Origin of the sequence: Shewanella sp. SR44-3 (assembly GCF_014163735.1) — a bacterium.
Classification (GTDB): Bacteria; Pseudomonadota; Gammaproteobacteria; order Enterobacterales; family Shewanellaceae; genus Shewanella.
Genome location: NZ_JACJDV010000006.1, coordinates 1 through 113,392, shown reverse-complemented (window position 1 = coordinate 113,392; position 113,392 = coordinate 1). Strand labels below are relative to the sequence as shown.

The window sequence follows — 113,392 nt, the reverse complement described above, 5'->3', positions numbered from 1 at the left end:
AATGAGATGTCACATGTCCCTTGACGCAGAATATCAAACATCTGCTTGGGTCCACTTGCATAGGGCTGTATCAGTTTTGCTTGTATGTTATAACCTTGATGTTTCAGCTTGGCATTAATCTGGCTTAAATCTTCTGTAGTGACATAACCATCCCAAGTAAAAATATTAAGCGTATCTTGTGCTAACGCACGAGATGAAAAAAGGCATACAAGTAAAAAGCCTACAACTTTAATCACTTACTTTTCCTTTAGCGATAGCTCAGCTTAGCTGTTTAACACGCATATCGTGTTGATGTAACAGCAGCGGTGAGCAACATGGCAGAAATTATTCAGTGTATGACAGAGAGCTCAATTTAGTTATTCTTTTAACATAAATTTTACTATTGACCAAAAAAACCGATAAAATCCCTGTTTTTACTGCAACTTTGTGATGATTTATTTGTCATAGACCTATTCGACTGGTGCGAGTTATTTAACTTAGCAAAATGGCGTTACTAAATTTAAGTAACCTAAGCGTTGAAGTAATCATGGTTTAGCAAAATATGGTGTTCTCTCAAATAAGAATAATAATCGAGGTCAGATATGGCATTTTTTTCCGGCGCCAAGGAAGTTAAACATTCTCGAGCGGGGTCTTTTTCATTTAGAAAAAACTCGCCATTTCAATCGCGTCAGTGGGCTTTTAAATCTCTCTTCATTATGGCGTTGATTTGCCTTGTGGTGATGACATTAAGCCGTATTGGCTTGAGTTTGTGGCAGCTTGAACGAGTTAATGATGCTCAAGGTTGGAGTCATTTATTGCCGCAAGGGCTTCGAGTTGATATTGCAAGCTTGTGCTGGTTATTCGGTATTGCGGCCTTAGGGCAAGCTTTTTTATCAGGTAATCATGCCATAGGTAAGCTTTGGCAACTTATCTTGAGATTATGGCTCACCTTAGGTTTGTGGCTAGTGATTTTCTTGGAGGCATCTACTCCCGCTTTTATTGAAGAATACGGTTTTAGGCCCAATCGCCTCTATATTGAGTATTTAATTTATCCTAAAGAAGTCTTGTCCATGTTGTGGAGTGGGCGCAAGTTTGAACTCATCTTATCTGTGATTATTTCTCTGTTAAGTTTAGGGCTTGGATGGCATCTTTCTGGCCGCTTTAGCCGTAATATTGCTTTTCCTAAGTGGTATTGGCGCCCAATGATTGCCATAGTGGTCATCGCGATTACTCTTGCCGGTGCACGTTCCACTTTAGGTCATAGGCCATTAAATCCTGCCATGGTGTCTTTTAGCACAGATCCTTTAGTGAACTCCTTAGTGCTGAATTCATCCTACTCACTGTTTTTTGCTATCAAGCAAATGGGCAGTGAAGAAGATGCTTCCAAGATGTATGGCAACTTGCCGGAACAAGAGATTATTGACACCATTCGTCGTGAAAGTGGTCGTGCTCCCTCAATATTTAAAGATACCAATATCCCTAGCTTGTCTTTCAATCAGGCGACTTTTCAGGGTAAACCCAAAAATTTGGTGATCATTTTAGAGGAAAGCTTAGGGGCTCGATTCGTCGGCAATTTAGGTGGCTTACCGTTAACGCCAAATATAGATGCCTTGGCGACTCAAGGGTGGAACTTTGAAAACCTTTATGCGACTGGCACGCGTTCAGTACGGGGCATAGAAGCTGTGATTACTGGCTTTACACCCACTCCAGCGCGCTCTGTAGTTAAGCTGGGTAAGAGCCAGAATGGCTTTTTTACTTTGGCTGAATTACTTAAAAACCAAGGCTATACCACCCAGTTTATTTATGGTGGTGAGAGTCATTTCGATAATATGCGCAGCTTCTTCCTCGGCAATGGTTTTAGCGATATTGTTGATCAAAATGATTATAAAAACCCTTTCTTTGAAGGATCATGGGGCGTATCAGATGAAGATCTGATGGCAAAAGCTCATAGCGAATTTGAGCAATTGACCCGTGAAGGTAAGCCATTCTTTAGTTTAGTATTTAGCTCGAGTAATCATGACCCATTTGAGTTTCCAGATAATAAAATTGAGCTTTATGAGCAGCCAAAGCAAACCCGTAATAATGCGGCTAAGTATGCCGATCATGCAGTGGGTGAATTTTTTAAGAGCGCTAAACAATCAAACTATTGGAAAGACACCTTATTCTTAGTGGTTGCCGATCACGACAGCCGTGTTGGCGGCGCCGATCTTGTGCCTATTTCACGCTTTAGGATCCCAGGAATTATCTTAGGTGAAGGAATACCAGCTAAGCAGGATAAACGTGTGGTCAGTCAAATTGATTTAGCGCCTACACTGCTGTCTTTGATGGGGATCTCTGCCAGCTACCCTATGTTGGGTCAAGACTTAAGCCAAGTGGAAGATAACTGGCAAGGCCGCGCCTTGATGCAATACGAGAAAAACTTTGCCTTGATGCAAGGCCGCAAGGTCACCATTTTGCAACCTGAGCAAGCACCTAAGAGTTTTGTCTATGATTTTTCGGCTGAAAAGTTAACCTCTAAGGATTTGGATAGCGAACAAGCCAATACCGCACTGGCCTGGGCATTGTGGGGCAGCATGGCCTACAACAGACAATGGTTTAGGCTACCAAAAAAAGTTTCTAACCTAGAGACAAAAGAAAAGTTGGAGCCTTAGAGAATAGGGACGAAAAGAAGGATTATCTTAAATGCTGATGGCAAGTGCAGGCAGGGCTTGAGGTGACACTTTTGCGTGATAAAACTGCTCAACTTGTTGGCCTAGCTGTTGATAAAAACTACCGCTTTGCCCTTGTAGACTAGGGTTGCTAGCAAGGCCTTTTAACTCTTTCTGGCCTTCTTTGGCAGACAGTTTTACATGAATATCTTTACGTTCGAGTGCGGCTTTATTAGTGGCAATAATGCGTACCGCTTTGGCAGCGACAGGAGCCGCTGCTGTTTGAGTGCTGGCTTTTTGCTGATATAAAGAAGCGTTTTGTTGCTGCTCTTGCTGTTGTTGTTTTTGTTTAATGACATCAGCAGGAGCACGTTCATTGTTTTGATTAAACGCTCGCTCTTCGTGGCCTTTGCTAGGCTCTTGAGGAGGTAGTAAAGGAGGCCTTTGCTGATTATCTATCCGCGCAAGATCAGTCGCGACATTGGATGTCGAGATTGGCACTTGTGGATAGTGTGAATTAATCAGCATGATTCGGTCACCAAATATGAGTTAGTACAAATAATAGCCGAAGTTATGATTTACTGGAAGTGAGTCATAGCGTTCCTGAAGCAAATAGTGCAAATATTTGAACTTAGCTACGCTTATTCCCCAAATTGTCTCCAAGCCTCTCGGGAAGACGTTATCCAGCCGCTGGCGTTACGCCTAGTTTATCGCATTGACAACTTCTCTTATTTTGGCTTGCAAAACCTTAATGCTTAACATTATTGTTGCTTGGCTAGCCAAGTGAGTAAGTGCTGACTGAACTCTTGCTTATGGGAAATAAAGGGGGCGTGGGAGGCCTTGTGTTGAATGACATCCTCTATGAGCGCGCCATGTGGCAAGTGAGCTTGAATTTTTTGTGGTACCAGGCCATCCAAGCGACCCCAAAACCTTAACCATGGCTGGCTGATTTTAGTTAACTCTTGGCGCAAATCCACCTGAGCCAGCATGGCGAGCCCCTGCTCCAGCGCTTGAGCTTGTGGCAGTGGCTTATCTAACAGCAATTGCTTTAACTCTGTTAAATCTTGCTTCATGGTATCGCTGCCCATGGCCTGAATGGCTAAGAACCTGTCTAAGGTTTTTGGCAGATTGCTGCCCAATTGGCTGGAAAACTGCGCCAGTACCTTAGGGGCAATACCGGGCCAGTTTTCGAGATCTCTGGCCATAAAGCAGGGTGATGAGGCAACAGTGATCAATGCGCTCACCTTTTCTGGATAACTAATGGCGGCTTGTTTCGCCACTAATCCGCCCAATGACCAACCCAGCCAAATCGCGCTTGAGGGAACGGCGGACACTATAGCCTCGACCCAAGTATTAATGCCCCCGTCAAGGCTTGGGCTGTGGCCAAAGCCAGGTAAATCCACATAATGGACGCGATAATCGGCTAGCTCATGTTTAATTGATGAAAATACTGCGTTGTTGACCCCCCAACCGTGGAGCAGGACTAAATCTGCGCCTTGGCCTTGTACCTCAATATGTAGCTTGGCTTTATTCACACTGTTCATCTGCTATCTTTCATTTATGAGTGGGCCAAAAGGACGATGACCGTATGCGAGCATGGATAACCAAGCTGCTAGCGTCAATCTCTACAATCCCTAGGCAAGTGCAGGCTAGTTTACCTAACCGCTGTTTGTTGTGCCATCAAAGCATTCATAACTCACATACAGCATTAGGAGATTTATGGTCTGCGGGTTTGTGTGAGGTGTGCCTTGAAGCGTGCCTGTATCAAGCGCCCCATTGCCTAGGTTGCGGTAAAACCTTAGTGGAACTCATGCATTTAACCACTGCGTCTTTAGCCCCTTCGTCTTTAACCCCAGTGCAATCAAGTGTAAACGCGCAATCAACCCGCTATTGCGGTCAATGCTTAAAGACAGTGCCGCTTAAAGTGGTCGCGCCAGCCAGTTATCATCATGGCCTAGGCCCTGTGGTGGCTGCAATAAAGTATCAGCAGCAATTGGCACCCTTGAAGGTATTGGTCGCAGCGCTGGTACGCCGGGTGAATCAGTTAGTTGAGCAGCAATTAATAATATTGCCGCAAGTCTTGTTGCCTGTGCCCTTACATCCACAGCGATTAAAGCAGCGGGGCTTTAACCAAGCTTGGTTGATTGCCAAAGAGATAAGCGTGCAGCTTAATATTCCCCTTGATGCCAATGTGCTTAAGCGAGTGGCAGACACTCAGCCACAGGCTGGGATGACAGGCAAGCAAAGGCGAAAAAATTGCCATAAAGCCTTTGAATTAACTAATGATATACCTTATCAGCGCGTCGCCTTGGTGGATGATGTACTCACCACAGGCACAACCGCCAATGAAATTGCCAAATTGCTTAATAAACAAGGTGTTTATGTGGATGTTTGGTGCCTTGCCAGAGCGGAAGCACCCAGCCTTAGAGGGCAGGATTAACCTGATAAGGCATAGAATATAACCCAATATATTACGAATGAGAGGGTTTGGGACTACAAAGCCCAAGCAAGTCAGAGTATCATAGGCGGTATCTTACTAAATTACTCAGGTATCCCCTGACGGAGCAGCTTGTTATGATTAGCATTTCCGATTCGGCTCAGGCCCATTTTGTAAAACTATTGGCTGATCAGCCTGCTGGAACACACATTCGCGTGTTTGTTATCAGCCCAGGTACCAGTCAGGCCGAGTGTGGCGTATCTTATTGCCCTCCGGATGCCGTTGAAAGCGATGATGTCGAGCTAGAGTTCAATGGCTTTAATGCCATGGTCGATGAGAAAAGCGTCCCTTATTTGGAAGACGCCAGCATAGATTTCGTCACCGATCAGTTAGGCTCTCAGCTGACCCTTAAAGCGCCGAACGCAAAAATGCGTAAAGTGTCTGGCGATGCCCCCCTAGTTGAGCGTATCGAATACGTTATCCAATCTGAAATCAATCCACAGCTCGCCAGCCACGGCGGTAACATCATGCTAGTGGAAGTGACTGACGATGGTGTTGCGGTATTGCAGTTTGGCGGCGGCTGTAACGGTTGCTCGCAAGTGGATATCACCCTAAAAGACGGTATCGAAAAGCAGTTGCTGGATTTATTCACTGGTGAACTCACAGGGGTTCGCGACGTGACAGATCATCAGCACGGTGCGCACTCTTATACTTAAGCTTCACAGTTAACGCTAAGCCATTAAGCTTGAGCGTCGAACAACAAGCTCCCTCATTTGAGTGGAGCTTTTTGCTTTCTATAATGCGTAAAAATCTTTTTATGTCTATTCGGCAGTAAATGCTAGTTTCAGTGCCAGTAAGACTTAGAAGTCTTTGCTGAAACGATAATCTAGCCCCAGCAGCAAGCTGCGAGCCAGCATAAAGTTGCTAAACGCCAGCCATAAACCATGATTGCCTAAGCTTTGGGTGATGAACCACAGCGGAAAAAACACCCCGAAGCTTGCGAGTATCATGCTGTTACGCATCACCTTTCCTTTTGCTGCGCCAATATAAACCCCATCGAATAGATAACAGCCAAAAGACAATAAAGGCAGCGCAATAAGCCAAGGTAAGTATTGCTCGGCAGTGGTTTTCACTTGGCTGATGTCGGTGAGCAAGCTAATGATATTGTTGCCGAACAACCAAAAAGTGAGGCTAAAGGCTAGCCCAATGCTGAGCGACCAGTAAAACGCCAGACTCACCCCTTGCCTAAGCTTAAGTTTATCTTTTTCACCATAGGCTTTACCCACTTCAGCTTCGGCATAATAGGCGATGCCATCTAAGGCGTAGGAAATTAGCATTAATAGATTCATCAGTACGGCATTGGCGGCCAATATGATGTCACCCTGGCTGGCACCGTAAAAAGTGACGAAACTAAAGCAGGCTTGCAAACATAAACTGCGAATGAAAATGTCCCGATTAAGACTTAAAAGCTGGCTTAAGCCACTCAAGTTTAAGCCTTGCCACAGCTTGGCTGGGGTGAAGTCAGGTTCATTGAGTAATTGACGATACACCAAAATACAGGCCACGGTGCAGGAGGCAATATCGGCAATCACGCTAGCCCAAGCTGCGCCTTCCACTTGCCAGCCAAGGCCGACCACAAAAATGATATCCAGTATGATGTTAACCGCGTTGGCTATGATAAGTTGCCACATGGCCGCCATGGGCGAGCGTCTTCCCAATAGCCAGCCTAACAGCACTAAATTCAGCAGGGCAAAGGGAATGGAGTAAATACGAATGGCAATATATTGCTGGCAGTAGTGGCTGACCTCGGCACTGGCTTGGCTTAACTTGAGCGCCAATTCAGTCAAGGGTGCTTGAATGAGCATGGCCCCAAGGCCCAGCAATAGCGCCAGTATCCCACCTTGCATCAACAAGCGATATTGGCTGTGAATATCCTTCGCCCCAACGGCTTGGGCCACAAGTCCTGTGGTAGACATGCGCAAAAATCCCAATAACCACACCATCAGGCTGATAATAGTGCCGCCAAGGGCGACACCACCTAAGAAATAGGCGTTAGAGAGATGACCGATCACCGCGGTATCCACCAAACCCAGCAAGGGCGTGCTGATATTGGATAAAATCATTGGCAGCGCAAGGGCTAACAGCTGCTTGTGGCGACTGAGTGCTAACATCGGGTGTAGGCCATAGGGGGTAAACTAACATAAGCAAAATGAGCAATAGCGCACACTAGCAAGTATGCCGCCCAGGCTCAAGCCTGTGGTCCAAGGTTTATGCTCAGACGGCTTAACCGCTTGTTAAAGTGAATATTCAAAACACTCTTTATGGTACAAACAAGTTAGCTCGAACATCCCGTCCATGTAGGTGGATGGCACCGTCAATTCTTCCCCTCTAGGCCATTGCAGAGTGTGACTCTGCGACTTTGAAGTACACGGTGAAAAATCAACCTTAAGTGATTGCGCTATTGAACGAGAGGCAAGGATGCCGAACTGGCTATTTCACATGGCGGTTATTTTTTGGACATTCATTGTCTAACTTTTTACCGATAAGAATAGGCGTCACTTATGACGTTAGTCCTATGGCCGAGTTCAGTCTTGTTTAAAGTCTGGGATCACCTTGGGATGTGCGCCTTTTATGCTGCGGTAAAAGTCTATGATGTATTGCATGTCTTGTTTGATGTCATCCCCTGTATTGATGGCGGGGTGCAACACGACTGTTTTTCTTGAGAAATCAAACCCGACCAATACAATCGGCACTTGGGCTTTTTTAGCGATATGATAAAAGCCGGTTTTCCAACGTTTGACTGGGCTGCGAGTGCCTTCTGGCGCTAGTGCTAATTTGTAATTGGCATCTTGTTTAAATAACTGGACAGCAGCATCGACTAAGTTATTGTGCTTGCGTCTGTCTACAGGACTGCCGCCTAGGGCTCGAAATATCCAGCCCCAAGGAGGTAAGAAGAGTTGGTGTTTACCCAAAAAATGGATATTAGTCTTAAGTGCACCTCTTGCGACTATGCCCAAAACGAAATCCCAATTACTGGTGTGTGGGCCGACGATCATAATGAATTGAGGAGAATCAGGCAGCTTTCCTTCCAATTGCCAACCAAAGCGATAAAACAACATTGAACAAAATTTGCTAAACATGACAGGTCTTCCATTTAATTTGTTGTATATACAGTATCTTTTTAATTGAACTGAGCTATAAATACCCTAATAAGCAGCATAAATCTTGTTGGGTTTATTAGCTAAGACTAATTTCTTTAAGCTGTTAATTGGATGCAAACTAGCTATAACAGCATATCTAGTCATGAAAATAGTGAGAATAAAATGATGAAAAAATGGCTCTGGACATTACTCGTATGCAGCACCTTCAGCGTGATGGCAACACCAAAGGATGATATTCACGCTCTTCTTACTCAGCAAGAAGTGGATTGGAATAATGGCGATATCCGAGCTTACTTGCAAGGTTATTGGCAAGATGAAAGATTATCTTTTGTATCTAAAGGAAAATTAAATCATGGCTGGGGTACTCTTTTTAAGAGTTATCAGCGTAGCTATCCCGATACTGCTAGCATGGGATTGTTGGACTTTAGTGGCTTAGCGATTAAGGTCTTAAGCGATAGTGCTGCTGTGGTCTCTGGGCGCTGGGAATTGAAGCGCGCTAAAGATAATCCAAGCGGTGTATTTACGGTTGTGATTGAGAAAATAGATGGCCGCTGGCTTATTACTCACGACCATTCGACGGATTAATTTGATGGCTATAATGCATCACGGCGTTAGGCTGAAGTCTTGTTGGCCTAAGTTACGTGCTTTGCCATCGAAACGTACCTCGGTAAATTGGGTTCTCCCTAGCGTGTCTTGGAGTACTAGGCTGGTGGAGCGGGTACCGTATTCTTCATGACGGATAAAAATTGCGGACAGCCTGCGTTCCCACTCTAAGCTTAAACCTGTGGCGGGTAATAAGTCGTCACTGGCTTGAGATTCATCGGCCATAATCGTGATTAATTGTGCAATTTCGGGGATGATTGGTTGTGATAAATAGGCTTCAAGCGCTTTTTGACCTTTCGCCATTTTCGGCCATATCTCATCCAAAGCACCGTTACTTATCGCATGAAAGCCATCGGCAAGCGGTGAACTCTGTCCTTGCAGACTATTAAAGCAGTGCAGTTGACCTTGGTGATTAAAGACTAAATTGAAAGGATTATAGTTATGTGCATGACGCTTAAGCCAATTGGGTGTCAAGCCTTCTCCTGAGAGGGCTTTGAGCACTAATTCCCCTCTACTTCGTACCCCATCTTGATTTCCAGTTTGGCATCTTAAGTTGGTTAAGCCAGCAAATTTGCCATCTTGAGCCACACCTAACCAAGTGCCTCCGGCTTGCAAGTCTTTACCTGCGATGATTAAGCTGTCTTGCCATTGATGGGCGGGCATCGTCGGTCTGTGGTGGAATTCATCCCGATTTGCACACACGATAAGGGGAAATTGTGGGTGAACATTCACCGCAAGAAACAAAATGCACATAGACTCATCCAGTTAAGGGCATGAGTCTATATTAGCCTGAATTTATCGATGCGAGTCATCATTACTATGTTTATGGCCATGAGAATGACCGTGTGTGCCATGGCTATGTTTTTGTTCATGACCATGATTATGCTCGTGAGCATGAGCCGCCGGTAAGTTTATTAGCAAACGGCGGAGGAATTTTCTCGGGCCCAACCTTAATAGGCTCGCAGCGAACAATAAACTGATGATAACCAGCGCGCTCATTTGCAGCGGTTCATGCATTGTGAATAAGGCTTGCCCAGGTGTTAATAGCCAAGCCGCAGCGCCTAGGCTTAAGGTTAATGAAATCGTCAATAAGGCTAAGGCTAATGGCTTCATCAAACGCAACTGGCTAATGCTCAGTACAGGGGCTGCAATCAAGGTCAAGGCGACGGCCATAGGGTGCCAACCGCTGTAGGCTAGCGCTAAGGCGAGCACGGCAGCACCTAAATTGCAAAAACGCATAGGCAGAAACACGAGTAGTAACACCGCAAGTTGTATGGCTGGATGATCTAATGCCATGGATGGATGACCAATTAAATTGGCTAGAATAAGGCTTAGAATTATCCAAGGCGCACTGCGATCCACTAAGTGTGCAAAGCCAAACCTCAGCGACGAGCTAGGCACTTGCTGATGAGGATCGGTGATTTCGACTTTATTGAGGCTCATGATTAGCCCAATCACTAATTGGCTGGCCACTTGAAATAATGCATAGTTGGGCCCGAGCAAAAAGAAGGTCACAATTAAGGACTCTGGGCCTGTCAGGCGTTGAAGCCAACGTAAACTTAAGTGTTTATGCTCCGGCTGTAAGCCGCATTGAAAACGCAATGTAGCTAGGGCGTAGCTGAGTAATAAAATAGGGCTTAGGGTCAGCAACCAATTGACTAGCTGCTCAGTACTATGTCCATGATGGGCATGATCTTGACCACCAGTATCCATAAGCAGCAATACTGCCAATAAACCAAGGCCGATTAAACTGCCGATCCCTGCCTGATACTCAAAGCGTCCTTGGGTATCTTGCTCTTGGTGTCCGTGGGGTTGGTGTAGCACTACATGTAAGATTGAACCGGTCACAAATGCTTGTAAATACACTGTATTATCTAGACTTAATTGATCTAGAAGTTGTTCGCCAGCAAAGTATCCAACTCCAGTGAAAAACATAATTGCGGCTAAAATGGCACAGGTCCAGCGGGCACCTAAGTGTGGTCTTAGTAGCCACCAAACAGCAAAACCCACAGGCAAGCGATGCATGACTACGCCGAGCGCTAATAAAATAGAGTTGCCATCTTGCTGAGCTAGCACCATAGCACCGCCGTCAGTGATGGTATGCAGCAGTAAACCAGCAACACCTAAGGTTAGGGTGACGTTATGGGTTATCTCTGAATAACGATGGAAAATTCGCTCACTGGCCGTGGGTCCCCATAAGCCTAGCATCACGAATACTAAAGTGATAAATCCGCCGTGTTCGAGCAATTCAGGCAGAATATGGATTAGCACTAAGCCGCCTAGAGAAACGAAAATAAATCCGTCTAGACCTTTTTGCAGGCCATTACCGGAAGAAAAGAAGCGGTAAAATAAGGGGCCGAATAACAGTGCGATACAACTGGCGATTAGATAAAGCATGGATCTCAGGCTGGCAATGAAAAAACAATGCAGTATATCTTAGTCTTGGTGAGAATTTAATACTTGCTGCATGAGTAAAGTAGCAAAGCTGTGATTATTTACATTACTAATATAGTGGTTAGCCGTATTTTTTACTGGCTTTGCTTAGCCATAGAGTGGCTTTACGTATACAATATTAGTCTCTGTTTACAATAGGAAAAAAGCATCAATGGATATTTTTTCAGCTGCGGTAATGTTGTTTCTGATCATGGATCCATTAGGAAACTTACCTATATTTGCCTCTATTCTACGTCACATTGACCCTAAAAAACGTCGTAAGGTACTGATAAGAGAGCTTATTTTTGCTTTGATTATTATGTTGATGTTTTTATACGCTGGCGAAGCTATTTTAAACTTCTTAAATTTACGTTCTGAATCCGTCAGCATTGCAGGTGGGATTATTTTATTCTTAATTGCGATTAAAATGATCTTCCCACAACCCGGTGGTGTTGCAGGTCTTGCCGCTGGTGAGGAGCCATTTATCGTGCCCATGGCTATCCCGTTAATGGCTGGGCCTTCTATTCTGGCTGCGTTAATTTTACTGGCTCATACAGATCCAGGCAGAATGACCGACTGGACCATAGCTTTAGTGTCAGCTTGGGGTTTGAGTGCGTTTATTCTGATGTTTTATAAGATCTTTACTCGCATCTTGGGTGAGAAGGGGCTTATCGCAGTCGAGCGTCTCATGGGGATGGTGCTAGTGATGATTTCGGTACAAATGTTATTAGATGGCATTTCTAATTACATTAAAACAGCTTAATAACCTTAAGCGATTTAGCCAAAAATTTAAAAGCTGAGTGGTTGACTCAGCTTTTATGCAAGTGAAACAAAAGATTATCCGCATTACTAGATCAATAACTACCTAGCTATCTCTAAATCCCATTGTCAAAGGGCCTTCAAGGCTGTTAAAGTTTTGTCTCAAGCCTGTTAATAAGCAATTAAAATGAAGTTTACGCTACTTGTCGCCGCTTTACCTTTGTGTGTCATTTTAGGCTGTAGTTACCCTAGGGTGACTGAACCGGTAATGGTGCCCACGCTTACGGGCAAGACAATTTCTGACACTAGCGCTGATCCGAGCTCAGTATCGCCGAAGAAAATTAAATTGCTTTGTAGTGTGCCGCCTCCTCCAAAAGATACCAGTAAGCTAATACAAAACCTCAGAGAGCAAGGTGTTATCACTGAATCTATGAGCACAGAACAAATCAATGCTGAGGTTGCTAGTTATATTTACAAGCGCCAGCAAGCGTTTAAAAATTGCAATAAATAAAGGAAATTAATAATGAATAAATTGATAGGAGTTAAGAAATCGTCAGTGATAGCAATTGCATTGATGGTTTGTGGCCTAGCTTCTTTTTCCGGCCATGGTGCAGTGTTAAAAGGTACCCCAGCTGATGGCGCGATTGTGAATAAAGAGCGGGTGCTCTACTGGCTTATTCAACATGGTGATGTCAATGAAGGAGATAGTGAGGAAGTTAAGGCGGCTGCGGTACAGGCGTTTATAGAACGTAGCGGGCGTCATGAATTTAAATTACCCCGTATTGAGGTTCAAGCTGAAAAAAATAGAGCTAAGCTGTTCAAATCGGTGAAATCTCCAATTAACGACGCGCAAAAGGCAGCAAGCCAAACTTTAGCAGACTCCCAAGTGACAAAAACAGTGAAAGTGCTGGCGGTTTTGATTGACTTCCCTGATTTACCTTTTGATGCTAATCGATTAAAAGCTGGTGATACTGATATGTTTTATAACAGTTATCCGAATAGTCATTACAAAAATCTATTGTTTTCCACCACAGGTTTTAATGGCCCTCAGAGCCAGAACCTGCAATCAGGCTATCAGTATTTTCAGGCCGCATCAGGAGGCAGTTTTTTCTTTACTGGTGAGGTAATGGGGTGGTATCGCGCCAGTAATAACGCTGCATTTTATGGTGGTAATGATGCCGCTAATGATGACAATGACAAAGCTGTGCCAGCTCTTATTAAAGAGGCGGTAACTCAGGCGGTGGCAGGAATGTCAGCTGAGACTCTGAATTCCTATGATATCGAAGATCCTTATGATCTCGATGGAGATTTAAATACCGAAGAGAGTGACGGCATTATCGATCACGTAATGGTATTTCATTCCAGTATCGGTGAAGAAGCGGGCGGTGGTGTACTTAAAGACGATGCGATTTGGTCGCATAGGTACTTCGTCGACCAAGCCTCAAATGGTTATAGTATTCCAGGTAAAACTAAAAAGTTGTTTGGTTATACGATACAACCCATTGATGCAGCAACAGGGGTTTGTACCCATGAGTTTGGTCATGACTTAGGTCTACCGGATGAATACGATACCAGTAAAGGCTCAGATGGCTCGCCAGTAGGGCTTTGGTCATTAATGTCAGGAGGCAGTTGGGTTGGAGCCTTATCAGGTACTCAACCATCGGGTTTCAGCCCCTACGCTAAATCTTATTTACAGCAGCGTTATAAAGGTAAATGGGTCAATGAGCAGCGAATGTCATTGGATAGTTTAAATGATGTTGGTGTTGATTTGCCCCTAAGCAGGGCGGTAGATAGCGATAATGTTAACCAAATCTCAGTGGCACTGCCTCCAAACATGGTGGCATTTAAAGAGCCATTTAGTGGTCAGTATCAGTATTATTCAGGTCAAGGCGATTTGTTAAATAACGCTTTATCCTTCGATCTTACCTTGCCGGACACGATTCCGCTAACGTTAAACTTAAAGGCGCATTGGAACATAGAGCAAGATTATGACTATATGCAGCTGCTGGTTGATGGCGTTGCGATAGTCGGTAACCACACTCAAGCCAGCAACCCTAAACACTCAAGTGTTAAAAACTATATTTCTGGCACTTCTGCATCTATTACGGGGGCAACAGGCACGGATTCGTGGGTCGAACTTAGTTATGATCTCAGTCCCTATGCAGGGCTGTCAAAGAAAATAAGCCTAGTTTACGTCACCGATGAAGCGAGTGTAGAGTATGGTATGGCTATAGATGATATTCGTTTATTGCATAATACCAATGAGCTTTATAAAGATGGTGCAGAATCAGCGATATCTAGTAATGGGTTGCTATTAAATGGCTTTAGTCGTGTGACTAATACCCGTCCCGGTAAAGATCGCCGCTATTTAATACAGCTAAGAGACCATAGTGGTATTGATGCTGGGCTTGAAGCCAGAGGTTATGAACCCGGCGTGCTGATATGGCTAGAGAACTTAGACCAGAGTGATAATAATGTTTTCGCTCATGAAGGCGAGGGACTGATCGGTGTGATTGATGCTGACCAAGAGATTATTGGAGATGCTAAGACGACCAGTACAGATGTACAAATAAGGGATGCCGCCTTTAGTCTTTATAGTCAAAAAACCTATCCAAGCGATGCTCACTTAGCGAACTCATCACTTTTTGATGACAGTCAGGATTATAGTGCGCCATTAAAGCCTATGGCAGGCATGAAGCTTGACGAGTTAGGTTTTACAATGGAAGTGATAACTCAAGCTACAGATAGCAGTAGCGCTATTATTCGTTTGAAGAAAGCTAATGGCGTCACTCCTGAACCATCAGCACTGGATGCGAGTTTTACAGCTCAGATTACGGATAACAAAGTGAGCTTTACGCTAGTCGCTTCCGGTGGCAGTGGTGGTTACAGTTATTTATGGGGATTTGGTGTGGCTAATGCATCAAGTGTTTTAGCCGCTCCTGAGTATACTTACGGGTCTTCAGGTGATTACTCTGTGAGTTTAACTGTGACAGATTCATCCGGTGCTAAAGTGACCAGCAGCCAAGTGATACGAGTAGTCATCAAGCCTATTGCTAGTTTTACTTTCACTAAGAGTGATTTGCAGCTGAATTTACAAGCTGCAGCAATCCATGGCTTCGGCTCACTGGCCTATACATGGGATTTTGGTGATAACAGTAATTTGGGCTCAGGAACTAGAGTTAGCCATACTTATGCAGCAGCAGGTAGTTATACCGTTCAGATAACAGTGACCGACAGTTTAGGGAATAGTCACAGCAGTGCACAAGTCATTGCAGTGACAGCACCATCTGTAGTAACGCCTGCAATAGTTACTCCAGTAGCCGATACTGGTGGTGGCGGTAGCTTAACTTGGCTTATGCTTGTTGGTCTGGGATTCGCTGCTGGGTGTAGACGTTTTGTGAGTATCAATTAGCATTGACCCAACCTAAGTGGTGTTGAAAAATAAGATTAACAAGAGAGAGGCATTAGCCTCTCTTTTTTTTCAGCTGATGAATGTGAGCAACTGCAGCTGGGAGGAATATTTCACTGACAGTGAGATTTGTCTGTTTTAGGCTGAAATGGCGCCTACGTCCCCAAAGTGGTTCACTGACATCTTGTGCTAGTGATGCCGCCAATTGTGCTAACTTACAGTCCTTATCAAATCTTGCTAACTCTATTTTTCCAGGAATAATCTCTGGGCTACTGTATAGCAGTTCACCTAAGGGTTTATTGCCTAATTGAGTAAAGGCTTGGGATTTAAAATCAAGCAGGGCTTGAGGCACTAAAGTGCGGGCAAACACCCAGGGGGTATCGTCAAGGCAGAGTAGCACTTCTCGTACCCATACCGGTTCGATTAGGTCGTTGTCGGCTGGTGAGATAGCGCTTAATTGCTCACCTAGGACCTTAACTTCAAAGTGATGGCAAAGGCTTTTTAATCTAAGGGTTAAACTGCCAGTGGCTAATAACCAGTCTTTTAACTGAGGTTCTGCAATAGAATCGGCTCTTTCTGGTGAAAACCACTGAATTGATTCACCATAAGGGAAGCTAAGACTAGTCACATTCATCAATTACTCGCTACAATATAGTTAAAAGCGTTTGAGTTTATCATGTCGATCATTTTGCGGGTAGATGGCCCGATGGACCCGTTAGCTCAAGCCTACCCAAAACCATTTTTAGGAGAGCATTTTATTATGAAAAAAATTGCCACTGCGCTATTGGTATTGCTGACATTGGCTTTTGATGCTCAAAGTGCTGGAGAGGCTGCGTTAGAAGATTATGCTTACTATGGATTTGAGCCAGAAATCGTTACTAACTATATCTCAAATCGTAAGAAAATGGGCTTTGTACGAATAAGTGTCGAGCTGATGGTTAAGAACCCTGATGATCTTGTTTCTATTGAACATCACGATCCTTTACTGCGTGCTGCAATCGTAGAAATTTTAGGTAATCAAGCGGAAAACAAAGTGAAGTCTTTAACTGGTCGCGAGGAAATACGTCGGGAATGCTATGAAGTGATCAATCGTTTAATGGAGCAAGAAACGGGCCGTGGATTTGTCGTAAACCTTTTATTTACTCGTTATTTATACGACTAACCCCATGTCAAAGTTCCCTCCTAAACAGGACAAGCGCCCTGGGATGACTCAGCGGCGCAGCGCCAAGAAAAAAACTGTGACTCCCACAGTATCTAAGTCGTTAGTTAAAACCTTGCATCCGCGAAACCTTCATAACAAAGGCTATGATTTTACCTTGTTAGTTCAGGCGCATCCGGCATTGGCGGTTTTTGTTACTCCTAATGCTTATGGTAATACTTCTATCGACTTTGCAGATCCTAATGCCGTGAAGCAACTTAATGCTGCATTACTGTTGCACCATTATGGCATTACTCATTGGGATATTCCCCAGGGCTATTTGTGCCCCCCCATCCCAGGTCGAGCGGATTATCTTCATTATTTAGCGGATCTCTTAAATGAGAATAATCAGGCTAGGGCTAATGGGAGAATACGGGCGCTGGATATTGGTACTGGGGCGAACGGCATTTATCCCTTGTTGGGTATTCAAAGCTATTCATGGCAATTTGTGGCCAGTGATATCGATAAGGTTTCATTGGATAACGTACGGAAAATTGTTGAGAATAATCCGCAGTTAGCCTCCAAGCTTAGTCTTAGGCTGCAAGTTAACCCTAAGGCGATATTTAGCGGTGTCATTGCGCCTGATGAGTACTTCGATGTTACCCTGTGTAATCCACCTTTTCATCGTTCACTGGCTGACGCTAGTGCTGGCACCCAGCGTAAACTGAGGAATCTTGCTAAGAATAAAGGCCAGCGACAACCTAAAATGACTAAGTCGACAGTTGAGCTTAATTTTGGTGGTCAAAAGGCTGAGCTTTGGTGTGAAGGGGGCGAGGCGGCATTTTTGGCAAATATGATAGTAGAGAGTAAAGCCTTTGCCGCACAGTGTATGTGGTTTACGTCATTAGTATCCAAGTCTGAGAATCTAAAGCCCTGTTATGCACAATTAGCACAACAAAATGCCATTGAAGTGAAAACAATAGAAATGCACCAAGGCAATAAAATTACTCGTATTTTGGCCTGGAGTTTTCTAAGTCACGCTCAGCGTCAAGCTTGGGCTAAATTACGTGAACAATCGCGTTAGTATCAGCTCTGTTTAATCTTAGGAAACCTCCATGGCAAATATTTTGATCTTGGCTAACTTAAACTGCGACAGAATTTTACGTTTAGATAAACCACTGCAAACCGGTGGCAGATTCCATTATCAAGATGGTGGATTGCGCTTAGGTGGCGGGGGAGCTAACACTGGAATTGGCTTGGTATGGGCGCAGCATGATGTCGCCATTGTCAGCCAAGTAGGTAGCGATGAAATTGGCGATTGGATTTTAGCTAAAGCCAGCACTTACGGCTTAGATTGTCGTTTAGTGCAGCGTTTTGACGGTAATACCTGCGAAATGTTATTGGTCATGACCCCAGACGGTGAGCGAACCATTATTCGTCCCCAAAGGCCGGCTTTTATTCTCAAATCTGCCCCTAAGTGGCATGATTGGCAGGCATTTTATATTAATTCATCGGCTCAAGGCGCCGAGTTATGGGCGCAATCAGCATTGGCACATACCTTAGTGGTGGCGCAATTAGCAAAAGATGATAGGCCAAGACCTTGCCATGTGCTTATTGCCTCTAAAAGCGATCTAGCGGGGCGTAGTGAGTTAAGTCCTTGGGAATTTGCAACGCAGCTATCGGGTGACAGCCTTAGGCATTTTATTGTTACCGATGGAGAGGCTGGCGCCTTGGTTTACAGTCAAGATCAAGATGAAGTTTATCAAGTACAGCAAGTACCAGCTGTTAGCGCTAATGTGGTTGATACCACAGGTGCTGGTGATGCTTATGCGGCTGGGGTTATCCATGGGCTCTGTTTGGGCATGAATATCGTTACTGCGATGGCTGAAGGCGCGCGCTGGGCAGCATTTGCGGTTGAAACTCCAAGCTCAATACCTGGAGAGGAATTGCAAAGGTATCTGGGAGCTATAGCAGCAGACTCATTGGCTTAGTATTACAATATTATTGGCACTATTTGTACTATAAAAAAAGCCGTTAACTTAATAAGTTAACGGCTTTTTTATTGGAAGCCTAGCACTAGACTTTCTAAATGTAAGCTTAGGTCGGTGCTAAACCTTAAAGCGAGCTACCAAAGAATCAAGCCTATGGGCTAATTGATTCAGGGATTGGCTAGCCTGAGCAGCAGCTTGAGCTGTATTAGCTGTTCTATGGGTAATGTCATTAATTTCCGTGACGTTACGGTTAATTTCTTCAACTACGGTAGATTGCTCTTCAGTGGCTGCGGCAACTTGTATATTCATGTCGCTTATCATAGCAATTTGCTCGCTAATCCCACTTAAAGATTGGCTGGCTTCATCTACTGCTGCGACACCTTCACGTGAGCGTGAACGGCTCTGCGACATAGCATCAACAGCGCGGCCCGATTCTGATTGTAATTTATCAATCATAGCCTGTACTTCGTTGGTTGACGCCGCAGTACGTGATGCTAAATTACGCACCTCATCAGCAACAACGGCAAAACCCCGACCTGCTTCACCAGCACGCGCAGCTTCAATGGCGGCATTTAATGCCAATAAGTTAGTTTGCTCTGAAATCGCTCTGATAACATCCAAGATACTGCCAATGGATTTAGTGTGGGTTGCGAGAGATTCAATCACTTCGCCTACCGACTCAACGTCTTTAGACAATTGATTAATGGTGGTGCGAGCACGGATAACGACGTTTTGACCTTCAACAGCGCCTTTATCAGCATCCCTTGCCGTTACTGCGGCTTGCGCTGCGTTGCTGGCAATTTCATTAACTGTGGCACCCATTTCATTAATAGCCGTGACCACCATCATGGTGCGGTCTTTCTGGATTTGACTGTCGCTGAGGGTGAGATTCGATTGAGACGAAACATCCTTAGCGGACAAGCCGAGTTGTTGACTGGTGTCGGCAACTTCTATGATGGACTCTTGGATTTTGCTGATAAAGCTATTAAAGCCCTTGGCAAGTTGCGCAAGCTCATCTTCGCCTTTAACAGGTAAACGTTGACGTAAATCGCCTTCACCTTCGCCAATATTGCGAAACATCTCAGCCACGACAGTAATGGGTCGGCTTACTGAGCTTGCCACAAACAAGGCTAGAAATATAAATGCACCAGCAACGAGAGCAGTTAAAACTAAGGTTTGATATGCCGATTCTTCCAGTAGTGCGAACACTTCAGCTTCAGGTACCTGGGCGACCAAATACCAATCCATAGAGGGAATATAGCTTGAGGCGACCAACATATGTTGACCATCAACATCAGCCTTGACTAAGTTGAAGTTATTTTTGCTTAGAAGTTCTCTAGTTTGAATGTTGGGGTAAAGTTGCTCTAACTTAGCTTTACCAATAAAACTCTTGTTTTGGTGCAGAGTCACGCCACCGGCATTATTCACAAGGAACACAAAACCTGATTTTTCAATTTTAAACGAGGCGAGCAAGGCCACCATATCGTCTAAAGATTTTGCCAGCCCCACTAAACCGCGACCATCAGGTTGCTGGTAGTTGACGAATAGTTTGACTTCACCATTAGCCTCGGTGAATACATTGAGCATTCTTTCTTGACGACTGTCACGGTATCCAAAGAACCAACCGTCTTGGTCTGGTTGAAGCACTCGCAAGAAGCCATCTTGAGTATAATAAGCTGCACTTTGTCTGTCGGCATAGGAGGCTTGGGCTAAATCATATTGCAAGGTTAAGTCTTTGAGTTGGGATGTGACTAAGGCCTCTTGCTCGCTAGGACGTCCATCTTGGAGCCAGCGCAATAGCATGCGACTACTGGCAAGTTGTTCAGCAGCATTCATTAGCCCGCTAATGTCCATTTCGACTTTATTGCGAATTTGCACTAACAGACTCGGTAGCTCAGATCCAAGCATGCGCTGCTCAATAACATTTTTTGCGCTGCGCTGGCTTAGTACTCCAACCAAAATGGTCGACAGTAATACCGCGAAAGCAACAGTCATAAGTATCTTTTGTTTGATGGTGAGCGAGTTGAAATAATTCATCTATAAACTACCTTTGTGGGTTACTCAGGGTTTATCGGCTGCTAGGCAAAATAGTTGACTAAAAGCATAAAATAAACATAGTAATATCAACTTAGTATCAAGCTTACGACTTAGTTGCAACACTTAGTGTGTTTAAGTTGAATAGCGCCAATATTAGTCGAATATAATAAAAAAACGCACTCATTTTGAGTGCGTTTGGAAAAAATATACCAAATTGTGGCGCATGCTACATATTTGGGTAGTTAGGACCGCCGCCACCCTCTGGGGTTACCCAAGTGATATTTTGGCTGGGATCTTTAATATCACAGGTTTTGCAATGAATGCAGTTTTGTCCATTGATAACAAATTTCTTCTCACCGGCTTCTTCGACAATTTCATACACGCCAGCAGGACAATAACGCTGGGCGGGCTCATTAAATTTAGTTAAGTTTACTGAGATTGGAATACTGGCATCTTTTAAACGTAGATGGCAGAGCTGGTTTTCTTCATGGAAGGTATTAGATAGAAATACCGAAGACAGTTTATCAAAGCTTAATTTGCCATCGGCTTTAGGGTAATTGATAGTCTTAAAGTCTTTAGCTAGGCCCATCTGAGCATGATCTGCTGACTCATCCTTTAATGTGATCGGGATTTTGCCACCAAACCAGTTCTGGTCGATATAGTTAAAGGCGCCACCCATCCAAGTGCCAAACTTATGCAGTGCTGGGCCGAAATTACGAGATTGATGTAATTCTTCATGTAACCAGCTTTCGCTGATACGCTGACCGAAGCAATCTAAGTCTTTGCCAGCTTCAACCCCAGCAATCAATGCCTCACCTAAGGTACTGGCTGCTACAAGACCACTCTTAATTGCAGTGTGAGTGCCTTTAATTTTGGCAAAATTTAATGTTCCAGCATCACAGCCTATCAACAAGCCGCCGGGGAAGCTCATCTTAGGTAATGAATTAAAGCCGCCTTTGGCGATAGCGCGAGCACCATAGCTTAAGCGTTCTCCTCCCGTTAGAGTACGTGCAATGAGCGGATGAGTTTTATAACGCTGAAACTCATCAAATGGGCTTAGGTGTGGGTTCTTATAGTTAAGGTCGATAATTAAACCGACGGCAACTTGGTTGTCTTCCATGTGATAGAGGAAACCACCACCAGACGAACCGTTATTGAGCGGCCAGCCACCAGTATGAACCACTTTCCCTTCAGTATGTTGCTCAGCAGGGATTTTCCAAATTTCTTTAAAGCCTAGACCGTAATGCTGTGGGGTTTTACCGGCATCTAAGTGATATTTTTCAATCAACTGCTTGCCAAGGTGGCCGCGGCAACCCTCAGAAAGTACAGTGTATTTAGCGTGCAGCTCCATGCCTGGCATGTAACTGTCTTTAGGCTGACCATCTGCGCCGACACCCATGTCACCAATCAAGATGCCTTTAACGCTATTGTCTTCATTAAATAGCATTTCGCTGGCGGCAAAACCTGGGAATATTTCGACTCCTAAAGCTTCTGCACGTTCAGCCAACCAACGGGCAAGATTGCCGACACTGATAATATAATTACCTTGGTTGTGCATTGTTTTTGGTACGAAGGTATTAGGGATATGTAGGGAATGAGCATCAGAGTTGAGTAAGTAGATCTCGTCATCTGTGACTTTGGTTTTAAGGGGAGCATCATCACGCCAGTCACTGAAGAGCTCATCGAGCACGTGAGGCTCGAATACTGCACCAGAAAGTATATGAGCACCGACTTCTGAGCCTTTTTCAACGACACAGACAGTGATCTCTTTATTGGCATCTTTTGATATCTGCATCAAACGACAGGCCGTGGCTAAACCAGCAGGACCTGCTCCGACGATAACTATGTCGAATTCCATTGATTCGCGTTCCATGTTTTCACCTTTAGTTAATCCCCGACTATAGGCGGGTGTTGTCATTTTTTTATGTGTTTACCTTACCTTAAAAAACACCGTTGGCACAGCAGCAAGTATGTTATTCCTGAGGTGAGCTGCGTCACAAAAGCCGCTGATTTCCGGTCTATAGAAGGGGAAACACAAAAATAGGCTGTTTGATTTAAATTAGACATGTCTATAATAAGCACTGACGGTTCTCCGAGCTTCTTATCCTAAGTCTTTAGATACGGGTAATTAGCCGTGGTAATAATGCCACCGGGGTGAGCAAAGAAATGCACTCACCTCCCACACTTGGAAAGGTTAACATGTCCCAACTACAAGACAATTATGGTCGACGGTTTCACTATCTGCGCCTGTCGGTGACAGATGCCTGCAATTTTAAATGTACCTATTGCTTACCTGATGGCTATCAAAGCCAAGGCGACAGTCAGTTTTTGTCCTTAAGTGAGATAGAGTTACTCGTTGATGCCTTTTCACAATTAGGCACTCAAAAAGTACGTATTACTGGCGGTGAACCCAGCCTACGCAAAGACTTCATCGATATTATTAGTATCGTCGCCAACACGCCTAATATTCGCACCGTGGCGACGACCACTAATGGCTATCGGTTAGAGAAAAATGCCCAAGCTTGGTATGGTGCAGGTTTAAGGCGCATTAATGTGTCTATTGATAGTCTAGATCCTAAGATGTTCTATCAAATCACAGGCGAGAATCGCTTCGATCAGGTTATGCGTGGCGTAGATGCTGCACTAGAGGCCGGATTTGAACGGGTTAAAATCAATGCCGTGCTGCTAAAAGGGCTCAATAGCCAAGACCTGCCTAGGTTCCTGCACTGGATAAAACACATGCCGGTGGATCTGCGCTTTATCGAATTGATGGAGACAGGTTTAGGGCGCGAGTATTTTAAGGCGCATCATCTAGCTGGAACCCAAGTGAAGCAGCAACTTATTCGTGATGGTTGGCAATTAGATAAGGCTGATATTCTTGATGGCCCCGCGCAAAACTTCAGCCATAGTGATTACCAAGGCCGTATTGGTCTTATCATGCCCTATGAGAAAAACTTCTGCGTTAGTTGCAACCGTTTACGGGTTTCAGCCAAAGGTAAACTGCATTTATGCCTCTTTACTGAGAATGGCGTTAACCTGAAAGATTTGCTGCAAGACAAAAGCCAAACCCCTGAATTGATGGCACGTTTACAGCAGCAATTAGGTTATAAGACAGCGGCGCACTCGTTACATCAAGGTATTACTGGGGTGACTACGCATTTGGCTTCAATTGGCGGCTAAGAGAGGAGAAACATCAAGTTTATAACCTCATTTAAAGACCGATAATTCAACATGACTCATGTTATTTGTTTTCACTCATTAGCCTTAGGTACCGTAACTCAATGTCAGAATTCACCCATATCAATGCTCAAGGCCATGCTCATATGGTGGATGTCACCACTAAAGAGGTGACAGAGCGTGAAGCACGTGCCCAAGCTTTTGTTGAGATGGCCCCAGAGACACTGCAGATGATCATTAATGGTCAGCATCATAAGGGCGATGTGTTTGCGACCGCCAGAATCGCAGGTATCCAAGCCGCTAAGAAGACCTCAGATCTGATCCCTCTGTGCCATCCGTTAATGCTCACTAAAGTTGAGCTTGAGTTGGTTGCTGAGCCTGAATTTAATCGAGTTCGGATAACCAGTTTATGCAAACTTGCGGGAAAAACCGGGGTAGAAATGGAAGCGCTTACGGCGGCAAGTGTTGCTGCGTTGACCATTTACGACATGTGTAAAGCTGTGCAAAAAGACATCACAATTACCAGTGTAAGCTTGCTTGAAAAGCGCGGCGGTAAGTCGGGTGATTTTAAAGCTAAGGCGTAAAGCCTGTTAAGGATATTTCGCATGATTAAGATTTTATTTTTCGCCCAAGTTCGTGAATTATTAGGCACCGCAAGTCTTGATCTTGCAATTGAGAAAGGCGGTATCACGGCCGAAGTACTTAGGGCGCAATTGGCAAGCACAGATGACAAGTGGGCCAAGGTGATGGCGTCCGATAAGTTGCTGGTAGCCATTAATCAAACCATGAGCACTTGGGATGCCAGCATTAAAGATGGCGATGAAGTGGCTTTCTTTCCTCCTGTGACTGGGGGCTGATGATGCCTAAGGTAAAAATAGCAGTGCAAGAGGCAGATTTTGATCTTGCCCAAGAGTATGGGCGCATTGCACAAGACAACAATGATGGCGCAGTGGTGACATTTTGCGGCAAGGTGCGTGATTTTAACGAGGGCAGTGATATTACTTCGCTCACTTTAGAGCACTACCCTGGGATGACAGAATCTGTGCTTGAACAGATTTGCCTGCAGGCACTACAGCGCTGGTCGATAAACCATTTAACTGTGATCCACCGTGTCGGCCGCCTAGATTTAGGCGAACAAATTGTCTTTATTGGGGTCAGCAGTCCTCATAGAGGCGATGCTTTCTCTGCCTGTGAATATCTCATTGATTTCTTAAAAACCAAGGCGCCTTTTTGGAAGCTTGAAGCAAGCGAGCAAGGTGAGCGTTGGTTAGCGGCTAGAGACACGGATGAAGCGGCGGCTAACACTTGGCAACAAGGAAAAGCTTAATGGGGTTGAGGGGGGGTGGTTGCAAGGGAGTGGTTAAGCGAGCATTGATGTGCCAAACGGACCATGGTGTTAGTGTGAGCATTAGCCGCAAATGGTCTGCTATTAGCATCTGCTTGTTGCTACTGAGCTTAAGTCTTGGGATAACCACTCAGGCGATGGCCAATGATAAAGGTCCCTTAATCGCCGCCGCTGCCAACGTGAAATTAGCATTGGATACCATCATTGCCGATTACCATAGGGATACCGGAGCAAATATTCGGGTCACTTATGGATCATCGGGTAATTTTGTCGCGCAAATTCAGCATGGAGCACCGTATGAGTTAATGCTCAGTGCCGATGAATTTTATGTAAATCAATTGGCTGCCTTAGGTTTCACTCAGGGTGAAGGGCACATTTATGCCATTGGCAGATTAGCACTGGTTGTCCCCCATGGTTCCCCCCTAAGTCTAGATGCTGAGCTGAATGGTCTTAAGCTATTACTTGCCAAGGGCGAACTAAAACGTTTTGCCATCGCCAACCCTAAGCACGCACCTTATGGTGAGCGTGCCGTCGAGGTGTTAACCGCCAGTGGCAATTGGCCGCGAATACAAAATAAACTCATCCTAGGGGAGAATGTCTCCCAAGCGTTGCAGTTTGCCTTAAGTGGTTCAACTCAAGGGGGCATAGTGGCGCTGTCTTTGGTGCAACATGCTGAGTTTAAACAGCATGGCCGCTACATTGCTTTACCTGAAACTTGGCATAAACCGCTTAATCAGCGCATGGCGTTGATTAAGCATGCAAGTATCCAAGCCAAAGATTTTTATGAATATCTGTTATTGCCTCAAACTCAACAAACCTTTACCGAGTTCGGTTTTACTGCCGCAGTGACGGGAGAGCGTTAATGGATTGGCAAGCATTCTGGTTGTCGATTAAATTAAGCAGCACGACTGTGATTATCTTAATTCCGCTGGCTATCTTTGCGGCAAAATTCTTAGCTTACCGTGATTTCAAAGCCAAACCTTGGTTAGAAGCGCTAGTGATGGTGCCATTAGTTTTGCCGCCCACAGTAGTAGGTTATTATTTGCTGGTGGGGTTGGGCAGCCAAAGCTTAGTGGGGCAATGGTTAGAGACATATTTAGGCACTTCATTAGTGTTTAACTTCTCAGGCCTAGTGCTGGCTTCGGTATTGATTAATATTCCCTTTGCATTGCAGCCTATTCAGCGAGCATTTGAAGCTATTCCTATGGATGTGCGCGATGCTGCCCTGTGCTGCGGTATGTCACCTTGGGCGATACTATATAAGATTGAACTGCCCATGGTATGGCCTGGAGTACTGACCGCGATTGTATTGTGTTTCTCTCATGTATTGGGTGAGTTTGGCGTGGTGCTTATGCTGGGTGGCAATATTGCCGGCGAGACCAAAACCTTGTCTATTGCCATCTATGATAGCGTGCAAGCCTTCGATTTAGCGGCCGCTGGCTCAATGTCATTATTCTTATTGGTGTTTGCCGTCAGTGTATTAGCTTTAACCAGCCATTTATCACGGCGTATGGTGACTACCAATGGCCAATAATACGCATCAATTCCGTTGCCAGATAAGCCAGCATACACCTATTCCCTTGGAATTGGATTTCAACTGCCAAGGCGGCGAAGTCCTTGCCGTTGTGGGACCCTCTGGTGGTGGCAAGACTAGTTTGCTGCGCATGCTTGCAGGCTTGAGTCGGCCACAATCGGGCCTTATCAGCTTGGGTGAAGAAGTGTGGTTTGATAGTGACAAGCAATTATGCTTATCGCCGCAGCAACGCCACCTTGGCTACGTGCCGCAGCATTTTGGCTTATTCCCGCGTTTAACAGCACTAGAGAACCTACTAGCAGGGTTAGATCATTTACCAAAATCCCAGCGCCGCCCACAGGCTTTACTTTGGCTACAGCGGGTTGGTTTAGGGGAATATAGCGACAGATTACCTAGGCAGCTTTCTGGTGGTCAAAAACAGCGAGTCGCCCTTGCTCGAGCGTTAAGCCGTGAGCCTAAGGTCTTGCTGCTGGATGAGCCTTTTTCGGCGCTGGATATACAAACTCGCGATAGCTTGTATCAATATTTGATGCAGATTATCGCTGAGCTCGCGATTCCTATCATTTTAGTGACTCACGATATCCAAGAAGCATTTTTACTGGCAGATAAGATGCTGTTACTGCATCAAGGGAAAATACTTCAAAGTGGCGCTCCGGCTAACATTTGGGCTAATCCTGTTAATGAGCTGGTGGCGCGGCAAATGGGGCTTAAAAATATTGTTGCTATTAAGTGCCTAAGCTCAAATCCAAGCCCAAATCCAAGCATGAGCCTAAGCCGCAGCGATGCCGAGTTCAGTATTGGCGAGCAAACTCTGCGACTTACGTCCAATGTCGAGGTGAAGCTGGGCGACACACTTTACTGTATTTTTAAGAAACCCAGCTTACGGTTAGTGGCTTTAGAGGCCAATGAGCCATTATCACCTGTGGAACAAGATCTGTGGGTTCGGGTGACTAAGATACGGGTAATTGCAGAGTTTGTTCGATGTGAGCTCACTATCGAGCAGAGTGATTACAACTTAAGCCTTGAACTAAGCTTGATGGAGTTTGCATCACTTGAGGTTAAGCTCGAGCAACGCAGGCAACTTGCCATCGTCACCGCTGAGTTGCTCACCATTGCGGCGGATACCGATCCAAATATCAATAAATAATCATGGGGTTTAGTATGATTAACCCCTTCATGATCAATGTTTAATATTTCAATGCTTGGGACTTACACGCGGCTTAGGTAAAGTAGTGCCAATGATTAATTTTATGGGGCCTTTCATGTTTCGTTGTCTGTTTGTTTTTCTAGCCTTTTCTTGTAACGCTTTAGCTGCTCCTAGCATGTACCAGGTGCTATCTCAGGGCACTTATCAAACGCCTATTTCAGTGATGAAGCAGTTAGAGGCAGTAAAAGGCGACATGATCGTGGCTTTTGATATGGAAATTGAAGCTGATGAACTTATTTATGAGTTTATGATCGTTAATTTAGCGAAGCAAAAGCTTATCGAAACTCGAATACGAGCCAAAGATGGCGTCAAGCTCAAAGACAGCAGTAAAACTATTGCTGCTGATGATTTAGACCAAGTCCAAGCACTCAAAATGTTGCAAAAAAAGCAGCTAAGTTTTTCTGACCTCGTGAACATGGCGATAAAAAACCAGCCTGGATTTTTATTGGAAGCTGAATTAGATCATGATCTCGCCATTAGCTATTTAGAGCTTAAATTGCTCACTGAACAGAGCAAGAATACTATCGCCTTCGATATCGACAATTTACGGCCACTACCTTTACTTAAGTGGGACTAGCCGCAAGGATCAGACATGAAAATCTTAATTATTGAAGATGACGCTACTACGCAAACTTATTTAGTTGAAGGCTTTGCTGGGCATAATATTGCCACAGATCTTGCTTCAGATGGTCAAGAAGGTCTGCACCTTGCAAGGCACAATAACTACGATTTAATTATCCTAGATCGCATGTTGCCAAAGCTTGATGGTTTGACCTTGCTAGGTGCCTTAAGAAGCAGTGGCAACAGTACTCCGGTATTGATTTTATCAGCGCTAAATCACGTGGATGAGAGAGTCAAAGGTTTGCGTGCCGGCGGCGATGACTATATGACTAAACCGTTCGCCTTTGCTGAGCTGTTGGTCAGAGCTGAAAAGCTAACCGAACGCAGCCAAGGCGTGGCTCCACCTGCTGAATTGGTTGTCGGTCAACTGCGAATGGAGCTGTTAACTCGTGTGGTAACTTTGGCTGAGCATGAGCTTATGCTGCAGCCAAAGGAGTTCCAATTGCTTAAATACTTGATGGAGCATCCGAATAAAGTCATTAGCCGCACACTGTTGTTTGAAGCGGTGTGGGATTATCATTTTGATCCCAGAACCAATGTGATTGATGTGCACATAGCCAAACTCAGACGCAAGTTTGAGGAGATAGGTTTTCCTGAGATGATAGAAACAGTGAGAGGGGCCGGCTATCGCCTCAGCAAAGGGCATTAAACCCTCCCAAAGCAGCACCTGGCGTATCACCATCATCTTTTCTATTTTGGTGACGCTGTTAATTGTCTTACTGGTGACAAGCTTGTATAGACAACTAATTATTGAGCAACAAAATCAAGTTGATAGCCATTTAGCTGCAGAGAAAATTCGCTATCAGCAATTATCCCTTACGGTTAATCGCCGCAGCTTTGCGGCGCAAATTCGCGCCGCCGATCCTAAGACTGCTTTTATCGCTTGGCGCAGTAATGTCGACATGGTGGGGGCGCTGACGTTTGTGCCTGACAATATGCCAGTGTTGCCAGAAACCAAAGACTTCCCCATTTTCACTGGTGGTCCGGATAAATTGCACATTCTCACCGGTGGCTTAGTGATGACCGGTTATGGCCCAGTGCTTATCGCCACCCGCACCGATCATCTGGCGACTTTAATTGATAAGTTTATTAAGGCCGCGCTTTGGGCTGTGGGGTTAACGTTAGGGCTAACATTGGCGCTGGGTTACATTTTTTCTAAGGCGATTTTACGCCGATTAGTGCATTACAATCGCCTCAGTGAGCAAATTGAACTGGGTCAATATGATACCCGCTTGCCCTTAAGCAACAAGAATGATGAATTCGATATGTTGGCTAAGCAATTCAATCGGGTGTTGGATACCTTGGAGCATAATCTGCTGGCAGTGCGAGGGGTGACAGATAACATAGCCCATGACTTACGCACGCCTTTATCTCATCTGCGCATTGGCATAGAAAGGCTAGAATCAAAGCCAAGCTCTGAACTTGCCAATGCCAGTGCCGATTTACTGGAAGAGTTAGATCATTGTCTGGCGACTTTTGATGCCATGCTGTCCTTAACGCGCATAGAAGAAGGCCAGCAAAGTCTTGATGTGCAGCAAGTTTCGCTACAAGGCTTGTGTGAAGACCTCTTTGAAATGGCAGAGGCCATGGCAGAGGCAAAATCTCAGCGATTAAGCCTACATTTGGAAAATGATATGAGCATTGCGGGTGATAAGCACTTGCTATTCCAAGCACTGTTTAATCTGGTGGATAACGCTATACATTACTCTCCCGTAGGCGCTGAAATTGAGCTTAGGCAGCAAGGCAAGCTCATTAGTATCAGTGATAATGGTCCGGGAATTCAAGATAGCGACAAAGAGCGAGTGTTTGAACGCTTAGTGCGATTAGACCCCAGTCGCCACCTTAAGGGCACTGGCTTAGGTTTATCTATGGTCAAAGCTATTTTAATGCGCCATCAAGCAAGTATTGCTCTTTTGGATAATCATCCTGGGCTTAGGGCTGAAATTCAATTTTAGCCTGAAAATAGCCACTCAATTTAGTTTGCAAGCTCAACCAAACCTCATTTGTTAAGTGAATTTATGTATCAAATTATCAGTGATGAAAGTGACTTTATTGTCATCAATAAAAATGCCGATGTGCATTTTCACAGTCAAGACGGTAACGCAGGCGTGGTGGCGCAACTAGAGGCCGATTTAGGGCTAAAGCTGTATGCCGTGCATAGATTAGACACGCCGACGTCGGGCTTATTGATATTGGCAAAAACCTCAGATGCAGCGCGGCGTTTTACGGACATGTTCACAGAGCATCAAGTACAAAAATACTACCTAGCTATCGCTCAAGGTAAACCTAAGAAAAAACAGGGGTGGGTCATCGGTGATATGGCGAAGTCTCGCCGTAGCATGTTTAAGTTGCTACGCAGCACGGAGAATCCGGCAATAACACAGTTTTTCTCACATTCCATTGCCGAAGGATTACGTTTATATCTGTTAAAGCCGCATTCGGGCAAGACTCATCAGCTTAGGGTGGCGCTCGCCAGTATCGGCGTACCTATTTTAGGGGATAAGCTTTATGGTGCAAGTTTAGATCAAAATGATAGGTGTTATTTACATGCCTATTGTTTGGATTTTATCTATCAAGGCCAGGCATTTCATTATCTCAGCATGCCAACACAAGGCGTGAGTTTCGATATGCAAACTGTGCAGCTACAGCTTACTCAAGAGTGGAGAAAACCTGAATTGTTATCTTGGGCTGCACGCTAGATGAATAACGATTAGTTGTACTGTATGCACTAAGAGGCTATGCCAATAAAGACTTAAGCTGCAGGCGTGGTTATAATGCCCGCTTATTCGAGGGTAATAAACCTCGAGAGGAACGGCGTATTGAGGCTGTAATGAATCGTAAGAAGAAAATAAACCAAACCCTAAAGGCAAAGGCGAAGAAAGCCAATGCTAAAAAAGCTGGCATACCTGCCAATAAGCCCAAATATGTCGCTAAAGCCGATAGAGATCAAGTGGATGCTTCAATGGGCGTCAGTGATAGCGCACGAGTTGAAGTGAGCTCAGAGGCCGATTAGCACTAAATAAAACAGATTTTGGTGTCGCTTTCGTTTACCTTGCCCAGTCTTAATAGATTTATGAGGTGCTAATTTCTGCTAGCACTGCAAACAGGGCAGAGTGGATTTTTCAACAGCTTCATTTGCCTAAACTCCATGGTCATGGCATCAATAAGTAGCACTTTGGCCCCAAGACCTTGACCTAAATGAGTAAAATACTTGATGACCTCAGTGGCCTGTATGGCGCCAACGATACCAACCACAGGTGCTAGAATTCCCGCCTCTACACAACTCAGGGATTGCTCACCAAAGAGCGAGCTATAACAGTGATAACAAGGACGACTTTCTTGATAATCAAAGAGTGTGACAGTCCCTTCCATGCGAATAGCGGCGCCAGACACTAAGGGAACCGTGTGATTAAAGCAGCTAAGGTTTAGCTGCTGCCTGATGGCTAAATTATCGGTACAGTCCAATACCAAGTCATGAAGTTTAATTAATTCAGTTAGCTCGTTTTGGCTTAGCTTGGCATTGATACTGTTAAGTTTAATGTGAGGATTAAGCTGTTGCAGACTCTGTTTGGCAGAGTCGACTTTATTCTGGCCTATGTTGTCATCATGATGCAGCACTTGGCGCTGGAGATTGGATAATTCGACCTGGTCAAAATCCACTAAGGTTAATTCACCCACACCGGCAACCGCCAAGTATTGGCTGGCCGCACAACCCAGTCCGCCCAAGCCTATGATTAATACTTTGGCTTGTTTTAAAGCTTCTTGGCCTTCTAAGTCCACCCCTTTTATTGAGATTTGTCTGCTGTAACGCATCATCTCTGGGTGGGATAGGATCTCGGCTTCAAACATTAACTCATCCCTTTTAGGCTTTCATATCGGATGTATATTATTAGCGTGCGACTCAAAGAGTGCTAGCAGAGCACCGAATTAAAAGGTTCTATTCTGACTATGGCGCCCACATCTAAATCCCCTTGTTCTTGCTCGAGTAATACAAAGCAATTGGCAAGGCTCATGGAGGTGAGCATGCCTGAGCCCTGGCCGCCGGTGATGGCAACATAAGCTTGGTTATTGCTATCGTAAGATAAAATGCCTCTTTGGTATTCTACCCGCCCCGGTTGTTTGCGAATAGGACTAATAAGCTTAGCGGGAAAGCTTAAGCTAGGCACGAGTTCAAGCCCTTGCATTTTCTGCAGTAATGGCCAAACAAGTTTATAGAAGGTCACCATAGACGATACAGGATTCCCCGGGAGGCCACAGAATACAGCTGAGCCTAGCTTACCAAAAGCGAACGGTTTTCCCGGTTTGATAGCTAATTTCCAGAAGCTGATTTCACCCTCTTCCGCCAGCACTTGTTTAGTGTAGTCGGCGTCGCCTACTGATACGCCTCCAGAAGTTAAAATCATATCTGCGCGAGCTGCAGCTGTGTTAAAGGCTGCGCGTATCGCTTCTTTATCATCAGCAACAACGCCCAAGTCTAATAATTCCACATTTGCCCTGTGTAACAAGCCGTGGATAGAGTAGCGATTAGAATCATATATTTGCCCTGCGGCAAGCTCGCTGCCTACCGGTTTTAATTCATCACCTGTGGAGAAAAAAGCCACTTTTAGTTTACGGCTGACCCGCACATGACTCACACCAATAGTGGCTAATACCCCTAACTCAGCGGCTCTAAGGATCACGCCTTTCTTGAGCACTTTAGTGCCAGAGCTTAACTCTTCAGCTCTAATGCGCACGTTGGCGCCGCGGATCTTGGGGGGCTGGATCAGGATTATGTCACCCTGCTGTTGGGTTTTCTCTTGCATCTGTACTGTATCAAAGCCAGCTGGCATCGGGGCACCTGTCATTATCCTGATACAGGTGTTACTGCCAGCTTGCCCTTGGAAAGGGTGTCCGGCGAATGAGCTACCAGCTAAAGTAAAGGCACTGGTTTCTGAGTGCTTTAATTCATCGAAGCGGAAGGCGTAACCATCCATAGCTGAGTTATCAAAAGGGGGCAGATCAATGCAAGAGACAAGATCTTCTGCCAGTACTCGACCAACGGCTTGGCTTAAACTCAGCACTTCGGTATCAGCAATGGGGCTGACTTGAGCTAATAACAGCTTAATAGCCTCTACAGGGTGGAGTAATGCGGGCTGAGCACAGGCATCGATTGGGCTGGTCATACAAGATTCCTTAGTGACTTTAAGCTGCAGACTTATAGCATAACTTCATGATAGATTCACTATTATGCCATGCTGGGCTCAGATAACTATGATCTCTACAACGCTTTAGCTATTTGCAGTTCAAATAATGAAAGATAAAAGTTTATGGATGATGAAAAACAGTCGCCTTGGTATTTGTACCTAGTGCAGTGCGCCAATAGTCACCTGTACACGGGGATCACTAAAGATGTCGCCAGACGTTTTAATGAGCACCAACAAGGTGGCAATAAAGCCGCTAAGTATCTGAAAGGTAAAGGTCCATTGACCTTGGTTTATCAAGAGTTAGTTGGTAGCCAAAGCCAAGCGTTAAAACGTGAGCTAAATGTTAAAAAGCTCACCCGAGTGCAAAAACTGCAATTGATTAATGGAAATCAATACGCCGATGTCGTTCGCCTCGATTAACATGTCTGCGCTACAGCCTTATATGCGTAGGCCGCAGTTAGTATTAACCTCATGGCTTTGGTTGGCCCTGCTTGGTTATCTTTGTTTGCCAGAAGCAAAAGCTACAAGCCTATTTACAGCCAAACAAAGCGCGATCTCGCCCACTAAGGTGGCTGCTACAAATATGGCTAGTATAGAAGTCACTTCGACAACACTAGCCACTCAAAGAGTTAGACTGCAACCTCGACCATCGAAGTATTCATCTAGTTATTACTATTATTATGACTTGCTGGAATTGGTGTTTCGCAATACCGAGGCCGAATACGGTAAAGTGATATTAGAAACTATCCCCAGCCCTTTGTCCCAATCCAGAGGCTTAAATTCACTGAATTCTGGTTTGATTGATATAACTTGGGCGGGCACGAATTTAGAGCGTGAGCAGCATTTTACTCCAATACGCATCCCATTAATCGGAGGCTTATTAGGGATGCGAGTGCCTGTGATTAAGAAAGCTCGCTTAGCGGAGTTTCGAGGGATTAGTACCGCGGCGCAACTTAAGAAACTTACCGCATGCCAAGGGTCTCAATGGCCGGATTCCGATATATTAGAGGCTAATGGCTATAAAGTTGAGCGAATTATCATGTTCGATCTTATGTATTCCATGCTAAATCATGACCGCTGCGACTATTTCCCTAGAGGACTTAACGAGGTTTTTGCCGAATTGGAGGGGCCCGATCGTCAAGGACTAATGGCCTATGAAGGGATTTTACTGCGGTATTCTTTGCCTATGTATTTTTTTGTCAGTAAAGACAATAGGCAGCTTGAGAAGCGCTTGGCCCAAGGTTTAGAGGCCATGGTTGAATCTGGAGAGTTGCATCAATTTATTAGCCATCATAGTGTAACCAGGAGTATGTTTCCGCTGAGCCGTTACCATCAAAGTCAGATTTTTGATTTAATCAATCCAATCCTCCCCGCTAGCACGCCTTTTGAACGTCCAGAACTCTGGATTAAGCTGTAATACCATAGGTATGCTTTAATTGATTTAATCATAAAAAAACCTCAAAACACTGAGTGTTCTGAGGTTTTTGTATGTCTGTTGCAGTGCTTAGCGACTAAGCCTGACGCAAGGTTCTGGGATAGGAAGTGATACGTTGCAGGCTACGCTTTTGGACCAGCCTGTTTAATGGCATCAGATACATCGTATTTAGCAAAGTTACGGTTAAATTCCTGAGCTAATTGCTTAGCATACTTAGCGTACATATCTTTGTCTGCCCAGGTATTGATTGGATTAAGCAGTGCGCTATCAACCCCTTCAATGGCCAATGGCACAGCAAGATTCAGGGTATCTAGATGTTCAGTGGCTGCATCTTTCAAGCTACCAGAAACAATCGCATCAATTATGGCTCGAGTTGTTGGAATATCAAAACGCTTACCTACGCCGTGAGGGCCGCCAGTCCAACCTGTGTTGACTAAGTACACTTGGCTATTGAATGATTTGATACGTTCTATCAACAGCTCGGCGTAGACGCCTGCAGGACGTGGGAAAAACGGTGCGCCAAAACAGGTTGAGAAGGTTGATTGTATTGCAGAGGTTGAGCCCATTTCTGTAGAGCCTACTTTTGCAGTGTAACCCGATAGGAAATGATATGCGGCTTGCTCTTTGGTCAAAATCGACACTGGAGGTAGTACGCCAGAGACGTCACAGGTCAAGAACACCACAGCATGAGGCTCATTGCCACGGTTATCTTCTTTACGTTGAGCAATATGCTCAAGCGGATAAGCAGCGCGGCTATTTTCGGTCAGGCTACTATCTTTGTAGTTTGGTACGCGATTTTCATCGAGCATTACATTTTCAAGCACAGTGCCGAAACGAATAGCATCCCAAATTACTGGCTCATTCTTTTGGCTTAAATCGATACATTTAGCGTAACAGCCGCCTTCGATGTTAAACACGCCACCTTTGGCCCAGCCGTGTTCATCATCACCGATAAGAAAACGCTTAGGATCTGCAGAAAGCGTTGTTTTACCTGTGCCTGAGAGGCCAAAGAATAACGTCGTATCGCCATCTTGACCTACGTTCGCCGAGCAATGCATAGGCAATACGCCTTTGGCTGGGAGCAGGAAATTTTGCACTGAGAACATGGATTTTTTCATCTCACCGGCATACTTAAGGCCTGCAAGCAGCACTTTGCGCTCGGCAAAGTTTAAAATCACCACAGCATCTGAATGGGTGCCATCACGAGTAGGATCGCAAACAAAACCGGGTGCGTTAATGATTTGCCATACGCCTTTATCGCCACGGTTAAATTTTTCGGGGGTAATAAATAAGTTACGAGCGAACAATTGGTGCCAAGCGTATTCAGTGGTAACACGCACAGGAAGATAATGCTCGTCATCGGCGCCGACTTCTAACTCTGAGACAAACAGCTCCTTTTCAGAAAGATAAGCTTCAACACGGCCCCATAGCGCATCAAAGGCGCCAGCATCGAAAGCTTTGTTGACTGCCCCCCATTCAATATCAGCTTCAGAACCGGGCTCTTTAACGATAAAGCGATCCGCTGGAGAGCGGCCAGTGCGAGCACCAGTAAGCGCCACAAGTGCGCCATTAGCCGTGAGTCGACCTTCGCCACGTTGAAGTGCAATTTCAACTAATTCGGCGCTGGTAGGGTTAAGGTAAGTGTGAGGTGCTCCATCTGTCATAAATAATATCTCCATGTCTTTAGGTCAGAGTGCCAGTCTATTGCTGGTTGAGTTTTTATTCAGTAAAGGCTGCCACGGTTTGTGATCATGGCCTGATTTTTATGGCGGCTATTGTATCTTATGCAAACTCAGCTGTAACAGCCTATGTCGTGATATGTGTGTTCTAGATTCGGGACGTAGAGAAGGGGTTGGCAGATAATAACAAAGGTGCCTGTTGGCACCTTTAATAGCAGGTTAAGCTGAGACTAAAAACAGTGACTCAATAACCAGCCTGTTATTGAGTCTTAGTTTGACTGGTATCGGCGTTGTCATTAAAGAGTGCAGCAATATCTATGGCATCGAAGCTATAGCTTGCAGTGCAATATTCACAGCCCATCTCTATTTTGCCTTCTTCGGCGATAATGGTTTCAAGCTCGGTCAGATCTAAGGTTTTTAAGGCACCAGCACTGCGATCACGGGAGCAAGTACATTTAAAGCTGACATCCATGGGCTCAAACAGCCTGACTTCCTCTTCATGATAAAGGCGGTGCAGCACGTCTTCTGCATCTAGCTCGAACAGTTCTTGGGGTTTAATGGTCTGAGTTAGTACAGATAAATGTTCAAAGCCGTCATTTTGTTCTTGCTTGCTAGGCAAAACTTGCAACAACATGCCGGCGGCTTGCGCGTTTGTGGCGAATAAGTGGATTTGGGTTGGCAATTGCTCAGATTGATTGAAGTATTCTTCTAAACAGGCTGCCAAAGTCCCGTGCTCTAACGAGACTATCCCTTGGTAGCGTTCACCTTCATCTGGGGTGAGTGTGATCACCATATAGCCTTTGCCCAGTAAAGTCGGCAAGCTGGCATCTTCAGCAAGTTCGCCTTTCCAGCGGGCAACGCCGCGCAGCTGCAGTTCATTGTTACCATTGATAACCGCTAATGACACAGGACCATCGCCTTGCAGCTGCACACTGATATCACCACTAAATTTGATGGTCGCGGTGAGTAGCGAAGTGGCAGCCATTAGTTCGCCTAACAATACTCGCACAGCATTAGGGTAGTCTTGGGCTGCTAGCATAGCTTGAAAGCTAGCTTCAAGTTGGACTAACTGGCCGCGCACATCGGCATTATCAAACAGGTAACGGTGTAAAATATCTCTACTCATGACTATCTCGTGGTTTGGTGTTTTGTAATTTAAGTTAACCCGCGAATAAAAGTTTGCGGGTTAATACTGTTTAACTTTTAGTAGCTGACGCCTTTGCTTCTTATCCGGTTTATGTTCAGGGGCTGGATTAAGCAAAATATTCAGACGCCGAGCCTCGGCATTAACCGCGCGTTTTTGCTGGCTCTCTTGAGTCTCTTGATAGAGAGTCTGAGCCACGTTAGCACCTTGCCTGTGTTCTGATAAACCAAGAATGACTATGTGCTTATCTTCCATGCCTTGGCGAATTCTTAAATGGGCGCCTAATTCAACATTGCGGCTGGATTTGGCCCTTTGGCCGTTGTAATGTACTTTACCGCCGTTAATCATCTCTTTGGCCAAGGCGCGGGTTTTATAAAAACGTGCTGCCCATAGCCACTTGTCCAGTCTGATTTTGCTGTTTCCGCCTTGGCAGTCGCTCATTTTTTCTCCAAGAAAGTATGAGTTCACAAGCTGATGAAAAAGTACTGTGATAACGTCACTAAAACCGCTAAATTTATGGCGGCTTTATAACCATTTAAGAGGCGCAACATAGCATATTTGGGCTAATTTCGCCAATCCTTATACAGTGGGCTTGTTGCTGCTAGCTCAGTGAGTTAGCATTAGGCGGGTTTAATAAATTAACATAATCAGAACAGAGGCCTGGTCGAGGGTCCAAAATAATATGGATGTATTAGATAACGTATTAGCGAAAGCCGCAAAAATACCTCATAAACAACTGAGTTTGTTTGTTTTTTGGTTTTTATTTATTCTTGCTGCACTCCTGGCTGCACAAGTTACATGGAAGTTAATTCCTGCCAATGCTCCAATAGCAACTTGGCAAGCTTCTCCTGTGGCTTCAACAGGTGTTAAGTCAATTAATCTGCAAGACGTACATAATTTACATTTATTTGGTAATCATGATGCCAGCCAAGTGAGTCGAGCACCTGTGGTTGAAACTATAACCGATGCGCCCAAGACCAGCTTATCAATTCTGCTGACTGGGGTCGTGGCATCGACCTCTGAAACCCAAGGCTTGGCTGTAATCGATTCTCGTGGCGTGCAAGACACCTATGGTCTAGGTGATAAAATTAGCGGCACTTCGGCTTCACTAAAAGAAGTCTATGCGGATCGCATTATTATCACCAATGGCGGCCGTTATGAAACCTTAATGCTTGATGGCTTACCATACACCACAAGTAGCCAGGTGAATAAGCAATTACAACAGGCCAAACAAAACCAAAATATTTCTCGGGTCGATCAGCGCAATAATCAACAAATATCGCAAGAATTGCGACAGTCTCGTGATGAATTGCTCGCAGATCCGAGTAAAATCACCGATTTCTTAGCTATTTCACCGGTGCGAAGTGGTGATTCTCTCGCGGGATATCGTCTCAATGCGGGTAGAGATGCCGCCTTGTTTAAACAGGCCGGTTTTCAGGCTAATGATTTAGCCAAATCAATTAATGGCTATGATCTGACCGAAATGAGTCAAGCGTTAGAAGTGATGGCCAGTTTATCTGAGTTAACCGAAATCGCTGTGATGGTTGAGCGAGATGGGCAACTGGTTGAAATCATGTTTAGTTTGCCAGAATAACACTGGTCTTAGGGGATAAAAGCATAATGAATAATAAAGGGATCCGCCGTAAGCTGTTGCTTAGTGCGTTGACAGGCGCCGCATTGCTCACATCACAGTTTGCTTGGTCGGAACAATATGCTGCCAATTTCAAAGGCACAGACATTCAAGAATTTATTAATATTGTGGGTAAAAACCTCAATAAGACCATAGTGGTTGACCCCACCATTCGCGGCAAAATCAATGTCCGCAGTTATGACTTGCTAACAGATGATCAATATTACCGTTTCTTCCTCAACGTATTGCAAGTCTATGGCTACGCAGTTGTTGAAATGGACAATAACATCATCAAGGTGATTAAAGACAAAGATGCCAAAGTTTCGGCCATTCGCATTGCCGATGATAAAGCCCCTGGTGTGGGTGATGAAATGGTCACCCGTATTGTGGCGCTATACAACACCGAAGCTAAACAACTTGCCCCATTACTTCGTCAGCTAAACGATAACGCTGGTGGCGGTAACGTAGTCAACTATGACCCATCCAACGTAATGATGATTACTGGCCGCGCAGCGGTAGTGAACAAGATTGTTGAAATCATTCGCCGCGTAGATAAGCAAGGTGACACCGAAGTTCAAGTCGTGCCACTAGAATACGCTTCAGCCGGCGAGATGGTGCGTATTATCGATACCCTTTACCGCGCGACCGCTAACCAATCGCAAATGCCAGGCCAATCTCCTAAAGTGGTTGCCGATGAACGCATTAATGCGGTGATCGTCAGTGGCGATGAAAAAAGTCGTCAGCGGGTAGTTTCTCTTATTCGCAAGCTCGATGCCGAGCAAGCAAGCACAGGCAATACCAAGGTGCGCTACCTGCACTATGCCAAAGCTGAAGATTTAGTTGAAGTGCTAACAGGTTTTGCCGAGCGCCTTCAAGGTAGTAAAGACCAAGGCGGCCAACAGGGCGGTGGTAAGCGTCGTAACGATATTAATATCATGGCCCACGTTGACACCAATGCTTTGGTGATTAGCGCTGAACCTGATCAAATGCGCACCATAGAGAATGTGATTAACCAATTAGATATTCGCCGCGCCCAAGTGTTAGTTGAAGCCATTATTGTGGAAGTTGCCGAAGGCGATGATGTTGGTTTTGGTATTCAGTGGGGCACACTTGCAGGTGGTGGCACCCAGTTTAACAACTTAGGCACGACCATAGGTGAAGTGGGCGCTGGCGTATGGGCGGCCCGTGAGAAAGACGTCGCTCAGGTGACGACTATTGATGCAAACAATAAGCCTGTTGTTAGTAATAATCCTAAAACAGAGGGGGATTACACCCTGTTAGCCCAGGCCTTAGGCAAGGTTAATGGTATGGCTTGGGGCGTTGCCAGCGGTGATTTTGCAGCGTTAGTGCAGGCAGTGTCTAGCGATACCGATTCAAACGTATTAGCGACCCCTTCGATTACTACCTTGGATAACCAAGAAGCCTCATTTATCGTCGGTGACGAAGTGCCTATTTTAACCGGTAGCCAAAATTCATCTAATGGCAATGCTAACCCATTCCAGACGGTTGAGCGTAAAGAGGTTGGGGTTAAACTTAAAGTAACACCGCAGATCAATGAAGGCTCAGCGGTTAAGCTCACTATTGAACAAGAAGTGTCAGGCATTAATGGTAAAACTGGGGTCGATGTCACCTTTGCGACTCGCCGTTTAACCACGACAGTTATGGCTGATTCGGGTCAAATCGTGGTCTTAGGTGGGTTAATTAATGAAGAAGTCCAAGAAAGCGTGCAAAAAGTGCCTTTCTTAGGCGATATCCCTTTCATTGGCCATTTATTTAAGTCTTCCTCTAGCAGCAAAAAGAAGAAGAACTTGATGGTGTTTATCAAGCCAACCATTATTCGTGATGGTGTGACTATGGAAGGCATTGCTGGTCGTAAGTATAATTATTTCAGAGCATTACAGCTTGAACAACGGGCACGAGGCGTTAATTTAATGCCAAATACCGACGTGCCAGTGCTGGAAGAGTGGGATCAGGATGCGTATATCCCAGAAGACGTAAACCGTGTGCTTGAGCGCTATAAGCAAGGCAAAGGTTTAAACACTGATTTACGTGAAAGTGATGCCGCATTGAAGGCCATTTCAGACAATAAAGCCTCGGCCGATGAGTGAGGCACTGATGACTGAACAATTGGCGCAAGTGTCCAAGGATGTAGCCTTAGAGCTCGAAGATGCCGATGAGGTGTTTCACTCCAACAGTAAGGAGCGTTTACCGTTCGCGTTTTCGCAACGCTTTCAATTGGTACTGGCTAAAGAAGAAGGGGTGTTGAGTCTGTTTTATACCGACAATACACCGCTCAATGCCATGCTAGAGGTGCGGCGTTATAGCGGCGCTGAGTTGCCCTTGGTTAAGCTTGAAGTGGCCAAGTTCGAGGCTAAATTAACTCAGGCTTATCAGGCTAACTCATCAGAAGCGCAGCAGTTAATGGAAGACATAGGCAACGAGATGGATTTATTCACCCTTGCCGAAGAAATGCCTCAGACTGAAGATTTGCTTGAAGGGGATGATGATGCTCCAATAATCAAGCTTATCAATGCATTACTGTCAGAAGCTATCAAGGAAGAAGCCTCTGACATCCACATAGAAACCTACGAAAAACAGCTTGTTGTACGGTTCCGTATCGACGGTGTGCTTAAGGAAGTGCTTAAGCCAAACCGTAAATTATCATCGCTATTGGTGTCGCGTATTAAGGTGATGGCGCGTTTAGATATTGCCGAGAAACGTGTGCCTCAAGACGGACGTATTTCTTTGCGTATTGCTGGCCGCGCGGTAGATGTGCGGGTATCGACCATGCCATCAAGTCATGGTGAGCGGGTGGTGCTGCGTCTACTGGATAAAAACACCGGCAACTTAGATTTAAAACAATTAGGTATGACCCAAGGTATTCGCGAGCAGTTTGATGCGCTTATCCGCAAACCTCATGGCATCATCTTAGTGACAGGTCCCACAGGTTCAGGTAAAAGTACCACCTTGTATGCAGGTTTGACCGAGATTAACTCTAAAGATACCAATATATTAACAGTTGAAGATCCAATCGAGTATGAGCTTCAAGGCGTTGGTCAGACTCAAGTGAATATCAAGGCCGATATGACGTTTGCTCGTGGTTTAAGGGCGATTTTACGTCAAGATCCTGATGTGGTCATGATAGGTGAAATCCGCGACTTAGAAACCGCGCAAATTGCGGTGCAAGCCTCGTTAACCGGTCACTTAGTGATTTCAACCTTGCACACCAATACTGCCTCTGGTGCCATTACCCGTCTGCAAGACATGGGGGTCGAGCCTTTCTTGGTGTCTTCGAGCCTTTTAGGTGTGTTAGCCCAGCGCTTGATCAGAACCTTGTGCCCAAGTTGTAAGGTAGAGCATGAGCCCGATCTGCGAGAGCGTGAACTATTAGGTATTAGCGATAGTGACCCTAGGCATATCTACCGTGCCAATGGCTGTAAGGCTTGCGGCAATAACGGTTACCGTGGCCGTACGGGTATTCATGAATTGCTTACCGTCGACGACAGCGTGCGCGAACTTATCCATGGCGGTAAGGGCGAGCTTGCTATCGAGCGCTATATTCGTTTAAGCGTACCTAGCATACGCCACGATGGCATGAGCAAAGTACTCGCAGGTGTGACGACCTTGGAAGAAGTACTGCGTGTCACCCGTGAGGAATAAGCATGGCAGCCTTTGAATATAAAGCGTTAGATAAACAAGGCAAGCAGCACAAAGGCGTTATCGAAGCCGATACCGCCAGGCATGCCCGTAGCCAGCTCAGGGAACAGCAGCTAATGCCCCTAGAGTTGAGCCAAGTGAACGAGAAAGAATCAAAAGCAGGCAAACAAGGCTTTAGCTTGTTTAAGCGTGGCATTCCTGTTGCTGATTTAGCTTTAATCACTCGGCAAATAGCCACCTTAGTGGCAGCCGGTCTACCTATTGAAGAAGCCCTTAAAGCGGTAGGGCAACAGTCGGAAAAAGATCGCTTAGGCAGCATGATAATGGCAGTACGTTCAAGGGTCGTTGAAGGCTATAGTCTTGCCGATTCCTTAGCTGAATTCCCGCATATTTTTGATGATCTTTACCGTGCCATGGTGGCATCTGGTGAAAAATCAGGGCATCTTGAAGTCGTGCTTAATCGCCTTGCTGATTACACCGAAAGACGCCAACAGCTTAAATCTAAACTCACTCAAGCCATGATATATCCCGTGGTATTAACCATGGTTGCCATTGGCGTTATCGGGGTATTATTGGCTGCAGTAGTGCCTAAAGTGGTGGGGCAGTTTGAGCACATGGGGCAAGAATTACCCGGCACCACTCAGTTTTTGATTTTGGCATCAGATTTTGTGCAATCTTACGGTTTATTGGTTATTGGGCTTATTTTTTTACTCGCTGTTGGCTTGCAGCGGTTACTGACCTTGCCTGCGTATCGGATGCAGTGGGACACTATGCTGCTCGGTACTCCGGTCGTGGGGAAAGTCAGCAAAGGCTTAAATACAGCACGCTTTGCCCGCACCTTAAGTATTTTATCAGCCAGCTCAGTGCCATTACTTGAAGGCATGCGCATCGCCAGTGAAGTACTGCAAAATGTAAAAGTGCGTGCTGCTGTTGATGATGCAACAGCCCGAGTGCGTGAAGGTACCAGCCTTGGGGCTGCGTTGACTCAGACCAAGTTATTTCCTGCCATGATGCTCTATATGATCGCATCAGGCGAGAAGAGTGGTCAGCTGGAAAATATGCTTGAGCGCGCCGCAGACAACCAAGACAGAGAGTTTGAAGCTAACGTCAATATTGCCCTTGGGGTGTTTGAGCCTATGTTGGTGGTGAGTATGGCGGCTGTGGTGTTATTTATCGTGATGGCTATCTTGCAACCTATTCTAGAATTGAACAACTTAATCAGTGGCTAATGCTAAGGCATAGGTCACCAATAAAAAATTTAAACATAGTGATATCAGGGAGACGCAATCAATGAAACACAATCGCAGACAACAAGGTTTTACCCTGTTAGAAGTCATGGTCGTTATCGTAATTTTGGGTATTTTAGCCTCAATGGTGGTGCCTAACCTTATGGGCAACAAAGACAAGGCCGATCAGCAAAAAGCCGTATCAGACATAGTGGCGTTGGAAAATGCCCTAGACATGTACAAGCTAGATAACAGTTTCTATCCAACCACAGATCAAGGCTTAGATGCTTTAGTTAATGCACCCACTTCATCGCCAGAAGCTCGTAATTACCGCGAAGGTGGTTATGTGAAGCGTCTACCGCAGGATCCTTGGGATAATGCCTATTTGTTACTGAGCCCAGGTGAGCAAGGCAAGATAGATATTTTCAGTGCGGGACCTGACCGTCAACCCGGTACTGAAGATGATATCGGTAGCTGGAATCTTCAAGATTTTCAATAAGATTAGTTGAATACTATGCTGCGCTCTCGCCAACAGGGCTTTACCTTGCTCGAAGTCTTACTCGTTGCCCTGCTTATGGGGTTAACTGCGGCTGCGGTAACCCTGACAATGGGGGATGCTGGGCCTGAAAAAGAGCTAAAGCGTTTGGCGCAACAGTTTATCTCAGCCACTGAGTTGGTGTTGGATGAAACCGTATTAAGCGGCCAGTTTGTCGGCATAGTGGTGGAAGAAAGCCGCTATGAGTTTGTCTATTATAAAGATGAAAAATGGCTGCCCATAAAAGATGATAGATTACTAGCCCTGCGGGAATTACCTGAATTTGTCACTCTAGATATCACCATAGATGGCTTGCCGTTAGTGCAGGAAGATGAATTAGAGGATGAGTCTTGGTTTGATGAGCCTTTCATTGAAGCCGAAACAGAATTAAGCAAAACCCAAAGAAAACGTCCCGATCCGCAGGTGTTACTGTTCCCCAGTGGTGAAATCACCGCCTTTGAGTTAAGAGTTAGCGGCAAAAATGACAAGCTTGAAGTCATAGATGTGTTTATCAGTGGCGATGCCATGGGAAGATTACATATGGGCCGTAGTGATGAAACCTACTAAAGGCATGACGTTACTGGAGGTCATAGTTGCCTTAGCTGTGTTCTCCATTGCTGCGGTGGCCGTCACCAAAAGCTTGGGCGAGCAAATGGCGAATATGCCTATTTTGGAACAACGCACTTTGGCCCAATGGGTGGCCAGTAACCAAATGGTGGAAGCGAGATTAACTAGTGAGTTTCCAGATATTGGCCAGAAAGAAGGTCGGGTGGAGCTTGCTGGAAAAGAGTGGTATTGGCGTCAAAATGTGGTGAAAACCACAGATGATAAGTTCCGCCAAATACGTATTAGCGTCAGCGATGATGAAAGGTATACACGCATCCAAGCCCAGTTGAGCAGCTATGTGCATCAAAAATAATCGACGCAGCGGTGGTTTTACCTTACTCGAAATGCTGATCGCGGTAGCGATTTTTGCCATGTTAGGCGTGGCCGCCAACAGCGTACTGTCTACCGTGATGCGTAATGATGAAGTCACCTCAGACTTTGCCAAACGGCTTAAATCCTTGCAACAAGGTTTTGGCGCTATAGAGCGCGACCTTGGGCAAATCGTCGCTCGTACTCCTAGGTTGCTCGATGGTAGCCGCGACAAGGGAGTATTTCAATATGGCACTAACATCTTGGATTCAGAATCTGAATCCTTGGTGTTTTTCCGTTTAGGTTGGCTTAATCCTGCGGGTATTTTGCCAAGAGGTACACTGCAATCTGTGGCTTATGTGGTGCAAGAAGGGCGCTTGGAGCGCTGGTATTATCCCTACCCAGAACCCGATAGTGGTGCAGAGCCATTAAAAAGCGTGATTATAGATAAAGTCTTGTCGGTGGAATACGCCTTTTTTAGTGGCGATAAATGGCAGAAGCAAGTGGCCAATACCCAGTTACCCCAAGGGATAGCCATAAAAGTTGAAGTAGAAGGTTTAGGCGTAATAGAGCGTAAATTTTTATTACCTAAAGGTGCGGCGGCAGTGGGTAGTTCGTCTGGTTCTGAAAATAACCCCAACAATCCTAGCGATCCAAACGATCCCAATAATGTGAATAACGGTCAGCAAACTAAGCCCGGCACAGGCCAGCCAGACGTTAGGCGTGACTACGGTGATGAAGACGAAAGGAAGCGCGAGTAATGGGGCCAAGTAAACAGCGCGGAGTGGCACTCATTACCGTGATTTTGATTGTGGCCATGGTGGTTATTATTGCCACTAACATCAGTGCCCGAAATCAGTTATCCATGCGCCGTACCATGAACTTGACTCAGTATGATCAAGCCTATTGGTATGCCTTGTCGGCAGAAGAGCTAACTAAAAAAGTCTTAAAACAGGATTTGGATGACAGTAAAGGCATAGTCCACAGGCAACAATTTTGGGCCTTGGCCGATGTGGTATTTCCAGCCGAATACGGCGAGATTGTCGGTAAGGTTAGCGATATGCGCGCCTGTTTTAATCTTAATGCTTTGGCAGCAGCATCAAAAACCAATAACAATGGTCAGCCGCAGCTGCCCTTAGCGGCCAAGCAGTTTAAAGCATTATTGGTAGGCTTAGGTATGGATGATTTTGCCGCCGAGCGTCTAACGCATACCCTTAAGGATTATGTTGATAGCGACAGCATTAATAGTCCCTATGGTGCAGAAGATGCGGAATATGAGTCGCGAAATGTCCCCTATCGCGCCGCGAATACCTTGATGAATCACAAAAGTGAACTCAGGGCGGTATTAGGTTTTACCAAAGATGTCTATCGACACTTATCGCCCTTAGTGTGCGCCATCCCAGGGGATGACAGACAGTTACTTAATGTGAATACTTTGGAAATCGAGCAAGCGCCGCTGTTGATGGCCATGTTAGATAACCAAATCTCACTGGGTGAAGCGGAAAGTATCATAGGCCAAGTGCCTGCCAGTGGTTATGAGAAAATTGACGAATTTTGGCAAAACTCTTCAGTCTCGGGATTAAAAGTGGATGCCGATGCTAAATCGAGTTTTGTTATCGACAGCGACTACTTTTTGCTCAAAGCTGGCGCCAAGGTCAATGAAGCCATTTTTAGCATGGAGTCTGTGCTGAAAAAAGGCTCTGGTAATTCCATGGACGTGTTAACACGTCAGTATGGCAATCAAGATTTTTATGCCAGCCCAAATGCCAGTAGCAGTACTAATAGCAGCACCAATGATAACTCGAATAACACAAATGAAAACAATAACAAGCGCTAGGCAGACTCTGTCGCCTCACTCTAAACCGCTTGCTGGAGAATAACAGTGTCAGAACGCTTATTTATTCGATTAGGAACCCATCATGAGCAGGCTTGCTCTTGGCTGGTTTGGTCCGAACAAGAACAAGAGATTATCGCCTCAGGTGAACTCAGTGATGCGGCCAGTTTAACGAATCTTAAAGACAGAGTCGGCAATCGCCCGGTAGATATCTTAGTGCCCACTGCCAGCATGATGTTAACCGACATCAGTTTGCCAGAAAAAGGTCAACGCCAAGCATTAAAGGCATTGCCTTTTTTGATGGAAGAATCCTTGGCGACCAGTATTGAAGATATGCATTTTGTGGTTGGCCCGCGAAGCGGTGAAAAGCTCAGCGTGATTGCGGTGGCGCACCAACAAATGCAAGATTGGTTAACTTGGCTTAATGATGCAGGCTTAAAAGCCAAGCGATTAGTGCCAGACTGCTTAGCCCTGCCATTAGCTGGCTCGGATTGGGCCGCCATGCGCTGCGGTGATGAGCTAATTATTCGCACAGGTCAAGGCACTGGGGTGAATTTGCCACAAGCTTGGCAGTCCTTTGCATTGCCAAAGTTGATGGCATCACAAGACCCAAAGAGCGAAACGATAAACTTGGCAAGTTACAGCGAAAATCTAGAGTTTGCAGGCGCCAATGTTGAGCATAAACAATTAGATTTGCCTATGTTAGTGTTCGCCAAGGGTATACTCAATGCCCCAGTGAACTTACTTTCTGGTGCCTACAAGCCCAAACGTGAATACAGTAAGCAGCTGTTATTATGGAAAAATAGTGCCATTATTTGTGTGCTTGCCATAGTGCTTGCTTTAGTCAATAAAGGCTTAGATATTCGCCAACTGAATCAAGCAACGATGGAGCTAAACCAACAAAGCGAGAGCATCTTTAAAAGCGTAAGCCCGGGCACTCAGCGAGTGGTTAACATACACTCGCAAATGGGCGCTATGTTAAAAAGCATGCAAGGTCATGGCGGCGGGGTGGCGTTTTTTGAAATGCTCAGCGGCCTGCAGACGGCCTTTAAGCAAATCCCCGATTTGAAACCCAATAGCTTAAGGTTTGATGCTAATCGCAATGAGATAAGAATGCAGATCACAGCTAACTCCTACGGCCAAATCGAGCAGTTTAAAGACCTAGTCAGTAAAGATTTTGAAATAGACACAGGTGCCATGAATAGCAACGAAGACAAGGTGACCAGCACTGTGACAGTGAGGAGCAAATAACATGGAAAATTTGCGTACTTGGTGGCAGGGGCTTGCCCAGCGTGAACAACAATTAGTCAGTGTGGCGGGCGTGTGTTTCGTCATCGGCTTATTGTATTGGGGCATTTGGAGCCCCATCAGTCAGGCTCAGCAAGATGCCGAGCGTAATCATAACGCGGCGGTGAAAACACTGAACTATGTTAAGCAATCCGCCAATAAATTAGTTGGCCTGCAGCAAGCGGGTGCCACAGCAAAAGTGAGTGGCAGTTTAAGCGCCGTTGTGAATCAATCTGCCAGCCAATTTGGCTTAGAGATCACTCGGATGCAACCACAGGGAGATAAGGTCCAATTGTGGATGGATGATGTGCCTTTTGAAGCCTTGCTGAGCTACTTACATTATTTAGTGCAAGATAAAGGCTTGACCTTGGATAGCCTAGATTTGGCCGAATCCGATGCCCAAGGCATAGTTAAAGTTAGACGCATTCAGTTGTCTCAATAAGTAGGTAAATCGTGAGTTTGAGTAAAAAAATTATTCTAGCCGTAGCCCTGTATCTAATATTTTTAGTGGTCTACTTACCAACAAAATGGCTCGTCAGCATAGCGCCATTACCCGCCAACGTTAGCCTTTCAGGAGTGACTGGCAGTGTGTGGAATGGTCAAATTGACTTAGTACAAATTGGCCCAAGGCAAATAGAGCAGCTGAAATGGCAATTAAGCCCATGGGCGCTATTGTTGGGGCAAGCTAATGTCGACATCAACTTAGGTAACCGCGCCACTGCGGTGAGCGGTAAAGCCGATGTGAGCTGGTCACTATCAGGGGTTAAAGTGCAAGGACTGCGTTTCGATGCACCCAACAGCTTCTTAATCGCTGGGGCTAGGTTGCCCTTTGGCACGCAAATCCAAGGCGAAGTTAGCCTTATGGTGGCAGATTTTATTCAAGGCAAGCCTTGGTGTGAGCAGTTATCGGGAAAGTTATTCTTAAACCATGCCGATATGAAAAACCAGTTTGGTGAATATCCATTAGGCAATATGGCGCTAGCATTAAGCTGTCAAGACGGCCAAGTGGCTGTAAGCATGACAGAGGCGGACAACAAATTAGGCATCAGCGGGCTGATTTTACTTGGTGCTGATAATTCAATAAAAGTCACCGCTAAAGTCAAAGCCACCGACGGCCAACCTCAAGACATGCGCAACTCATTAGCTTATCTAGGTAAACCCGACAGCCAAGGTTACTACCCAGTTAACTACCAAGGTCGTTTGCCAATAATGTAAGCCCCAGATAACCGCTTTAAAAATAAAAGCCCCTAAGCGAATCGCTAGGGGCTTTTTGTTGCAACAGAGCAAGTAATGTTCAGATTTTGCTCGCGCCAGATGCTCCCGCAGAATGAGCAGGAAGTTAATACAATTGGTAATACTACGCTTGGAATGACGAGTAAAGCTGTAGCAGTCTAAGGCTATGATTACTAATAGTTCAAACCATGTACACATCTAATTTAGATCACATAAGTTGTTATTTATTGGACAAAATACCGTAGTTGGGTAGAAACTGGCTAGCTAAATGAGGTACAATAGTTACAGCACTAACTATGTTGGTGTTTTTTTTTGTCAAAAACAAACTGGAGGTCAGCATGTCATTTGACAATGTAACCGAAGACAATTTCATCACTCGTGCGTTAGCCCGCTTGAGTTTAACGCTAAAAGAGGCGTGTCAATTATTGTGTTTATGCGCTGTATTAAGCACCTATCTTTTTGTCATGTTGAAACCTAATGTGATTCAAAATAACAAAGCGATTGGAGAGCTGTAATTTATGCCAGCATTAACTTATGTATCCCTAGGATTATATTTCGTGGCCATGTTGGCCATAGGTCTTTTTGCTTATCGCCGTTCTACCAGTGACGTGTCTGGCTATATTCTTGGCGGCCGTCAGGTGAGCCCACAGGTGACTGCACTGTCAGCGGGTGCCTCAGATATGAGCGGCTGGATGTTGATGGGCTTACCCGGTGCCATGTTCCTGGTCGGGTTTGAGACTATTTATATTGCTATTGGCCTGTTGATTGGTGCCTTGGTTAATTATCTGGTGGTTGCACCAAAACTAAGGGTATACACAGAAGTTGCTAATAACGCGCTGACTATCCCAGAGTTTTTTGCTAAACGCTTTAATGCGCCTAACAGTAAAATACGCATAGTTGCTGCGGTGATTATTGTGGTGTTCTTTACTTTGTACACTTCTGCAGGTTTAGTGGCTGGCGGTAAGTTATTTGAATCGGCATTTAATCTGAATTATGAGCTGGGCTTAATCGTCACCTTAGGGGTCGTGGTGTCTTATACCTTGCTGGGTGGTTTTTTAGCTGTGAGCCTGACGGATTTTGTCCAAGGCTGTATTATGTTTATCGCGCTGGTACTGGTGCCGGTTGTTGCTTTTCAAGAATTTAACAGCGCAGATAAGATGATGGATTTTGCATATCAGTCGATCCCACAATTTTCCGAAGGCATGCAAAATGTCACCATGTTGGGACTTATTTCTAGCCTGTCATGGGGCCTTGGCTATTTTGGTCAGCCACATATCATAGTGCGCTTTATGGCAATCCGTTCGCTGAGTGATGTGAAAACGGCAAGGCGCATTGGCATGAGCTGGATGACAGTGACTATAGTCGGTGCATTAGCCACAGGACTTGTGGGTATTGCCTATGCCAATAAATTTGAAATGACGTTGAAAGACCCTGAAACCATCTTCATTGTATTTTCTGAGTTGTTGTTCCACCCGCTTATCAGTGGCTTCTTATTGGCTGCAATTTTAGCCGCCATTATGAGTACGATTTCAAGCCAGTTGTTGGTGTCGTCAAGTTCACTGACAGAAGATATTTATCGTGTGGTGTCTAATAAAGAGGCTAGCGAAAAAGATATGGTTAAGCTAGGGCGTTTTGGTGTTGCAGGTGTAGGTATTGTCGCCAGCTTGTTGGCTCTGGATCGCAGCAATAGCATTTTATCCTTAGTGAGTAATGCTTGGGCAGGCTTTGGTGCCGCCTTTGGCCCTTTGGTGTTATTTAGCCTCTATAAGGCGAACTTAACTCACAAGGCTGCAATGGCGGGCATCATCTCTGGTGCTGTAACAGTATTGTTTTGGATTTATGCCCCGGTGCTTGCCGATGGCAGCAGTTTAAGCAGTGTAATGTATGAAATGATCCCAGGATTTGTGGTCAGTAGTGTGGTGATTTGGGTGGTTTCACACCTAGACGATGCGCCTTGTGAGCAAACCACTGAATTATTCCATGAAGCAGGCCGTGTCATGGCCGAACATAAATAACGGGATTTAGATTTAGATGTCAGAGTTAAATTGGAAGCGCATTGTCGTAAAAGTCGGCAGTGCATTGATTGCGCCTCACAAACAAGGCTGTAGCAGCCACTATTTATTAGGCATAGCGCAGTTTATTGCAAACTGCCGCGCAAAAGGTATACAAGTAGTATTAGTGTCATCGGGGTCAGTGGCCGCAGGCAGGCATCATTTTAGTGAGGTTGCCGAACCTAGCGTGACACTTAAAAAAGCCATGGCAGCAGCCGGCCAAGCAGACATGATGGCAATCTGGGATAGATTATTTGATTTCCCCTCGGCACAGCTTTTGGTGACTCACGGTGATTTACGTGACCGCGAGCGTTATGTCAGCATCAAGGATACGATTTTAACCTTGTTAGATCATGGTTTGCTGCCGATCATCAATGAAAACGATGCGGTAACTACAGATAAATTAAGAGTGGGTGATAATGATAATTTATCGGCAATGGTTGCCGCGGCTGCTGATGCCGATGCATTGATTATTTGTTCTGATGTGGCTGGGCTCTATACTAAGAATCCACAACTGCATGACGATGCCAAATTGATAAAGCAAGTGACTAAGATTGATGCTGATATTTATGCCATGGCAGGCGGCGCTACTGTTGGTGGCGTGGGTACTGGCGGTATGCACACTAAAATCCAAGCAGCGGAAAAAGCTATTTCTCACGGTATAGAAACTGTTATTGTGAATGGTTTTGAGGCGGATAACTTCAACCGTCTGCTTAAGGGCGAAAACCCTGGCACCTTATTTACTCCCTTCGCAAAACCTATGCAGGAGCACTTGCATTGGATGACGCACACTTCACAGGTGCAAGGGGAATTGATCGTCGAAAATGATTTTGAAGGCGCGTTCGATGGATCTGAAAATCAGCTCACAAGTGATGATGTTATGGCTGTTAATGGTAACTTTTCCGTAGGCGATACTATTTTAGTGCGTAAAGACGATGGCACTAAACTGGCAAAAGCCCAATCAAATTACAGCAGCTGTCTGCTTAATTTCATTGCTGATCAAGAAGATGATGGCGCCATAGCGAACGAATTTCAACAAAAGACTGGCTCGATGATTTCTGATAAACATATCGCCATCTTAGAAAATAGCTAATTGGAAAAAATATGAATAATGCAAACTTAAGTTTAATTGAAACCTTATCACGTGATGCAGCAATTGCGGCGCAAACTCTAGCTGTATTGGATGAGCAGACTAAAAATATAGTGCTGCAGGATATGGCAACTTCTTTACGAGCCAGCACAGCTGAAATTCTAGCGGCGAACCAACAAGATTTGAGCCACGCAGAGCAAAATAACCTAGGCTCAGCCATGTTAGACCGATTATTGCTAACGCCTGAGCGTATTGAAGGTATGGCTCAAGGGATTGAAACTATTGTTTCACTGCCGGATCCTGTTGGGATTACTCGTGATTTAAGTGAGCGCCCTAATGGCATTAAAATAAGAAAAATGCGCATCCCGCTAGGGGTAGTGTGTATGATTTATGAGGCTCGTCCTAACGTGACTGCTGATGCGGGTGCATTATGTTTCAAATCAGGTAATGCTGTGGTATTGCGTGGTGGTAAAGAAGCACTGCAATCTAGCTTGGTTATTGCCAAGGTACTGCAAGATGTACTGCAAAAGCATAAGCTGCCAAAGGCGCTTATCACTGTCATTCCTGATCCAGATCGCGGTTTGATGATGGAGCTGATGCAGCAAAGAGCCTATATCGACGTTATCATTCCTAGAGGTGGTGAAGGCTTGATAAACTTCGTTACCGATAACAGTAAAATCCCAGTTATTCAGCATTTTAAAGGTGTGTGTCACCTGTATGTGGATAAAGATGCTGACTTAGACAATGCCATGGCATTACTGCTTAATGGCAAGACTCAGCGTACTGGAGTGTGTAATGCGCTGGAAGGCTTGATCGTCCATCAAGATGTGGCCGAGGCTTTTCTATTAAAAGCGGCTGTTGAGCTTGCAAGCCACAAGGTGAAGATTAATGCTTGTTCACGTGCAGCTAAGTACTTTACAGGCTGCACTGTGCTGGATGACAGTGAATTTGGCCAAGAGTATTTAGACCTTGAAATCGCTATTCGCATCGTCGATGACTTTGACCAGGCAATAGATCATATCCGCGCCTTTGGCAGTCATCACACCGAAGTGATTTCGACCAAAAACGATGCTACGGCGATGCGTTTTCAACGCACTGTAGATGCCTCTGTGGTTATGGTTAACGCCTCGTCACGTTTCTCCGATGGCGGAGAGCTAGGTTTAGGCGCCGAGATTGGTATTGCCACCTCGAAGCTGCATGCTTACGGCCCCATGGGGCTTGAGTCATTGACGGCAGAGAAATACCTAGTTAATGGCACAGGTCAAGTGCGCAGCTAACCGCTTCATGTTGAAATAAGCGGTTAAACCCAAAGCCTGCATTCAATGCAGGCTTTTTTTTACTTTTTTTTCAATCAACAAATTAACCATTCAATATTCTAATGATTTTATTTAGTGAAACCTGTCATTAATTACAGGTTATTTTGCTATTGATATAAACCTGTAGGATCTAACGGTTATTTAATATTTTTTTAAACGCTATTGTTTATTCCGTCATCAAGTGATGACAATTAAATATAAATAATGGAGGTAATAATGAATAACATTTTAAACTTACAAACATTTGCCGTTGATTCTGATGTTGAAATCATGGAGTGGAGTACGATCAGTAACCACTGTGGCGGCAACGTATTGCGATAATCAATTGTATATTTTCACCTATCAACTTATTTAAGGAATAACCAAATGAATAACATTTTAAGCCTACAAACACTCGCCGTTGAATCTGATGTTGAAATCATGGAATGGAGTACTATCAGTAACCATTGTGGCGAAAACGCACAAAAGTAATAATTTAACTAACAATTATATAAGGAATAAAAATATGAAGAACATTTTAAAATTACAAACGCTAGCTGTTGATTCTGATGTTGAAGTCATGGAGTGGAGTACGATCAGTAACCACTGTGGCGGCAACGTATTGCGATAATCAATTGTATATTTTCACCTATCAACTTATTTAAGGAATAACCTAATGAATCACATTTTAAGCCTACAAACACTCGCAGTTGAATCTGATATTGAAATCATGGAGTGGAGTACGATTAGTAACCATTGTGGCGGAAACGCACAAAAGTAATAATTTAACTAACAATTATATAAGGAATAAAAATATGAATAACATTTTAAACTTACAAACACTCGCCGTTGAGTCTGATGTTGAAGTCATGGACTGGAGTACGATTAGTAACCATTGTGGCGGAAACGCACAAAAGTAATAATTTAACTAACAGTTATATAAGGAATAAAAATATGAATAACATTTTAAGCCTACAAACACTCGCCGTTGAGTCTGATGTTGAAGTCATGGACTGGAGCACGATCAGTAACCACTGTGGCAAACAACTCGCTTAATTCACAAATTAACTATTTTAAGGATAATGAAAAATGAACAACATACTAAACTTGCAAACATTAGCGATAGAAAAAGAATCTGCACCAGTAATGGAATGGAGCACGATCAGTAATCACTGCTAATCGAAGTGACGATAACTTATTAATCATAATTTAATTGAGGATATCAAGATGAACAACATTTTAAGCTTGCAAATATTAGCATTAGAAAAAGAAACCGCTCCAGTAATGGATTGGAGCACTATTAGCAATCATTGCTAATAACGTTCCCTTTCATTTGTCATTTAAATGAAAGGCAGTGTAAGAACAAGCGTTAATGCTGCACTCATTAATAAAAGTAAAACATGCTGTTGTTATGCATTGTGATGCAGCTAATAATTTATTTTATTAAAACACTTGAGTATAAAAGCTAAACTTATTAGTCATGTCTTGTTGTTAAGTTTTGCTAGTAGGAATCCTGTTTTATCCTATGGAAATTCGTATAAAAACCTATCGATATCAGTCAGTAATCTAGCGCCTGGCTGATATCGATACAACTCATAGAGTAATTAATCTTTTGATTTTACTACCACCTTTAAGAAAAGGATTTTATTGTGAGCAATAATTTATATACCTATGGCGATCGTGATTATTTTACTCTTCCTATTGAGTTGCCTTCAGATGATTTCTATAAAAAAGCCATTGAGCAGAGTATCCCAGATACTTGGATATTGAATAGGAAGAATATTTGGTTGGCAGGTTCTCCTGCTGATGGAAGTTTGCCTTTGCAAGGATTTAAAATACACATATCAGCCATTGAATCACAAGCAATAGAGGTAATCGAAAAGACATTATCTCATTGCGTGGCGCACAACACGGCATTTAAAGTTATTTGTCGTAACGACATCGCTACTAACATGACATCCAAGTCATGCGGGCGCAGCAGCGCTGGAAAACTCATTACTATTTACCCTAGAAATGACAAGGTTTTCAAGTCGCTCATTAATGATCTGTACTTAAGCCTTAAAGACAATTTAGGGCCTTATATCTTATCTGATAAACGATACCTGGATAGCCAAGTGGTTCACTACCGTTACGGTGGATTTCTGTTATTACCTAAGATTAAAGCCGATGGCACCACACTCGCTTGTATAAAAGATGATGCCGGTAATATAGTCGAAGATGAGCGCAATGCATTTTATCAGTTGCCTCACTGGGTCAAGGAGCCTTTCCCAGAAGCACTGGATGCCAGTACTGAGGCAGTGCCACTTAATAATCGCTATAAAGTCATTAAAGCCTTGGCTTTCTCTAATAGTGGTGGTGTTTACCAAGCCTTAGATTTGAGAACAAATCAAGAGGTTGTCATTAAAGAAGCTCGGCCGCATATCAATTTCCGCTCTATGGCCAAAACCAGTGTCTATGCCGATCAGGTATTGAAAAATGAATACAAGGCATTGCAGTTGTTGCAAAGCAGTGCTTACTTTCCTAAAGCCATAGATTGGTTTGTCGAGTGGGAGCATTCCTTCCTGGTGGAAGAATTTGTCCAAGGCATTCCATTGAGAAAATTCCGCGCCAGTAGCGAGTGCACCTTAGTCCCCTATACAGATGCACCAGAATCAGCGGAAAGATTTAAAGGCGCATTTTGTTGGATAGCCAAGTCCTGTATCGAAGCTGTAATGGCAGCTCATGAGCGCGGTATTGTGCTAGCTGATATCTCCCCCAATAACATCATGGTGGACAGTGAAAATAAACGCATCCGCTTCATTGATTTCGATGGTGCTTATCGCCTCAAGGAAGGTGAAGTCGAAGGAGGCAAGGGCATAGTCCCCATCTTAAGCACCCCAGGTTTTAGTGATCTTCAGGCCTTGCTTAAAAATGGCAGTAGCTATCAAGCCGATTGGTATGCCTTAGGCATGGTGCTTTACAGCATTTTATTACCGATACAAAACCTGTTTGATATCGACAAGGATTTACGTTGGGAATTGCTACCTAAACTTATCGATGATTGTAAACTTGATCCTGCCATTGCCTCTGTCATCACTGCCTTAGCGCAAGGTGAACCCGATAATGCGCTGTTATCAGTCAAGGCATTGGAAGCTAATTTCCGTTCTGAATTGGCTGCAAAAGAAGCCCTGCCATTCGAGTCTTTACCCAATACAGCGCCGCGTGTTTCCACTGCAGAACTCAAAGACGAAGTCGATGAGTTAATCCGACTGGTGAAAACCGGTGTTCCCCGTGAAAACGACCCACAATTTGTGCCAATCGATTACCGTGCATTCGATCTTCATCCTCACGGACTGGCTTACGGTTATTACGGTCCTGCTGTGTTATTAACCCAGAGTGGCCATCAGGTGCCAGAACACTTGCTACAAAAAATTGATGCTAAATCAGTGACTGAATTCAGTGCGGGTTTGCTGGTGGGTACAGCCGGTATGGCCTTAGCGGAACTTGAATTGAATCGCCTAGATTTAGCTGAACAATATGCCGAGGAGTCGTTTAACTCGCCGCTTTTCGCTGAACTGAATAGCTTCGGTTATGGTTTGGCCGGAATAGGCTTTATGGCACTGGCTATGTATCGCAAAACTCACGCTGAATTATATCTGAGCAAGGCGAAAGAAATTGGCGACTTGCTTGCTCAGCGAGCAATAACGGAAGCCACAGGGGTGCGTTACCCGGCAGAAAAAGCAGACCGAGATCCAGTAGGTATAGCGTATGGAAGCGCTGGAATCGCATTGTTCCTGCTACATCTCTATCAAAGCACGGATGATGCACAGGTGTTACAACTTGCCAAAGCGTCACTGCAATATGATATCAATGCGGGTCTGCGAGACGATGGCAGCTATAGCTGGGGGGAAACGGCCGATAGCACTCAGATATTGCCTTATTGGGAGTATGGTGCTGGCGGGGTTGGCGCCGTTATCGCCCGTTTTTATGAGGTCACAGCGCAAGCTCACTATGTTGATATTTTAAAATCGCTAGCAGTAACCAATTTCTCACGCTACTCGGCAGAGCAGGGAAGTTTCAATGGTTTGTCAGGCTTTGGTGAGCTGTTGCTCGATATTTATCGCGTCACAGGTGAAGCCATTTATTTGCAATCGGCACGACAGATTGCCGACAGTGTGATGCTGTTCTCGATTAAAAAGCCACAGGGCCGCATTTATCCTGGACGCTTCTCCTACCGTTTATCGACAGATCTTGCATTTGGATCCTCAGGCATTGGCTTGTTTCTAAATAGAATTATCACGGGTCAGCCACGTTGGTTGCACGATCTCGCATAAGTCATATTAAGGGGTACACTATGTCGATTAACAGAGAGAATTTAAAAATAGTGGCTGAACTGCTAGCGCCTTGGAAAAAGAAGCTGGGACTGTTATTCAGTTTAAGTATCTTTCAGGCCATAGTGTTCACCATCTTCGATCCCTTGGCGCTTAAGTATCTGATTGATGCCATCACTGAGGGGAACACACGCTTATTTGTCATCATAGCATTAACCGTGACGGCGATAGCCACAGGCGGGCGTTGGTTAAGTTACTGGACTTCCTTGTTGCGACAGCAGATCAAAAATGCCGTTCAACAGCAAGTCTGTGCTGAGTTGACGGCGGTGTATTATCAACATGATTGCAAGAAAATTGATAATCATGGCAAGGGCTATTATATCTCTCGGCTGCACGATGAGCCTAAACAGCTGGCCGCCGTGGTTGATGTGTCCCTGTCGCTGTTAGTGGGTATTGTGGTTGCTATCTCTGGCGTCGGTGTTGCCTTGTGGATCAGCTGGCAAGTGACCTTGGCATTAGTGGTGATAGTGCCCATGCTGTATCTGTTGGCGAATAAGTTCAGCAATAAAATTGGTGAAGTAACCAATAAAATGCACGAGTCAGAAGCCGAGTTTAAATCCATACTGACGACGGTAATCGACAGCTTTAAATTAGTAAAACTGTTTGATCTTAATGACACGGCGACACAAGAAATTAAACAAGGTTTGAAAGTGCCCCTAGAGGCAACTTATCAGAGCGCGAAATATGCCAGCATGTATCGCTCTATCAGTGCGGTATTCCTGTCTTACGCCGAGTTATCCGTCATCGTCATTGCAGGTTACCAAGTCATCACAGGGGTAGTGACTATCGGCGCCTTGTTTGCATTAACCCGCGCCTTTTCTATGGTGACTCGCTCTGTCGAACAAATCACTTCTATTATTCCAAGCTTGGTGATGCTGAATACCTTGATTGAAAGATACAAAGCCTTTAAGTCAGAGTCAGATGGTGCCCATTCTATCAAGCGTGAAGTATTGTCAGGTTTTTCACTTAAAGACATGGAATATGATCACCAAGGAAAATCCATCTTCCATAATGCTAGCCTAGAAATCGGTGCTCAGAGCCGCGTGTTGATCAGTGGGCCTAATGGCTCTGGAAAGAGTACCTTCGCCAACTTGCTGGCCGGTTTTTATGTACCAGACAATGGCAGTATCTCAGGTCCAGAGCTGCATGATTTGAGTGCCTCTTTATACCCCTTTGGTTTATTGCCTGGCACAATAGGGAAAAACTTTAACATCATAGGTTCAAAATATGGCTGTGAAGATAAAGTGTCTTATCTGGTGGAAGAGTTAAATTTACAACCTTGCCTCGAATCCAAATACGATAACTTGTCTGAGGGACAGAAGAAAAAATGCCAAATAGCCATGTGCTTGCTGAAACCGGCTAAAACCTATTTGTTCGATGAACCTTTGGCTAACATAGATGATAAGAGTAAGGCGACTGTGTTAGGAATTATAGACCGCTTCACACAAGGCGCGTCACTGATGATGATCATGCATGAAGGCGAGCGATTTACTGAGATGTTTGATAGCAGTATTAATATCATAGGTAATGGCGGCATCACCTTTGCGGCAATGAAAAGCTAGTGCTAGTCTTGTTTCGAAAAATGGCTTAGTAACCCCATTTTTCCACAAGAAAAATAGAGAGACTGATTTTTACATCATCACATGATACAAATTAGACATTGGGGGTTATCATACCGTAGCGCATGGCTAAAGACACAGCATGCTGACGGTTGGTAGCCCCTAGTTTTTTAGTGACATTGTTTAAATGGAATAGCACAGTACGTTCTGTGATATTGATAATCTGACAAATCTCCCACGCTGTTTTACCTTCACAGGCCCAAAAAAGGCATTCTTTCTCGCGGCTCGTTAGATTGGACTCACAAGTTTCTGAGGTTATCAAGGCGAGCTGACGCTCGAACAAGTTAACCCCAAAAGTATGAGCGAAGGGTAATACCTGATTCAGCTTGTCACTGCCTTGTTCGGTATCATCATCTATGGCGAGGCTGAACACAGCAAATTCCCCAGAGGTCGAACGTATGGGTATGCTTAGGCCATTTTTAAGGCCATAGCTTTTTGCTTCCTCCATTAACGCTTGGCTGTTGGCATCATTGAACTTGCCGAGCTGCACTAGCTGACTCCATTGAACTGGCGCATGCTTGTTCATCATATAGGTGACAACCGGGTCATTCTTATGCTTTTCTTGCTTGAAATAAATGTCCATCCATTCTTCAGGGTAATTACTCAACACATTCATTTTAGGTGCGTATAGGGAATCTTGGGAAACTATCCCCATTAAGTAAAATGGAACGTCCAGAAGTTGGCAAAACTCTTCACAGGCAGTTTTTAATTGATCCGCTGATTTGAGCAGCTCCAGGTTCTGCACCAGCTGCAAGAAGATCTTACTATCCATGACAAAACCACCCATTGTTAATGATATGTTGCAAAACTATAGGGTAATCTACTCCTGTTAGCAATAAACAGCAAGCCGCCTGTTAAGCTCCTAGGTGAAATCAAATGCTAAACCTCTAAATAGGCGCTTTGTGAGTCTCAGTAAGCTTGAAAACCACACTTTCAGATTAACCGCTTAGGAGGTTAGCTGGCGGGAGTGGGAGATGGACATAAAAAAATGGCTCCCGAGTTGGGAGCCATGCTTAACTTGTGTTATCGCGAATTTTTATTCGGCTTTTAATATTTTCGCCGGCCGTTCACTGGCTGATTTAATGCCGTGCGAAGCGACAGTGAGCCAAGTTATCAGGCTTACCAGCGCAGCTGCCGCGACATAAGCCGAGAGTGGCTGAGTAATACGCTCATTAAAACCGTTAAGCCATTGGCCTAATAAGTAATAGGTAGCCGGTACCGCCAAAAAGATACTGACAGCCAGTAGCCACAGGTACTCTTTGGCTAATAGATTAATCAAGTCCAACTTAGTGGCTCCTAAGACCTTGCGAATAGACATTTCTTTGGCTCTACATTGGGCGCTGTAGGATGACAGCCCAAATATACCTACGCAGGTAAGGAAAACCGCAAGCCCACAGAAAATCAGTACAAAATTCGCTACCCTTCGATCATCACTGTACAGTTGGCGATAGTTTTCTTCCACTAGGCTAATGGTAAATTCGTCATTGCCAGTCTGCTGAGCTAGCTCTGTTTTAATGCGGTTTAAGGTCAGTGGAAGTTGATCTTGAGTGATAGTTGCCACTATATTGGCCTCTGACATCCAGCTTAAGCCACAGATGAACAGCAAGGGAGACAAGCTGTTGCGAGCTGAACCCACCTGAATGTCTGCCACGACACCAACGATTTTCACATCAAACTTATCACTGTCTTCTTTGCCTGTCTTGAATTGCCAAATCTTACCAATCGCTTGCTGAGGATCCGTTAGTCCAGACATTTTGATGATAGATTCAGTGACTATGATGCCGGCAAAGCCTTGTCCTTGAGCATCTTCTTGATACCAGTCGCTGCCGTATTTTTCGGAAAAATCACGCCCCGCCAATAACTTAAGCCCTTGAGCTTTGACTATGCCATATCCGCTACCAATAAAGGGTAAGAAAGGGGAGTCGGCATCGGCACCTGGCCATAGCAGTTTAGTGGAAGTGTTAGTGGTGTCGGTCAGCGAAGCGTCACTGAAACCAATGTCAGAGACTCCCTCAATTCGAGACAGTCGAGAGACGATGGCGTTATTACTCTTCTCGAACAGCATGTCTGCAGCAATCGCTGATATTTCAATTCGTTGAGTCCGCTCATAGCCTACGGGCAATTGTTTAAGGTAATCCAATTGCTGGAACAGTATCGCGGCGGCGACAATTAAGCCTACCGACAGTGCCGCCTGCAGTGTGAGCAGTGATTTACGGATAAGCACTGCCGTTTTTCCTCTTTGTAGATCGCCACTCAATACTCGTTTTGCGCTAAATGATGACATAAATAGCGCGGGGTAGAGACCGGCTGTGATGCCTATGATTAAGGTTAAAAAGGCCAAGACTAACAAGCTATCTACACTGGCTGTAAGACTAAGATGGCTTTCGGTAAGGTTATTAAACCAAGGTAAGGTTAGCTGAACTAATAGGGTGGCTATCATCACTGAGATAAATGAAAGCAGGGTCGATTCAAACAGGAACTGACTAATAAGCTGGAACTGGCTGGCTCCCATGGCTTTTTTGACGCCGACTTCCTGAGCTCGCCTACCCGCCTGAGCTGTGCTCATATTGATAAAGTTTATCATGGCAATGCCAATCAAGAGCAGGCTTAGGCCAGTACACACAGTGACAGTGAATTGAGAGCCGTTCATTTTCATTTCGAACTGTGACTGGGCGTTTAAATGGATTTTGTCCAGTCGCTGCAGCTCGACTCGCACCATGTCTTGACCCGAGTAGGCCAGATTATTGTAGAGGCTGGTTAATGTTTTGCTGATTTCATCAACATTTGCGCTGTTAGCAAGGCGAACATAAGTATAACTATTGTTGGCACCCATACTTGGGGTCCCTATGATAGCTGGGTTTGCCGAGGTTAATGCATCGAAATGAAAGTGGGTGTTATCTGGCAGATTTTCAAAAATAGCTGCTACAGTCCAGCTTGCATCCTGACTCTGTAAGCTTTTGCCTATGACATCACTGCGGCCGAACAGACGCTGGGCTTCTTTAACGGACAGGGCTAATTGGTAGGGGGCCGTCAAGGCTTGTTGTAAGTCGCCGGCCACTGTGGGTAACAGCATGAGCTGTTCAATATTGTCGGATGCGGCAAATAAACTGCTTAAATGTAATTTTTCACCTTGATATTCCACTGCAGAATCAATTTGTTTGGATAAATCGAACAGATTGAATACTAATTCTACGCCGTTAATTTTACTCAGCTCGCTATTAAAAGCGCTGCTTACCAAGGGAGCATGCAGTCCCATGCTGGGCCATTGTTGCTGCAATCGATAGCTGCTGGTGGGCTCAGGCTGAAACTTGTCGAACGACTGATGGTAATTCACATACAGGGCTATCAATATCGCGGCAGCCAAACCGATAGAAAGCCCCATTATATTCATCAGGCTGTGGCTTTTCTGGCGCAACATGGAACGTAGCGCAGTCAATAAATAGTTATTAAGCATACTTCACCTCGCTCAACACGGCCTTAGGTTCTCTTGATACCACCTTGCCATCGAGAAGATGAACAATCCTGTTGCCGTATTGGGCATCGCTTTCTGAGTGGGTGACCATGACTATGCTGGTGCCTTGCTGATTGAGTTCTGTGAGCAAATTCATCACATCGCGACCATTTTCTGAATCCAGGTTGCCGGTAGGTTCATCGGCAAGGATAAGCTTTGGTGAGATGACTAAGGCTCTGGCTATGGCGACCCTTTGTTGTTGACCACCAGAAAGCTGCTGCGGAAGGTGATTGGCTCTGTGGCTGATGTTAAGTTTTTCCATAATGGACTTAACGCGTTCTACTCGCTGTTGCTTATTCACTTTATTGTAAAGCAAGGGCAGCTCAATGTTTTGTGACACAGTCAGGTCGTCGACCAAATTAAAAGATTGAAAAATATAACCAAGATTTCGGCTACGCAGCTTAGCCAGCTGGTTCTCAGAATAGCCTTCTATATTCTGCTCCATAAACTGATATTGGCCACTATCACAGGAGTCGAGCATGCCTAAAATGGACAATAGGGTCGATTTTCCGCAGCCTGACGGGCCCATGATGGAAATGAAATCACCTTGATTTACTGTGAGATTTAGGGCATCCAATGCCAAGGTTTCAACATCATGGGTGCGAAATGACTTGTGAATATTTGTTAGTGTGATCATGTTTATTCCCTTAAAATTTAGTTGAGTATGAGTTCGTCGGCATTGTCGAAGTTGCTGTAGCTGGAGATGATGACCTTATCCTTGGGTTCTAAACCTTCTAGTACCTGATATACGGCGCCGTTCTTCTTACCCAACTTTACGGGTCTGCGATAGGCTTTAGAGTTATCTTCATTGACCACAAAGACCCAATGTCCTCCAGTGGTATTGAAGAAGGCGCCTTTTTCTAATAGGGTCGAGTGACTTTGTGGGTCGCTGAGAATGAGATCCAAATCTAAGCTTTGACCCCGCTTGATGCCTTCAAGGTTATTGGGAAGGTCCACCTCGATAAGAAATCGCGACGCATTGACCCTGCTATCAATTTTACTGATGCTGGAGCGTATGACCTGGTTATTAAAATGCACATCGGTCAGCATGCCGAGCTCCACTTGGTTGAGGTAATACTCATCCACTTCTACCGCCAATTTGTATTCCCCTGGCAGATCAATTTGACCTAATCTGGCCCCTTGGCTCTTAGATTCGCCAACGGCTACATCCAAGTCGCTGAGGTAACCGGCAACGGGAGCACGCACCAATAAGTTTTCAAGATTCTTACGGGCAAAGTCTAAATTAGTGTTGAGCATCTTAGCGCTGTCTTCCAGCTGGGTAATTTGCGCTTGGCGAATAAGGTTTTCCGCCTGTTGCCGCTCCAACGTGAGCTCGCGGCGATTCTGATAATATCTAAGTTCGTCTTGCAGGTTTAACAGATCATCTTTTGGGATAAGATCCCGCTTACTCAAGGCGGTTGCCTGTTTTAGCTTGCGAGTCAGTTGACTGATTTGATGCTCGAGTTCTAGTAAATCTCGCTTTAGATTGAGCTTGTTGGTTTCCATGGTCATTTGAGTATTTCTTAGAAAATTCAATTGCTCAGTAATTTGTGCTTCGCGGCTTATCACATCTAATTGCAGCGAACTGTTGGACAGTGCGACCAAAGGTTGGCCTGCTGTGACGAACTCGCCTTGCTCCACCAATTTTTCATCGATACGGCCGCCGCTAATGGCATCTAAAAATATGGTCGTCTTGGGCCTGATATTGCCGCGCAGGCGTAAACTGTCTTCAAAGAGTCCCGTTTTCACTTTAGATACGCTAATGGTGCCTAGTGCAGTACGTTGCGAAATGGTGTCAGTGTTTGATGCTGTAATGGCATAAGCCGCCGAAGCAATAGTTAACGTCAATACTGCGGTGGCAGCCAGCTTCTTAAGCTTGGGTGAACGGCGTTGAGTGATGATTCTGTCCATGTTTCTCTCCAAATATAAAAATTAATCTGACACAGCTCAAAAAGGTTTTTTTATTAATTCCACTTGCACACCCAGAGACAACAAGTGGCTATCAACGACTGTCCATTCAGCTAGGTTAGCTAGGGTGGATTGAGTCGATGGCGTCGGCTCAATGTCAGGGCTATCCAGCAATTGATAGCTAAGTAGAAACTCATCGACTAAGCCTGATTGCTGTAATTGCATGCAAGTGGTGTAATTGGCAATGACCACAGCAGTCGACAGCTGCATTGTTGCTAAATTTGCAAGAAATGCCCGTAGACTGGCCTCATCTTGGTATTCATGTAGCAGCAACTCGCAGCCCGCCGAATTACGCATCCCTTGGTAAGTTTTACTACTGACACTGCTATCTGTGATGACGGCATGGCAGCTCATTACGCTTTGTCTTATGCGTTGCTTGAAACCAAAATCTTTATTAAAAACCTGCATATCAACATGACCACCTCGCATATTGGTTGCCGTTATGCAGGTTATCCAGGGGCGGTTCTTCGTTTTAACTGTATAGGGGCCATAATAGACTTGGCTGGCGATGTGATTGATTGGGAAGTAATTGATGACAATGCCGGATTCGACACTCTTATCTTCCGCTTTACCAAAAATCCACCAAGCATTGTCTATGCTCGGAAGATTAACTTCGCGAATACCTGCCGCCTTCAGGCTGGGGAGCAATTCATCTAAGGTAATAAAACCACAGTGCAATGGCGCCGATAAATACAGGGCAGTGGCCTGAGTATGGCTTTCCATCATGTGAGTTAGCTGGGAGGCTGGGTAACCAAACATGCCCGACCCCGAGCATACTCGGCGGTTATGTCTAGCCAGTGACCAAGCCCATCCAGAATGCTTGGATGTTAGCAGCGCCTTATCTAAGGTTAACAACAACTCCTGTGGAAGTTGCTCTGGCTGAAGTGTAATTGGTTGCAATTGTGCGCTCATTAGGTCCCACCTACGTTTTTAATATTTCTAGATTAACCAGTGAAGAAGGGTTTGGTTAGCTGTTACATATGACAGAGTCTTTGCTAGGCAAATAAAGCGTCATTGGCAATTAACCGCATCACGCAAAATATGGAGTAAATAAAATAGAGGAAAACAGCGTTAAATGTACCTGTCAGATCTAACATCCCCACAACTGACAGTTATGTAGCAGCGTTATTTTTTTTAGTTTTGATCTCACTTTCAAACACGAAACGGTGATCAAAATGTCAAAAATAACAGTAATCAATAAAATGTCTTCAAATGTTAACAATCAAATATTGGATCAGATATTTAAATTAAGAAATGAAACATTCAAACAGAGATTAGGTTGGGAAGTAAAAACTGAAAATGGTATGGAAAAAGATAACTTCGATAAATTAAATGTATCTCATATTGCTATGACGGATAAAAGCGATAATGTCATTGGTTGCTGGCGTGCATTGCCGACTCAAGGTGAGTATATGCTTAAAGATATTTTCCCTGAGTTATTACAGGGCGAAGCGGCACCATTGTGTGAAGATGTGTGGGAAATTAGTCGATTTACCGTACGTAAAGGCGATGGCGAAAAAGGCGCTGGCTTAGTTAACTCATCTACAGCAGCCTTAGTTAAATCCTTCTATGACTTCGCTAGAGAGAACGAGATTAAGCATTATGTTCTAGTAACAACAGTGGCTTGTGAAAGAATATTGCGTTTGTTGGGAGTCAAAACCCGCAGAATGGGCGCGGGAAAATCATTGCAAATAGGTATAGAGCGCTCAGTGGCATTGTGGATAGATATTGATGACAGTTTACAAATGGCCAGTTAATCAGGCTGTCATTATCTGCTCCAATAACGATAACTGTGATTGAGAATAACTTAGTGCTTGTTAAAAATGATGATCGTAAGTAAAAATGAATAAATGTTTTATTTTTAAGTTAATAAAATGTAACAACTTACTTTTTGTTATCGAAAAATAAATGCCGTAGGATGGCTGCGATGATAAAAATCAAACAATAACAAGGACGTGTAATGAAAATAAAATCTTATCTAGCCTTTCCTTTTTTGGCTCTCAGTATGATTGCTTGTGGTGGTGGCTCCGATGATGGTGCTTCAACAACTTCGACTGTGAATAATGCACCGACAGCCAGAATGTCATTAGACAACGCTTCAGTTAGCATAGGAGATCTTGTTTCAATTCAAGGTGGGCAAAGTAGTGATCCTGATAGCGACAGTTTAAGCTATCTGTGGCAGGTTAGCGATCCTCAAGGTATGGCATTGGCTTTGAGTGATGCTAAAAATAAGCAGTTGAGTTTTAATGTCACTATGGTTGGAGAATATCAAGTAAGCCTAACCGTAAGTGATGGTAAAGGCGCAAATGATAAGGCAAAGTTAGCCTTACAGGTTGCAGGCGCTACAAACGCTAGCACGATTGTAGCTGTGATTTCTTCTGCCGAAACGGTAAAACAGGGCAATATAGTGACGCTTTCAGGCGAAAGCAGCCGCTTAACAGCTGATACTCGTTTTAGCTGGAGTTTATTAGAAAAACCTGCCACTAGCGAAGCGGCACTGACCAGCACAAATACAGTGGAAACTTATTTTACCGCCGACAAGTTGGGTGAATATAAGGTGCAGTTAAGCCTCAAAGATCAAAATGAAAACACTGATGTGGTCCAGCGCGTGATCACGGCTACTAGTGTTACCAGCAACACGGCTCCAGTGGCATCTATTACTGCTGCGAGTACTGAGCTTAAAATTAATGAAGAGCTCACATTGTCTGCAGCTCAAAGTACGGATGCCGACGGTGATACGTTAAGTTTTAGTTGGCAAGTTATTCAACAGCCTGATAGTGCAGAAATTAAGCTGGAGCAGGCAGCAACGCAACAGGCAAAGTTTAGTGCGAATTCTTTAGGTGAGTATCAGGTAGAGTTGACTGTCAGTGATGGCAAGCTACAAGATAAAAAACAACTGAAATTACAGGTGACCGCTGCCAATCGTTCCCCAGTGGTTAGCATCAATCTAAATTCGAATTCACCTAAACAAGGTGAAACGATTAACTTGCAAGGGGTTGGAGTTGACCCTGACAATGATAGCTTAAGTTATAGCTGGAGCTTAGTTTCTAAACCTAGCGATAGTAGCGCTCAATTCTCTAACTCAAATCAGCAAAATACACAGTTATACCTAGATGCGAAAGGGGATTATTTAGTCTCTTTGACTGCCAGTGACAATCAGCTAACGTCAGCGCCTGCCACTAAAAGAATTCGGGTTGCAGTTAATCATCCACCAGTGATCACTAAGGTGATTTATGATACCTACGTTATTGCAGGTTCTCCTACTAAACTTGAGGCGCAGGCGACAGATCCTGAAGGTCAGTCGATGATTTTTGAGTGGCGTTTGACAGATAAAGATCCTGGCACAGAAGGAACATTTAGTGCCCCAACTCAGTCAGTAACCGAGTTTACGCCGGATCTACCAGGTTGGTACACCTTAGAAGTCAGCGTCAGTGATGGAATTCAGAAATCTCTACTGCCAAACACATTGCTAATCATTGCCAAATAACCCCATTGGTATAAATGTTGAGTGTAACCATTCGCGGTGCTGGATTTTATAATCAGCATTGCGAATGCTTTAATAAGAATTTTATCACTGGGCTTAACAGCACTTCAGCTACGATGCAGAGTCAATACAGAGCTCGTCTTTATTAACCTACATGTTTACAGAGGCATGTTTTGCGCGTTTGATAGCAGCTTTATTGAGTGCGAGTGGTTACAATGGGTTATCTTTTTTGATGAGTTTTGATTTCATACTTATGTCTGCTGACAAATTATCTTACCCGCTAAAAATGCACAATACCTTAGGCTTGGCGCAAACTTGCCATACCTTGCACGAGGCTCATTGCTGTGAAGAGCTTATTTCATTGAGCCAAAGTGCCTATGATGGCGACAAACCTATGTTGGTGCTAGGCGGTGGATCGAATCTTGTGTTCACCGAAGATTACGATGGTGTAGTAATAAAGGTGCTGTCTAAAGGCATAGCGGTAAGCGAAGATGAAGACCATTTCTATCTGACGGTACAGGCTGGTGAGTCTTGGCATGGGCTGGTGGAATATTGCCTGGCACGCAATATGCCGGGGCTTGAGAATTTAGCCTTAATCCCGGGCACGGTTGGCGCCGCGCCAATTCAGAATATCGGCGCCTATGGTGTAGAGTTTTGCCAAGTGTGTGACTGGGTTGAGTATCAAGATTTATCAACAGCGACACTGATAAGGCTAGACAATACTGCCTGCGAATTCGGTTATCGCGAGTCCATCTTCAAGCAGCAGCTTAAAAATCGTATCGTTATCACCCAAGTGCAAATCAAGTTAGCAAAACACTGGCAGCCGTTGCTCAGTTATGGCCCGCTGCAGCATCTTGAAGCCGAAACCGTGACGCCTCAGGCTATTTTTGATTGTGTCTGCCAAGTGCGTCAGGAAAAGCTGCCCGATCCGCAAGTGATAGGTAATGTGGGCAGTTTCTTTAAAAACCCGTTAATTTCGGCGCAGCAATACCTTAATTTAATGAAACAGCACTCAGATATTGTTGGTTATGCTCAAGATGATAGTCGGATTAAGCTTGCTGCGGGCTGGCTCATCGATCAAGCAGGTCTGAAAGGCACGAGTGTCGGCGGCGCTGCAGTTCATAAAGCACAGGCACTGGTGTTGATTAATCAAGGTAACGCGACAGGTGAAAATATTTGCGATTTAGCTAAAAAAGTCATGGCTGAGGTCGAGGCAAAATTCGGGGTGAAATTAGAGCCAGAACCCAGAGTTATGGGGCGACAGGGAGAGATAAATCTATGAGTATTCAATGGCATAATAAGCGACAGATTTTGGCGTTACTCTCTTCTGAGTATTTTGTTTCAGGTGAGCAATTAGCCCAAAAATTAGCTATTTCGCGTTCGGCTATCCAACAACAAATCGAAGCCATGGGTGAGTTCGGTATAGATATTTATTCGGTGAAGGGCAAAGGTTACAAGCTTGCCACGCCCATTTGTCTGCTTGATGAAGCTAAGTTACTGCAACAATTAGATAATCGCTGTTTTTATTTTAATGATTTACCCAGCACTAACGGATTTATGCTCACCCATGGCCCTGAACTCAAAAGTGGTGATATATGCCTGGCTGAATATCAGTCTGCCGGCCGTGGTCGCCGTGGTCGTCAATGGCTGTCACCCTATGGCCACCACATATACGCTTCAATGTACTGGCGTTTGGAGCAGGGTATGTCTCAAGCCATGGGATTAAGCTTGGTAGTGGCGTGTTCTATCGTTGCTGTGCTTAAGCAAATGGGCGTGAATGGCTTAGGGCTTAAGTGGCCTAATGATATTTACCTTAATGACAAGAAGCTTGCGGGTATTTTAATTGAACTTATCAATAGTCCTGTGCAGGCCTGTCAGTTGGTGATAGGTTTTGGGATTAATATGAGTATGTCTGCCAGCCAAGGTGAGCTTATCGACCAGCCTTGGAGCGATTTAACCACCCTTGAGTCTATGCCAGACAAAACCGAGTTAGTTATTGCGCTGCATAAACAACTAAAACAAGACCTTAAACGCTTTGAAGCCGCAGGCCTTAAAGATTTTATTGATGCTTGGCAGGCGGATGATATTTTCATGGGCCGTGAAGTGAGTTTATTGATGGCGCCTAATGAAGTGACTGGGACTTATCAAGGGATAGATGAACAAGGGGCCGTACTACTGCAAACTGCGCAGGGACTGCAAACGTTTGTCGGCGGTGAGATTAGCTTACGGGCTAAAACTTAGCCCTGCAGGGCTATCCAGTATTGCTTCGCTTTATAAAAAAGCCCAAGGCAGATGCCTTGGGCTTTTTTATAATGGTATGGAGCAGCGCTTATCTGCGCATTAACACTTGGCTAATGAGGTGGTCCTTGCCTTTTTTCAAGATAAGCTTAGCCCGCTCACGGGTGGGGCGAATATTGAGCTGTAGATTGGGAGCGTTTATCGTGTCCCAAATATTGGCGGCTATGGCATTGGCTTCATCGTCTGATAGTGAAGCGTAATGATGGAAAAAGGATCTAGGATCATTAAAGGCACCGTGGCGGAATTGTAAAAAACGCTGTTGATACCAATCTTTCAATAAGCTCTCATCGGCATCCACATAAATTGAGAAGTCCACAAAGTCTGACACAAATGGCCTGCGGGTCTCAACTAAGGTATCAAGCCCTGTTTGCAACACGTTTAAGCCTTCCAGAATGATGATGTCTGGTTGTTCTATGACTTGCTGCTGATCAGTTAATCTGTCGTAGGTGATGTGGGAATAGAGTGGCACCTTGACGCTATTATCCCCAGATTTCACCGCGGAAATGAATTCACCTAACAGCTTAGTATCATAGCTTTCAGGAAAGCCTTTGCGTTGCAGTAACCCCCTGCGTTTTAATTCTGCTAGAGGATATAAGAAGCCATCTGTGGTGACTAAATCGACTTTGGGGTGTTCTGGCCAGCGCTGCAATAATGTTTGCAGGATACGAGCAGTGGTGCTCTTTCCCACAGCAACACTGCCAGCAATACTGATGATGTATGGGCTTTTTGGGGATTGTTGTGATAAAAATTTATCGATAACTAGGCCGCGCTGCTGCTTGGCGCCGACAATCAGATTAAGTAAACGGCTTAAAGGTAGATAAATGTCAGTGACTTCATTCAGAGACAGTTTTTCATTCATGCCTTTAAGCTGGGTTAGCTCGGCTTCACTCAAGGTGAGCGGCACTGATTTTCTCAGTTCAGACCACTGTTCACGCTCAAATGCTAAATAAAGTGCGTCTTGTATTGAGTTTGCCACTATCTTAACCTTTCTCTTCGCTTGGTTTTGCACAGTACACCAAGGTGTTAATAGGAACAATAGTTACGGCGGCATTTGCCATTAGCTGGACGAAGTCTCGGTTGGTTTTTAGCCAAAAAAAGCCCTTGAGGATAAAAAAGCAACGCTTAAACGAGTTTTTTAGTTTTTTTTCGAATTTGCTATTGCACTCTAGAGCACATTTCCATAATATCCGTCCCCGAAATGATGCGCCGGCATAGCTCAGTTGGTAGAGCAACTGACTTGTAATCAGTAGGTCCCGAGTTCGACTCTTGGTGCCGGCACCATATTTATGTGGAGGGGTTCCCGAGTGGCCAAAGGGATCAGACTGTAAATCTGACGGCTCAGCCTTCGAAGGTTCGAATCCTTCTCCCTCCACCACTTTTTTAACTAATTTGCCATTAGGCGAGTTAGTGCGCGGACATCGTATAATGGTATTACTCCAGCCTTCCAAGCTGATAACGCGGGTTCGATTCCCGCTGTCCGCTCCAACTTTTCAAGCTTCATTCTACTTTATTTATCCTGTCGTTAAATTCGCAATAAAATAAATTTTATCTTGATAATTCACATCTTTAGTCCCGTGAATTTTTTCCGTGTATTTGGCACAATAATTATCTTGATTGCTTAAAAAGCGTTCGATTTGGTTTGGCTTTGGTAAAGGCGCGTTAAGATTTGGGCTTTTTGTCCCTAAGCCAAACACTCTGTCTTGCTAACAAAGCTGAATAAGAATACAATCTATGGCCGAATTTTTGACCCTGTGCTGAGGCATTTCTAAGGGAAAACTCGGAAATGCATATTTGTAAGGTGTAAATATCTTTCAAGCCATAAGCTTAGGTCGCTGTAAGTAACGGAATAAACCGATGACAACTAATACTGAAAACCAGACTAATTCTCTGGATATCGTGAAGTGGGGCGTAGCAATTGTATTGCTAGCTGCTGCTATTATTGGCAACCAAATGTTTGGCGAGGCAAGTGTTGTCGTTCGCGCTTTAGGCGTAATCGTCGCGTTTGCAGTTGCTGGTTTGATTGCACTTCAGACTGAAAAGGGCAAGCAAGCACTTGCTTTTGCTCAAGAAGCTCACATTGAAGTACGCAAGGTTGTTTGGCCAACGCGTCAAGAAGCGTTAAACACCACCTTTATTGTACTGGTTGCTACCGCTATCGTTGCGCTGATCCTATGGGGATTTGACGCGATATTGTTGCGACTTGTAAATTTAATCACAGGCGTATAGGCATCTTAAATGACTGAAGTTAAAGAAGTTAAAAAGAGATGGTATGTGATCCAAGCTTTTTCTGGGTATGAAGGTCGTGTATCTAAAACCCTGCTTGAACATATCAAAATGCACAACATGGAAGACTATTTTGGTGAGATCTTAGTTCCTACCGAAGAAGTCGTTGAAATGCGTGCAGGTCAACGCCGTAAGAGTGAGCGTAAGTTCTTCCCAGGTTATGTGTTAGTGCAGATGGAAATGAACGATGACAGTTGGCATTTAGTAAAGAGCATCCCTCGTGTGATGGGCTTTATTGGTGGCACTTCAGATCGCCCAGCACCAATTTCTGATAAAGAAGCCGATGCTATCCTTCAGCGTTTACAAGACACAATTGAGTCTCCAACTCACCGCGTTATTTATGAGCCTGGTGAAGTTGTTCGCGTTTGTGACGGTCCATTTGCTGACTTCAACGGTACTATTGAAGAAGTGGATTACGAGAAGAATCGCGTTAAGGTGTCGGTAATGATCTTTGGTCGTTCGACTCCAGTGGAATTAGATTTTCATCAAGTTGAAAAAAGCTGATTAAAATAACCACAAAAACTATTTGTTTGCGGGTATGGAGTTTTGTATAATCCGCACCCGTTGTTTCAAGGGGAGCATATTGGCATGTCGCCAATAGGCGTTTGAACCCAAACTGAGGAAATGTCGACATGGCAAAGAAAATTGAAGCTTATATTAAGCTACAAGTTAAATCTGGTTCTGCGAACCCTTCACCACCAGTTGGTCCAGCTTTGGGTCAAAAAGGCGTGAACATCATGGAATTCTGTAAAGCGTTCAACGCACGTACAGAAAAAATGGAAAAGGGCATGCCAATTCCAGTGGTAATCACTGTATACAGCGATCGTTCATTCACGTTCGAAACTAAGACGCCTCCAGCATCTTACTTACTGCTTAAAGCAGCGAACTTGAAGTCTGGTTCTGCTCGTCCGAACACAGTAAAAGTGGGTACTATCAAGCGTAACGCAGTGCAAGAAATTGCAGAGCTGAAAGCAGCTGATATGACTGGCGCCGATGTTGAAGCGATGACTCGCACAATTGAAGGTACTGCACGTTCAATGGGTTTGGTAGTAGAGGACTAAGATAATGGCAAAGCTAACTAAGCGTATGCGTGTAATCCGCGACAAAGTGGATGGAATGAAGAGCTACGATATCAACGAAGCCGTTTCACTATTAAAAGAATTGGCTACTGCTAAATTCGTTGAAAGTGTTGATGTTGCTGTAAACCTTGGTATTGATCCACGTAAATCTGATCAAAACGTGCGTGGTGCTACTGTACTTCCACACGGTACTGGTCGTGACGTACGTGTTGCCGTGTTCACACAGGGTGCCAATGCCGAAGCTGCAAAAGCTGCTGGCGCTGAACTTGTTGGTATGGAAGAACTGGCTGAGCAAATCAAAGCTGGTGAAATGAACTTTGACGTAGTTATCGCATCTCCAGATGCAATGCGCGTTGTTGGTATGTTAGGTCAAATCTTAGGCCCACGCGGTTTAATGCCTAACCCTAAAACTGGTACAGTAACGCCTAACGTTGCTGAAGCAGTTAAGAATGCCAAAGCGGGTCAAGTTCGTTATAGAAATGACAAGAACGGTATTATCCACACTACTATCGGTAAAGTGGACTTCACGACTGAACAGTTGAAAGAAAACTTAGAAGCTTTAGTGTCAGCACTTAAGAAAGCTAAGCCAGCTGTTGCTAAAGGCGTTTTCGTGAAGAAAATCAGCATCTCTACCACTATGGGTGCAGGTGTTGCGGTTGACCAAGGTAGCTTGGAAGACATTAAGTAATTTTACAAAGTGCGTACATTAGTCTATAATGCGCGCACTTTGTGGGTTGAAGCCGTTATTAGTGTGATTTCTTAAAGTTAACTTTTTGATTTGACTAATAGTTCGGCTTCCGTCCAAGACCGCAGGTGTTGTCATCAGACATACTTAATTTCCTGCGTAGACGGTGTCAGGCCCCAGCTAATTTTTTTACTGGAAATCTGCACCGTAAGTAATCAAATACATGTTGTATTTGGTTTGGTAAATACTAGGGATTTCCCTAGGTAGAATCCAGGAGTAAAGCCTAATGGCATTAAGACTCGAAGACAAAAAGGCAATTGTTGCTGAAGTCAACGAAGCTGCCAAAGGTGCGCTTTCTGCAGTTGTTGCCGATTCACGCGGCGTAACTGTAGGTGCTATGACTGTTCTGCGTAAAACTGCTCGCGCTAACGGTGTTTATGTACGTGTTGTACGTAACACTCTAGCCAAACGTGCGGTTGAAGGTACTGCTTTTGAGTGCCTAGCTGAAACATTCACTGGCCCAACTTTAATAGCTTTTTCTAATGAGCACCCAGGTGCTGCAGCGCGTCTTTTAAAAGACTTCGCTAAAGGAAATGCAAAATTTGAAGTTAAAGGTGCAGCTTTTGAAGGGATGTTTATCCCTGCAGCTGATATTGATCGTTTAGCGAAACTACCAACTTACGACGAAGCACTAGCTCAGTTGATGATGACTATGAAAGAAGCATCTGCTGGCAAGTTCGTACGTACATTGGCCGCCCTTCGCGATCAAAAACAAGAAGCCGCTTAATTTCAAGCTGGCTGCTTAATCAAATTGAATTCAGAACAATAGGAAATATTTCTTATGTCTATCACTAAAGACCAAATCTTAGAAGCCTTTGCAGCTATGTCTGTAATGGAAGTTGTTGAACTAATCGAAGCAATGGAAGAGAAGTTCGGCGTTTCTGCTGCTGCTGCTACTGTTGCTGTTGGCGGTGACGCTGGCGCTGCTGCTGAAGAGCAAACAGAGTTCGACGTAATCATGACTTCACACGGTGACAACAAAGTTGCTGTTATTAAAGCCGTTCGTGGCGCTACAGGTCTAGGCCTGAAAGAAGCTAAGACTATGGCTGAATCTTCTCCAATCGCCATCAAAGAAGGCGTTTCTAAAGAAGAAGCTGAAGCGCTTAAGAAAGATTTAGAAGCAGCTGGTGCTGTTGTTGAAATCAAGTAAGCTTTAGCTTATTTGATCACCCAAGCAATTGGGTGAAGGCTGGCGGTTTTTTAACCGTCGGCCTTTTTTGCGCTTTATGCGCAGGCGATTTTTTTCACCTTTTTTCGCCAGTTTTAACAGTCCCTAGCAGAGATTACTGGTTAGGTTCTTGTCAACAAGGGTGATAGGCAAACGTGCTGATTTAATTAAATTTATTTCAGTCTTGGTCACATTCCGTAAGCAGAGGAAACCCATGGTTTACTCCTATTCTGAAAAGAAGCGTATTCGCAAAGACTTTGGTAAGCGTCCACAGGTGTTGGATATCCCTTATCTATTGTCTATCCAACTAGACTCTTTTAAGAAATTCACCGATCAAGACCCTACCGGTGAGCGTGGTTTTGAAGCCGCTTTCCGTAGCGTTTTTCCTATCAAGAGCTTTTCTGGTTACTCTGAGCTGCAATATGTCAGCTACAAGCTAGGTGAGCCAGTATTTGATGTGAAAGAGTGTCAGATCCGTGGTGTTACGTATTCGGCTCCATTACGCGTTAAATTGCGTATGGTGTTATTCGATCGTGAAGCCGCAGCAGGCACAGTAAAAGATATTAAAGAACAAGAAGTCTACATGGGTGATATCCCATTGATGACTGATAACGGTACCTTCGTTATCAACGGTACTGAGCGTGTTATCGTATCTCAGTTACACCGTTCTCCAGGCGTGTTCTTCGACCATGACCGTGGTAAAACCCACTCTTCAGGTAAGGTGCTGTATAACGCACGTATTATTCCTTACCGTGGTTCATGGCTCGATTTTGAATTCGATCCTAAAGACGCCTTGTTCGTTCGTATCGACCGTCGCCGTAAATTACCTGCGACTATCATGTTACGCGCACTAGAATATTCAACTCAAGATATCTTAGACTTATTCTTCGAACGTATTCAGTTCAAGATTAAGAAAGACTCTTTAGTGATGGCACTTGTGCCAGATCGCCTTCGTGGCGAGACTGCAAGCTATGACATTAAAGCTGCTGATGGTAGTGTTTTAGTTGAAGCTGGTCGTCGTATTACTGCCCGTCACATTAAGCAACTTGAACAGTCCAACACTACTGAGCTTGAAGTGCCAGTAGATTACATCGTTGGTAAGTATGCTGCTCAAGACTATATCGATGAAGATACAGGTGAAGTATTAGTTACTGCTAACAGCGAAATTAGCTTAGAAGATTTAGCTAAGTTATCGATTGCTGGCATTAAAGAAATTGACACCCTGTTCATTAACGATCTTGATCACGGCGCTTATATTTCTGACACATTACGCATAGATTCTACAACTAACCGCTTAGAAGCCTTAGTTGAAATCTATCGTATGATGCGTCCTGGCGAGCCGCCAACCAAAGATGCAGCTGAAGCATTATTCCAGAACTTGTTCTTCAGTGAAGAGCGTTATGACTTATCTAAAGTAGGTCGTATGAAGTTCAACCGTCGTCTTGAGATAGCTGAAGATGAAGGTAATGGCGTATTGTCAAAAGATGACATCGTTTGCGTTATGAAGAAAATCATCGAAATCCGTAATGGTTACGATGAAGTGGATGACATTGACCATCTTGGTAACCGTCGTATTCGTAGCGTAGGTGAAATGGCTGAAAACCAATTCCGTGTTGGTCTAGTCCGTGTTGAGCGCGCCGTTCGTGAACGTCTATCTTTAGGCGATCTAAACGAGCTAATGCCACAAGACTTAATTAACGCTAAGCCTATTTCTGCGGCAGTGAAAGAATTCTTTGGTTCTTCGCAGCTGTCACAGTTTATGGATCAGAACAACCCATTGTCAGAAGTCACGCATAAGCGTCGTATTTCTGCGCTTGGTCCTGGTGGTTTGACACGCGAACGCGCAGGCTTCGAAGTCCGCGACGTACACCCGACTCACTATGGTCGTTTATGTCCAATCGAAACGCCTGAAGGTCCAAACATTGGTTTGATCAACTCGCTAGCGAGTTTTGCCCGCACTAACTCTTACGGTTTCTTGGAAACACCTTACCGCAAAGTGATTGATGGGGTGATTACCGATGAAGTTGAGTACTTATCAGCTATCGAAGAAGGCCGTTATGTGATTGCACAGGCTAACATCGAAGTTGATAGCACTGGCCGCATGGTTGAAGAACAAATTGCTTGTCGTCACAAAGGTGAGTCTACCTTTATGCGCGCAGCTGACATCCAGTACATGGATGTATCACCACAGCAGATTATTTCTGTTGCAGCGTCCTTGATTCCGTTCCTAGAACACGATGATGCTAACCGTGCATTGATGGGTGCGAACATGCAACGTCAAGCCGTACCTACACTACGTGCTGATAAGCCGTTAGTAGGTACAGGTATTGAACGTACGCTAGCTGTTGACTCAGGCGTTGTGGTTGTTGCTAAGCGTGGCGGTGTGGTTGATTACGTTGACGCTAGCCGTATCGTGGTTAAGGTAAATGAAGATGAGCTACGCCCAGGCGAAGCGGGTATCGACATCTACAACTTAACTAAGTACACCCGCTCTAACCAAAACACTTGTATTAACCAGCGTCCTTGTTGTTTCGTTGGTGAGCCAGTGGTTCGTGGTGACGTATTAGCCGATGGTCCTTCTACCGATTTAGGTGAGTTGGCGCTAGGTCAGAACATGCGTATCGCGTTCATGCCTTGGAACGGTTACAACTTCGAAGATTCGATCTTAATTTCCGAGCGCGTAGCGCAAGAAGACCGTTTCACCACTATCCACATTCAGGAGCTTTCATGTATTGCTCGTGATACTAAGTTGGGTAGCGAAGAAATCACTGCCGATATTCCAAACGTAGGTGAATCTGCTCTGTCTAAATTAGATGAGTCAGGTATCGTATACATTGGTGCCGAAGTGAAGGGTGGCGACATTCTAGTGGGCAAAGTGACGCCAAAAGGCGAAACACAGTTGACCCCTGAAGAGAAACTTCTCCGAGCTATCTTTGGTGAGAAAGCGTCTGACGTTAAGGACAGCTCATTGCGCGTTCCTAACTCAGTAAAAGGTACCATTATCGATGTTCAAGTCTTCACTCGTGATGGCGTTGAGAAAGATAAGCGTGCCCTTGAAATCGAAGAAATGCATGTTGCTCAGGCCCGCAAGGACCTAGGTGAAGAGTTTAAGATCCTTGAAGAAGGCGTATTAAGCCGTGCGCGCAACTTGTTACTTTCTGCAGGCTACTCAGAAGCTAAATTAGCTGAGTTGCCACGTAAAGACGTATTAGTCCAAGTGATTGATGACGAAGCTAAGCAGACAGAACTTGAGCAATTAGCTGAGCAACATGAAGAGCTAAAAGCTGACTTTGATAAGAAATTTGAAATCAAGCGTCGCAAGATCACTCAAGGTGATGACTTGGCACCTGGCGTACTTAAGATTGTTAAGGTTTACCTTGCAGTTAAACGTACTATCCAGCCTGGTGACAAAATGGCCGGTCGTCATGGTAACAAGGGTGTAATCTCTAAGATTTGTCCTGTTGAAGACATGCCATACGATGAAGAAGGTAATCCAGTAGATATCGTGCTTAACCCGTTGGGCGTACCATCGCGTATGAACATAGGTCAGGTACTTGAAGTCCACATGGGTGCTGCCGCTAAAGGCATAGGTAATAAGATCACTGCTATGCTCGAAGAGCAGCGTGAAATTGCCGAGCTTCGTGGTTACATCAAGCAAGTGTATGAGTTAGGTGATGACGTGCTACAGCGCGTTGATATCGATTCATTCAGCGATGATGAAGTTGTCCGTTTGGCGACTCACCTTAAGGGTGGTATTCCAATCGCAACACCAGCATTCGATGGTGCTAAAGAGAAAGAGATCAAGCAAATGCTTGCTCTTGCAGGCTTACCAGAGTCTGGCCAGTTGACCTTATGTGACGGCCGTACCGGTAACGAATTTGAGCGTAAAGTAACCGTTGGTTACATGTACATGCTCAAACTGAACCACTTAGTTGATGACAAGATGCATGCTCGTTCTACGGGTTCATACAGCTTAGTGACTCAACAACCATTGGGCGGTAAAGCTCAATTCGGTGGTCAGCGTTTCGGTGAGATGGAAGTGTGGGCACTAGAAGCATACGGTGCTGCATATACTCTGCAGGAAATGCTAACGGTTAAGTCAGATGACGTTAATGGTCGTACACAGATGTATAAGAACATCGTCGACGGCAATCATCAGATGCAACCAGGCATGCCTGAGTCTTTCAACGTATTGTTGAAGGAAATTCGTTCACTCGGTATTAATATCGAGTTGGATCAAGAGTAAGCATCGCTCTTAAGCAGTGTTTGGTAACCAAGGGTGCTTTGCCCTGCAAAGCACCTGGTTTAACTCCTTCAGGAGAGAAACGTGAAAGACTTATTAAAGTTTCTTAAACAGCAAAGTAAGACTGAAGAATTTAACGGTATAAAAATCGGTTTGGCTTCGCCAGACTTGATCCGTTCTTGGTCATTTGGTGAAGTTAAAAAGCCAGAAACCATTAACTACCGTACATTCAAGCCAGAACGTGAAGGTTTGTTCTGTGCGCGTATCTTCGGTCCAGTGAAAGATTACGAATGTTTGTGCGGTAAGTACAAGCGTTTGAAGCACCGTGGCGTTATCTGTGAGAAGTGTGGCGTAGAAGTTACCCAGACTAAAGTACGTCGTGAGCGTATGGGTCACATTGATCTTGCAAGCCCAGTTGCCCACATTTGGTTCTTGAAATCACTTCCGTCACGTATCGGCTTAATGCTTGATATGACGTTGCGTGATATTGAACGCGTACTGTATTTCGAATCATTTGTTGTGATTGAGCCTGGCATGACCACGCTTGAGCGCGGCCAAATGCTGACCGAAGAAACGTATCTTGATGCGTTAGAAGAGTACGGTGATGAGTTCGAAGCTAAGATGGGGGCTGAAGCAGTTCTTGAATTGTTACGTGCTATCAACTTAGAAGAACAGATCGAGCAAATGCGTGAAGAGTTGCCGTCAATCAACTCTGAAACCCGTCGTAAAAAGGTGACAAAACGCCTTAAGCTGATGGAAGCATTCTTCACTTCTGGCAACAAGCCAGAGTGGATGATCTTAAAAGTATTACCGGTTCTGCCACCTGATCTACGTCCATTAGTGCCGTTAGATGGTGGTCGTTTCGCGACTTCGGATCTTAACGATCTGTACCGCCGCGTAATCAACCGTAACAACCGTTTAAAGCGTCTGTTAGATTTAGCTGCGCCTGACATTATCGTACGTAACGAAAAGCGTATGTTACAAGAGTCAGTTGATGCGCTATTAGATAACGGTCGTCGCGGTCGTGCTATTACCGGTTCTAACAAGCGTCCGCTTAAATCTCTTGCCGATATGATCAAGGGTAAGCAAGGTCGTTTCCGTCAGAACTTACTTGGTAAGCGTGTTGACTATTCAGGCCGTTCGGTAATTACCGTAGGTCCAACTTTGCGTCTGCACCAGTGTGGTCTTCCTAAGAAGATGGCACTTGAGCTATTCAAGCCTTTCATTTATGGCAAGTTAGAAGGTCGTGGCTTAGCTACTACCATCAAAGCGGCTAAGAAAATGGTTGAGCGTGAGCAGGCAGAAGTATGGGATGTGTTAGACGAAGTGATTCGTGAACATCCTGTGATGCTTAACCGTGCACCAACACTTCACAGACTGGGTATTCAAGCATTTGAACCTGTTCTGATTGAAGGTAAAGCAATTCAATTGCACCCGTTAGTTTGTGCGGCATACAACGCCGACTTCGACGGTGACCAAATGGCTGTTCACGTCCCATTAACGCTTGAAGCTCAGTTAGAAGCTCGCGCGCTAATGATGTCGACTAACAACATTCTGTCACCTGCTAACGGTGAGCCTGTTATTACTCCGTCTCAGGACGTTGTATTAGGCTTGTACTACACCAGCCGCGAATGTATTAACGGCAAAGGTGAAGGCATGGTCTTCTCTGATGTGTCAGAGGTAGAGAAAGCTTATGCCACTGGCGTAGCTGAAATACATGCACGCGTTAAAGTACGTATTACAGAAACGAGCATAGATGCAGATGGTGAAAAAACCAAAGCAACGCGTATTGTAGATACCACGATTGGTCGTGCATTACTGTCGCTTATTCTGCCTGAAGGTTTATCTTATGATCTGGTTAACCAGAACATGGGTAAGAAGCAGATTTCTAAATTGCTAAACACTTGTTATCGTCAACTAGGTCTGAAAGATACCGTTATCTTCGCTGACCAATTGATGTATACCGGTTTCCGTTTTGCGACCATCTCTGGTGCCTCTGTGGGTATCGATGACATGGTTATCCCTGACGAGAAATACACCTTAGTTGCAGATGCAGAAGCGGAAGTTCTTGAAATTCAAGAGCAGTTCCAGTCTGGTCTAGTGACAGCCGGTGAGCGTTACAACAAAGTTATCGATATCTGGGCAAGCGCTAACGAAAAAGTTTCTAAAGCTATGATGGAAAACCTGTCTATTGAGACAGTGATTAACCGTGATGGTGTTGAAGAGAAACAAGCCTCGTTTAACAGCATCTATATGATGGCTGACTCGGGCGCGCGTGGTAGTGCCGCACAGATCCGTCAGTTGGCGGGTATGCGTGGTCTGATGGCAAAACCAGATGGTTCTATCATCGAAACCCCAATTACGGCTAACTTCCGTGAAGGTCTAAACGTACTCCAGTACTTTATTTCTACTCACGGTGCGCGTAAAGGTCTTGCCGATACCGCATTGAAGACAGCAAACTCGGGTTATTTGACTCGTCGTCTAGTAGACGTTGCACAAGATTTAGTTGTCATTGAAGATGATTGTGGTTCAGAACATGGTCTAACAATGAAGCCGCTAATTGAAGGTGGTGATGTTGTTGAGCCGTTGCGCGAGCGCGTACTGGGCCGTGTAGTTGCAGTTGACGTGTTAAAGCCTGGTTCTGAAGAGATTCTTGCACCACGTAACACGCTGCTTGATGAAGCATGGTGTGACACATTAGAAGAGCACAGTGTTGATGAAGTTATCGTTCGCAGCGTAATTACCTGTGAAACTGATTTTGGTGTTTGTGCTGCTTGTTACGGTCGTGATTTGGCTCGTGGTCATATTATTAACCACGGTGAAGCCATTGGTGTAGTTGCTGCTCAGTCAATTGGTGAGCCAGGAACACAGCTAACCATGCGTACCTTCCACATCGGTGGTGCGGCATCACGAGCTTCAGCTGAAAACAACGTTCAAGTTAAGAACGCGGGTTCTCTGAAGTTACATAATGCTAAGCATGTATCTAACATCGACGGTAAGTTAGTTATCGTTTCTCGTTCTTCTGAACTTGCTATTATCGATGAGCTAGGTCGTGAGAAAGAGCGTTATAAAGTGCCTTACGGTACCGTGCTTGAGAAATTGGAAGACACTGAAGTCACAGCGGGCGAAATCATCGCTAACTGGGATCCACATACTCACCCAATTATCTCTGAAGTTGCTGGTAGCGTGAAGTTCGTTGATATGATCGACGGCGTGACCATGACGCGTCAAACTGACGAATTAACAGGTCTTTCTTCTGTTGTAGTACTAGACGTAGGTGCACGTACTTCAGCGGGTAAAGAAATGCGTCCAGCGATTCGCCTAGTTGATGCCGATGGTAATGATTTAATGATCCCTGGTACAGAAGTACCAGCTCAGTACTTCTTACCGGGTAACGCGATTGTCGCTAAAGACGATAACGCTAAGATCAACGTTGGTGACGCATTAGCACGTATTCCACAAGAATCGTCTAAAACACGCGACATCACAGGTGGTCTACCACGTGTTGCTGACTTATTCGAAGCGCGTAAGCCGAAAGAGCCTGCAATTCTTGCAGAGATCTCAGGTACTATCTCGTTTGGTAAGGAAACTAAGGGTAAGCGTCGTCTAGTGATCACTCCTGCTGATGGTAGTGAGCATTATGAAGAGATGATCCCTAAGTGGCGTAACTTGAACGTGTTCGAAGGTGAAAAAGTTGAACGTGGCGAAGTTATCGCAGACGGTCCAGAAGCGGCACATGACATCTTACGTCTTCGTGGTATCCACAATGTAGCAAACTACATTGTGAACGAAGTACAGGATGTTTACCGTCTACAGGGCGTTAAGATCAACGACAAGCACATCGAAGTGATCATTCGTCAGATGCTACGTAAGTGTTTAATCACTTCAGCGGGCGACACTGAGTTCCTCGAAGGTGAGCAAGCAGAAGTATCGCGCGTTAAGATTGCTAACCGTGAGCTAATTGCTCAAGGTAAGACGCCTGCAACGTTCGAGCGCGAATTACTCGGTATCACCAAAGCCTCTTTGGCGACCGAATCTTTCATCTCTGCAGCATCGTTCCAGGAAACCACTCGCGTGTTAACTGAAGCGGCAGTTGGCGGTAAGAGTGATCAATTACGTGGTCTGAAAGAAAACGTAATCGTTGGTCGTTTGATCCCAGCGGGTACTGGTTATGCTTACCACAAGAAGCGTAATGCACAACGTGCGATAGAAGATGCCAAGAAAGCGGCAGCTAAAGTAGCACCATCAGTGACCACGGCAAGTGAAGCTGAACAGAACCTAGCAGACCTACTAAACTTGGCCGGTGGCGAAGAATAAGTAACGAGTTTGTTATCAAAAGGCGCCTTTGGCGCCTTTTTTATTGGAATTTGCATGAAAAGTTGGCTATTTCTTGACAGTTGGCCCTTACCTTTCTAAAATTCCGCGTCCCACCATTGTGGGATATAGATTTTTCACACCTAATTGTTGAGATTGATTCAACTTATCGGAGCTATTACATGGCAACTGTAAACCAGTTGGTACGTAAGCCACGCGCGCCAAAAGTCGAAAAGACTAATGTGCCAGCGTTGAATGCGTGCCCACAAAAGCGTGGAGTTTGTACTCGTGTGTACACAACTACCCCTAAAAAACCTAACTCTGCACTACGTAAAGTAGCGCGTGTGCGTCTAACTAACGGTTTCGAAGTCACTTCGTACATCGGCGGTGAAGGCCACAACCTGCAAGAGCACAGTGTTATCCTAATCCGTGGTGGTCGTGTTAAAGACTTACCAGGTGTGCGTTATCACACAGTTCGTGGCGCACTAGACTGTGCCGGCGTGAATACACGTCGTCAAGGTCGTTCTAAGTACGGTGCTAAGCGTCCTAAGTCTTAACTTGCCCGTTTAAGTAAGGCCAAGCTTGTTTTTGTAAATATTCCAGTTTTGGAAATACCTGAAGCATACGGAGAATTGTTATGCCAAGACGTCGCGTTGTAGGACAACGTAAAATCCTACCAGATCCAAAGTTTCACAGTGAGTTGTTGGCTAAGTTCATCAACGTCATCATGCAGGACGGCAAAAAGTCGACTGCTGAAAAAATTATCTACAAGGCATTAGATGTTGTCGCTGAAAAGAAAAGCGAAGCACATTTATCTATCCTTGAAGCAGCCCTGGACAATGTTCGCCCATCAGTCGAAGTTAAATCTCGTCGCGTTGGTGGTTCTACGTACCAGGTACCATGTGAAGTTCGTCCAGTGCGTCGTAACGCACTAGCGATGCGCTGGTTAGTTGAAGCTGCTCGCAAACGTGGTGAAAAATCTATGGCTCTACGTCTAGCAGGTGAAATGCTAGATGCGTCTGAAAACAAAGGTACTGCTGTTAAGAAGCGTGAAGACGTGCATCGCATGGCTGAAGCTAACAAAGCCTTTGCTCATTACCGCTGGTAATTTGTTGGTGTGGGCATTGCTCACACCTCTGTTGTTGATATTGCTAAAACTAAGGTTTTAGTTGAGAGGGTATAATTAGTGGCTCGTATAACCCCAATTGAGCGTTATCGTAATATCGGTATTGTTGCTCATGTGGATGCAGGTAAAACTACCACAACAGAACGTGTTCTGTTCTATACCGGCTTGTCTCACAAAATCGGTGAGGTGCACGATGGCGCCGCGACGACAGATTGGATGGTACAAGAGCAAGAGCGTGGTATTACTATCACCTCAGCTGCTGTAACGACCTTTTGGCGTGGTATGGATGCTCAGTTCACTGAACACCGAATTAATATCATCGATACCCCAGGTCACGTAGACTTCACGATTGAAGTTGAGCGTTCTCTGCGCGTATTAGATGGTGCCGTAGTGGTATTTTGCGGCTCATCTGGCGTAGAGCCTCAATCTGAGACTGTATGGCGTCAAGCTGATAAGTATCGCGTCCCGCGTATGGTATTTGTTAACAAGATGGACCGTGCAGGTGCTAGCTTTGACCGTGTGGTTGACCAGATCAGAACTCGCCTTGGCGCGACTTGTGTGCCGATTCAAATGAATATAGGTGCAGAAGAAGAGTTTAAAGGTGTTATTGATCTCATTAAGATGAAAGCCATTAACTGGTCTGAAGAAGATCAGGGCATGAGCTTCACTTATGAAGAAATTCCTGCTCATTTGGCGGCTAAGGCTGCTGAAATGCATGAGTATCTAGTAGAAGCTGCTGCTGAAGCCTCTGAAGAATTGATGGATAAATACTTGGAAACAGGTAATCTATCAGAACAAGAGATTAAGCAAGCATTGCGTCAGCGCACCATCAATAATGAAATCGTGTTAGCCACTTGTGGTTCTGCTTTTAAGAACAAAGGTGTGCAGGCGGTTTTAGATGCTGTGATCGACTATTTGCCAGCGCCAATCGACGTACCTGCAATTAAAGGTATCGACGAGCACGATGCAGAAGTTGAGCGCCCATCTGATGACAACGCTCCATTTGCGGCGTTAGCATTTAAGATAGCGACTGACCCTTTTGTTGGCACATTGACTTTTATCCGTGTGTATTCCGGCGTACTGCAATCAGGCTCAGGTGTTTACAACTCTGTTAAACAGAAACGTGAACGCGTAGGACGTATCGTGCAAATGCACGCTAATGACCGTAGTGAGTTAAAAGAAGTACGTGCAGGTGATATAGCCGCGGCTATTGGTTTAAAAGATGTGACGACAGGTGATACTCTTTGCGATAACGATCACAGAGTGATTTTAGAGCGCATGGAGTTTCCTGAACCGGTAATTACCATTGCCGTTGAGCCGAGATCACAGGCCGACCAGGATAAAATGGCTATCGCCTTGCAAAAACTTGCAGCCGAAGATCCATCTTTCCGCGTCGAGACTGATGAAGAATCGGCTCAAACACTGATATCTGGAATGGGTGAATTACATTTAGACATTATCGTAGACCGTATGCGTCGCGAATTTGGTGTCGAGTGTAACGTAGGTAAACCTCAAGTTTCCTATCGTGAAACCATTCGTTCTTCGGTTGAAGTCGAAGGTAAGTTCGTACGTCAGTCTGGTGGTCGCGGACAGTTTGGCCATGTATGGTTAAAGCTGGAGCCATTAGAAGAAGGCGCCGGATACGAGTTTGTCAATGAAGTTGTAGGTGGTGTGATCCCTCGTGAATTCATCCCTGCAGTAGACAAAGGTATTCAAGAACAGATGAAGAATGGTGTTTTAGCCAGCTTCCCTGTGCTTGACGTGAAAGTTACGTTGTTCGATGGTTCATATCATGATGTGGACTCGAACGAAATGGCTTTCAAAATTGCAGGTTCTATGGGCTTTAAAAAAGGGGCGCTACTGGCGAATCCTTCCTTGCTCGAACCTTGCATGAAAGTAGAAGTCACTACACCTGCAGACTACATGGGTGACGTGGTTGGTGATTTAAATCGTCGCCGTGGTCTAATTGATGGTATGGATGATGGCATCGGTGGTGTTAAACTCATACATGCAGTAGTGCCTCTAGCTGAAATGTTTGGTTATGCGACTGATTTGCGTTCTGCTACTCAAGGCCGTGCTTCATACTCTATGGAGTTTTTGAAGTATGCCGATGCACCGCAAAACATAGCAAAAGCTATTATTGAATCTCGTAGCTAATTTATAGTTACGAAATAATGTTATATAGTTCGAAGAGTTCGAACACTTCTGAAAAGAAAGGAATATATCGTGGCAAAAGCTAAATTTGAACGTTCAAAGCCTCACGTAAACGTAGGCACAATTGGTCACGTTGACCATGGTAAAACAACTCTTACAGCTGCTATCTCTTCTGTATTGTCTAAGACATACGGCGGCGAAGCGCGTAACTTTGCTCAAATCGATAACGCTCCAGAAGAGCGCGAGCGCGGTATTACTATTAATACTTCTCACATCGAATATGACACTCCATCACGTCACTACGCACACGTAGACTGCCCAGGTCACGCGGATTATGTTAAAAACATGATCACTGGTGCTGCACAGATGGACGGCGCAATCCTAGTAGTTGCTGCGACAGATGGCCCAATGCCACAAACTCGTGAGCACATCCTACTTTCTCGTCAAGTAGGTGTACCTTTCATCATCGTATTCATGAACAAGTGTGACATGGTTGATGACGAAGAATTACTAGAATTAGTAGAAATGGAAGTTCGTGAACTTCTTTCTGAATACGATTTCCCAGGTGATGACTTACCAGTTATCCAAGGTTCTGCTCTTAAGGCACTAGAAGGCCAGCCAGAGTGGGAAGCTAAGATCATTGAGCTTGCAGAAGCTTTAGATTCTTACATTCCTGAGCCAGAGCGTGACATCGATAAGCCATTCCTACTTCCAATCGAAGACGTATTCTCGATCTCTGGTCGTGGTACTGTTGTGACTGGTCGTGTTGAGCGTGGTATCGTTCGCGTTGGTGACGAAGTTGAAATCGTAGGTGTTAAAGCGACTACTAAGACAACTTGTACTGGTGTTGAAATGTTCCGTAAACTGCTTGACGAAGGTCGTGCAGGTGAGAACTGTGGTGTGTTATTACGTGGTACTAAGCGTGATGACGTAGAACGTGGTCAAGTATTAGCAAAACCTGCTTCTATCAACCCACACACTACTTTCGAATCAGAAGTATACGTGTTGTCAAAAGAAGAAGGCGGACGTCACACTCCATTCTTCAAAGGCTACCGTCCACAGTTCTACTTCCGTACTACGGACGTAACTGGTACTATCGAATTGCCAGAAGGTGTAGAAATGGTTATGCCTGGTGACAACATCAAGATGGTTGTTACTCTAATTTACCCAATCGCGATGGACGACGGTTTACGTTTCGCTATCCGTGAAGGTGGCCGTACTGTTGGTGCTGGTGTTGTTGCTAAAATCATCGCTTAATTGCTGATTTTATCAAACGCTAAAAAAGGAAGCTTCGGCTTCCTTTTTGTTTTTAAGGCTAGCTTTCTACAATAAAAACTGTAGAATGCCGCGCTAATAAGACGTAAAGGATGAGTTAGAATATTTTTTACGCACTGGGCTTGATCTAGTAGAAAAGATCTGTATAATTGCCCACTCGCTGACTCGTGCAGCGTTAATATGCTTAACCTTAGGGTTAAACATTATCATAGTGACTCCGATTGGGAGTCAAACGGTTAAATCATCTCGCTCTGCTTTTCCTTCGGGGAAATAGCTAGAGGGTGATTTTTTATATGTCCATTTTAGGAGCTCTGGTCAATGCAGAACCAAAGAATCCGTATCCGCTTGAAAGGCTTTGATCATCGTTTGATTGATCAGTCTACAGCGGAAATCGTTGAAACTGCTAAGCGTACAGGCGCGCAGGTTCGTGGTCCAATTCCACTACCTACTCGCAAAGAGCGTTTTACCGTTTTGATCTCTCCGCACGTTAATAAAGATGCTCGTGATCAGTACGAAATCCGTACTCACAAGCGTTTAGTTGACATCGTAGAGCCAACAGAAAAGACAGTAGATGCGTTAATGCGTCTCGATCTTGCGGCTGGTGTCGACGTTCAGATTAGCTTAGGTTAATTGAGATCCTTAGAAGAGGTTTGAGAGATGGCTATCGGTCTTATCGGTCGTAAAGTGGGTATGACTCGCATCTTCACTGAAGATGGTGTGTCGATCCCAGTAACAGTAATTGAAGTTGCTGGCAACCGTGTTACTCAAGTGAAAACTTTAGAAACTGACGGTTACCGTGCACTTCAAGTGACTACTGGTACCAAAAAAGCCAATCGCATCACTAAAGCTGAAGCAGGTCACTTTGCCAAGGGCGGCGTAGAAGCCGGTCGTGGTTTGTGGGAAATGCGTTTGGCAGATGGTGAAGGCGAAGGCATTGAAGTAGGTGCTGAGCTTAATGTTGATATTTTCGCAGACACTGTGAAAGTAGACGTTACCGGTCAATCAAAAGGTAAAGGCTTCCAAGGCGGCGTTAAGCGTTGGAACTTCCGTACTCAAGATATGACTCACGGTAACTCTTTGGCACACCGTTCGAATGGTTCTATCGGTCAGAACCAAACGCCTGGTCGTGTATTCAAAGGCAAGAAAATGTCAGGCCATATGGGTGCTGAGCAAGTAACAACTCAAAATCTACACGTAGTACGTGTTGATGCAGAGCGTAACTTGTTACTAGTACGCGGCGCAGTTCCAGGCGCTACCAATGGTGACTTGATTATCAAGCCAGCAGTTAAAGCTTAAGGTCTGAGGAGATAGTAATGGAATTGGTATTGAAAGACGCGCAGAGCGCTCTTGAAGTTTCCGAAACTACCTTCGGCCGTGACTTTAACGAGGCACTGGTTCATCAGGTAGTTGTAGCTTACGCTGCAAACGCGCGTCAGGGCACTCGTGCTCAAAAGACTCGTGCGGAAGTAACTGGCTCTGGCAAAAAGCCATGGCGCCAGAAAGGCACAGGCCGCGCTCGTGCCGGTAGTGTTAAAGGCCCAATCTGGCGTGGCGGTGGCGTAACATTCGCTGCTAAAACCCAAGATCACAGCCAAAAAGTTAACAAGAAGATGTACCGTGGTGCTCTTAAGAGCATTCTGTCTGAATTGGTACGTCAAGAGCGTTTAGTTGTTGTTGAATCGTTCGGTGTTGAAGCTCCTAAAACTAAAGAGCTGAAAGCTAAACTGAAAGCAATGAACTTAGAAGACGTTCTAATTGTTACTGCTGAAGTTGATGAGAACTTATTCTTAGCAGCTCGCAACTTATACAAGGTTGACGTTCGTGACGTAGCGGGTCTAGACCCAGTGAGTCTAATTGCGTTCAACACTGTTCTTGTTACTGCTGATGCAGTGAAGCAAATCGAGGAGATGCTAGCATGATCCGCGAAGAACGTTTGCTAAAAGTTATTCTAGCTCCGCACATCTCTGAAAAGAGCACTGTGGTTGCCGAGAAGACAAACACTGTTGTTTTCCGCGTAGCAATCGATGCGACTAAAGCAGAGATTAAAGCTGCTGTTGCGAAGCTATTTGAAGTTGAAGTAGATTCAGTTCGCACTCTAGTAAACAAAGGCAAAACTAAGCGTACCGGTGGCCGTGTAGGTCGTCGTAGCGATTGGAAAAAAGCTTATGTTACTTTAGCTGCTGGTGCTGACATCGATTTCGTCGGCGGCGCTGAGTAAGCAAAGGAGAATTATCATGGCAGTTATTAAGTGTAAGCCAACCTCTCCAGGTCGTCGCCACGTAGTTAAAGTGGTGAATACAGACTTGCATAAGGGTAAACCTTTTGCAGCGCTGTTGGCGAAAAAATCTAAAAGTGGTGGCCGTAACAATACTGGTCGTATCACTGTCCGTCACGTTGGTGGTGGTCACAAGCAGCATTACCGTCTAATTGACTTCAAACGCAATAAAGATGGTATTCCTGCAAAAGTTGAACGTATTGAATATGATCCAAACCGTACAGCGCACATCGCGTTAGTACTGTACGCCGATGGTGAGCGTCGCTATATTCTTGCTGCTAAAGGCATGAAGTCAGGCGATCCAATCCAATCAGGCGTTGGTTCAGAAATCAAGACTGGCAACTCTATGCCTCTGCGCAACATCCCTGTGGGTTCTGTTGTTCACGCTGTTGAAATGAAGCCTGGTAAAGGTGCTCAAATCGCGCGTTCTGCAGGTGCATACGTGCAAGTTATTGCTCGTGATGGCGCATATGCAACTCTACGTCTTCGCTCTGGCGAAATGCGTAAAGTTCCAGTTGATTGCCGCGCGACATTTGGTGAAGTTGGTAATGCCGAGCACATGCTACGCCAGTTAGGCAAAGCAGGTGCCAAGCGCTGGAGAGGCGTACGCCCTACAGTTCGTGGTGTTGCAATGAACCCGGTAGATCACCCACACGGTGGTGGTGAAGGTCGTACTTCTGGTGGACGTCATCCAGTGAGTCCATGGGGTGTGCCAACTAAGGGTTATAAAACTCGTAGTAACAAGCGCACTGACAAGTACATCGTACGTCGTCGTAATAAATAAGTAAGAGGATTCGCCATGCCACGTTCTCTCAAGAAAGGTCCCTTCATTGACCTGCACTTGCTGAAGAAGGTAGAGAAAGCGATGGAAGCGGGAGATAAAAAGCCAATTAAAACTTGGTCTCGCCGCTCAATGATCATCCCTAATATGATTGGGTTGACCATCGCTGTCCATAATGGTCGTCAGCACGTACCTGTGTTCGTAACTGACGAAATGATCGGTCACAAGCTTGGTGAATTTTCACCAACTCGCACTTATCGCGGCCATGCTGCAGATAAGAAAGCGAAGAAGCGTTAATACGGGAGGAATAAGATGGAAGTTTTAGCTAAACATCGTTTTGCTCGTACGTCTGCGCAGAAGGCCCGTCTAGTTGCTGATCAGATCCGTGGTTTGCCTGTTTCTAAGGCACTCGAGATTTTGACCTTCAGCCCCAAGAAAGCCGCCGTACTAGTTAAAAAAGTACTTGACTCAGCTATCGCAAACGCCGAACACAACGAAGGTGCGGATATTGATGAGCTTAAAGTTGGAGCCGTCTTCGTAGATGAAGGCCCAACGATGAAGCGCATCATGCCACGTGCCAAAGGCCGCGCTGATCGTATCATGAAGCGTACCAGCCACATCACTGTGGTTGTAGCAGATCGCTAGGAGAAGAGAGCAATGGGACAGAAAGTACATCCTAATGGTATCCGTCTGGGTATCACCAAGCCTTGGATCTCGACCTGGTACGCCGATAAATCAGATTATGCAAATAATCTGAACAGCGACTGGGAAGTGCGTCAATATTTAACTGAAAAGTTAAAAGCCGCATCAGTATCTAAGATTGTTATCGAACGCCCAGCGAAAAGCATCCGCGTTACGATTCACACTGCCCGTCCAGGTGTTGTGATTGGTAAGAAAGGTGAAGACGTTGAAGTATTACGTGCACAAGTGGCTAAAATCACTGGCACTACTGCTCAAATCAACATCGCTGAGATCCGTAAGCCTGAATTAGACGCTAAGCTCGTTGCTGACTCTATTGCTCAGCAGTTAGAGCGTCGTGTTATGTTCCGTCGCGCTATGAAGCGCGCAGTTCAAAACGCAATGCGCATTGGTGCTCAAGGTATCAAAGTTGAAGTTAGCGGCCGTTTAGGTGGTGCTGAAATCGCGCGTTCTGAGTGGTATCGTGAAGGTCGTGTACCTTTACATACTTTACGTGCTGATATCGACTACTCGACTTCTGAAAGTCACACCCAGTATGGTGTGATTGGTGTTAAAGTTTGGATCTTCAAAGGTGAAGTTCTAGACGGTTTAGTACCACAGATCGAAGAGCCTAAGCAGCAACCTAAGCGTAAGCCTCGTGCTAAATAGGAGAAACTTTAATGCTGCAACCTAAACGTATGAAGTTTCGCAAGATGTTCAAAGGCCGCAACCGTGGTCTAGCGAACGGTACTGAAGTTAGCTTTGGTACTTTCGGTTTGAAAGCAGTCGGCCGCGGCCGTTTAACTGCACGTCAAATCGAATCTGCACGTCGTGCCATGACACGTCACGTAAAGCGTCAAGGACAAATTTGGATTCGAGTTTTCCCTGACAAGCCAATTACCTCTAAGCCTCTTGAAGTGCGTATGGGTAAAGGTAAAGGTAACGTTGAATACTGGGTATGTCAGATTCAACCTGGTAAGGTTCTTTATGAGATGGATGGTGTCTCTGAAGCTTTGGCTCGTGAAGCCTTCGCTTTAGCATCAGCTAAACTACCTCTGAAGACTACCTTCGTAACTAAGACGGTGATGTAATGAAAGCGAGCGAACTAAGAGAAAAGAGTGTTGAAGAACTTAACACTGAATTACTTGGTCTGCTGCGTGAGCAGTTTAACCTGCGTATGCAACACGCTACTGGTCAATTGACTCAAACGAATCAGTTGAAATTAGTGCGTCGTAACATTGCACGTGTTAAGACCATTATTACTTCTAAGGCAGGTGCGTAATGTCTGATAAAATCCGTACTTTGCAAGGACGAGTAACTAGCAACAAAATGGACAAGTCCATTACTGTTGCTATCGAACGCCAAGTGAAACACCCACTTTATGGGAAATACATTAAGCGTACGACAAAGATCCATGCACATGACGAAACAAATCAGTGTAACGAAGGCGACGTAGTGACTATTAGTCAGTGCCGTCCTTTATCTAAGACTAAGTCTTGGGCCCTGGTTGAAGTAGTAACTAAAGCCTAATTTTATTAGGTTTATCGTGAACGGCTCCAGTAACTGGAGCCGTTTGTTTTATTTTGCTATGCATTCAAAATATGTGGTGTTATACTTGCGCGCCCAAATCGACTAAATCCTAGTCTTTTCGGGTCAAAAAATATACTCCCATAGTGGGAATTGTATAGTAACGATAGCGGAGCACTTTAAATGATCCAGATGCAATCGACTCTAGACGTCGCGTGTAACAGTGGCGCTCGTAGAGTTCAGTGTATTAAGGTCTTGGGTGGCTCTCATCGTCGTTATGCCGGCATCGGCGACATCATCAAGGTTTCTGTTAAAGAAGCCATTCCTCGCGCTAAAGCGAAGAAAGGTGATGTATATAACGCGGTGGTAGTCCGTACTAAGAAAGGCGTACGTCGTCCAGACGGTTCTGTCATTCGCTTCGATCGGAATGCAGCGGTATTGCTTAACGCGAACCTTGCACCGATTGGTACTCGTATCTTTGGCCCAGTGACACGTGAATTGCGTACAGAGCAGTTCATGAAGATTGTGTCATTGGCACCAGAAGTACTGTAAGGAGCTTCAAAATGGCAGCAAAAATACGTCGTGAAGACGAAATAATTGTACTAGCAGGTAAAGACAAGGGTAAACGCGCAAAAGTTTCTCAAGTCCTACCAACTGGTAAATTAATTGTTGAAGGCATCAATCTTGTTAAAAAGCACCAGAAGCCAAACCCACAATTGGGCGTGACTGGCGGCGTTATCGAGAAAGAAGCACCGATACAAACATCAAACGTAGCGATCTTTAACCAAGCCACAGGCAAGGCAGATCGTGTTGGTTTCCGATTCGAAGACGGCAAAAAAGTCCGTTTCTTTAAATCGAATAGTGAACTCATTAAGTAATTGGAGTAAACGATGGCGAAACTGCATGATAAATATCAAGAGACTGTCGTCGCTGAACTAGCTAAAAAGTTCGGCTATAGCAGTGTCATGCAAGTCCCTCGGATTGAAAAAATCACCCTGAACATGGGTGTGGGCGAAGCAGTAGCAGACAAGAAAGTTATGGAGCATGCGCTCCGTGATATGACTGCAATTGCTGGCCAAAAGCCAATTGTAACTGTTGCTCGTAAATCAGTTGCTGGTTTTAAAATCCGTGAAGGCTACCCTATTGGCTGTAAAGTGACCCTACGCGGTGAGCGTATGTGGGAATTTTTAGAGCGTTTAGTTGACATAGCAATCCCACGTATTCGTGACTTCCGTGGCTTAAGCGCTAAAGCGTTTGACGGCCGTGGTAACTACGCAATGGGCGTGCGTGAGCAGATCATCTTCCCAGAAATCGATTACGATAAAATCGATAAAATTCGCGGTATGGATATTGTTATCACTACCTCTGCGAAGACTGATGAAGAAGGTCATGCCTTGTTGACCGCTTTTAACTTCCCATTCAAGAAATAAGGGTAGCATAATGGCAAAAACATCAATGAAAGCACGTGAAGCAAAACGTGCACAGCTCGTGACTAAGTACGCTGAAAAGCGTCTAGCACTTAAAGCTATTATCAGCGCACCAGCAACTTCGGAAGAAGATCGTTGGGAAGCTGTGCTTAAGTTGCAAGCTTTACCACGTGATTCTAGCGCGGCGCGTCAGCGCAATCGCTGTAGTCAAACTGGTCGCCCACATGGTTTCCTACGTAAATTCGGCTTAAGCCGTATTAAATTACGTGAAGCTACCATGCGTGGTGAAGTTCCTGGTCTGCGTAAGGCCAGCTGGTAAGCACTGTCACGGAGTAAGCTAATATGAGCATGCAAGATCCTATTGCGGATATGTTAACCCGTATTCGTAACGGCCAAGCTGCTAACCACGTATCTGTAAAGATGCCTTCAGCAAAGTTAAAAGTAGCAATCGCGAAATTACTTCAAGATGAAGGTTTTATTACTGGATACGCCGTAGCAGATGAAGCTAAGCCTGAATTAGAAATCACTTTAAAGTATTTCCAAGGCAAACCAGTCGTTGAGACTATCCAGCGCGTAAGTCGCCCAGGTCTTCGTATTTACAAAGGTAAAGACGAACTTCCTAAGGTGATGGGCGGTCTGGGTATCGCAATTGTGTCCACTTCTCAAGGCTTGATGACTGATCGTGCCGCCCGCCAAAATGGCACGGGTGGCGAGGTTATCTGCTACGTAGCGTAAAGGAGCTAGATATGTCTCGTGTTGCAAAAGCACCAGTCACTATTCCTGCAGGCGTAGAGGTGACTTTAAACGAACAGACACTTACCGTCAAAGGCAGTAAGGGTAGTCTGACTCGAGTAATCAACAGTGCGGTAAATGTTGTAATCGAAGATGCACAAGTTAAGTTTCTTCCTGTCGAAGGCGTTAATGGCGCTTGGGCACAGGCTGGTACTGCACGTGCACTCGTAAACAACATGGTTGTTGGTGTTTCACAAGGTTTTGTGAAGAAATTGAAATTAGTTGGTGTTGGTTACCGTGCGAAAATCGCTGGTAGTGACCTTGATCTAACATTAGGTTTCTCACATCCATTGGTACACAAACTCCCCGCTGGCGTAACTGCAGAGTGCCCTAGCCAAACTGAAATCGTGCTTTCGGGCGTTGATAAACAGTTAATTGGTCAGGTTGCTGCTGAGATTCGCGGATATCGTCCACCAGAGCCTTACAAAGGCAAAGGTGTTCGCTATGACGACGAAGTAGTACGCCGTAAAGAGGCTAAGAAGAAGTAGGTAACGCGATATGGATAAGAAAACATCTCGCTTACGTCGCGCTCTACGTGCACGTAAGAAGATCCAAGAGCTAGGCGTGAATCGTCTGGTTGTACATCGTACACCGCGTCACATTTATGCTCAGGTGATCAGTCCTGAAGCTCAGGTGTTGGCAGCTGCTTCAACCGTTGAAAAAACGGTTAAAGAGCTACTAAAGAGTACCGGTAACGTAGATGCGGCTAAAGCAGTAGGTAAAATTGTTGCTGAGCGTGCGATCGAGAAGGGCGTAGCTATTGTTGCGTTCGACCGTTCTGGTTTCAAGTATCACGGACGTGTAGCTGCATTAGCAGACGCCGCTCGTGAAGCTGGCCTGAAGTTCTAAGGGGTTATAAAAATGGCTAAATTAGAAGCTCAGCAAAAAGACGATCTGCAAGAGAAATTGATTGCAGTTAATCGTGTTTCTAAAGTAGTTAAAGGCGGTCGTATCTTTAGCTTCACTGCACTAACAGTAGTGGGTGACGGTAACGGTAAGATCGGCTATGGCTATGGTAAAGCGCGTGAAGTTCCAGCTGCTATTCAAAAAGCAATGGAAAAAGCCCGTCGTAATATGGTAACCGTGGAGTTGAATGCAGGTACTTTGCATCACCCAGTTAAAGGTCGCCATACTGGTTCTAAAGTTTATATGCAACCAGCATCAGAGGGTACCGGTATTATTGCCGGTGGCGCAATGCGTGCCGTATTGGAAGTAGCAGGCGTTCATAACGTTTTGTCTAAAGCATACGGTTCTACTAACCCGATCAACATCGTTCGCGCAACTGTAGATGCGTTGGTGCACATGAAGTCACCAGCTCAAATCGCAGCCAAACGTGGCCTGAATGTTGATGAAATTCGGGGGTAATGCATAATGGCTACTAAAACTTTAAAAGTTACACAGACTAAAAGCGGCATTGGTCGTTTACCAAAGCACCGTGCAACCTTAACAGGTTTAGGTCTACGTCGTATTGGTCACACTGTTGAATTAGAAGATACTCCTTCTGTTCGCGGTATGATCAATAAGGTTTACTACATGGTTTCGGTGGAGGGATAAGATAATGCGTCTAAATACTCTATCTCCAGCAGCAGGTTCTAAATCTGCTCCTAAGCGTGTAGGCCGTGGTATTGGTTCAGGTTTAGGTAAAACAGCGGGTCGCGGCCATAAAGGTCAGAAGTCTCGTAGTGGCGGCGGCGTTCGCGTCGGTTTTGAAGGTGGTCAAATGCCACTTAAGATCCGTCTACCTAAGTTTGGCTTTACCTCGCGTCGTGCTTTGGTAACTGCTGAAGTTCGTTTACTCGAACTAGCAAAAGTTAACGGTGATGTTATCGACTTAAACACGCTGAAAGATGCGAACGTTCTTACTCGCAACATCCAGTTTGCGAGAATCGTTCTTTCAGGTACCATTGAGCGCCCTGTGACTGTAAAAGGTCTGAAGGTAACCAAAGGTGCACGTGCAGCTATTGAAGCTGCCGGCGGTAAGATCGAGGAATAATACGTCGATGGCAAAACCAGGACTTGATTTAAAAAGCGCGAAAGGCGGTTTATCTGAACTGAAAACTCGTCTCCTGTTCGTGATTGGCGCAATTATCGTCTTTAGAGCCGGTTCGTTTGTGCCAATTCCTGGTATTGACGCAGCTGTATTAGCAGAGCTATTTGCTCAGCAAAAAGATACCATCCTGGGCATGTTTAACATGTTTTCAGGTGGTGCTTTAGAGCGTGCCTCTATCTTTGCATTGGGTATCATGCCGTATATTTCGGCATCGATTATCATGCAATTATTGACTGTCGTGCATCCTGCACTTGCTGAATTGAAAAAAGAAGGCGAGTCAGGACGTAAGAAAATCAGTCAGTACACGAGATATGGAACGCTCGTGCTGGGTACTCTTCAGTCGATCGGTATTGCAACAGGTTTACCTAATCTTATGCCAGGCCTTGTAGCCAACGCAGGATTCGGATTTTACTTTGTTGCAGTTGTAAGCTTAGTTACAGGAACTATGTTCCTAATGTGGTTAGGTGAGCAAATTACCGAACGTGGTATAGGTAACGGTATCTCGATATTAATTTTCGCAGGTATTGTTGCTGGATTACCATCTGCTATCGGCTCAACAGCCGAGCAGGCGCGTCAAGGTGACTTGAATGTACTCGTATTATTGCTACTCGCGGTAATCGTGTTCGCTGTCACTTACTTGGTAGTGTTTGTTGAGCGTGGTCAACGTCGTATTGTCGTTAACTATGCTAAACGTCAGCAAGGCCGCAAGGTGTTCGCTGCACAAAGCACACATTTACCATTGAAAGTGAATATGGCGGGTGTGATTCCACCAATATTTGCGTCCAGCATTATTTTGTTCCCAGGCACACTGGCTCAGTGGTTTGGTCAAAATGAGTCCATGTCATGGTTAAGCGATTTCGCTCTAGCCGTGTCACCAGGACAACCGCTGTACTCATTATTGTATGCGACAGCAATTATTTTCTTCTGTTTCTTCTATACTGCGTTGGTGTTTAACCCACGTGAGACAGCAGATAACTTGAAGAAGAGTGGTGCGTTCATTCCCGGGATTCGTCCTGGAGAACAGACTTCGCGTTACATTGATAAAGTGATGACTCGCCTGACATTGGCAGGTGCGTTATACATTACCTTTATCTGCTTAATTCCGGAGTTCATGTTAATTGCGTGGAAAGTACAGTTCTATTTTGGCGGTACTTCACTACTAATTATAGTAGTCGTGATCATGGACTTCATGGCTCAGGTTCAGACCCATATGATGTCTCATCAGTATGAGTCTGTGATGAAGAAAGCAAACTTAGTGAACAAAGCGAATTTAGATCGCTTTGGTCGATAAGTTAGCTTTACGGAGTGATGAAATGAAAGTTCGAGCTTCCGTGAAGAAGATCTGCCGTAATTGCAAGATCGTCAAGCGTAGTGGCGTTGTACGCGTTATCTGTGTTGAACCAAAACACAAACAGCGTCAAGGCTAAAAAAAGACTTTGACCAGCTCAAACTTGGGCTGGTCAAATATTGTTTGCAAATTTGTTGTCTGTCGAGTATCCTTTCGGGCTTTTCACAGATGACCTTTAACTTAAGGAGTGCATAGTGGCCCGTATCGCTGGCATTAACATTCCTGATCAAAAGCATACAGTCATTGCATTGACTGCTATTTTCGGCATCGGCCGTACACGTGCAAGAGCAATCTGCGCGTCTACAGCAATCGCTGAAACTGCTAAGATCAAGGAATTGAGCGAAGCTCAAATAGATATCCTACGCGAAGAAGTCGCCAAATACTCTGTAGAGGGTGACTTACGTCGTGAGATTTCAATGAACATCAAGCGTCTTATGGATCTTGGTTGTTATCGTGGTCTCCGCCATCGTCGTAGCCTGCCTCTCCGTGGGCAACGTACTAAGACCAATGCGCGTACGCGTAAAGGTCCACGTAAACCAATCAGAAAGTAACGGGAAGGTAAACCAAAATGGCTAAAGTTCCGTCACGTTCTCCGCGTAAGCGCGTACGTAAACAGGTTGCAGATGGCATGGCTCATATCCATGCGTCTTTCAACAACACTATTGTCACCATTACAGATCGTCAAGGTAATGCGTTGTCATGGGCTACCTCTGGTGGTTCAGGTTTCCGTGGTTCACGTAAATCTACCCCATTTGCTGCGCAGGTTGCTGCGGAGCGTGCAGGTATTGCTGCTCAAGATTACGGTTTAAAAAACCTTGAAGTTTTCGTGAAGGGACCAGGTCCAGGTCGTGAGTCAGCCATTCGTGCGCTGAACGCTGTTGGTTATAAAATTACCAACATTACCGATGTGACGCCTATCCCTCATAATGGCTGTCGTCCACCTAAAAAGCGTCGTGTATAACGTCGTTTCATAGGATAGTTGGAGAAAGATCATGGCAAGATACTTGGGTCCCAAGCTCAAGCTCAGCCGCAGAGAAGGTACAGACCTTTTCCTAAAAAGCGGTGTGAGAGCAATCGATTCGAAGTGTAAGCTGGAAACTGCACCTGGACAACATGGCGCTCGTAAGCCACGTTTGTCTGAGTACGGTACTCAGTTACGCGAGAAACAAAAAGTTCGTCGTATTTATGGTGTGCTAGAAAAGCAATTCCGTAACTACTACAAAGAAGCTGCACGCCTAAAAGGCAATACAGGTGAAAACTTGTTGCAACTTTTAGAAACACGCCTAGATAACGTTGTTTATCGTATGGGCTTTGGTGCGACTCGTGCAGAATCACGTCAGCTAGTTAGCCATAAGACAGTTTTGGTTAACGGCCGTGTTGTTAACATTCCGTCGTTCAAAGTGTCTGCGAACGATGTTGTAAGCATCCGCGAAAAGTCACGCACTCAAGCACGTATCAAAGCGTCTTTAGAAGTTGCAGCTCAGCGCGAGAAGCCTACATGGGTTGAAGTAGACAACACTAAAATGGAAGGTGCTTTTAAGCGTCTACCAGAACGTAGTGATTTGTCTGCGGATATTAACGAACAGCTGATCGTCGAGCTTTACTCTAAGTAAGGCTAACAAACAAGAGAGGACACAATGCAGGGTTCTGTTACAGAATTTCTTAAACCGCGTCTCGTCGACATTGAGCAGGTTAACCCAACACGTGCCAAAGTTACACTAGAGCCACTCGAACGTGGTTTTGGCCATACCTTAGGTAACGCGTTGCGTCGCATCCTATTGTCGTCTATGCCAGGCTGCGCAGTTACTGAAGTCGAAATCGACGGCGTGCTGCACGAATACAGCAGCAAGGAAGGCGTACAAGAAGATATCCTTGAGATATTGCTCAATCTTAAAGGTTTAGCAGTAACAATCGAGGGTAAAGACGAGGCTATGCTTACGTTAAGCAAGTCCGGCACAGGCCCTGTTACTGCCGCAGACATCACGCATGATGGTGATGTTACCATCATGAATCCTGATCATGTTATCTGTCATTTAACAGGTAATAATGATATCAGCATGCGTATCCGCGTTGAGCGTGGTCGTGGTTATGTGCCAGCTTCTGCTCGTGCACAGACCGAAGACGATGATCGCCCAATCGGTCGTTTGTTGGTTGATGCTTCTTTCTCACCAGTAGCTCGCATTGCATACAATGTAGAAGCTGCTCGTGTTGAACAGCGCACTGACTTGGATAAACTCGTTATTGATATGACCACAAACGGTACTATCGATCCTGAGGAAGCCATTCGTCGTTCTGCAACAATTTTAGCCGAACAGCTAGATGCGTTTGTTGAATTACGTGATGTTACTGAGCCAGAGCTGAAAGAAGAGAAACCGGAGTTTGATCCGATTCTGCTGCGTCCTGTCGACGATTTAGAGCTAACTGTACGTTCAGCCAACTGCTTGAAGGCTGAAGCGATTCATTACATCGGAGATCTTGTACAACGCACTGAAGTAGAATTGCTTAAAACACCTAATCTAGGTAAGAAATCTCTTACTGAAATTAAGGATGTTCTAGCGTCTCGTGGACTTTCATTAGGTATGCGTCTCGAAAACTGGCCTCCAGCTAGTCTAGCAGACGATCTATAAGTCTCAGTTTTGTACAGATTTTTTGGTTATAAGGATTTAGGTCATGCGCCATCGTAAGAGTGGTCGTCAACTAAACCGCAACAGCAGTCATCGCCAAGCTATGTTCCGTAACATGGCCTGCTCAATAGTTCGTCATGAGATCATCAAGACAACTGTAGCTAAAGCGAAAGAACTGCGTCGCGTAGTTGAACCTTTAATAACACTTGCTAAAGTTGACAGCGTTGCAAATCGCCGTTTAGCTTTTGCTCGTACCCGCGATGCTGAAGTCGTAGGTAAGTTATTCACAGAATTGGGTCCACGCTTCCAGGAACGTCCTGGTGGTTACACTCGTATTCTAAAGTGCGGTTTACGCGCCGGTGATAAAGCCCCAATGGCTTACATCGAGCTAGTAGGTCGTCCTGAAGCTGCTGAAGCTGTTGATGTTGAAGCTGCTGAGTAATTAAGTTTACAAAGTTAAAAAACCGAGCTTAGGCTCGGTTTTTTTATGTCTAAAATTTGAAGCTGCTATGACTTAGTTGGCAATTCAAGTCTCTGCTAAGTAATGGAATTAACTGAGGTACAATGAGCCTTCTATTGCATGGACTGGTGTCTGAGGGGGCTTTCTGTGATGCCTCTAAATTTAGCCTTGCCTTAATGCGCTCGCAACCTACGAGATCTGCTCATGTGTTGGTAAGCTGAGTAAACAAAAATTGTTATAGTTTGACGCGTTACTATTTGAATACTTTTGTTTTGAAAGAAGCTAAGCGGACAGCAATACATGGATAACACTTAGTGTCATTGTGTTTGCGGCACAAAAAAGCCTCAAATGAGGCTTTTATTGAATATAGTCGTTTGGCCATAACATTAATACTGAGCGGGTTTTACATCGCCTTCTTTATACTCAAGTTTTTTATGTTGCTTACCCATGGCTTCGGCCACTTCTGGCGGCATGTAGTTTTCATCATGCTTGGCCAGGACTTCTGTTGCTTCAAGCTTACCTGAATCGACTAACACCCCTTGGGCGACGATACCTTGGCCTTCACGGAATAGATCGGGTAAGAGATCATCATAAGTGACTATAACTTCTGTGCCAGTGCTATCATGAACTGCGAATTCCACATGCAGGCTGTCTGGGTCTCTTACCATTGACCCTAGGGTCACCATACCACCAACCCGGATCCTCTGGCCTATTTCAGGTTTAATGCCAGTATCATTTTTGCCATGAATAATTTCATTTGGGGTGTAGAACAAGTTTAAGTTGCTATTGAGTGCATACAAGAGCAATGAGGCAGCCCCTGCTACCCCGACTATTAATGCAACGGCGAGTGTTAATCTCTTTTTACGTCTTGGATTCACGGTTGAGTCCCTCTTGATTCAGCTGTTCTGAGTTCTTTGAGTCTTTGCTCGCGGTTTGCTTGTTTAGCGATTTCCGCTAGTACCTTGCGTTTTTTTCCTAGGCTTAGAATAATTAAGCTCGCTAGACTAAATACTGAAACGCCATAAGATAGCCAAACATAGAAGGCGTAGCCGCCCATATTAAAAAATGCACTGATAGAGTCAAACTGCATTATTTCACCCCCTCCGCTTCCGCTAAGGCTCTTACCCAAGGTCGCATGCCGTTACGGGCTAAGATCTCCGCTCTAAATCTAACCAAAGTTATCGCACCAGCCATTAAACCAAAGCCTACAATATTGATCAGTAGGGGGTATAGCATCTCTGACGACATGGTCGATTCTTCAGTAATACGAATAGTTGATGGTTGGTGCAAACTGCTCCACCACTCCACAGAGTATTTGATGATAGGAATATTAATCACCCCGACCAAGGCTAATATGCCAGCGGCCCTTGCTGCTACGACTTTGTCTTCAAAGGAGGCGTACAGTGAGATGACGCCCAAATACAAAAACAACAGAATAAGCTCTGAGGTTAATCTTGCATCCCATACCCACCAGGTGCCCCACATGGGTTTACCCCAAGCAGCCCCCGTAAACAGGGCGATAAAGGTGACAACTGCGCCAATGGGTGCCATAGATGCTGCCGCCCAGTCGGCTGATTTTATCTGCCACACTAGCCCGACAAAAGAGGCGCTAGCCATGCCCATATAAATGGCCATGGACATAGAAGCTGCTGGAACATGGATATATATTATGCGAAAGCTATCGCCTTGTTGATAATCCATGGGGGCAAATAACAAACCCCATGTAAGACCGGTTGCCAGCAGCAGTAATGCTGCTACAGCGAACCATGGTAACAAGGTTCCAGAAAGTTTATACGCGCGCTCTGGATCTGCGTAAGGATGAAGCCATTTCCACATTCTAATTTGTACTCACTCTTAAAGAAGCTCCAATGGCGATTGGAGCCAATACTGACGCCGCCACTAACATGGCGCCAATTATAGCCAGTTGGCCGTCATAGGGTAAATTCATTCCTGCAGCGTCCATGGCGCTGGTAGCAAAAATAAGCACAGGAATATAAAGAGGCAAGATGAGCAAACTCAAAAGTACGCCGCCTTTACCAATACCGACTGTTAAGGCTACGCCTATCGCGCCTACTAATGACAGCACAGGCGTACCTAGTGTTAAAGTCAGAATAAGTGCTACATAGGAATTAGATTCAAGCTGCAACAATAGCGCTAACACGGGTGAAATAAGGATGAGTGGTACTCCGGTGAGTAACCAATGGGCAAACACTTTAGCCAGCACTAACACAGCTAATGGCTGTGGGCTGAGTAACATTTGCTCTAGTGCGCCGTCATTATAATCGGCTTTAAATAGTCGCTCTAATGACAACATAGAGGCCAACAGCGCCGCGACCCAGATAATACCGGGTGCAATGCGGGTAAGGACTTTAGGCTCAGGGCCTATACCTAGGGGGAAAAGTGTCACCACGAGAATGAAAAACAGCAGTGGATTAAAAATATCCCCTCTATGGCGAATGGCGATTTTAATGTCGCGCATCAGCACTGTGGTGAAAGCTTGGCGATAACTAATGCCTCTGTTCATTGATAGCCCTATAGTGAACGGTAATCGAGGGTGATTTTTCGTAGTTTATCAGCCTTTATCAGGCTCATGTCTTGGTGAGTCGTTAAGATCACGCAGCCACCATTATCAACATGGGCTAGAAATAGCCGTTCGAGCTGTTCTACTCCTTTCTTGTCTATGGCGGTGAAGGGTTCATCTAATATCCAAATTTTACATTGTGTATGCAATAGTCGAGCTAGTGCTGTCTTTCTATGTTGTCCTGCAGAAAGATGGCCTGCTAATGCGTCTTCAAATCCCGCTAGATTGATATTGACTAGTGCGGCTTGGCTATCAAAATCTTGATAGCCACTGAGCGTGAGGTTGAACTTGATATTTTCAGCTGCGGTGAGCTCGCTCTTTACCCCAGGCAAATGGCCTAAGTAGAGTAAGTCAGCATTGTATTCTTCTCGGCAATCTAAAACCGTCTCATCTTTGTAGCAGACTTGGCCAGAATAGGGTCGTGACAGACCTGCGAGAATACGAATGAGGCTGGTTTTTCCGGCGCCATTGGGGCCTTCAATCTGGACTATATCACCACGATTAATCTCGAAGCTTAATTGATCGAACAGTACCCGTTCTTCACGGACGCAAGTGAGCAGGCTAGCACTGAGTAATGCTGGGAATGGTTTGTTGCCTGTCACTATAGCCTCGTTAACCTAGCGGATAATAATCACGGGATGGTATCACAATCCCGGAGCAATAATAAAAGCTTACGCACGATTTGCTATCAATGTGAGAGCCACATCTTAGCTAACGGTTCGCTCAGATAATCCCTGGGCTATTTAAGCTTTGCTAATATAATAACCATTCTTACTCACTTGTCTGTTTACTGAGACCAAGCTGAGAAGGGCGTCACAAAAAAGATGTGTTTTTTTTGAGCTTTATAGTAATCTAATTAATAAAAATGAAGCCAGCCAACCATAGAGAAGGCGGTATACTGCTTGTGAGTCATAGCATTAGGAACGTTAAAGATGAAAAAATTGTTAGTGATGACAGCCGTAATGGCATTAGGTTTATCAGCAGGAGTTGCTGCGCAAGATGGCGAGACTGTATATAACAAAGCTTGCCAAGTGTGTCACAGCATGGGGGTTGCAGGTGCTCCTAAAGTTCACGATGTGGCTGCGTGGGAACCTCGCTTAACCAAAGGTATTGATACATTAGTCGCTTCTATTAAGACGGGCCTGAATGCTATGCCTCCAGGAGGCATGTGTACTGATTGCTCCGATGAAGATTATAAAAATGCTATCGAGTTTATGTCTAAATAATTGGGTTAGCGTAGCGTATTTAAAAAAACCGGCTAATGCCGGTTTTTTGTTGTCGCGAGCTTTTCTAGCCTTGAATTCATTCTAACAGAGTGTCTAACACTAATTCATTGGGTTTGCTGAAGCTGCCATTGGCGAGCTTAGCTTGAATGTCACCAGCTTGCGGCTTGAGGCTCGCATTTTTGGATAGCAACACTACGATTTCTACCACATCTAAACCATTCATATTCAGCTGTTCATTTATCGCGTGGCGCGCATCTAATGTCACAGTTACTGGGAAGCTAACTTCAGTCAACTTAGTTAATAACAAGGGAGTTTTGGGTTCAGTTTGAGTGCGTACAAATACATATAAGGTTTCAGTGCCTGATATGTTATCGGTTAACTGTGGTGCTAAAGAGACACTAATGGCTAATTCTTTGGCTGCAACAGGTCCAGATTGAGCTTGTAATTGCGCTTTGGCAGCATCGATAGCGTTAATCAACGCCCCTCTGTCGATATCGCTACGATCGCTAGATAATATCAATTGCCATGCATCAATGGCCTGCGGGTAATTAGCCTTAAAGAATGCATCCATACCTACAAGTAATAAGGTCGAAGGATCCTTAGGATCTAATGCTAATGCTTTATCTATGATAACTTGGGCTTCTGCAGTAATAGTTTGATCAGCTTGATAATATAGTGCAGTGGCTTTAGGCCCAAGCAGCTCAGCTTGTACGCCAACGAGTTCCATCACCTTATCAAATGCCGCGATGGCTTGGTTATATTGATTGTTAGTGATGTAGGCATGTCCTAGAGTGAACCAAGCTTGGCTGTTGTCTGGTTGAGCTTGCACTTCAGCTTCAAGAAGTTTAATCCTTTGGCCCAAGGCCATTTCAGGCCCCATTGCAGAATGAGCATCATTTGCCTGCATTGGTATCGCTAATTGTTGATAGGCTCCTAACTGCTGGTAGAGGTATCCGCTTAGCGCCAATAAAGTGATAGACATGAGTGATGGCCAGAATAGGCCTTTCTTTTGGATTTGGTTATCGAGCGAGTCATCGCCAACTTGTTTGATATCCTGTAACAAGCTGACTTCTAACTCTTGCTTTAGTGCCGCAAATTCTTGCTGTTCTAGTTGGCCTTGCTGAAATTCTTGCTTAAGGTTAGCTAAACGTTCAGCAAAGACTTCAAGGTTAGTTTGCTTACGGACTCCAGAAGCTTCAGTTTGCAACAAGTGCTGTTGGCGAAAGTGCGGGATCCAAATTAGCAATAAACCACTAAAAACGACGAGGGCGATAGCAATCCAGAATAGAGTCATAGGGTTTATCTTCACTTATTGGTTGTAGAAAAAGCTTCACTGAGGGCAGATTATACGGAAAGTTAACTCCTTTAACAGGGGGAGAGTTAGGTGTTACAAGCGCAAATCGCTAATTTGGAAGCACAAAGCGGCCGCAGAATGACGAAATTGTGATCGAGAGCACCATAATGTTTAATCAACTAAATAACAGGAAAGCTATTTATAATGAGACCATTAGCCCAGTTTGACATGAAAATGGCAGACAGCGCTTAGTATTGATTCTAGAATGACTTAAAATTCGGCATTGCTAATGTTAATTATTATTTAATATTTATCTTAATAGCCTTTGCGTATACTCCCGCTTTTTATAGAAGAAAGATTGAGGACAACTGATGATCCCTGAACTTGGCCATTTCTCGCTGATCTTAGCGTTGGCATTTGCACTGTTACTTGCCACTGTGCCCTTGATAGGTGCAGCCCGCAGAGATCAATATCTAGTGCGCTATGCTCGGCCCCTATGTTACGGCATGTTCGCTTTTGTCAGTCTATCAATTATTAGTTTAGGTTATAGCTTTGCGGTGGATGATTTCTCCGTTGCCTATGTGGCTCATCACTCTAACTCCCAGTTACCTATTTTCTTCAAAATTTCAGCAGTGTGGGGCGGACACGAAGGCTCACTACTGTTTTGGGTGTTTGCACTTTCAGTATGGTCTGTGGCCGTCGCATTATTCAGTAAGCAGATTGAAGAAGTGTTCACCGCTAGGGTGTTATCGGTACTGGCGATAGTGATTGTTGGTTTTACCTTCTTTATGTTACTTACGTCTAACCCTTTCGAGCGGCTTTTTCCTATTCCTATGGAAGGCCGAGATTTGAATCCTATGTTGCAAGATATTGGGCTTATCTATCATCCTCCTATGCTTTATATCGGTTATGTAGGCTTTGCCGTTAGCTTTGCTTTTGCGATTGCAGCATTAATGAGTGGCCGACTCGATTCAGCATGGGCGCGCTGGACTCGTCCATGGACTCTCGCTGCTTGGGTATTTCTCACCGGAGGTATAGCGTTAGGTTCTTGGTGGGCTTATTACGAACTCGGTTGGGGTGGTTGGTGGTTCTGGGACCCCGTGGAAAACGCTTCCTTTATGCCGTGGCTCGTGGGTACCGCATTAGTACACTCATTGATAGTGACAGAGAAGCGCAGTGCCTTTAGAAACTGGACTGTACTACTGTCGATATCAGCATTTTCATTGAGTTTGCTGGGCACCTTTATTGTTCGTTCTGGGGTGCTGACTTCAGTGCATTCATTTGCATCCGATCCTAGTCGTGGGGTGTTTATTCTATTACTGCTCGCCTTGACTGTTGGCGGCTCACTAACCCTATTTGCTTTTAGAGCTAGCGATATGGCAAGTCCTGCACGTTTTGAGCTTAAATCAAAAGAGACTATGCTGCTTATCTGTAATGTTTTGCTCGCCGTTGCAACCGGTACCGTTTTACTGGGTACCCTTTATCCTCTACTGATTGATGCTTTAAACATGGGCAAGATCTCCGTAGGCCCACCTTATTTTAATGCGGTGTTTGTGCCTTTGGTGCTTATCTTGTTTGGCTTTATGGGTATAGGTCCGATTATTCGTTGGAAAAAATCTAAAGCTGGCGAGCTCAAGCGTCAACTGCTATTGCCTGCAATGATAGCGGTAGCCTTAGGCGTTACACTGCCATTTATCATTGCTGAAGGTGAATTCGATATCTGGGTTGCATTTGGTTTAGGCATGGCAAGTTGGATAATCTTAGCTACTTTCAGGGCTGGTTATAATATGGCGCGAGGAAGTAGCTCGAATATTGATCTTCGCCGCATAGGCAGAAGCCAATGGGGTATGATCATCGCCCACTTAGGTATTGCCGTCTCAGTGATTGGCGCGACTATGGTGTCTAATTACTCCATCGAGAAAAGTGTGCGTATGGGGCCAGGCGTGAGCTATGAATTAGCAGGCTACCAATTTAAGTTTATCGATACTCGTCATATTGTCGGCCCTAACTATACCGCTGAACAAGCTCAGATAGAGATTTATCAGCAGGGCGAGTTTGTGGCTTTAGTACAGCCAGATAGACGTCAATATAATGTACGTACCATGGATATGACTGAAGCCGGTATCGATTGGGGGCTGTTTAGGGATCTTTATGTGACTATGGGTGATCCCATCAGCACTACGGAATTTGCGGTGCGGTTAAATTATAAGCCTTTTGTGCGCTGGTTATGGTTTGGTGCGATTTTCATGATGGTCGGCGGACTATTAGCTGCGTCAGACAAGCGCTATCGTCGTAAAGTGAGCGTTGCACAAGCGGACACTCACGCTAATCCTAAATTCGCACCAGCGCTATAACGGAGACTTAATGAAAAAGTTAATTTTATTTGTGCCATTAATGATCTTTTTAGGCATGGGCTTTTTTCTCTATAAAGGATTATTTCTCAATCCTAAGGTGCTGGAGTCGGCTTTAGAAGGTAAGCCGGTGCCGTACTTTGAGTTGGAGCAATTAGAGCAATCTGACAAAGTGATTACCAATAAAGATCTTATCGGTAAAGTTGCCATGCTAAACGTATGGGGCACTTGGTGTCCTGCATGTAAGTACGAGCATCCTTATTTAATGGTGCTTGCCCGTAACAAGCAAATTCCCATTTACGGTATTAACTATCGTGACGAACGAGATATGGCACTGGAGGAGTTAAAACTTCAAGGTAACCCCTATGAAATTAACATTTTCGACAAAGATGGCCGTCTTGGATTGGATCTTGGCGTTTATGGTGCGCCTGAAAGTTTTCTTATCGATCACCAAGGCATAGTCAGATACCGTTTTGCAGGGCCTATCGATCAGCGTATATGGGCCGATACCTTATATCCAATAGTTAAAACTTTGCAGGAGCAAGCTGTAAAAGATGGAGCCTCATAGATGATAAGAACAATGCTTATAGCCCTATGCTTATTCATCAGTGCGATAGCCAGTACTTATGTTCAAGCAACGCCTGTGGATACCTTTGCGTTTTCGTCGGCAGAGAAACAAAAGCGCGCCTTATCACTGGCCCACGAGTTACGCTGCCCTCAGTGTCAGAACCAAAACCTTATCGACTCTAACTCACCCGTGGCAAAAGATTTACGTTTGCAGGTCTATCAAATGGTAGAAGCGGGTAAAGGCGATGATGAGATAGTGGAGTTTATGACATCACGCTACGGCGACTTTGTGCTTTATAAGCCTAAGCTGGACCCCAAAACTTACGTGCTATGGATAGGCCCCTTTGTATTACTACTATTCGGTCTCATCATAGGTTTTGTGTTTGTTCGTAAGCAAAGGATCGTCAATAACAGCCAAGTAGAACTCACAGAGGCCGATCAGCAAGAGTTAGCCGCACTTCTAAAGCAAGATAAAGACTAACTTCTCCACGGAATATAGTGCACCTGGCTGAGCGTTATAGCCAAGGCATGAGACTTAGGGCGTCATCTCAAGACAGTATTCAACTGTGATGAGTTGATGCCCTTGTGATTTCTGGCACATTCTTGTTTGTTAATAGCGACTCACCAGGTACTAAAGCACATTCTCTAACACACTATATAACTACCTTCTATGACACTACTTTACTAACGAAACACACTCGGTCGTTAACGATAAGCAAGCGATAACAATCCGCCGCATCAGTATTCGTTTATATTAGTTCAGCATTCAATCCTAGATAAGTTTCTGGATAAGAGTCTATTCATTACTATCAATTATCCTATTAACGGTATTAATACGATTGGTATAATCAAAAAGCTTAATAAATGAGCGTAAATAGGCGGTTTCAAGCCAAAACGATCGTTTTTGTGTAAAAGATCGCCTAACGATCGCCTTTATTGAAAAAGGCGTTAAAAAGCCCTTGCGTAAAAATCTGATCTGCCTATAATGCGCAACCACTGAGACGGCAAACGGTTCACGCCAACGCTGAATCAGTTTGGTTTATAGGTTGATTTGAAACAGTTAACCGCTTAAATCAAAGCGAAAAGAAAGTTTGAAAAAAC

General features: G+C 44.9%; 124 protein-coding genes, 3 tRNA genes, 1 pseudogene and 1 riboswitch (1 of these 129 cut by a window edge). Of the genes and pseudogenes, 101 read left to right on the top strand and 27 right to left on the bottom strand.

Going from position 1 to position 113,392, the window contains the following annotated elements:
* Positions 1–236, bottom strand: the 5' portion of a protein-coding gene (locus H5073_RS05540; RefSeq protein WP_182677764.1) for an extracellular solute-binding protein. It extends 886 nt beyond the left edge of the window; 236 of the gene's 1,122 nt are visible here — the first part of the coding sequence; the start codon lies at positions 234–236; its stop codon lies off the left edge, out of view.
* Between the two features lie 459 nt (positions 237–695).
* Here H5073_RS05540 and H5073_RS05535 point away from each other — a divergent pair, with 459 nt between their 5' ends.
* The gene (locus H5073_RS05535) at positions 696–2,630 is read left to right on the top strand and encodes an LTA synthase family protein (protein ID WP_259394832.1); all 1,935 of its coding nucleotides are present in this window, start codon (positions 696–698) and stop codon (positions 2,628–2,630) included.
* A gap of 27 nt (positions 2,631–2,657) precedes the next feature.
* On the opposite strand, the gene H5073_RS05530 is transcribed toward H5073_RS05535, so the two are convergent.
* Together H5073_RS05530 and bioH are read right to left on the bottom strand one after the other, a co-directional pair.
* The gene (locus tag H5073_RS05530) at positions 2,658–3,155 is read right to left on the bottom strand and encodes a hypothetical protein (RefSeq protein WP_182677760.1); all 498 of its coding nucleotides are present in this window, start codon (positions 3,153–3,155) and stop codon (positions 2,658–2,660) included.
* 233 nt (positions 3,156–3,388) lie between these two features.
* Complete coding sequence (gene bioH / locus H5073_RS05525; RefSeq protein ID WP_182677758.1) at positions 3,389–4,171, bottom strand: pimeloyl-ACP methyl ester esterase BioH; 783 nt, start codon at positions 4,169–4,171, stop codon at positions 3,389–3,391.
* A 44-nt stretch (positions 4,172–4,215) separates the two neighbouring features.
* Here bioH and H5073_RS05520 point away from each other — a divergent pair, with 44 nt between their 5' ends.
* Together H5073_RS05520 and nfuA are read left to right on the top strand one after the other, a co-directional pair.
* Complete coding sequence (locus tag H5073_RS05520; protein ID WP_182677756.1) at positions 4,216–5,067, top strand: ComF family protein; 852 nt, start codon at positions 4,216–4,218, stop codon at positions 5,065–5,067.
* A 134-nt stretch (positions 5,068–5,201) separates the two neighbouring features.
* Complete coding sequence (nfuA, locus tag H5073_RS05515; RefSeq protein WP_182677754.1) at positions 5,202–5,780, top strand: Fe-S biogenesis protein NfuA; 579 nt, start codon at positions 5,202–5,204, stop codon at positions 5,778–5,780.
* 144 nt (positions 5,781–5,924) lie between these two features.
* On the opposite strand, the gene H5073_RS05510 is transcribed toward nfuA, so the two are convergent.
* Both H5073_RS05510 and H5073_RS05505 read right to left on the bottom strand, forming a co-directional pair.
* Positions 5,925–7,235, bottom strand: coding sequence for an MATE family efflux transporter (locus H5073_RS05510; protein ID WP_182677752.1), 1,311 nt, complete (start codon positions 7,233–7,235; stop codon positions 5,925–5,927).
* A 414-nt stretch (positions 7,236–7,649) separates the two neighbouring features.
* Positions 7,650–8,204: a lysophospholipid acyltransferase family protein gene (locus H5073_RS05505; protein WP_182677750.1), complete on the bottom strand. Its 555-nt coding sequence runs from the start codon at positions 8,202–8,204 to the stop codon at positions 7,650–7,652.
* Positions 8,205–8,387: 183 nt separating this feature from the next.
* Between H5073_RS05505 and H5073_RS05500 the strand changes: the two genes are divergently transcribed.
* Positions 8,388–8,810: a DUF4440 domain-containing protein gene (locus tag H5073_RS05500; RefSeq protein ID WP_182677748.1), complete on the top strand. Its 423-nt coding sequence runs from the start codon at positions 8,388–8,390 to the stop codon at positions 8,808–8,810.
* An 18-nt stretch (positions 8,811–8,828) separates the two neighbouring features.
* Here H5073_RS05500 and H5073_RS05495 read toward each other — a convergent pair whose 3' ends face one another.
* Positions 8,829–9,581 carry an NRDE family protein gene (locus H5073_RS05495; protein WP_182677746.1) on the bottom strand — a complete coding sequence of 251 codons (753 nt, stop codon included), beginning with the start codon at positions 9,579–9,581 and terminating at the stop codon, positions 8,829–8,831.
* A 42-nt stretch (positions 9,582–9,623) separates the two neighbouring features.
* The gene (locus H5073_RS05490) at positions 9,624–11,225 is read right to left on the bottom strand and encodes a metal transporter (RefSeq protein ID WP_182677744.1); all 1,602 of its coding nucleotides are present in this window, start codon (positions 11,223–11,225) and stop codon (positions 9,624–9,626) included.
* Between the two features lie 208 nt (positions 11,226–11,433).
* On the opposite strand from H5073_RS05490, the gene H5073_RS05485 reads away from it, so the two are divergent.
* From H5073_RS05485 to H5073_RS05475, 3 genes are all read left to right on the top strand, one after another.
* Positions 11,434–12,024 (top strand): YhgN family NAAT transporter, encoded by a 591-nt coding sequence (locus tag H5073_RS05485; RefSeq protein WP_182677742.1) that lies wholly within the window; start codon positions 11,434–11,436, stop codon positions 12,022–12,024.
* A gap of 183 nt (positions 12,025–12,207) precedes the next feature.
* Positions 12,208–12,531, top strand: coding sequence for a hypothetical protein (locus H5073_RS05480; RefSeq protein ID WP_182677740.1), 324 nt, complete (start codon positions 12,208–12,210; stop codon positions 12,529–12,531).
* Between the two features lie 12 nt (positions 12,532–12,543).
* Positions 12,544–15,432 (top strand): immune inhibitor A domain-containing protein, encoded by a 2,889-nt coding sequence (locus H5073_RS05475; protein ID WP_182677738.1) that lies wholly within the window; start codon positions 12,544–12,546, stop codon positions 15,430–15,432.
* A gap of 52 nt (positions 15,433–15,484) precedes the next feature.
* Here H5073_RS05475 and H5073_RS05470 read toward each other — a convergent pair whose 3' ends face one another.
* Positions 15,485–16,063 carry a chorismate lyase gene (locus tag H5073_RS05470; RefSeq protein ID WP_182677736.1) on the bottom strand — a complete coding sequence of 193 codons (579 nt, stop codon included), beginning with the start codon at positions 16,061–16,063 and terminating at the stop codon, positions 15,485–15,487.
* 126 nt (positions 16,064–16,189) lie between these two features.
* Here H5073_RS05470 and H5073_RS05465 point away from each other — a divergent pair, with 126 nt between their 5' ends.
* From H5073_RS05465 to H5073_RS05455, 3 genes are read left to right on the top strand one after another with little or no spacing between them, the layout of a single operon-like run.
* Positions 16,190–16,591, top strand: a complete 402-nt coding sequence (locus H5073_RS05465; protein WP_182677847.1) for a flagellar basal body-associated protein FliL — start codon at positions 16,190–16,192, stop codon at positions 16,589–16,591.
* A 4-nt stretch (positions 16,592–16,595) separates the two neighbouring features.
* Positions 16,596–17,651 (top strand): 23S rRNA (adenine(1618)-N(6))-methyltransferase RlmF, encoded by a 1,056-nt coding sequence (gene rlmF, locus H5073_RS05460; RefSeq protein WP_182677734.1) that lies wholly within the window; start codon positions 16,596–16,598, stop codon positions 17,649–17,651.
* Between the two features lie 31 nt (positions 17,652–17,682).
* Entirely contained in the window at positions 17,683–18,558 is an 876-nt protein-coding gene (locus tag H5073_RS05455; protein WP_182677733.1) for a PfkB family carbohydrate kinase, read from the top strand.
* A gap of 117 nt (positions 18,559–18,675) precedes the next feature.
* Here the strand turns inward: H5073_RS05455 and H5073_RS05450 are convergent, their stop codons facing one another.
* Both H5073_RS05450 and H5073_RS05445 read right to left on the bottom strand, forming a co-directional pair.
* On the bottom strand, positions 18,676–20,595 hold the full coding sequence (locus tag H5073_RS05450) for a methyl-accepting chemotaxis protein (RefSeq protein WP_182677731.1): 1,920 nt from the start codon (positions 20,593–20,595) through the stop codon (positions 18,676–18,678).
* A 226-nt stretch (positions 20,596–20,821) separates the two neighbouring features.
* Entirely contained in the window at positions 20,822–22,468 is a 1,647-nt protein-coding gene (locus tag H5073_RS05445; protein WP_182677729.1) for an electron transfer flavoprotein-ubiquinone oxidoreductase, read from the bottom strand.
* A 205-nt stretch (positions 22,469–22,673) separates the two neighbouring features.
* Positions 22,674–22,807: riboswitch (molybdenum cofactor riboswitch) on the top strand.
* Between H5073_RS05445 and moaA the strand changes: the two genes are divergently transcribed.
* The 12 genes from moaA (at position 22,795) to H5073_RS05385 (ending at position 31,492) form a co-directional block, all read left to right on the top strand.
* A complete protein-coding gene (moaA, locus tag H5073_RS05440) occupies positions 22,795–23,775 on the top strand; it encodes a GTP 3',8-cyclase MoaA (RefSeq protein WP_182677727.1) in 981 nt (326 codons plus the stop codon). Its footprint overlaps the riboswitch before it by 13 nt.
* 101 nt (positions 23,776–23,876) lie before the next feature.
* A complete protein-coding gene (moaC, locus tag H5073_RS05435; protein ID WP_182677725.1) occupies positions 23,877–24,356 on the top strand; it encodes a cyclic pyranopterin monophosphate synthase MoaC in 480 nt (159 codons plus the stop codon).
* A gap of 21 nt (positions 24,357–24,377) precedes the next feature.
* On the top strand, positions 24,378–24,629 hold the full coding sequence (moaD, locus tag H5073_RS05430; protein WP_182677723.1) for a molybdopterin synthase sulfur carrier subunit: 252 nt from the start codon (positions 24,378–24,380) through the stop codon (positions 24,627–24,629).
* Positions 24,629–25,099, top strand: coding sequence for a molybdopterin synthase catalytic subunit MoaE (moaE, locus tag H5073_RS05425; RefSeq protein ID WP_182677721.1), 471 nt, complete (start codon positions 24,629–24,631; stop codon positions 25,097–25,099). The genes moaD and moaE overlap by 1 nt, the downstream gene beginning before the upstream one ends.
* 47 nt (positions 25,100–25,146) lie before the next feature.
* Positions 25,147–25,980, top strand: a complete 834-nt coding sequence (gene modA, locus H5073_RS05420) for a molybdate ABC transporter substrate-binding protein (protein WP_404948376.1) — start codon at positions 25,147–25,149, stop codon at positions 25,978–25,980.
* Positions 25,980–26,651: a molybdate ABC transporter permease subunit gene (gene modB / locus H5073_RS05415; protein ID WP_182677717.1), complete on the top strand. Its 672-nt coding sequence runs from the start codon at positions 25,980–25,982 to the stop codon at positions 26,649–26,651. Before modA ends, modB begins: the two co-directional genes overlap by 1 nt.
* Positions 26,641–27,798: a sulfate/molybdate ABC transporter ATP-binding protein gene (locus tag H5073_RS05410; protein ID WP_182677715.1), complete on the top strand. Its 1,158-nt coding sequence runs from the start codon at positions 26,641–26,643 to the stop codon at positions 27,796–27,798. The genes modB and H5073_RS05410 overlap by 11 nt, the downstream gene beginning before the upstream one ends.
* A gap of 115 nt (positions 27,799–27,913) precedes the next feature.
* On the top strand, positions 27,914–28,435 hold the full coding sequence (locus H5073_RS05405) for a hypothetical protein (protein ID WP_182677713.1): 522 nt from the start codon (positions 27,914–27,916) through the stop codon (positions 28,433–28,435).
* 15 nt (positions 28,436–28,450) lie between these two features.
* Positions 28,451–29,128, top strand: coding sequence for a response regulator transcription factor (locus tag H5073_RS05400; protein ID WP_182677712.1), 678 nt, complete (start codon positions 28,451–28,453; stop codon positions 29,126–29,128).
* A gap of 70 nt (positions 29,129–29,198) precedes the next feature.
* Entirely contained in the window at positions 29,199–30,434 is a 1,236-nt protein-coding gene (locus tag H5073_RS05395) for a sensor histidine kinase (RefSeq protein WP_404948375.1), read from the top strand.
* 63 nt (positions 30,435–30,497) lie between these two features.
* Positions 30,498–31,178, top strand: a complete 681-nt coding sequence (locus tag H5073_RS05390) for a TIGR01621 family pseudouridine synthase (RefSeq protein ID WP_182677708.1) — start codon at positions 30,498–30,500, stop codon at positions 31,176–31,178.
* A 131-nt stretch (positions 31,179–31,309) separates the two neighbouring features.
* Positions 31,310–31,492, top strand: coding sequence for a DUF2986 domain-containing protein (locus H5073_RS05385; protein ID WP_182677706.1), 183 nt, complete (start codon positions 31,310–31,312; stop codon positions 31,490–31,492).
* 68 nt (positions 31,493–31,560) lie between these two features.
* Here H5073_RS05385 and moeB read toward each other — a convergent pair whose 3' ends face one another.
* Positions 31,561–32,328: a molybdopterin-synthase adenylyltransferase MoeB gene (gene moeB / locus H5073_RS05380; RefSeq protein ID WP_182677704.1), complete on the bottom strand. Its 768-nt coding sequence runs from the start codon at positions 32,326–32,328 to the stop codon at positions 31,561–31,563.
* A gap of 62 nt (positions 32,329–32,390) precedes the next feature.
* Entirely contained in the window at positions 32,391–33,641 is a 1,251-nt protein-coding gene (gene glp, locus H5073_RS05375; RefSeq protein WP_182677701.1) for a gephyrin-like molybdotransferase Glp, read from the bottom strand.
* 153 nt (positions 33,642–33,794) lie between these two features.
* Here glp and H5073_RS05370 point away from each other — a divergent pair.
* A pseudogene (locus tag H5073_RS05370) lies at positions 33,795–34,082 on the top strand (GIY-YIG nuclease family protein); the annotation flags it as partial.
* A 163-nt stretch (positions 34,083–34,245) separates the two neighbouring features.
* Positions 34,246–35,079: a hypothetical protein gene (locus H5073_RS05365; protein WP_182677696.1), complete on the top strand. Its 834-nt coding sequence runs from the start codon at positions 34,246–34,248 to the stop codon at positions 35,077–35,079.
* 140 nt (positions 35,080–35,219) lie between these two features.
* On the opposite strand, the gene H5073_RS05360 is transcribed toward H5073_RS05365, so the two are convergent.
* The 3 genes from H5073_RS05360 to hslR form a co-directional block, all read right to left on the bottom strand.
* Complete coding sequence (locus tag H5073_RS05360; protein ID WP_182677694.1) at positions 35,220–36,761, bottom strand: phosphoenolpyruvate carboxykinase; 1,542 nt, start codon at positions 36,759–36,761, stop codon at positions 35,220–35,222.
* A gap of 274 nt (positions 36,762–37,035) precedes the next feature.
* Complete coding sequence (gene hslO, locus H5073_RS05355; RefSeq protein ID WP_182677692.1) at positions 37,036–37,902, bottom strand: Hsp33 family molecular chaperone HslO; 867 nt, start codon at positions 37,900–37,902, stop codon at positions 37,036–37,038.
* Positions 37,903–37,962: 60 nt separating this feature from the next.
* Positions 37,963–38,361 (bottom strand): ribosome-associated heat shock protein Hsp15, encoded by a 399-nt coding sequence (gene hslR / locus H5073_RS05350; protein ID WP_182677690.1) that lies wholly within the window; start codon positions 38,359–38,361, stop codon positions 37,963–37,965.
* Positions 38,362–38,602: 241 nt separating this feature from the next.
* Here hslR and gspC point away from each other — a divergent pair, with 241 nt between their 5' ends.
* The 26 genes from gspC (at position 38,603) to H5073_RS05260 (ending at position 60,605) form a co-directional block, all read left to right on the top strand.
* Positions 38,603–39,514: a type II secretion system protein GspC gene (gspC, locus tag H5073_RS05345; protein ID WP_182677688.1), complete on the top strand. Its 912-nt coding sequence runs from the start codon at positions 38,603–38,605 to the stop codon at positions 39,512–39,514.
* A 26-nt stretch (positions 39,515–39,540) separates the two neighbouring features.
* Positions 39,541–41,658: a type II secretion system secretin GspD gene (gspD, locus tag H5073_RS05340; protein ID WP_182677686.1), complete on the top strand. Its 2,118-nt coding sequence runs from the start codon at positions 39,541–39,543 to the stop codon at positions 41,656–41,658.
* 7 nt (positions 41,659–41,665) lie between these two features.
* On the top strand, positions 41,666–43,210 hold the full coding sequence (gspE, locus tag H5073_RS05335; RefSeq protein ID WP_404948374.1) for a type II secretion system ATPase GspE: 1,545 nt from the start codon (positions 41,666–41,668) through the stop codon (positions 43,208–43,210).
* Positions 43,211–43,212: 2 nt separating this feature from the next.
* Positions 43,213–44,436 (top strand): type II secretion system inner membrane protein GspF, encoded by a 1,224-nt coding sequence (gene gspF / locus H5073_RS05330; protein WP_182677684.1) that lies wholly within the window; start codon positions 43,213–43,215, stop codon positions 44,434–44,436.
* A 61-nt stretch (positions 44,437–44,497) separates the two neighbouring features.
* The gene (gene gspG, locus H5073_RS05325; RefSeq protein ID WP_182677683.1) at positions 44,498–44,932 is read left to right on the top strand and encodes a type II secretion system major pseudopilin GspG; all 435 of its coding nucleotides are present in this window, start codon (positions 44,498–44,500) and stop codon (positions 44,930–44,932) included.
* A gap of 15 nt (positions 44,933–44,947) precedes the next feature.
* Complete coding sequence (gene gspH / locus H5073_RS05320; RefSeq protein ID WP_182677681.1) at positions 44,948–45,535, top strand: type II secretion system minor pseudopilin GspH; 588 nt, start codon at positions 44,948–44,950, stop codon at positions 45,533–45,535.
* Positions 45,522–45,887 carry a type II secretion system minor pseudopilin GspI gene (gene gspI / locus H5073_RS05315; protein ID WP_182677679.1) on the top strand — a complete coding sequence of 122 codons (366 nt, stop codon included), beginning with the start codon at positions 45,522–45,524 and terminating at the stop codon, positions 45,885–45,887. Before gspH ends, gspI begins: the two co-directional genes overlap by 14 nt.
* Complete coding sequence (gene gspJ / locus H5073_RS05310; RefSeq protein ID WP_182677677.1) at positions 45,871–46,644, top strand: type II secretion system minor pseudopilin GspJ; 774 nt, start codon at positions 45,871–45,873, stop codon at positions 46,642–46,644. Before gspI ends, gspJ begins: the two co-directional genes overlap by 17 nt.
* A complete protein-coding gene (gene gspK, locus H5073_RS05305) occupies positions 46,644–47,720 on the top strand; it encodes a type II secretion system minor pseudopilin GspK (RefSeq protein WP_182677675.1) in 1,077 nt (358 codons plus the stop codon). Before gspJ ends, gspK begins: the two co-directional genes overlap by 1 nt.
* Before the next feature lie 45 nt (positions 47,721–47,765).
* Positions 47,766–48,968, top strand: a complete 1,203-nt coding sequence (gene gspL, locus H5073_RS05300; protein ID WP_182677673.1) for a type II secretion system protein GspL — start codon at positions 47,766–47,768, stop codon at positions 48,966–48,968.
* Position 48,969: 1 nt separating this feature from the next.
* A complete protein-coding gene (locus H5073_RS05295) occupies positions 48,970–49,446 on the top strand; it encodes a type II secretion system protein M (RefSeq protein ID WP_182677671.1) in 477 nt (158 codons plus the stop codon).
* Positions 49,447–49,457: 11 nt separating this feature from the next.
* Positions 49,458–50,219 carry a type II secretion system protein N gene (locus H5073_RS05290; RefSeq protein ID WP_182677669.1) on the top strand — a complete coding sequence of 254 codons (762 nt, stop codon included), beginning with the start codon at positions 49,458–49,460 and terminating at the stop codon, positions 50,217–50,219.
* Between the two features lie 356 nt (positions 50,220–50,575).
* Complete coding sequence (locus H5073_RS05285; RefSeq protein WP_182677667.1) at positions 50,576–50,752, top strand: hypothetical protein; 177 nt, start codon at positions 50,576–50,578, stop codon at positions 50,750–50,752.
* Between the two features lie 3 nt (positions 50,753–50,755).
* Positions 50,756–52,252, top strand: coding sequence for a sodium/proline symporter PutP (putP, locus tag H5073_RS05280; protein WP_182677665.1), 1,497 nt, complete (start codon positions 50,756–50,758; stop codon positions 52,250–52,252).
* A gap of 16 nt (positions 52,253–52,268) precedes the next feature.
* Positions 52,269–53,381, top strand: coding sequence for a glutamate 5-kinase (gene proB, locus H5073_RS05275; protein ID WP_182677663.1), 1,113 nt, complete (start codon positions 52,269–52,271; stop codon positions 53,379–53,381).
* Positions 53,382–53,392: 11 nt separating this feature from the next.
* Positions 53,393–54,655, top strand: coding sequence for a glutamate-5-semialdehyde dehydrogenase (locus tag H5073_RS05270; protein WP_182677661.1), 1,263 nt, complete (start codon positions 53,393–53,395; stop codon positions 54,653–54,655).
* A gap of 243 nt (positions 54,656–54,898) precedes the next feature.
* Positions 54,899–55,015: a class III lanthipeptide gene (locus H5073_RS18595; protein ID WP_404948373.1), complete on the top strand. Its 117-nt coding sequence runs from the start codon at positions 54,899–54,901 to the stop codon at positions 55,013–55,015.
* Positions 55,016–55,060: 45 nt separating this feature from the next.
* Positions 55,061–55,165: a class III lanthipeptide gene (locus H5073_RS18270; protein WP_220487944.1), complete on the top strand. Its 105-nt coding sequence runs from the start codon at positions 55,061–55,063 to the stop codon at positions 55,163–55,165.
* A 34-nt stretch (positions 55,166–55,199) separates the two neighbouring features.
* Positions 55,200–55,304, top strand: a complete 105-nt coding sequence (locus H5073_RS18590; protein ID WP_220487942.1) for a class III lanthipeptide — start codon at positions 55,200–55,202, stop codon at positions 55,302–55,304.
* 45 nt (positions 55,305–55,349) lie between these two features.
* The gene (locus H5073_RS18585; RefSeq protein WP_220487941.1) at positions 55,350–55,454 is read left to right on the top strand and encodes a class III lanthipeptide; all 105 of its coding nucleotides are present in this window, start codon (positions 55,350–55,352) and stop codon (positions 55,452–55,454) included.
* A 34-nt stretch (positions 55,455–55,488) separates the two neighbouring features.
* Positions 55,489–55,593 (top strand): class III lanthipeptide, encoded by a 105-nt coding sequence (locus H5073_RS18580; RefSeq protein WP_220487939.1) that lies wholly within the window; start codon positions 55,489–55,491, stop codon positions 55,591–55,593.
* A 34-nt stretch (positions 55,594–55,627) separates the two neighbouring features.
* A complete protein-coding gene (locus tag H5073_RS18250) occupies positions 55,628–55,729 on the top strand; it encodes a class III lanthipeptide (protein ID WP_220487937.1) in 102 nt (33 codons plus the stop codon).
* A gap of 33 nt (positions 55,730–55,762) precedes the next feature.
* The gene (locus tag H5073_RS18575) at positions 55,763–55,852 is read left to right on the top strand and encodes a class III lanthipeptide (protein ID WP_220487935.1); all 90 of its coding nucleotides are present in this window, start codon (positions 55,763–55,765) and stop codon (positions 55,850–55,852) included.
* 48 nt (positions 55,853–55,900) lie between these two features.
* The gene (locus H5073_RS18240) at positions 55,901–55,990 is read left to right on the top strand and encodes a class III lanthipeptide (protein WP_220487933.1); all 90 of its coding nucleotides are present in this window, start codon (positions 55,901–55,903) and stop codon (positions 55,988–55,990) included.
* Between the two features lie 332 nt (positions 55,991–56,322).
* Positions 56,323–58,986: a class III lanthionine synthetase LanKC gene (gene lanKC / locus H5073_RS05265; protein WP_182677659.1), complete on the top strand. Its 2,664-nt coding sequence runs from the start codon at positions 56,323–56,325 to the stop codon at positions 58,984–58,986.
* Positions 58,987–59,006: 20 nt separating this feature from the next.
* Positions 59,007–60,605: an ABC transporter ATP-binding protein gene (locus H5073_RS05260; protein WP_182677657.1), complete on the top strand. Its 1,599-nt coding sequence runs from the start codon at positions 59,007–59,009 to the stop codon at positions 60,603–60,605.
* Positions 60,606–60,696: 91 nt separating this feature from the next.
* On the opposite strand, the gene H5073_RS05255 is transcribed toward H5073_RS05260, so the two are convergent.
* The 5 genes from H5073_RS05255 to H5073_RS05235 all read right to left on the bottom strand — a co-directional run bounded on the left by H5073_RS05255 (position 60,697) and on the right by H5073_RS05235 (position 67,053).
* Positions 60,697–61,434, bottom strand: a complete 738-nt coding sequence (locus tag H5073_RS05255) for a LuxR family transcriptional regulator (RefSeq protein WP_182677655.1) — start codon at positions 61,432–61,434, stop codon at positions 60,697–60,699.
* Positions 61,435–61,698: 264 nt separating this feature from the next.
* Positions 61,699–64,116, bottom strand: coding sequence for an ABC transporter permease (locus tag H5073_RS05250; RefSeq protein ID WP_182677653.1), 2,418 nt, complete (start codon positions 64,114–64,116; stop codon positions 61,699–61,701).
* Positions 64,109–64,810, bottom strand: coding sequence for an ABC transporter ATP-binding protein (locus tag H5073_RS05245; RefSeq protein ID WP_182677651.1), 702 nt, complete (start codon positions 64,808–64,810; stop codon positions 64,109–64,111). Before H5073_RS05245 ends, H5073_RS05250 begins: the two co-directional genes overlap by 8 nt.
* Positions 64,811–64,827: 17 nt before the next feature.
* Positions 64,828–66,084, bottom strand: coding sequence for an efflux RND transporter periplasmic adaptor subunit (locus H5073_RS05240; protein ID WP_182677649.1), 1,257 nt, complete (start codon positions 66,082–66,084; stop codon positions 64,828–64,830).
* Between the two features lie 36 nt (positions 66,085–66,120).
* Positions 66,121–67,053, bottom strand: coding sequence for a hypothetical protein (locus tag H5073_RS05235; protein WP_182677647.1), 933 nt, complete (start codon positions 67,051–67,053; stop codon positions 66,121–66,123).
* Positions 67,054–67,316: 263 nt separating this feature from the next.
* On the opposite strand from H5073_RS05235, the gene H5073_RS05230 reads away from it, so the two are divergent.
* From H5073_RS05230 to birA, 4 genes are all read left to right on the top strand, one after another.
* Complete coding sequence (locus H5073_RS05230; RefSeq protein WP_182677645.1) at positions 67,317–67,898, top strand: acyl-homoserine-lactone synthase; 582 nt, start codon at positions 67,317–67,319, stop codon at positions 67,896–67,898.
* Between the two features lie 203 nt (positions 67,899–68,101).
* The gene (locus tag H5073_RS05225) at positions 68,102–69,628 is read left to right on the top strand and encodes a PKD domain-containing protein (RefSeq protein ID WP_182677643.1); all 1,527 of its coding nucleotides are present in this window, start codon (positions 68,102–68,104) and stop codon (positions 69,626–69,628) included.
* Positions 69,629–69,878: 250 nt separating this feature from the next.
* Complete coding sequence (gene murB, locus H5073_RS05220) at positions 69,879–70,907, top strand: UDP-N-acetylmuramate dehydrogenase (RefSeq protein ID WP_259394826.1); 1,029 nt, start codon at positions 69,879–69,881, stop codon at positions 70,905–70,907.
* Complete coding sequence (gene birA / locus H5073_RS05215) at positions 70,904–71,866, top strand: bifunctional biotin--[acetyl-CoA-carboxylase] ligase/biotin operon repressor BirA (RefSeq protein WP_182677640.1); 963 nt, start codon at positions 70,904–70,906, stop codon at positions 71,864–71,866. The genes murB and birA overlap by 4 nt, the downstream gene beginning before the upstream one ends.
* Before the next feature lie 88 nt (positions 71,867–71,954).
* Here birA and coaA read toward each other — a convergent pair whose 3' ends face one another.
* Positions 71,955–72,899, bottom strand: coding sequence for a type I pantothenate kinase (gene coaA / locus H5073_RS05210; RefSeq protein ID WP_182677638.1), 945 nt, complete (start codon positions 72,897–72,899; stop codon positions 71,955–71,957).
* Positions 72,900–73,128: 229 nt separating this feature from the next.
* On the opposite strand from coaA, the gene H5073_RS05205 reads away from it, so the two are divergent.
* The 43 genes from H5073_RS05205 to rplQ all read left to right on the top strand — a co-directional run bounded on the left by H5073_RS05205 (position 73,129) and on the right by rplQ (position 104,254).
* Positions 73,129–73,204, top strand: a tRNA-Thr gene (locus H5073_RS05205).
* Between the two features lie 9 nt (positions 73,205–73,213).
* Positions 73,214–73,298: transfer RNA gene (locus H5073_RS05200), tRNA-Tyr, on the top strand.
* Positions 73,299–73,334: 36 nt separating this feature from the next.
* Positions 73,335–73,408: transfer RNA gene (locus H5073_RS05195), tRNA-Gly, on the top strand.
* A 369-nt stretch (positions 73,409–73,777) separates the two neighbouring features.
* Positions 73,778–74,149 carry a preprotein translocase subunit SecE gene (gene secE / locus H5073_RS05190; protein ID WP_182677636.1) on the top strand — a complete coding sequence of 124 codons (372 nt, stop codon included), beginning with the start codon at positions 73,778–73,780 and terminating at the stop codon, positions 74,147–74,149.
* 9 nt (positions 74,150–74,158) lie between these two features.
* A complete protein-coding gene (nusG, locus tag H5073_RS05185) occupies positions 74,159–74,710 on the top strand; it encodes a transcription termination/antitermination protein NusG (RefSeq protein WP_182677634.1) in 552 nt (183 codons plus the stop codon).
* Positions 74,711–74,838: 128 nt separating this feature from the next.
* Positions 74,839–75,267: a 50S ribosomal protein L11 gene (rplK, locus tag H5073_RS05180; protein WP_011494625.1), complete on the top strand. Its 429-nt coding sequence runs from the start codon at positions 74,839–74,841 to the stop codon at positions 75,265–75,267.
* A gap of 4 nt (positions 75,268–75,271) precedes the next feature.
* Positions 75,272–75,973 carry a 50S ribosomal protein L1 gene (rplA, locus tag H5073_RS05175; protein WP_182677632.1) on the top strand — a complete coding sequence of 234 codons (702 nt, stop codon included), beginning with the start codon at positions 75,272–75,274 and terminating at the stop codon, positions 75,971–75,973.
* Positions 75,974–76,256: 283 nt separating this feature from the next.
* Complete coding sequence (gene rplJ, locus H5073_RS05170; RefSeq protein ID WP_182677630.1) at positions 76,257–76,757, top strand: 50S ribosomal protein L10; 501 nt, start codon at positions 76,257–76,259, stop codon at positions 76,755–76,757.
* A 54-nt stretch (positions 76,758–76,811) separates the two neighbouring features.
* Positions 76,812–77,180, top strand: coding sequence for a 50S ribosomal protein L7/L12 (gene rplL, locus H5073_RS05165; protein WP_182677628.1), 369 nt, complete (start codon positions 76,812–76,814; stop codon positions 77,178–77,180).
* 232 nt (positions 77,181–77,412) lie between these two features.
* Entirely contained in the window at positions 77,413–81,444 is a 4,032-nt protein-coding gene (gene rpoB / locus H5073_RS05160) for a DNA-directed RNA polymerase subunit beta (protein WP_182677626.1), read from the top strand.
* Positions 81,445–81,525: 81 nt separating this feature from the next.
* Positions 81,526–85,758, top strand: coding sequence for a DNA-directed RNA polymerase subunit beta' (gene rpoC, locus H5073_RS05155; RefSeq protein ID WP_182677624.1), 4,233 nt, complete (start codon positions 81,526–81,528; stop codon positions 85,756–85,758).
* 179 nt (positions 85,759–85,937) lie between these two features.
* Positions 85,938–86,312, top strand: coding sequence for a 30S ribosomal protein S12 (gene rpsL / locus H5073_RS05150; protein ID WP_011494631.1), 375 nt, complete (start codon positions 85,938–85,940; stop codon positions 86,310–86,312).
* 80 nt (positions 86,313–86,392) lie between these two features.
* A complete protein-coding gene (rpsG, locus tag H5073_RS05145) occupies positions 86,393–86,863 on the top strand; it encodes a 30S ribosomal protein S7 (protein WP_011494632.1) in 471 nt (156 codons plus the stop codon).
* A gap of 78 nt (positions 86,864–86,941) precedes the next feature.
* Positions 86,942–89,038: an elongation factor G gene (fusA, locus tag H5073_RS05140; protein ID WP_182677622.1), complete on the top strand. Its 2,097-nt coding sequence runs from the start codon at positions 86,942–86,944 to the stop codon at positions 89,036–89,038.
* Positions 89,039–89,107: 69 nt separating this feature from the next.
* Entirely contained in the window at positions 89,108–90,292 is a 1,185-nt protein-coding gene (tuf, locus tag H5073_RS05135) for an elongation factor Tu (protein WP_182677620.1), read from the top strand.
* Positions 90,293–90,628: 336 nt separating this feature from the next.
* Complete coding sequence (gene rpsJ / locus H5073_RS05130; protein WP_011494635.1) at positions 90,629–90,940, top strand: 30S ribosomal protein S10; 312 nt, start codon at positions 90,629–90,631, stop codon at positions 90,938–90,940.
* A 27-nt stretch (positions 90,941–90,967) separates the two neighbouring features.
* Positions 90,968–91,606, top strand: a complete 639-nt coding sequence (gene rplC, locus H5073_RS05125) for a 50S ribosomal protein L3 (RefSeq protein WP_182677618.1) — start codon at positions 90,968–90,970, stop codon at positions 91,604–91,606.
* Between the two features lie 17 nt (positions 91,607–91,623).
* Positions 91,624–92,229, top strand: coding sequence for a 50S ribosomal protein L4 (gene rplD, locus H5073_RS05120; RefSeq protein ID WP_006083599.1), 606 nt, complete (start codon positions 91,624–91,626; stop codon positions 92,227–92,229).
* The gene (rplW, locus tag H5073_RS05115) at positions 92,226–92,528 is read left to right on the top strand and encodes a 50S ribosomal protein L23 (RefSeq protein WP_011494637.1); all 303 of its coding nucleotides are present in this window, start codon (positions 92,226–92,228) and stop codon (positions 92,526–92,528) included. The genes rplD and rplW overlap by 4 nt, the downstream gene beginning before the upstream one ends.
* Positions 92,529–92,544: 16 nt before the next feature.
* Complete coding sequence (gene rplB / locus H5073_RS05110; RefSeq protein ID WP_011494638.1) at positions 92,545–93,369, top strand: 50S ribosomal protein L2; 825 nt, start codon at positions 92,545–92,547, stop codon at positions 93,367–93,369.
* 15 nt (positions 93,370–93,384) lie between these two features.
* Positions 93,385–93,663, top strand: coding sequence for a 30S ribosomal protein S19 (gene rpsS / locus H5073_RS05105; RefSeq protein WP_006083596.1), 279 nt, complete (start codon positions 93,385–93,387; stop codon positions 93,661–93,663).
* A 15-nt stretch (positions 93,664–93,678) separates the two neighbouring features.
* Positions 93,679–94,011, top strand: a complete 333-nt coding sequence (gene rplV, locus H5073_RS05100) for a 50S ribosomal protein L22 (protein ID WP_011635644.1) — start codon at positions 93,679–93,681, stop codon at positions 94,009–94,011.
* A 12-nt stretch (positions 94,012–94,023) separates the two neighbouring features.
* Positions 94,024–94,713 (top strand): 30S ribosomal protein S3, encoded by a 690-nt coding sequence (gene rpsC, locus H5073_RS05095; RefSeq protein WP_011494640.1) that lies wholly within the window; start codon positions 94,024–94,026, stop codon positions 94,711–94,713.
* 11 nt (positions 94,714–94,724) lie between these two features.
* Positions 94,725–95,135: a 50S ribosomal protein L16 gene (gene rplP / locus H5073_RS05090; protein ID WP_182677616.1), complete on the top strand. Its 411-nt coding sequence runs from the start codon at positions 94,725–94,727 to the stop codon at positions 95,133–95,135.
* A complete protein-coding gene (rpmC, locus tag H5073_RS05085) occupies positions 95,135–95,326 on the top strand; it encodes a 50S ribosomal protein L29 (protein ID WP_011494642.1) in 192 nt (63 codons plus the stop codon). The genes rplP and rpmC overlap by 1 nt, the downstream gene beginning before the upstream one ends.
* Complete coding sequence (gene rpsQ, locus H5073_RS05080; RefSeq protein ID WP_011494643.1) at positions 95,326–95,574, top strand: 30S ribosomal protein S17; 249 nt, start codon at positions 95,326–95,328, stop codon at positions 95,572–95,574. The genes rpmC and rpsQ overlap by 1 nt, the downstream gene beginning before the upstream one ends.
* A 180-nt stretch (positions 95,575–95,754) precedes the next feature.
* On the top strand, positions 95,755–96,123 hold the full coding sequence (rplN, locus tag H5073_RS05075) for a 50S ribosomal protein L14 (RefSeq protein WP_011494644.1): 369 nt from the start codon (positions 95,755–95,757) through the stop codon (positions 96,121–96,123).
* Between the two features lie 11 nt (positions 96,124–96,134).
* Positions 96,135–96,449, top strand: a complete 315-nt coding sequence (gene rplX, locus H5073_RS05070) for a 50S ribosomal protein L24 (RefSeq protein ID WP_011494645.1) — start codon at positions 96,135–96,137, stop codon at positions 96,447–96,449.
* A 12-nt stretch (positions 96,450–96,461) separates the two neighbouring features.
* On the top strand, positions 96,462–97,001 hold the full coding sequence (gene rplE, locus H5073_RS05065; protein ID WP_011494646.1) for a 50S ribosomal protein L5: 540 nt from the start codon (positions 96,462–96,464) through the stop codon (positions 96,999–97,001).
* Between the two features lie 10 nt (positions 97,002–97,011).
* Positions 97,012–97,317 (top strand): 30S ribosomal protein S14, encoded by a 306-nt coding sequence (rpsN, locus tag H5073_RS05060; RefSeq protein WP_182677614.1) that lies wholly within the window; start codon positions 97,012–97,014, stop codon positions 97,315–97,317.
* A gap of 23 nt (positions 97,318–97,340) precedes the next feature.
* On the top strand, positions 97,341–97,733 hold the full coding sequence (rpsH, locus tag H5073_RS05055) for a 30S ribosomal protein S8 (protein ID WP_011494648.1): 393 nt from the start codon (positions 97,341–97,343) through the stop codon (positions 97,731–97,733).
* Between the two features lie 11 nt (positions 97,734–97,744).
* Entirely contained in the window at positions 97,745–98,278 is a 534-nt protein-coding gene (gene rplF, locus H5073_RS05050) for a 50S ribosomal protein L6 (protein WP_182677612.1), read from the top strand.
* A 10-nt stretch (positions 98,279–98,288) separates the two neighbouring features.
* Positions 98,289–98,639 (top strand): 50S ribosomal protein L18, encoded by a 351-nt coding sequence (rplR, locus tag H5073_RS05045; RefSeq protein WP_011494650.1) that lies wholly within the window; start codon positions 98,289–98,291, stop codon positions 98,637–98,639.
* A 12-nt stretch (positions 98,640–98,651) separates the two neighbouring features.
* On the top strand, positions 98,652–99,155 hold the full coding sequence (gene rpsE, locus H5073_RS05040; RefSeq protein WP_137224583.1) for a 30S ribosomal protein S5: 504 nt from the start codon (positions 98,652–98,654) through the stop codon (positions 99,153–99,155).
* Between the two features lie 6 nt (positions 99,156–99,161).
* Complete coding sequence (rpmD, locus tag H5073_RS05035; protein ID WP_011494652.1) at positions 99,162–99,344, top strand: 50S ribosomal protein L30; 183 nt, start codon at positions 99,162–99,164, stop codon at positions 99,342–99,344.
* A gap of 4 nt (positions 99,345–99,348) precedes the next feature.
* Positions 99,349–99,783, top strand: coding sequence for a 50S ribosomal protein L15 (gene rplO, locus H5073_RS05030; RefSeq protein WP_182677610.1), 435 nt, complete (start codon positions 99,349–99,351; stop codon positions 99,781–99,783).
* Positions 99,784–99,790: 7 nt separating this feature from the next.
* Positions 99,791–101,131 carry a preprotein translocase subunit SecY gene (secY, locus tag H5073_RS05025; RefSeq protein WP_182677608.1) on the top strand — a complete coding sequence of 447 codons (1,341 nt, stop codon included), beginning with the start codon at positions 99,791–99,793 and terminating at the stop codon, positions 101,129–101,131.
* A 22-nt stretch (positions 101,132–101,153) separates the two neighbouring features.
* Positions 101,154–101,267, top strand: coding sequence for a 50S ribosomal protein L36 (gene rpmJ / locus H5073_RS05020; RefSeq protein ID WP_006083579.1), 114 nt, complete (start codon positions 101,154–101,156; stop codon positions 101,265–101,267).
* 115 nt (positions 101,268–101,382) lie between these two features.
* Positions 101,383–101,739, top strand: a complete 357-nt coding sequence (gene rpsM, locus H5073_RS05015) for a 30S ribosomal protein S13 (protein ID WP_011494656.1) — start codon at positions 101,383–101,385, stop codon at positions 101,737–101,739.
* Positions 101,740–101,756: 17 nt separating this feature from the next.
* Entirely contained in the window at positions 101,757–102,149 is a 393-nt protein-coding gene (gene rpsK / locus H5073_RS05010; RefSeq protein WP_011494657.1) for a 30S ribosomal protein S11, read from the top strand.
* A 31-nt stretch (positions 102,150–102,180) separates the two neighbouring features.
* Positions 102,181–102,801, top strand: coding sequence for a 30S ribosomal protein S4 (rpsD, locus tag H5073_RS05005; protein WP_011494658.1), 621 nt, complete (start codon positions 102,181–102,183; stop codon positions 102,799–102,801).
* A gap of 24 nt (positions 102,802–102,825) precedes the next feature.
* A complete protein-coding gene (locus H5073_RS05000; protein WP_182677606.1) occupies positions 102,826–103,815 on the top strand; it encodes a DNA-directed RNA polymerase subunit alpha in 990 nt (329 codons plus the stop codon).
* A 43-nt stretch (positions 103,816–103,858) separates the two neighbouring features.
* The gene (rplQ, locus tag H5073_RS04995) at positions 103,859–104,254 is read left to right on the top strand and encodes a 50S ribosomal protein L17 (RefSeq protein ID WP_011494660.1); all 396 of its coding nucleotides are present in this window, start codon (positions 103,859–103,861) and stop codon (positions 104,252–104,254) included.
* 404 nt (positions 104,255–104,658) lie between these two features.
* On the opposite strand, the gene ccmE is transcribed toward rplQ, so the two are convergent.
* Genes ccmE through ccmA form a run of 5 tightly spaced genes read right to left on the bottom strand, consistent with a single transcriptional unit; the run spans position 104,659 to position 107,455 of the window.
* Positions 104,659–105,150, bottom strand: a complete 492-nt coding sequence (ccmE, locus tag H5073_RS04990; RefSeq protein ID WP_182677604.1) for a cytochrome c maturation protein CcmE — start codon at positions 105,148–105,150, stop codon at positions 104,659–104,661.
* Positions 105,147–105,362, bottom strand: coding sequence for a heme exporter protein CcmD (gene ccmD, locus H5073_RS04985; protein WP_182677602.1), 216 nt, complete (start codon positions 105,360–105,362; stop codon positions 105,147–105,149). Before ccmD ends, ccmE begins: the two co-directional genes overlap by 4 nt.
* A complete protein-coding gene (locus H5073_RS04980; protein ID WP_182677600.1) occupies positions 105,362–106,108 on the bottom strand; it encodes a heme ABC transporter permease in 747 nt (248 codons plus the stop codon). The genes ccmD and H5073_RS04980 overlap by 1 nt, the downstream gene beginning before the upstream one ends.
* 1 nt (position 106,109) lies before the next feature.
* The gene (gene ccmB / locus H5073_RS04975) at positions 106,110–106,796 is read right to left on the bottom strand and encodes a heme exporter protein CcmB (RefSeq protein WP_182677598.1); all 687 of its coding nucleotides are present in this window, start codon (positions 106,794–106,796) and stop codon (positions 106,110–106,112) included.
* An 8-nt stretch (positions 106,797–106,804) separates the two neighbouring features.
* Positions 106,805–107,455: a cytochrome c biogenesis heme-transporting ATPase CcmA gene (ccmA, locus tag H5073_RS04970; protein WP_182677596.1), complete on the bottom strand. Its 651-nt coding sequence runs from the start codon at positions 107,453–107,455 to the stop codon at positions 106,805–106,807.
* 330 nt (positions 107,456–107,785) lie between these two features.
* Here ccmA and H5073_RS04965 point away from each other — a divergent pair, with 330 nt between their 5' ends.
* A complete protein-coding gene (locus H5073_RS04965) occupies positions 107,786–108,079 on the top strand; it encodes a cytochrome c5 family protein (protein ID WP_182677594.1) in 294 nt (97 codons plus the stop codon).
* Between the two features lie 76 nt (positions 108,080–108,155).
* Here H5073_RS04965 and ccmI read toward each other — a convergent pair whose 3' ends face one another.
* Positions 108,156–109,373: a c-type cytochrome biogenesis protein CcmI gene (gene ccmI / locus H5073_RS04960; RefSeq protein WP_182677592.1), complete on the bottom strand. Its 1,218-nt coding sequence runs from the start codon at positions 109,371–109,373 to the stop codon at positions 108,156–108,158.
* Positions 109,374–109,744: 371 nt separating this feature from the next.
* On the opposite strand from ccmI, the gene H5073_RS04955 reads away from it, so the two are divergent.
* The 3 genes from H5073_RS04955 to nrfF are packed head-to-tail and all read left to right on the top strand — an operon-like array spanning position 109,745 to position 112,772.
* Entirely contained in the window at positions 109,745–111,727 is a 1,983-nt protein-coding gene (locus H5073_RS04955; RefSeq protein WP_182677590.1) for a heme lyase CcmF/NrfE family subunit, read from the top strand.
* Positions 111,728–111,737: 10 nt separating this feature from the next.
* On the top strand, positions 111,738–112,292 hold the full coding sequence (locus H5073_RS04950; RefSeq protein WP_182677588.1) for a DsbE family thiol:disulfide interchange protein: 555 nt from the start codon (positions 111,738–111,740) through the stop codon (positions 112,290–112,292).
* Positions 112,293–112,772: a heme lyase NrfEFG subunit NrfF gene (nrfF, locus tag H5073_RS04945; protein ID WP_011497979.1), complete on the top strand. Its 480-nt coding sequence runs from the start codon at positions 112,293–112,295 to the stop codon at positions 112,770–112,772.
* Positions 112,773–113,392: the final 620 nt, after the last annotated feature.

Excerpts from the sequence above, each read along its gene's own strand:
- H5073_RS05535 (WP_259394832.1), top strand. The coding sequence starts at position 696 with ATGGCGTTGATTTGCCTTGTGGTGATGACATTAAGCCGTATTGGCTTG.
- H5073_RS05530 (WP_182677760.1), bottom strand. The coding sequence starts at position 3,155 with ATGCTGATTAATTCACACTATCCACAAGTGCCAATCTCGACATCCAAT.
- bioH (WP_182677758.1), bottom strand. The coding sequence starts at position 4,171 with ATGAACAGTGTGAATAAAGCCAAGCTACATATTGAGGTACAAGGCCAA.
- H5073_RS05520 (WP_182677756.1), top strand. The coding sequence starts at position 4,216 with ATGCGAGCATGGATAACCAAGCTGCTAGCGTCAATCTCTACAATCCCT.
- nfuA (WP_182677754.1), top strand. The coding sequence starts at position 5,202 with ATGATTAGCATTTCCGATTCGGCTCAGGCCCATTTTGTAAAACTATTG.
- H5073_RS05510 (WP_182677752.1), bottom strand. The coding sequence starts at position 7,235 with ATGTTAGCACTCAGTCGCCACAAGCAGCTGTTAGCCCTTGCGCTGCCA.
- H5073_RS05505 (WP_182677750.1), bottom strand. The coding sequence starts at position 8,204 with ATGTTTAGCAAATTTTGTTCAATGTTGTTTTATCGCTTTGGTTGGCAA.
- H5073_RS05500 (WP_182677748.1), top strand. The coding sequence starts at position 8,388 with ATGATGAAAAAATGGCTCTGGACATTACTCGTATGCAGCACCTTCAGC.
- H5073_RS05495 (WP_182677746.1), bottom strand. The coding sequence starts at position 9,581 with ATGTGCATTTTGTTTCTTGCGGTGAATGTTCACCCACAATTTCCCCTT.
- H5073_RS05490 (WP_182677744.1), bottom strand. The coding sequence starts at position 11,225 with ATGCTTTATCTAATCGCCAGTTGTATCGCACTGTTATTCGGCCCCTTA.
- H5073_RS05485 (WP_182677742.1), top strand. The coding sequence starts at position 11,434 with ATGGATATTTTTTCAGCTGCGGTAATGTTGTTTCTGATCATGGATCCA.
- H5073_RS05480 (WP_182677740.1), top strand. The coding sequence starts at position 12,208 with ATGAAGTTTACGCTACTTGTCGCCGCTTTACCTTTGTGTGTCATTTTA.
- H5073_RS05475 (WP_182677738.1), top strand. The coding sequence starts at position 12,544 with ATGAATAAATTGATAGGAGTTAAGAAATCGTCAGTGATAGCAATTGCA.
- H5073_RS05470 (WP_182677736.1), bottom strand. The coding sequence starts at position 16,063 with ATGAATGTGACTAGTCTTAGCTTCCCTTATGGTGAATCAATTCAGTGG.
- H5073_RS05465 (WP_182677847.1), top strand. The coding sequence starts at position 16,190 with ATGAAAAAAATTGCCACTGCGCTATTGGTATTGCTGACATTGGCTTTT.
- rlmF (WP_182677734.1), top strand. The coding sequence starts at position 16,596 with ATGTCAAAGTTCCCTCCTAAACAGGACAAGCGCCCTGGGATGACTCAG.
- H5073_RS05455 (WP_182677733.1), top strand. The coding sequence starts at position 17,683 with ATGGCAAATATTTTGATCTTGGCTAACTTAAACTGCGACAGAATTTTA.
- H5073_RS05450 (WP_182677731.1), bottom strand. The coding sequence starts at position 20,595 with ATGAATTATTTCAACTCGCTCACCATCAAACAAAAGATACTTATGACT.
- H5073_RS05445 (WP_182677729.1), bottom strand. The coding sequence starts at position 22,468 with ATGGAACGCGAATCAATGGAATTCGACATAGTTATCGTCGGAGCAGGT.
- moaA (WP_182677727.1), top strand. The coding sequence starts at position 22,795 with ATGTCCCAACTACAAGACAATTATGGTCGACGGTTTCACTATCTGCGC.
- moaC (WP_182677725.1), top strand. The coding sequence starts at position 23,877 with ATGTCAGAATTCACCCATATCAATGCTCAAGGCCATGCTCATATGGTG.
- moaD (WP_182677723.1), top strand. The coding sequence starts at position 24,378 with ATGATTAAGATTTTATTTTTCGCCCAAGTTCGTGAATTATTAGGCACC.
- moaE (WP_182677721.1), top strand. The coding sequence starts at position 24,629 with ATGATGCCTAAGGTAAAAATAGCAGTGCAAGAGGCAGATTTTGATCTT.
- modA (WP_404948376.1), top strand. The coding sequence starts at position 25,147 with ATGTGCCAAACGGACCATGGTGTTAGTGTGAGCATTAGCCGCAAATGG.
- modB (WP_182677717.1), top strand. The coding sequence starts at position 25,980 with ATGGATTGGCAAGCATTCTGGTTGTCGATTAAATTAAGCAGCACGACT.
- H5073_RS05410 (WP_182677715.1), top strand. The coding sequence starts at position 26,641 with ATGGCCAATAATACGCATCAATTCCGTTGCCAGATAAGCCAGCATACA.
- H5073_RS05405 (WP_182677713.1), top strand. The coding sequence starts at position 27,914 with ATGTTTCGTTGTCTGTTTGTTTTTCTAGCCTTTTCTTGTAACGCTTTA.
- H5073_RS05400 (WP_182677712.1), top strand. The coding sequence starts at position 28,451 with ATGAAAATCTTAATTATTGAAGATGACGCTACTACGCAAACTTATTTA.
- H5073_RS05390 (WP_182677708.1), top strand. The coding sequence starts at position 30,498 with ATGTATCAAATTATCAGTGATGAAAGTGACTTTATTGTCATCAATAAA.
- H5073_RS05385 (WP_182677706.1), top strand. The coding sequence starts at position 31,310 with ATGAATCGTAAGAAGAAAATAAACCAAACCCTAAAGGCAAAGGCGAAG.
- moeB (WP_182677704.1), bottom strand. The coding sequence starts at position 32,328 with ATGTTTGAAGCCGAGATCCTATCCCACCCAGAGATGATGCGTTACAGC.
- glp (WP_182677701.1), bottom strand. The coding sequence starts at position 33,641 with ATGACCAGCCCAATCGATGCCTGTGCTCAGCCCGCATTACTCCACCCT.
- H5073_RS05365 (WP_182677696.1), top strand. The coding sequence starts at position 34,246 with ATGGCTAGTATAGAAGTCACTTCGACAACACTAGCCACTCAAAGAGTT.
- H5073_RS05360 (WP_182677694.1), bottom strand. The coding sequence starts at position 36,761 with ATGACAGATGGAGCACCTCACACTTACCTTAACCCTACCAGCGCCGAA.
- hslO (WP_182677692.1), bottom strand. The coding sequence starts at position 37,902 with ATGAGTAGAGATATTTTACACCGTTACCTGTTTGATAATGCCGATGTG.
- hslR (WP_182677690.1), bottom strand. The coding sequence starts at position 38,361 with ATGAGCGACTGCCAAGGCGGAAACAGCAAAATCAGACTGGACAAGTGG.
- gspC (WP_182677688.1), top strand. The coding sequence starts at position 38,603 with ATGGATGTATTAGATAACGTATTAGCGAAAGCCGCAAAAATACCTCAT.
- gspD (WP_182677686.1), top strand. The coding sequence starts at position 39,541 with ATGAATAATAAAGGGATCCGCCGTAAGCTGTTGCTTAGTGCGTTGACA.
- gspE (WP_404948374.1), top strand. The coding sequence starts at position 41,666 with ATGACTGAACAATTGGCGCAAGTGTCCAAGGATGTAGCCTTAGAGCTC.
- gspF (WP_182677684.1), top strand. The coding sequence starts at position 43,213 with ATGGCAGCCTTTGAATATAAAGCGTTAGATAAACAAGGCAAGCAGCAC.
- gspG (WP_182677683.1), top strand. The coding sequence starts at position 44,498 with ATGAAACACAATCGCAGACAACAAGGTTTTACCCTGTTAGAAGTCATG.
- gspH (WP_182677681.1), top strand. The coding sequence starts at position 44,948 with ATGCTGCGCTCTCGCCAACAGGGCTTTACCTTGCTCGAAGTCTTACTC.
- gspI (WP_182677679.1), top strand. The coding sequence starts at position 45,522 with ATGAAACCTACTAAAGGCATGACGTTACTGGAGGTCATAGTTGCCTTA.
- gspJ (WP_182677677.1), top strand. The coding sequence starts at position 45,871 with ATGTGCATCAAAAATAATCGACGCAGCGGTGGTTTTACCTTACTCGAA.
- gspK (WP_182677675.1), top strand. The coding sequence starts at position 46,644 with ATGGGGCCAAGTAAACAGCGCGGAGTGGCACTCATTACCGTGATTTTG.
- H5073_RS05295 (WP_182677671.1), top strand. The coding sequence starts at position 48,970 with ATGGAAAATTTGCGTACTTGGTGGCAGGGGCTTGCCCAGCGTGAACAA.
- H5073_RS05285 (WP_182677667.1), top strand. The coding sequence starts at position 50,576 with ATGTCATTTGACAATGTAACCGAAGACAATTTCATCACTCGTGCGTTA.
- putP (WP_182677665.1), top strand. The coding sequence starts at position 50,756 with ATGCCAGCATTAACTTATGTATCCCTAGGATTATATTTCGTGGCCATG.
- proB (WP_182677663.1), top strand. The coding sequence starts at position 52,269 with ATGTCAGAGTTAAATTGGAAGCGCATTGTCGTAAAAGTCGGCAGTGCA.
- H5073_RS05270 (WP_182677661.1), top strand. The coding sequence starts at position 53,393 with ATGAATAATGCAAACTTAAGTTTAATTGAAACCTTATCACGTGATGCA.
- H5073_RS18595 (WP_404948373.1), top strand. The coding sequence starts at position 54,899 with ATGGAGGTAATAATGAATAACATTTTAAACTTACAAACATTTGCCGTT.
- H5073_RS18270 (WP_220487944.1), top strand. The coding sequence starts at position 55,061 with ATGAATAACATTTTAAGCCTACAAACACTCGCCGTTGAATCTGATGTT.
- H5073_RS18590 (WP_220487942.1), top strand. The coding sequence starts at position 55,200 with ATGAAGAACATTTTAAAATTACAAACGCTAGCTGTTGATTCTGATGTT.
- H5073_RS18585 (WP_220487941.1), top strand. The coding sequence starts at position 55,350 with ATGAATCACATTTTAAGCCTACAAACACTCGCAGTTGAATCTGATATT.
- H5073_RS18580 (WP_220487939.1), top strand. The coding sequence starts at position 55,489 with ATGAATAACATTTTAAACTTACAAACACTCGCCGTTGAGTCTGATGTT.
- H5073_RS18250 (WP_220487937.1), top strand. The coding sequence starts at position 55,628 with ATGAATAACATTTTAAGCCTACAAACACTCGCCGTTGAGTCTGATGTT.
- H5073_RS18575 (WP_220487935.1), top strand. The coding sequence starts at position 55,763 with ATGAACAACATACTAAACTTGCAAACATTAGCGATAGAAAAAGAATCT.
- H5073_RS18240 (WP_220487933.1), top strand. The coding sequence starts at position 55,901 with ATGAACAACATTTTAAGCTTGCAAATATTAGCATTAGAAAAAGAAACC.
- H5073_RS05260 (WP_182677657.1), top strand. The coding sequence starts at position 59,007 with ATGTCGATTAACAGAGAGAATTTAAAAATAGTGGCTGAACTGCTAGCG.
- H5073_RS05255 (WP_182677655.1), bottom strand. The coding sequence starts at position 61,434 with ATGGATAGTAAGATCTTCTTGCAGCTGGTGCAGAACCTGGAGCTGCTC.
- H5073_RS05250 (WP_182677653.1), bottom strand. The coding sequence starts at position 64,116 with ATGCTTAATAACTATTTATTGACTGCGCTACGTTCCATGTTGCGCCAG.
- H5073_RS05245 (WP_182677651.1), bottom strand. The coding sequence starts at position 64,810 with ATGATCACACTAACAAATATTCACAAGTCATTTCGCACCCATGATGTT.
- H5073_RS05240 (WP_182677649.1), bottom strand. The coding sequence starts at position 66,084 with ATGGACAGAATCATCACTCAACGCCGTTCACCCAAGCTTAAGAAGCTG.
- H5073_RS05235 (WP_182677647.1), bottom strand. The coding sequence starts at position 67,053 with ATGAGCGCACAATTGCAACCAATTACACTTCAGCCAGAGCAACTTCCA.
- H5073_RS05230 (WP_182677645.1), top strand. The coding sequence starts at position 67,317 with ATGTCAAAAATAACAGTAATCAATAAAATGTCTTCAAATGTTAACAAT.
- H5073_RS05225 (WP_182677643.1), top strand. The coding sequence starts at position 68,102 with ATGAAAATAAAATCTTATCTAGCCTTTCCTTTTTTGGCTCTCAGTATG.
- murB (WP_259394826.1), top strand. The coding sequence starts at position 69,879 with ATGTCTGCTGACAAATTATCTTACCCGCTAAAAATGCACAATACCTTA.
- birA (WP_182677640.1), top strand. The coding sequence starts at position 70,904 with ATGAGTATTCAATGGCATAATAAGCGACAGATTTTGGCGTTACTCTCT.
- secE (WP_182677636.1), top strand. The coding sequence starts at position 73,778 with ATGACAACTAATACTGAAAACCAGACTAATTCTCTGGATATCGTGAAG.
- nusG (WP_182677634.1), top strand. The coding sequence starts at position 74,159 with ATGACTGAAGTTAAAGAAGTTAAAAAGAGATGGTATGTGATCCAAGCT.
- rplK (WP_011494625.1), top strand. The coding sequence starts at position 74,839 with ATGGCAAAGAAAATTGAAGCTTATATTAAGCTACAAGTTAAATCTGGT.
- rplA (WP_182677632.1), top strand. The coding sequence starts at position 75,272 with ATGGCAAAGCTAACTAAGCGTATGCGTGTAATCCGCGACAAAGTGGAT.
- rplJ (WP_182677630.1), top strand. The coding sequence starts at position 76,257 with ATGGCATTAAGACTCGAAGACAAAAAGGCAATTGTTGCTGAAGTCAAC.
- rplL (WP_182677628.1), top strand. The coding sequence starts at position 76,812 with ATGTCTATCACTAAAGACCAAATCTTAGAAGCCTTTGCAGCTATGTCT.
- rpoB (WP_182677626.1), top strand. The coding sequence starts at position 77,413 with ATGGTTTACTCCTATTCTGAAAAGAAGCGTATTCGCAAAGACTTTGGT.
- rpsL (WP_011494631.1), top strand. The coding sequence starts at position 85,938 with ATGGCAACTGTAAACCAGTTGGTACGTAAGCCACGCGCGCCAAAAGTC.
- rpsG (WP_011494632.1), top strand. The coding sequence starts at position 86,393 with ATGCCAAGACGTCGCGTTGTAGGACAACGTAAAATCCTACCAGATCCA.
- rpsJ (WP_011494635.1), top strand. The coding sequence starts at position 90,629 with ATGCAGAACCAAAGAATCCGTATCCGCTTGAAAGGCTTTGATCATCGT.
- rplC (WP_182677618.1), top strand. The coding sequence starts at position 90,968 with ATGGCTATCGGTCTTATCGGTCGTAAAGTGGGTATGACTCGCATCTTC.
- rplD (WP_006083599.1), top strand. The coding sequence starts at position 91,624 with ATGGAATTGGTATTGAAAGACGCGCAGAGCGCTCTTGAAGTTTCCGAA.
- rplW (WP_011494637.1), top strand. The coding sequence starts at position 92,226 with ATGATCCGCGAAGAACGTTTGCTAAAAGTTATTCTAGCTCCGCACATC.
- rplB (WP_011494638.1), top strand. The coding sequence starts at position 92,545 with ATGGCAGTTATTAAGTGTAAGCCAACCTCTCCAGGTCGTCGCCACGTA.
- rpsS (WP_006083596.1), top strand. The coding sequence starts at position 93,385 with ATGCCACGTTCTCTCAAGAAAGGTCCCTTCATTGACCTGCACTTGCTG.
- rplV (WP_011635644.1), top strand. The coding sequence starts at position 93,679 with ATGGAAGTTTTAGCTAAACATCGTTTTGCTCGTACGTCTGCGCAGAAG.
- rpsC (WP_011494640.1), top strand. The coding sequence starts at position 94,024 with ATGGGACAGAAAGTACATCCTAATGGTATCCGTCTGGGTATCACCAAG.
- rplP (WP_182677616.1), top strand. The coding sequence starts at position 94,725 with ATGCTGCAACCTAAACGTATGAAGTTTCGCAAGATGTTCAAAGGCCGC.
- rpmC (WP_011494642.1), top strand. The coding sequence starts at position 95,135 with ATGAAAGCGAGCGAACTAAGAGAAAAGAGTGTTGAAGAACTTAACACT.
- rpsQ (WP_011494643.1), top strand. The coding sequence starts at position 95,326 with ATGTCTGATAAAATCCGTACTTTGCAAGGACGAGTAACTAGCAACAAA.
- rplN (WP_011494644.1), top strand. The coding sequence starts at position 95,755 with ATGATCCAGATGCAATCGACTCTAGACGTCGCGTGTAACAGTGGCGCT.
- rplX (WP_011494645.1), top strand. The coding sequence starts at position 96,135 with ATGGCAGCAAAAATACGTCGTGAAGACGAAATAATTGTACTAGCAGGT.
- rplE (WP_011494646.1), top strand. The coding sequence starts at position 96,462 with ATGGCGAAACTGCATGATAAATATCAAGAGACTGTCGTCGCTGAACTA.
- rpsN (WP_182677614.1), top strand. The coding sequence starts at position 97,012 with ATGGCAAAAACATCAATGAAAGCACGTGAAGCAAAACGTGCACAGCTC.
- rpsH (WP_011494648.1), top strand. The coding sequence starts at position 97,341 with ATGAGCATGCAAGATCCTATTGCGGATATGTTAACCCGTATTCGTAAC.
- rplF (WP_182677612.1), top strand. The coding sequence starts at position 97,745 with ATGTCTCGTGTTGCAAAAGCACCAGTCACTATTCCTGCAGGCGTAGAG.
- rplR (WP_011494650.1), top strand. The coding sequence starts at position 98,289 with ATGGATAAGAAAACATCTCGCTTACGTCGCGCTCTACGTGCACGTAAG.
- rpsE (WP_137224583.1), top strand. The coding sequence starts at position 98,652 with ATGGCTAAATTAGAAGCTCAGCAAAAAGACGATCTGCAAGAGAAATTG.
- rpmD (WP_011494652.1), top strand. The coding sequence starts at position 99,162 with ATGGCTACTAAAACTTTAAAAGTTACACAGACTAAAAGCGGCATTGGT.
- rplO (WP_182677610.1), top strand. The coding sequence starts at position 99,349 with ATGCGTCTAAATACTCTATCTCCAGCAGCAGGTTCTAAATCTGCTCCT.
- secY (WP_182677608.1), top strand. The coding sequence starts at position 99,791 with ATGGCAAAACCAGGACTTGATTTAAAAAGCGCGAAAGGCGGTTTATCT.
- rpmJ (WP_006083579.1), top strand. The coding sequence starts at position 101,154 with ATGAAAGTTCGAGCTTCCGTGAAGAAGATCTGCCGTAATTGCAAGATC.
- rpsK (WP_011494657.1), top strand. The coding sequence starts at position 101,757 with ATGGCTAAAGTTCCGTCACGTTCTCCGCGTAAGCGCGTACGTAAACAG.
- rpsD (WP_011494658.1), top strand. The coding sequence starts at position 102,181 with ATGGCAAGATACTTGGGTCCCAAGCTCAAGCTCAGCCGCAGAGAAGGT.
- H5073_RS05000 (WP_182677606.1), top strand. The coding sequence starts at position 102,826 with ATGCAGGGTTCTGTTACAGAATTTCTTAAACCGCGTCTCGTCGACATT.
- rplQ (WP_011494660.1), top strand. The coding sequence starts at position 103,859 with ATGCGCCATCGTAAGAGTGGTCGTCAACTAAACCGCAACAGCAGTCAT.
- ccmD (WP_182677602.1), bottom strand. The coding sequence starts at position 105,362 with ATGCAGTTTGACTCTATCAGTGCATTTTTTAATATGGGCGGCTACGCC.
- H5073_RS04980 (WP_182677600.1), bottom strand. The coding sequence starts at position 106,108 with ATGTGGAAATGGCTTCATCCTTACGCAGATCCAGAGCGCGCGTATAAA.
- ccmB (WP_182677598.1), bottom strand. The coding sequence starts at position 106,796 with ATGAACAGAGGCATTAGTTATCGCCAAGCTTTCACCACAGTGCTGATG.
- H5073_RS04965 (WP_182677594.1), top strand. The coding sequence starts at position 107,786 with ATGAAAAAATTGTTAGTGATGACAGCCGTAATGGCATTAGGTTTATCA.
- ccmI (WP_182677592.1), bottom strand. The coding sequence starts at position 109,373 with ATGACTCTATTCTGGATTGCTATCGCCCTCGTCGTTTTTAGTGGTTTA.
- H5073_RS04955 (WP_182677590.1), top strand. The coding sequence starts at position 109,745 with ATGATCCCTGAACTTGGCCATTTCTCGCTGATCTTAGCGTTGGCATTT.
- H5073_RS04950 (WP_182677588.1), top strand. The coding sequence starts at position 111,738 with ATGAAAAAGTTAATTTTATTTGTGCCATTAATGATCTTTTTAGGCATG.
- nrfF (WP_011497979.1), top strand. The coding sequence starts at position 112,293 with ATGATAAGAACAATGCTTATAGCCCTATGCTTATTCATCAGTGCGATA.